109 protein-coding genes, 1 tRNA gene and 1 pseudogene (2 of these 111 cut by a window edge) are annotated in these 113085 nt (G+C 60.7%); 69 read left to right on the plus strand and 42 right to left on the minus strand.

All coding sequences use genetic code 11. The annotated features are described in order from the left end of the window. Positions 1 to 404, minus strand: partial view of a nucleoside triphosphate pyrophosphatase gene (locus PSFL_RS19645; RefSeq protein WP_057960397.1) — the 5' portion only. Its footprint begins 175 nt before the window's first position; 404 of the gene's 579 nt are visible here — the first part of the coding sequence; it begins with the start codon at positions 402 to 404; its stop codon lies off the left edge, out of view. Positions 405 to 509: 105 nt separating this feature from the next. On the opposite strand from PSFL_RS19645, the gene PSFL_RS19650 reads away from it, so the two are divergent. The 17 genes from PSFL_RS19650 to PSFL_RS19730 all read left to right on the plus strand — a co-directional run bounded on the left by PSFL_RS19650 (position 510) and on the right by PSFL_RS19730 (position 14445). Further along, entirely contained in the window at positions 510 to 1040 is a 531-nt protein-coding gene (locus PSFL_RS19650; protein WP_057960396.1) for a YceD family protein, read from the plus strand. Between the two features lie 13 nt (positions 1041 to 1053). Continuing rightward, positions 1054 to 1236 (plus strand): 50S ribosomal protein L32, encoded by a 183-nt coding sequence (rpmF, locus tag PSFL_RS19655; protein WP_004371305.1) that lies wholly within the window; start codon positions 1054 to 1056, stop codon positions 1234 to 1236. A gap of 4 nt (positions 1237 to 1240) precedes the next feature. Continuing rightward, positions 1241 to 2251, plus strand: coding sequence for a phosphate acyltransferase PlsX (gene plsX / locus PSFL_RS19660; protein WP_081044296.1), 1011 nt, complete (start codon positions 1241 to 1243; stop codon positions 2249 to 2251). A gap of 127 nt (positions 2252 to 2378) precedes the next feature. Further along, positions 2379 to 3317: an ACP S-malonyltransferase gene (gene fabD / locus PSFL_RS19665; protein ID WP_198830923.1), complete on the plus strand. Its 939-nt coding sequence runs from the start codon at positions 2379 to 2381 to the stop codon at positions 3315 to 3317. Positions 3318 to 3334: 17 nt separating this feature from the next. Then, positions 3335 to 4078, plus strand: coding sequence for a 3-oxoacyl-ACP reductase FabG (gene fabG / locus PSFL_RS19670; protein ID WP_057439602.1), 744 nt, complete (start codon positions 3335 to 3337; stop codon positions 4076 to 4078). A 192-nt stretch (positions 4079 to 4270) separates the two neighbouring features. Continuing rightward, the gene (gene acpP, locus PSFL_RS19675) at positions 4271 to 4510 is read left to right on the plus strand and encodes an acyl carrier protein (RefSeq protein WP_057439601.1); all 240 of its coding nucleotides are present in this window, start codon (positions 4271 to 4273) and stop codon (positions 4508 to 4510) included. Between the two features lie 107 nt (positions 4511 to 4617). Beyond that, positions 4618 to 5862, plus strand: coding sequence for a beta-ketoacyl-ACP synthase II (gene fabF / locus PSFL_RS19680; RefSeq protein ID WP_057960393.1), 1245 nt, complete (start codon positions 4618 to 4620; stop codon positions 5860 to 5862). After that, on the plus strand, positions 5862 to 6677 hold the full coding sequence (gene pabC / locus PSFL_RS19685) for an aminodeoxychorismate lyase (protein WP_198849107.1): 816 nt from the start codon (positions 5862 to 5864) through the stop codon (positions 6675 to 6677). Before fabF ends, pabC begins: the two co-directional genes overlap by 1 nt. Position 6678: 1 nt before the next feature. After that, entirely contained in the window at positions 6679 to 7770 is a 1092-nt protein-coding gene (gene mltG, locus PSFL_RS19690; RefSeq protein WP_057960418.1) for an endolytic transglycosylase MltG, read from the plus strand. Positions 7771 to 7789: 19 nt separating this feature from the next. Continuing rightward, complete coding sequence (gene tmk / locus PSFL_RS19695; RefSeq protein ID WP_057960391.1) at positions 7790 to 8422, plus strand: dTMP kinase; 633 nt, start codon at positions 7790 to 7792, stop codon at positions 8420 to 8422. Next, on the plus strand, positions 8415 to 9401 hold the full coding sequence (locus PSFL_RS19700) for a DNA polymerase III subunit delta' (protein ID WP_057439598.1): 987 nt from the start codon (positions 8415 to 8417) through the stop codon (positions 9399 to 9401). The genes tmk and PSFL_RS19700 overlap by 8 nt, the downstream gene beginning before the upstream one ends. Positions 9402 to 9466: 65 nt before the next feature. Then, complete coding sequence (locus PSFL_RS19705) at positions 9467 to 10249, plus strand: TatD family hydrolase (protein WP_120733904.1); 783 nt, start codon at positions 9467 to 9469, stop codon at positions 10247 to 10249. Between the two features lie 426 nt (positions 10250 to 10675). Then, positions 10676 to 11329 (plus strand): TetR/AcrR family transcriptional regulator, encoded by a 654-nt coding sequence (locus PSFL_RS19710; protein WP_057439597.1) that lies wholly within the window; start codon positions 10676 to 10678, stop codon positions 11327 to 11329. A 139-nt stretch (positions 11330 to 11468) separates the two neighbouring features. Continuing rightward, entirely contained in the window at positions 11469 to 12437 is a 969-nt protein-coding gene (locus PSFL_RS19715; protein WP_273870771.1) for a GTP 3',8-cyclase MoaA, read from the plus strand. A 74-nt stretch (positions 12438 to 12511) separates the two neighbouring features. Further along, the gene (locus PSFL_RS19720; RefSeq protein ID WP_057439595.1) at positions 12512 to 13117 is read left to right on the plus strand and encodes a DUF4823 domain-containing protein; all 606 of its coding nucleotides are present in this window, start codon (positions 12512 to 12514) and stop codon (positions 13115 to 13117) included. A gap of 16 nt (positions 13118 to 13133) precedes the next feature. Further along, on the plus strand, positions 13134 to 13700 hold the full coding sequence (locus PSFL_RS19725; RefSeq protein WP_057439594.1) for a DUF1285 domain-containing protein: 567 nt from the start codon (positions 13134 to 13136) through the stop codon (positions 13698 to 13700). A 7-nt stretch (positions 13701 to 13707) separates the two neighbouring features. Then, positions 13708 to 14445, plus strand: coding sequence for a bifunctional 2-polyprenyl-6-hydroxyphenol methylase/3-demethylubiquinol 3-O-methyltransferase UbiG (locus PSFL_RS19730; RefSeq protein WP_169960813.1), 738 nt, complete (start codon positions 13708 to 13710; stop codon positions 14443 to 14445). A 64-nt stretch (positions 14446 to 14509) separates the two neighbouring features. Here PSFL_RS19730 and PSFL_RS19735 read toward each other — a convergent pair whose 3' ends face one another. The 3 genes from PSFL_RS19735 to PSFL_RS19745 form a co-directional block, all read right to left on the minus strand. After that, positions 14510 to 14770, minus strand: a complete 261-nt coding sequence (locus tag PSFL_RS19735; protein WP_057960387.1) for a hypothetical protein — start codon at positions 14768 to 14770, stop codon at positions 14510 to 14512. A gap of 45 nt (positions 14771 to 14815) precedes the next feature. Then, positions 14816 to 15154, minus strand: coding sequence for a hypothetical protein (locus PSFL_RS19740; RefSeq protein ID WP_057439593.1), 339 nt, complete (start codon positions 15152 to 15154; stop codon positions 14816 to 14818). A gap of 85 nt (positions 15155 to 15239) precedes the next feature. Continuing rightward, positions 15240 to 16448, minus strand: a complete 1209-nt coding sequence (locus tag PSFL_RS19745) for an MFS transporter (protein WP_115128746.1) — start codon at positions 16446 to 16448, stop codon at positions 15240 to 15242. Positions 16449 to 16632: 184 nt separating this feature from the next. Here PSFL_RS19745 and PSFL_RS19750 point away from each other — a divergent pair, with 184 nt between their 5' ends. Both PSFL_RS19750 and PSFL_RS19755 read left to right on the plus strand, forming a co-directional pair. After that, the gene (locus PSFL_RS19750; protein WP_057439591.1) at positions 16633 to 17112 is read left to right on the plus strand and encodes a GNAT family N-acetyltransferase; all 480 of its coding nucleotides are present in this window, start codon (positions 16633 to 16635) and stop codon (positions 17110 to 17112) included. Positions 17113 to 17183: 71 nt separating this feature from the next. Next, positions 17184 to 17987, plus strand: coding sequence for an IclR family transcriptional regulator (locus PSFL_RS19755; RefSeq protein WP_115128745.1), 804 nt, complete (start codon positions 17184 to 17186; stop codon positions 17985 to 17987). Here the strand turns inward: PSFL_RS19755 and PSFL_RS19760 are convergent, their stop codons facing one another. After that, positions 17988 to 19040, minus strand: coding sequence for an NAD(P)-dependent alcohol dehydrogenase (locus PSFL_RS19760; protein WP_057444959.1), 1053 nt, complete (start codon positions 19038 to 19040; stop codon positions 17988 to 17990). Between the two features lie 182 nt (positions 19041 to 19222). Here PSFL_RS19760 and PSFL_RS19765 point away from each other — a divergent pair, with 182 nt between their 5' ends. Then, positions 19223 to 20116, plus strand: a complete 894-nt coding sequence (locus PSFL_RS19765) for an AraC family transcriptional regulator (RefSeq protein WP_057439589.1) — start codon at positions 19223 to 19225, stop codon at positions 20114 to 20116. Between the two features lie 98 nt (positions 20117 to 20214). On the opposite strand, the gene PSFL_RS19770 is transcribed toward PSFL_RS19765, so the two are convergent. After that, positions 20215 to 21879, minus strand: coding sequence for an electron transfer flavoprotein-ubiquinone oxidoreductase (locus PSFL_RS19770; RefSeq protein WP_397470398.1), 1665 nt, complete (start codon positions 21877 to 21879; stop codon positions 20215 to 20217). A 556-nt stretch (positions 21880 to 22435) separates the two neighbouring features. Here PSFL_RS19770 and PSFL_RS19775 point away from each other — a divergent pair. The 14 genes from PSFL_RS19775 to PSFL_RS19840 all read left to right on the plus strand — a co-directional run bounded on the left by PSFL_RS19775 (position 22436) and on the right by PSFL_RS19840 (position 34096). Continuing rightward, complete coding sequence (locus PSFL_RS19775; protein ID WP_057960382.1) at positions 22436 to 23185, plus strand: electron transfer flavoprotein subunit beta/FixA family protein; 750 nt, start codon at positions 22436 to 22438, stop codon at positions 23183 to 23185. Between the two features lie 2 nt (positions 23186 to 23187). Beyond that, positions 23188 to 24117 carry an electron transfer flavoprotein subunit alpha/FixB family protein gene (locus PSFL_RS19780; RefSeq protein ID WP_057960381.1) on the plus strand — a complete coding sequence of 310 codons (930 nt, stop codon included), beginning with the start codon at positions 23188 to 23190 and terminating at the stop codon, positions 24115 to 24117. 80 nt (positions 24118 to 24197) lie between these two features. After that, complete coding sequence (locus tag PSFL_RS19785) at positions 24198 to 25013, plus strand: ABC transporter substrate-binding protein (protein ID WP_115128741.1); 816 nt, start codon at positions 24198 to 24200, stop codon at positions 25011 to 25013. Positions 25014 to 25022: 9 nt separating this feature from the next. After that, complete coding sequence (locus PSFL_RS19790) at positions 25023 to 25379, plus strand: DUF4398 domain-containing protein (RefSeq protein ID WP_057439585.1); 357 nt, start codon at positions 25023 to 25025, stop codon at positions 25377 to 25379. Next, entirely contained in the window at positions 25376 to 26179 is an 804-nt protein-coding gene (locus PSFL_RS19795; RefSeq protein ID WP_057960379.1) for an OmpA family protein, read from the plus strand. Before PSFL_RS19790 ends, PSFL_RS19795 begins: the two co-directional genes overlap by 4 nt. A gap of 299 nt (positions 26180 to 26478) precedes the next feature. After that, positions 26479 to 27918 (plus strand): PLP-dependent aminotransferase family protein, encoded by a 1440-nt coding sequence (locus PSFL_RS19800; RefSeq protein ID WP_057960378.1) that lies wholly within the window; start codon positions 26479 to 26481, stop codon positions 27916 to 27918. Between the two features lie 104 nt (positions 27919 to 28022). After that, positions 28023 to 28511: a hypothetical protein gene (locus PSFL_RS19805; RefSeq protein WP_057439583.1), complete on the plus strand. Its 489-nt coding sequence runs from the start codon at positions 28023 to 28025 to the stop codon at positions 28509 to 28511. Positions 28512 to 28671: 160 nt separating this feature from the next. Then, complete coding sequence (locus PSFL_RS19810; protein ID WP_076961156.1) at positions 28672 to 28926, plus strand: YkgJ family cysteine cluster protein; 255 nt, start codon at positions 28672 to 28674, stop codon at positions 28924 to 28926. 41 nt (positions 28927 to 28967) lie between these two features. Beyond that, positions 28968 to 29576 carry an START domain-containing protein gene (locus tag PSFL_RS19815; protein ID WP_057439582.1) on the plus strand — a complete coding sequence of 203 codons (609 nt, stop codon included), beginning with the start codon at positions 28968 to 28970 and terminating at the stop codon, positions 29574 to 29576. A gap of 103 nt (positions 29577 to 29679) precedes the next feature. Further along, positions 29680 to 29916, plus strand: a complete 237-nt coding sequence (locus tag PSFL_RS19820; RefSeq protein ID WP_225923814.1) for a hypothetical protein — start codon at positions 29680 to 29682, stop codon at positions 29914 to 29916. Positions 29917 to 30127: 211 nt separating this feature from the next. After that, positions 30128 to 30469, plus strand: coding sequence for a ribonuclease E inhibitor RraB (locus PSFL_RS19825; RefSeq protein ID WP_029299641.1), 342 nt, complete (start codon positions 30128 to 30130; stop codon positions 30467 to 30469). Between the two features lie 462 nt (positions 30470 to 30931). Next, positions 30932 to 32341 (plus strand): circularly permuted type 2 ATP-grasp protein, encoded by a 1410-nt coding sequence (locus PSFL_RS19830; RefSeq protein ID WP_397470399.1) that lies wholly within the window; start codon positions 30932 to 30934, stop codon positions 32339 to 32341. 4 nt (positions 32342 to 32345) lie between these two features. Then, positions 32346 to 33296 carry an alpha-E domain-containing protein gene (locus PSFL_RS19835; protein ID WP_057439581.1) on the plus strand — a complete coding sequence of 317 codons (951 nt, stop codon included), beginning with the start codon at positions 32346 to 32348 and terminating at the stop codon, positions 33294 to 33296. After that, positions 33293 to 34096 (plus strand): transglutaminase family protein, encoded by an 804-nt coding sequence (locus PSFL_RS19840; RefSeq protein ID WP_170059642.1) that lies wholly within the window; start codon positions 33293 to 33295, stop codon positions 34094 to 34096. Before PSFL_RS19835 ends, PSFL_RS19840 begins: the two co-directional genes overlap by 4 nt. 39 nt (positions 34097 to 34135) lie before the next feature. Here the strand turns inward: PSFL_RS19840 and PSFL_RS19845 are convergent, their stop codons facing one another. Further along, on the minus strand, positions 34136 to 34957 hold the full coding sequence (locus tag PSFL_RS19845) for a c-type cytochrome (protein WP_397470400.1): 822 nt from the start codon (positions 34955 to 34957) through the stop codon (positions 34136 to 34138). Positions 34958 to 35102: 145 nt separating this feature from the next. Beyond that, positions 35103 to 35312: a hypothetical protein gene (locus tag PSFL_RS19850; protein ID WP_169960798.1), complete on the minus strand. Its 210-nt coding sequence runs from the start codon at positions 35310 to 35312 to the stop codon at positions 35103 to 35105. Between the two features lie 303 nt (positions 35313 to 35615). On the opposite strand from PSFL_RS19850, the gene PSFL_RS19855 reads away from it, so the two are divergent. The 3 genes from PSFL_RS19855 (at position 35616) to PSFL_RS19865 (ending at position 39802) form a co-directional block, all read left to right on the plus strand. Next, positions 35616 to 36821: an acetyl-CoA C-acetyltransferase gene (locus tag PSFL_RS19855; protein ID WP_397470401.1), complete on the plus strand. Its 1206-nt coding sequence runs from the start codon at positions 35616 to 35618 to the stop codon at positions 36819 to 36821. Positions 36822 to 36837: 16 nt separating this feature from the next. Further along, positions 36838 to 38982: a 3-hydroxyacyl-CoA dehydrogenase NAD-binding domain-containing protein gene (locus PSFL_RS19860; protein ID WP_397470402.1), complete on the plus strand. Its 2145-nt coding sequence runs from the start codon at positions 36838 to 36840 to the stop codon at positions 38980 to 38982. A 97-nt stretch (positions 38983 to 39079) separates the two neighbouring features. Further along, positions 39080 to 39802, plus strand: coding sequence for an amidotransferase (locus tag PSFL_RS19865; protein WP_057439578.1), 723 nt, complete (start codon positions 39080 to 39082; stop codon positions 39800 to 39802). A gap of 24 nt (positions 39803 to 39826) precedes the next feature. Here the strand turns inward: PSFL_RS19865 and PSFL_RS19870 are convergent, their stop codons facing one another. The 3 genes from PSFL_RS19870 to PSFL_RS19880 form a co-directional block, all read right to left on the minus strand. Beyond that, a complete protein-coding gene (locus tag PSFL_RS19870; protein ID WP_115128735.1) occupies positions 39827 to 40798 on the minus strand; it encodes a magnesium and cobalt transport protein CorA in 972 nt (323 codons plus the stop codon). 79 nt (positions 40799 to 40877) lie between these two features. Continuing rightward, entirely contained in the window at positions 40878 to 41600 is a 723-nt protein-coding gene (locus PSFL_RS19875) for a 1-acylglycerol-3-phosphate O-acyltransferase (RefSeq protein ID WP_057439577.1), read from the minus strand. A gap of 334 nt (positions 41601 to 41934) precedes the next feature. Next, the gene (locus tag PSFL_RS19880; protein WP_057960362.1) at positions 41935 to 42624 is read right to left on the minus strand and encodes a crotonase/enoyl-CoA hydratase family protein; all 690 of its coding nucleotides are present in this window, start codon (positions 42622 to 42624) and stop codon (positions 41935 to 41937) included. Between the two features lie 333 nt (positions 42625 to 42957). On the opposite strand from PSFL_RS19880, the gene PSFL_RS19885 reads away from it, so the two are divergent. The 4 genes from PSFL_RS19885 (at position 42958) to PSFL_RS19900 (ending at position 45549) form a co-directional block, all read left to right on the plus strand. Continuing rightward, positions 42958 to 43047: transfer RNA gene (locus tag PSFL_RS19885), tRNA-Ser, on the plus strand. A 241-nt stretch (positions 43048 to 43288) separates the two neighbouring features. Then, positions 43289 to 43819, plus strand: a complete 531-nt coding sequence (locus PSFL_RS19890) for a hypothetical protein (RefSeq protein ID WP_170044425.1) — start codon at positions 43289 to 43291, stop codon at positions 43817 to 43819. Between the two features lie 81 nt (positions 43820 to 43900). After that, positions 43901 to 44134, plus strand: coding sequence for a hypothetical protein (locus PSFL_RS19895; RefSeq protein WP_170044424.1), 234 nt, complete (start codon positions 43901 to 43903; stop codon positions 44132 to 44134). A 392-nt stretch (positions 44135 to 44526) separates the two neighbouring features. Next, complete coding sequence (locus tag PSFL_RS19900) at positions 44527 to 45549, plus strand: alpha/beta hydrolase family protein (RefSeq protein ID WP_397470403.1); 1023 nt, start codon at positions 44527 to 44529, stop codon at positions 45547 to 45549. Between the two features lie 10 nt (positions 45550 to 45559). Here PSFL_RS19900 and PSFL_RS19905 read toward each other — a convergent pair whose 3' ends face one another. Then, entirely contained in the window at positions 45560 to 45931 is a 372-nt protein-coding gene (locus PSFL_RS19905; RefSeq protein WP_169989630.1) for a DUF2784 domain-containing protein, read from the minus strand. 143 nt (positions 45932 to 46074) lie between these two features. On the opposite strand from PSFL_RS19905, the gene PSFL_RS19910 reads away from it, so the two are divergent. Beyond that, entirely contained in the window at positions 46075 to 46764 is a 690-nt protein-coding gene (locus PSFL_RS19910; RefSeq protein ID WP_169989631.1) for an HAD-IA family hydrolase, read from the plus strand. 38 nt (positions 46765 to 46802) lie between these two features. On the opposite strand, the gene PSFL_RS19915 is transcribed toward PSFL_RS19910, so the two are convergent. After that, a complete protein-coding gene (locus tag PSFL_RS19915) occupies positions 46803 to 47549 on the minus strand; it encodes a 3-oxoacyl-ACP reductase family protein (RefSeq protein ID WP_252117079.1) in 747 nt (248 codons plus the stop codon). Between the two features lie 127 nt (positions 47550 to 47676). On the opposite strand from PSFL_RS19915, the gene PSFL_RS19920 reads away from it, so the two are divergent. Together PSFL_RS19920 and PSFL_RS19925 are read left to right on the plus strand one after the other, a co-directional pair. Then, positions 47677 to 48600, plus strand: a complete 924-nt coding sequence (locus PSFL_RS19920) for a LysR family transcriptional regulator (protein ID WP_057960359.1) — start codon at positions 47677 to 47679, stop codon at positions 48598 to 48600. A gap of 79 nt (positions 48601 to 48679) precedes the next feature. Beyond that, complete coding sequence (locus PSFL_RS19925) at positions 48680 to 49144, plus strand: anti-virulence regulator CigR family protein (protein WP_120733881.1); 465 nt, start codon at positions 48680 to 48682, stop codon at positions 49142 to 49144. Positions 49145 to 49158: 14 nt separating this feature from the next. On the opposite strand, the gene PSFL_RS19930 is transcribed toward PSFL_RS19925, so the two are convergent. The 3 genes from PSFL_RS19930 to PSFL_RS19940 form a co-directional block, all read right to left on the minus strand. Further along, the gene (locus tag PSFL_RS19930; RefSeq protein ID WP_397470404.1) at positions 49159 to 49887 is read right to left on the minus strand and encodes an aspartate/glutamate racemase family protein; all 729 of its coding nucleotides are present in this window, start codon (positions 49885 to 49887) and stop codon (positions 49159 to 49161) included. Positions 49888 to 49902: 15 nt separating this feature from the next. Further along, a complete protein-coding gene (locus tag PSFL_RS19935; protein WP_115128728.1) occupies positions 49903 to 51432 on the minus strand; it encodes an NCS1 family nucleobase:cation symporter-1 in 1530 nt (509 codons plus the stop codon). A 496-nt stretch (positions 51433 to 51928) separates the two neighbouring features. Further along, positions 51929 to 52663: a phosphoadenylyl-sulfate reductase gene (locus tag PSFL_RS19940; RefSeq protein WP_057960355.1), complete on the minus strand. Its 735-nt coding sequence runs from the start codon at positions 52661 to 52663 to the stop codon at positions 51929 to 51931. 154 nt (positions 52664 to 52817) lie between these two features. Here PSFL_RS19940 and thrH point away from each other — a divergent pair, with 154 nt between their 5' ends. Further along, positions 52818 to 53435, plus strand: a complete 618-nt coding sequence (gene thrH, locus PSFL_RS19945) for a bifunctional phosphoserine phosphatase/homoserine phosphotransferase ThrH (RefSeq protein WP_057439541.1) — start codon at positions 52818 to 52820, stop codon at positions 53433 to 53435. A 131-nt stretch (positions 53436 to 53566) separates the two neighbouring features. Here the strand turns inward: thrH and PSFL_RS19950 are convergent, their stop codons facing one another. The 6 genes and pseudogenes from PSFL_RS19950 to PSFL_RS19975 form a co-directional block, all read right to left on the minus strand. Further along, positions 53567 to 53785, minus strand: a complete 219-nt coding sequence (locus PSFL_RS19950; protein WP_115128727.1) for a type II toxin-antitoxin system HigA family antitoxin — start codon at positions 53783 to 53785, stop codon at positions 53567 to 53569. Next, positions 53785 to 54085: pseudogene (locus tag PSFL_RS19955) on the minus strand (type II toxin-antitoxin system HigB family toxin). The gene PSFL_RS19950 and the pseudogene PSFL_RS19955 overlap by 1 nt, the downstream one beginning before the upstream one ends. A gap of 251 nt (positions 54086 to 54336) precedes the next feature. Then, positions 54337 to 55680, minus strand: a complete 1344-nt coding sequence (gene pabB, locus PSFL_RS19960) for an aminodeoxychorismate synthase component I (RefSeq protein WP_397470405.1) — start codon at positions 55678 to 55680, stop codon at positions 54337 to 54339. 110 nt (positions 55681 to 55790) lie between these two features. Beyond that, positions 55791 to 56777, minus strand: coding sequence for an alpha-L-glutamate ligase-like protein (locus PSFL_RS19965; RefSeq protein ID WP_057960353.1), 987 nt, complete (start codon positions 56775 to 56777; stop codon positions 55791 to 55793). Next, positions 56777 to 58309, minus strand: coding sequence for an inactive transglutaminase family protein (locus tag PSFL_RS19970; protein ID WP_038442341.1), 1533 nt, complete (start codon positions 58307 to 58309; stop codon positions 56777 to 56779). The genes PSFL_RS19965 and PSFL_RS19970 overlap by 1 nt, the downstream gene beginning before the upstream one ends. Before the next feature lie 5 nt (positions 58310 to 58314). After that, positions 58315 to 58851, minus strand: a complete 537-nt coding sequence (locus tag PSFL_RS19975; RefSeq protein ID WP_057960351.1) for an ATP-dependent zinc protease — start codon at positions 58849 to 58851, stop codon at positions 58315 to 58317. Between the two features lie 273 nt (positions 58852 to 59124). Here PSFL_RS19975 and PSFL_RS19980 point away from each other — a divergent pair, with 273 nt between their 5' ends. The 7 genes from PSFL_RS19980 (at position 59125) to PSFL_RS20010 (ending at position 68702) form a co-directional block, all read left to right on the plus strand. After that, positions 59125 to 59835: a GntR family transcriptional regulator gene (locus tag PSFL_RS19980; RefSeq protein ID WP_057439536.1), complete on the plus strand. Its 711-nt coding sequence runs from the start codon at positions 59125 to 59127 to the stop codon at positions 59833 to 59835. Then, the gene (gene prpB, locus PSFL_RS19985; RefSeq protein WP_029298299.1) at positions 59832 to 60725 is read left to right on the plus strand and encodes a methylisocitrate lyase; all 894 of its coding nucleotides are present in this window, start codon (positions 59832 to 59834) and stop codon (positions 60723 to 60725) included. The genes PSFL_RS19980 and prpB overlap by 4 nt, the downstream gene beginning before the upstream one ends. A 41-nt stretch (positions 60726 to 60766) precedes the next feature. Continuing rightward, positions 60767 to 61894, plus strand: coding sequence for a 2-methylcitrate synthase (gene prpC, locus PSFL_RS19990; RefSeq protein ID WP_397470406.1), 1128 nt, complete (start codon positions 60767 to 60769; stop codon positions 61892 to 61894). A gap of 202 nt (positions 61895 to 62096) precedes the next feature. Then, positions 62097 to 64691: a Fe/S-dependent 2-methylisocitrate dehydratase AcnD gene (gene acnD / locus PSFL_RS19995; protein ID WP_057960350.1), complete on the plus strand. Its 2595-nt coding sequence runs from the start codon at positions 62097 to 62099 to the stop codon at positions 64689 to 64691. An 11-nt stretch (positions 64692 to 64702) separates the two neighbouring features. Next, positions 64703 to 65893, plus strand: a complete 1191-nt coding sequence (gene prpF / locus PSFL_RS20000; protein ID WP_397470407.1) for a 2-methylaconitate cis-trans isomerase PrpF — start codon at positions 64703 to 64705, stop codon at positions 65891 to 65893. A gap of 236 nt (positions 65894 to 66129) precedes the next feature. Then, positions 66130 to 67614, plus strand: coding sequence for a 2-methylcitrate dehydratase (gene prpD, locus PSFL_RS20005; protein ID WP_397470408.1), 1485 nt, complete (start codon positions 66130 to 66132; stop codon positions 67612 to 67614). A gap of 170 nt (positions 67615 to 67784) precedes the next feature. After that, positions 67785 to 68702, plus strand: coding sequence for a hypothetical protein (locus PSFL_RS20010; RefSeq protein ID WP_397470409.1), 918 nt, complete (start codon positions 67785 to 67787; stop codon positions 68700 to 68702). 53 nt (positions 68703 to 68755) lie between these two features. Here PSFL_RS20010 and PSFL_RS20015 read toward each other — a convergent pair whose 3' ends face one another. From PSFL_RS20015 to PSFL_RS20035, 5 genes are read right to left on the minus strand one after another with little or no spacing between them, the layout of a single operon-like run. Beyond that, entirely contained in the window at positions 68756 to 69484 is a 729-nt protein-coding gene (locus tag PSFL_RS20015) for an alanyl-tRNA editing protein (protein ID WP_115128717.1), read from the minus strand. A 2-nt stretch (positions 69485 to 69486) separates the two neighbouring features. Further along, entirely contained in the window at positions 69487 to 70479 is a 993-nt protein-coding gene (locus PSFL_RS20020) for a serine O-acetyltransferase (RefSeq protein ID WP_057960345.1), read from the minus strand. 23 nt (positions 70480 to 70502) lie between these two features. Further along, complete coding sequence (locus PSFL_RS20025; RefSeq protein ID WP_057439531.1) at positions 70503 to 71417, minus strand: PLP-dependent cysteine synthase family protein; 915 nt, start codon at positions 71415 to 71417, stop codon at positions 70503 to 70505. Positions 71418 to 71442: 25 nt separating this feature from the next. Further along, positions 71443 to 73305 (minus strand): molybdopterin-synthase adenylyltransferase MoeB, encoded by a 1863-nt coding sequence (gene moeB, locus PSFL_RS20030; protein ID WP_057439530.1) that lies wholly within the window; start codon positions 73303 to 73305, stop codon positions 71443 to 71445. 26 nt (positions 73306 to 73331) lie between these two features. Beyond that, positions 73332 to 74225, minus strand: a complete 894-nt coding sequence (locus tag PSFL_RS20035; RefSeq protein ID WP_162947804.1) for a DMT family transporter — start codon at positions 74223 to 74225, stop codon at positions 73332 to 73334. A gap of 160 nt (positions 74226 to 74385) precedes the next feature. Between PSFL_RS20035 and PSFL_RS20040 the strand changes: the two genes are divergently transcribed. Next, a complete protein-coding gene (locus PSFL_RS20040) occupies positions 74386 to 75810 on the plus strand; it encodes a PLP-dependent aminotransferase family protein (RefSeq protein WP_115129428.1) in 1425 nt (474 codons plus the stop codon). Positions 75811 to 75950: 140 nt separating this feature from the next. On the opposite strand, the gene PSFL_RS20045 is transcribed toward PSFL_RS20040, so the two are convergent. Beyond that, positions 75951 to 76769 (minus strand): pyruvate, water dikinase regulatory protein, encoded by an 819-nt coding sequence (locus PSFL_RS20045; protein WP_032863389.1) that lies wholly within the window; start codon positions 76767 to 76769, stop codon positions 75951 to 75953. 178 nt (positions 76770 to 76947) lie between these two features. On the opposite strand from PSFL_RS20045, the gene ppsA reads away from it, so the two are divergent. The 8 genes from ppsA to PSFL_RS20085 all read left to right on the plus strand — a co-directional run bounded on the left by ppsA (position 76948) and on the right by PSFL_RS20085 (position 85075). Next, the gene (gene ppsA / locus PSFL_RS20050; protein ID WP_029298284.1) at positions 76948 to 79323 is read left to right on the plus strand and encodes a phosphoenolpyruvate synthase; all 2376 of its coding nucleotides are present in this window, start codon (positions 76948 to 76950) and stop codon (positions 79321 to 79323) included. 99 nt (positions 79324 to 79422) lie between these two features. Beyond that, positions 79423 to 80412 (plus strand): alpha/beta fold hydrolase, encoded by a 990-nt coding sequence (locus tag PSFL_RS20055; RefSeq protein ID WP_057960344.1) that lies wholly within the window; start codon positions 79423 to 79425, stop codon positions 80410 to 80412. Positions 80413 to 80641: 229 nt separating this feature from the next. After that, on the plus strand, positions 80642 to 81133 hold the full coding sequence (gene rraA, locus PSFL_RS20060; protein WP_029298280.1) for a ribonuclease E activity regulator RraA: 492 nt from the start codon (positions 80642 to 80644) through the stop codon (positions 81131 to 81133). A 23-nt stretch (positions 81134 to 81156) separates the two neighbouring features. Then, positions 81157 to 82152: a zinc transporter ZntB gene (locus PSFL_RS20065; RefSeq protein ID WP_170044415.1), complete on the plus strand. Its 996-nt coding sequence runs from the start codon at positions 81157 to 81159 to the stop codon at positions 82150 to 82152. A gap of 85 nt (positions 82153 to 82237) precedes the next feature. Continuing rightward, a complete protein-coding gene (locus PSFL_RS20070; RefSeq protein WP_038442312.1) occupies positions 82238 to 82483 on the plus strand; it encodes a hypothetical protein in 246 nt (81 codons plus the stop codon). Between the two features lie 2 nt (positions 82484 to 82485). Continuing rightward, a complete protein-coding gene (locus PSFL_RS20075; protein WP_057439525.1) occupies positions 82486 to 83310 on the plus strand; it encodes a mechanosensitive ion channel domain-containing protein in 825 nt (274 codons plus the stop codon). Between the two features lie 86 nt (positions 83311 to 83396). After that, positions 83397 to 83987: an RNA polymerase sigma factor SigX gene (sigX, locus tag PSFL_RS20080; protein WP_057439524.1), complete on the plus strand. Its 591-nt coding sequence runs from the start codon at positions 83397 to 83399 to the stop codon at positions 83985 to 83987. A 107-nt stretch (positions 83988 to 84094) separates the two neighbouring features. After that, positions 84095 to 85075, plus strand: coding sequence for an OmpA family protein (locus PSFL_RS20085; RefSeq protein WP_057444927.1), 981 nt, complete (start codon positions 84095 to 84097; stop codon positions 85073 to 85075). Positions 85076 to 85135: 60 nt separating this feature from the next. Here the strand turns inward: PSFL_RS20085 and cobA are convergent, their stop codons facing one another. The 8 genes from cobA to PSFL_RS20125 form a co-directional block, all read right to left on the minus strand. Next, the gene (gene cobA, locus PSFL_RS20090) at positions 85136 to 85873 is read right to left on the minus strand and encodes a uroporphyrinogen-III C-methyltransferase (RefSeq protein WP_397470410.1); all 738 of its coding nucleotides are present in this window, start codon (positions 85871 to 85873) and stop codon (positions 85136 to 85138) included. Between the two features lie 11 nt (positions 85874 to 85884). Beyond that, positions 85885 to 88593, minus strand: a complete 2709-nt coding sequence (locus PSFL_RS20095; RefSeq protein WP_397470411.1) for a molybdopterin-dependent oxidoreductase — start codon at positions 88591 to 88593, stop codon at positions 85885 to 85887. Continuing rightward, a complete protein-coding gene (nirD, locus tag PSFL_RS20100; protein ID WP_115128711.1) occupies positions 88593 to 88910 on the minus strand; it encodes a nitrite reductase small subunit NirD in 318 nt (105 codons plus the stop codon). The genes PSFL_RS20095 and nirD overlap by 1 nt, the downstream gene beginning before the upstream one ends. After that, positions 88907 to 91360 (minus strand): nitrite reductase large subunit NirB, encoded by a 2454-nt coding sequence (nirB, locus tag PSFL_RS20105; RefSeq protein WP_397470412.1) that lies wholly within the window; start codon positions 91358 to 91360, stop codon positions 88907 to 88909. The genes nirD and nirB overlap by 4 nt, the downstream gene beginning before the upstream one ends. Before the next feature lie 272 nt (positions 91361 to 91632). Continuing rightward, complete coding sequence (locus PSFL_RS20110) at positions 91633 to 93300, minus strand: protein kinase (protein WP_397470461.1); 1668 nt, start codon at positions 93298 to 93300, stop codon at positions 91633 to 91635. After that, positions 93300 to 94511, minus strand: a complete 1212-nt coding sequence (locus PSFL_RS20115; RefSeq protein ID WP_057960340.1) for a NarK/NasA family nitrate transporter — start codon at positions 94509 to 94511, stop codon at positions 93300 to 93302. Before PSFL_RS20115 ends, PSFL_RS20110 begins: the two co-directional genes overlap by 1 nt. A 247-nt stretch (positions 94512 to 94758) precedes the next feature. Beyond that, positions 94759 to 95334, minus strand: a complete 576-nt coding sequence (locus tag PSFL_RS20120; RefSeq protein ID WP_057439520.1) for an ANTAR domain-containing response regulator — start codon at positions 95332 to 95334, stop codon at positions 94759 to 94761. A gap of 13 nt (positions 95335 to 95347) precedes the next feature. Next, on the minus strand, positions 95348 to 96574 hold the full coding sequence (locus tag PSFL_RS20125) for a CmpA/NrtA family ABC transporter substrate-binding protein (protein WP_057439519.1): 1227 nt from the start codon (positions 96572 to 96574) through the stop codon (positions 95348 to 95350). Between the two features lie 246 nt (positions 96575 to 96820). Here PSFL_RS20125 and PSFL_RS20130 point away from each other — a divergent pair, with 246 nt between their 5' ends. From PSFL_RS20130 to PSFL_RS20145, 4 genes are all read left to right on the plus strand, one after another. After that, positions 96821 to 97690: a secretin N-terminal domain-containing protein gene (locus tag PSFL_RS20130; RefSeq protein WP_397470413.1), complete on the plus strand. Its 870-nt coding sequence runs from the start codon at positions 96821 to 96823 to the stop codon at positions 97688 to 97690. 194 nt (positions 97691 to 97884) lie between these two features. Then, positions 97885 to 98307 carry a winged helix-turn-helix domain-containing protein gene (locus PSFL_RS20135; protein WP_081044293.1) on the plus strand — a complete coding sequence of 141 codons (423 nt, stop codon included), beginning with the start codon at positions 97885 to 97887 and terminating at the stop codon, positions 98305 to 98307. Further along, positions 98304 to 98768 carry a transglycosylase SLT domain-containing protein gene (locus PSFL_RS20140; protein WP_186625680.1) on the plus strand — a complete coding sequence of 155 codons (465 nt, stop codon included), beginning with the start codon at positions 98304 to 98306 and terminating at the stop codon, positions 98766 to 98768. Before PSFL_RS20135 ends, PSFL_RS20140 begins: the two co-directional genes overlap by 4 nt. A 90-nt stretch (positions 98769 to 98858) precedes the next feature. Continuing rightward, complete coding sequence (locus PSFL_RS20145) at positions 98859 to 99908, plus strand: quinone-dependent dihydroorotate dehydrogenase (protein ID WP_057960337.1); 1050 nt, start codon at positions 98859 to 98861, stop codon at positions 99906 to 99908. Between the two features lie 142 nt (positions 99909 to 100050). On the opposite strand, the gene rmf is transcribed toward PSFL_RS20145, so the two are convergent. Continuing rightward, on the minus strand, positions 100051 to 100266 hold the full coding sequence (rmf, locus tag PSFL_RS20150) for a ribosome modulation factor (protein ID WP_002553055.1): 216 nt from the start codon (positions 100264 to 100266) through the stop codon (positions 100051 to 100053). Positions 100267 to 100800: 534 nt separating this feature from the next. On the opposite strand from rmf, the gene rlmKL reads away from it, so the two are divergent. Next, positions 100801 to 103071, plus strand: coding sequence for a bifunctional 23S rRNA (guanine(2069)-N(7))-methyltransferase RlmK/23S rRNA (guanine(2445)-N(2))-methyltransferase RlmL (rlmKL, locus tag PSFL_RS20155; RefSeq protein WP_057439518.1), 2271 nt, complete (start codon positions 100801 to 100803; stop codon positions 103069 to 103071). Between the two features lie 135 nt (positions 103072 to 103206). Continuing rightward, positions 103207 to 105606: a GGDEF domain-containing protein gene (locus tag PSFL_RS20160; RefSeq protein WP_169960525.1), complete on the plus strand. Its 2400-nt coding sequence runs from the start codon at positions 103207 to 103209 to the stop codon at positions 105604 to 105606. A gap of 145 nt (positions 105607 to 105751) precedes the next feature. Here the strand turns inward: PSFL_RS20160 and dacB are convergent, their stop codons facing one another. Continuing rightward, positions 105752 to 107212, minus strand: a complete 1461-nt coding sequence (dacB, locus tag PSFL_RS20165) for a D-alanyl-D-alanine carboxypeptidase/D-alanyl-D-alanine-endopeptidase (RefSeq protein WP_115128706.1) — start codon at positions 107210 to 107212, stop codon at positions 105752 to 105754. A 237-nt stretch (positions 107213 to 107449) separates the two neighbouring features. Between dacB and PSFL_RS20170 the strand changes: the two genes are divergently transcribed. Further along, complete coding sequence (locus PSFL_RS20170) at positions 107450 to 107794, plus strand: YggL family protein (protein ID WP_057444922.1); 345 nt, start codon at positions 107450 to 107452, stop codon at positions 107792 to 107794. A 53-nt stretch (positions 107795 to 107847) separates the two neighbouring features. Here the strand turns inward: PSFL_RS20170 and PSFL_RS20175 are convergent, their stop codons facing one another. Next, complete coding sequence (locus PSFL_RS20175; protein ID WP_057439514.1) at positions 107848 to 109038, minus strand: benzoate/H(+) symporter BenE family transporter; 1191 nt, start codon at positions 109036 to 109038, stop codon at positions 107848 to 107850. 219 nt (positions 109039 to 109257) lie between these two features. Between PSFL_RS20175 and PSFL_RS20180 the strand changes: the two genes are divergently transcribed. Further along, a complete protein-coding gene (locus PSFL_RS20180; protein ID WP_057439513.1) occupies positions 109258 to 110022 on the plus strand; it encodes a GntR family transcriptional regulator in 765 nt (254 codons plus the stop codon). A gap of 174 nt (positions 110023 to 110196) precedes the next feature. Here PSFL_RS20180 and guaD read toward each other — a convergent pair whose 3' ends face one another. From guaD to xdhB, 3 genes are all read right to left on the minus strand, one after another. Then, entirely contained in the window at positions 110197 to 111501 is a 1305-nt protein-coding gene (guaD, locus tag PSFL_RS20185) for a guanine deaminase (protein WP_057439512.1), read from the minus strand. Between the two features lie 7 nt (positions 111502 to 111508). Then, positions 111509 to 112351 carry a xanthine dehydrogenase accessory protein XdhC gene (gene xdhC, locus PSFL_RS20190; protein ID WP_057439511.1) on the minus strand — a complete coding sequence of 281 codons (843 nt, stop codon included), beginning with the start codon at positions 112349 to 112351 and terminating at the stop codon, positions 111509 to 111511. A gap of 115 nt (positions 112352 to 112466) precedes the next feature. Further along, a protein-coding gene (gene xdhB / locus PSFL_RS20195) for a xanthine dehydrogenase molybdopterin binding subunit (RefSeq protein ID WP_057439510.1) crosses the window boundary here: on the minus strand, positions 112467 to 113085 show its final stretch. Its footprint extends 1781 nt past the window's final position; only the last 619 of its 2400 coding nucleotides appear in the window; the start codon falls outside the window, past its right edge; it ends in the stop codon at positions 112467 to 112469.

The raw sequence follows: 113085 nt of genomic DNA on the forward strand, positions 1-113085 counted from the left end.
ATCTGTGCCGGTGCCAATTGGCGCATTGTGACGGTGAAGGGGATGCAGTCCACCTGGCAGTGCCCGGTGTCGCTATTGAGCAGGGCCAGGCCGGTCAGGAAGCTGACCTGTCTGCCGCTGGCCGCCAGCAATTGCTCGCGGGCCCTTTCAAAGGTGTGGGGCTTGCCGATGATCTGGCCGTCCAGGGTCGCCACCTGGTCCGAACCGATGATCAGGTGCCCTGGATGGCTGCCGGCCAGGGCGCGGGCTTTCTCTTCGGCCAGGCGCTTGACCAGGTCGATCGCGGACTCATTTATGCGATGGCTTTCGTCGATATCCGGAGAGCTGCAGATGAACGGCAGATGCAGGCGGTTCAGCAGTTCCCGGCGATAAACCGAGCTGGAAGCGAGTAATAAAGGCAACATGTGGCTCTCCTCAAGGCAGTCGCGGATTCTAGCGAGCGGACAGTCTGGCGCACAGGGCTGAATTTCCTTTGACATGGGCGGGTGCATCCCTATAATGCTGCGCCTATGTTGAATGACCCGATTCCACCTCACGTTGACCCGCGCAAATTGGCTGATCGTGGCACCACCCTCCAAGGTGAAGTGTTGCTGGCCGATTTGGAGAGACTCTGCGACCCGCTTTCCGACACTGTCGGTACGGTGCAGGCTAAATTCGTTTTTGAGCGAGATGAACGTAAATCTGTGGTAATCCACAGCTTTATCGACACCGAGGTCAAAATGGTTTGCCAGCGTTGTCTTGAGCTGGTCACCCTGCCGATCCACAGCGAATGCAGTTATGCTGTGGTGAAAGAGGGTGCGAATACCCAGTCGTTGCCGAAAGGTTATGACGTGCTGGAACTGGGCGAAGATCCTTTGGATCTGCATGCACTGATCGAGGAGGAGCTTTTGCTCGCCTTGCCCATTGTGCCTGCTCATCATCCGGAAGAATGCCAGCAGCCGGCGGGGCTCGATGACGAGTCCGAACCGAGCGAGGACGAGGTAACGCGGTCCAACCCGTTCAGTGTATTGGCGCAGTTAAAGCGTGACCCAAACGTTTAGGAGTTAATCAATTATGGCTGTTCAGCAGAACAAAAAATCCCGCTCTGCCCGTGACATGCGTCGTTCGCACGATGCCCTGACGGCAAGCACTCTGTCTGTAGAAAAAACCACTGGTGAAGTTCACCTGCGTCACCACGTATCGCCAGAAGGCGTATACCGTGGCCGTAAAGTGATCGACAAGGGCGCTGACGAGTAATCACTTGTCTGCTCAAGTCATCGCGATTGACGCAATGGGCGGGGACTTCGGTCCCCGCAGCATTGTCCAGGCATGCATTGCCAGCCTGTCTGCTACGCCCTCGCTGCACCTGACCCTCGTCGGTCAACCTTCCCTTCTTGAAGAACTGATTGCCAGTCATCCGGCTGTGGATCGCGCGCGCCTGACAATAATGCCGGCCAGCGAAACCATCGGCATGGATGAAAAGCCGGCCCAGGCCCTGCGTGGCAAACCTGATTCGTCAATGCGCGTGGCGCTTGAGTTGCTGCGCGATGGCAAGGTCCAGGCCTGTGTCAGCGCTGGCAATACCGGGGCCTTGATGGCGCTGTCGCGGCATGTGCTGAAAACCCTGCCGGGTATTGATCGGCCGGCGATGGTCGCGGCGATTCCGACGCAGGGTGGCTATTGCCAGTTGCTGGACCTGGGGGCAAATGTCGATTGCAGCGCCGAGCACCTGCTGCACTTTGCCCTGATGGGCTCGGTCGCGGCCGAGGCGCTGGGTGTGGTGCGGCCACGGGTGGCCTTGCTGAACATCGGCACCGAGGATATCAAGGGCAACCAGCAGGTCAAGTTGGCCGCTAGCCTGTTGCAGCAGGCGCGGGGCTTGAATTACATCGGGTTTGTCGAAGGCGATGGGTTATATCGTGGCGAGGCCGATGTGGTGGTTTGTGACGGGTTTGTCGGAAATATCCTGCTTAAGTCCAGCGAAGGCCTGGCTACGATGATTGCTGCGCGGATCGAGGCGTTGTTCAAGCGCAATCTGGCTTCGCGGCTGGTGGGTGCCTTGGCGTTGCCGTTGATGCGGCGCTTGCAGGCGGACCTGGCCCCGGCGCGGCATAACGGCGCAAGCTTCCTCGGTCTGCAGGGTATTGTGGTAAAAAGCCACGGTTCTGCAGGTGTCCAGGGCTTTCAGAGTGCTATTGCGCGCGCGCTGATCGAGATCCAGGAGAACCTGCCGCAACGCTTGCATGGCCGTCTTGAGGATCTGTTGCCTTAGGCGAATCGGGCCGGGAATGCTTAAATGTGACCGGCCAGTTCAATTGACCATCCAATCTGTCAGTTTCTTGCGCTCCCAGCTGTGGGGCGTCAATTCACCGACGACCAGATCATTAGGGGCTTGTTACATGTCTACATCCCTCGCATTCGTCTTTCCAGGGCAGGGTTCGCAGTCCCTCGGCATGTTGGCCGAGCTGGGCGCGCAATACCCGCTGATCCTGGAAACATTCAAGGAAGCTTCCGCGGCCTTGGGCTACGACCTCTGGGCATTGACCCAGGACGGTCCGGAAGAACTGCTCAATCAAACCGATAAAACCCAGCCGGCCATCCTGGCGGCGTCCATCGCGCTGTGGCGCGTTTGGCTGGCCGAAGGCGGCGCACGCCCGGCTTTTGTTGCCGGTCACAGCCTGGGCGAGTACAGCGCCCTGGTTGCGGCAGGCAGCCTGACCCTCGCTGAAGCGGTCAAGCTGGTAGAGCGCCGTGGCCAACTGATGCAAGAGGCGGTTCCGGCCGGGCAGGGCGGCATGGCCGCGATCCTGGGCCTGGACGACGCGGTGGTGATCGAAGCCTGTGCCGAAGCGGCCCAGGGCGAAGTGGTCAGCGCGGTCAACTTCAACTCCCCTGGCCAGGTGGTGATCGCCGGCGCCAAGGCAGCAGTTGAGCGTGCCATCGAAGGCTGCAAGGCCCGTGGGGCCAAGCGTGCCTTGCCGCTGCCGGTCAGCGTACCGTCCCACTGCGAACTGATGCGCCCGGCGGCCGAGCGTTTTGCCGAGTCCGTCGCCGCCATCAACTGGCAGGCACCGCAGATCCCGCTGGTGCAAAACGTCAGCGCCGACGTGGCCCCGGACCTGGAAACTCTCAAGCGCGACCTGCTGGAGCAACTGTACAAGCCGGTGCGCTGGGTTGAATCCGTGCAGACCCTGGCTGCCAAGGGCGCGACCCAACTGGTTGAGTGTGGCCCGGGCAAAGTCCTGGCCGGTCTCAACAAGCGCTGCGCCGAAGGCGTGTCGACTTCCAATCTCAATACCCCGGATGGCTTCGCAGCCGCCCGCGCCGCACTGGCCTGAACTAAGGAGAAGCCTGCATGAGTCTGCAAGGTAAAGTTGCACTGGTTACCGGCGCAAGCCGTGGCATTGGCCAGGCGATTGCCCTGGAACTGGGCCGTCAGGGCGCGGTAGTGATTGGTACTGCCACCTCTGCCTCGGGCGCCGAGCGTATCGCCGCGACCCTCAAGGAAAACGGCGTGCAGGGCACCGGCCTGGAACTCAACGTGACCAGCGATGAGTCCGTGGCTGCTGTGCTTGCCGAGATCACCGCACAATTCGGTACGCCGGCTATTCTGGTGAACAACGCCGGTATCACCCGTGACAACCTGATGATGCGCATGAAAGACGACGAGTGGTACGACGTGGTCGATACCAACCTGAACAGTCTGTTTCGCCTGTCCAAGGGTGTTTTGCGCGGCATGACCAAGGCGCGTTGGGGGCGAATTATCAATATTGGCTCCGTAGTGGGTGCCATGGGCAACGCAGGCCAAGTAAACTACGCCTCTGCCAAGGCCGGCCTGGAAGGTTTCAGCCGTGCCCTGGCGCGTGAAGTCGGCTCGCGGTCGATTACGGTCAACTCGGTGGCTCCAGGGTTCATCGACACCGATATGACCCGCGAACTGCCAGAAGCGCAGCGTGAAGCGTTGCTGACGCAAATTCCGCTGGGTCGTCTGGGCCAGGCTCAAGAGATCGCCAATGTGGTCTCTTTCCTGGCATCTGACGGTGCGGCATACGTGACTGGGGCTACAATCCCGGTGAACGGCGGGATGTACATGAGTTAAATTGTGACGGATCGCTTCAAAAAAATGTCATACGAGCTGTCTAAAATCCGTTATAAAGCTGCAATCTATTTATAGACAGGTGGTCGGTAGGGTACGAGGGTGAAGCTTTCAGTTGAAAAGCTGAAAAGCCTTTCTATACACTTACCCACTGGCCAGCTGCCTGAATTTGTCCATTAGGAGTGAAAACAAGGTATGAGCACCATCGAAGAGCGCGTCAAGAAAATCGTTGCCGAGCAACTGGGCGTTAAAGAAGATGAAGTGAAAAACACTTCTTCCTTCGTTGAAGACCTGGGTGCCGACTCCCTTGACACCGTTGAGCTGGTGATGGCTCTGGAAGAGGAATTCGAGACCGAAATCCCGGACGAAGAAGCTGAAAAAATCACTACTGTTCAAGCTGCTATCGACTACGTTACTGCTCACAACGACAAGTAATTTGTAGTCGTCGCTTGCTGTTGGGAAAAACCGCACTGCTATAACGGCGTGCGGTTTTTTCTTTAGGTTTGATGCAAAGTGTCGTCATCAAGAAAAAGGAGAGTGCTGTGTCGCGTAGACGCGTCGTAGTCACCGGTATGGGTATGTTGTCGCCACTGGGCACGGATGTGCCGAGCAGTTGGCAGGGCATTCTGGCTGGCCACAGTGGTATTGGTCTGATTGAGCATACGGACCTTTCTGCCTATTCCACCCGTTTTGGCGGCTCGGTAAAGGGCTTCAATGTCGAGGAATATCTCTCGATCAAGGAATCCCGCAAACTCGACCTGTTCATTCAATACGGCCTGGCAGCCGGTTTTCAGGCAGTGCGTAATGCTGGCCTGGAAGTCACCGATGCCAACCGTGAGCGCATCGGCGTGGCCATGGGTTCGGGTATTGGCGGTTTGACCAATATCGAAGAAACCAGCCGCACGCTGCACGAATCCGGCCCTCGTCGAATTTCACCGTTCTTCGTCCCGGGCTCGATCATCAATATGATTTCCGGTTTCCTGTCCATCCATCTGGGTGCCCAGGGGCCTAACTACGCCATTTCCACGGCGTGCACCACGGGCACTCACTGCATCGGCATGGCGGCGCGCAATATCGCCTATGACGAGGCGGACGTGATGATTGCCGGTGGCGCCGAAATGGCCGCCTGTGGCCTGGGCATGGGCGGCTTCGGCGCGTCCCGTGCGCTGTCGACGCGCAATGACGAGCCAACCCGCGCCAGTCGTCCGTGGGACAAGGGCCGTGATGGCTTTGTACTGTCCGACGGTGCCGGTGCCCTGGTCCTCGAAGAGCTGGAGCACGCCAAAGCGCGTGGCGCAACGATCTATGCCGAGTTGATCGGTTTTGGCATGAGTGGTGACGCGTATCACATGACGTCGCCACCCGCCGACGGCGCAGGCGCTGCGCGCTGCATCAGCAATGCGTTGCGCGATGCGAAGATCAATGGCGATCAAGTGCAGTACATCAATGCCCACGGCACCTCGACACCCACTGGCGATCTGGCGGAAGCGCAGGCCATCAAGTCGGTGTTCGGTGAGCACGCCTACAAGCTGGCGGTCAGTTCCACCAAGTCCATGACCGGTCACCTGCTGGGTGCGGCAGGCGCGGTTGAGGCGATCTTCAGTGTGCTGGCGATCAAGGACCAGGTCGCACCGCCGACCATCAACCTGGATGAGCCGGATGAAGGCTGCGACCTGAACTTCGTACCTCACGAGGCGCAGAAAATGCCGATCGACGTGGTGCTGTCCAACTCGTTCGGCTTTGGCGGTACCAACGGTTCCCTGGTGTTCCGCCGGTTCGCCGAGTAATGCGCAGCTGGGTCGACGGTCAGCCAGCGGACGCAGTGCCGCTCAAAGATCGCGGCCTGGCCTACGGCGATGGTTTGTTTGAAACCCTCGCGGTCAAGGCCGGGCAGCCCGTGCTGCTCGACCGCCACCTGCAACGCCTCGACGAGGGTTGCAGGCGCCTGGCGCTCGTTGCGGATCAGGCACTGATCCGCGACGAGTTACTGGCCTATGCGGCGGCCCTCGGTGACGGCGTGCTCAAGTTGATCCTGACCCGGGGCGATAGCCTGCGGGGGTATGGCATCAACGCAGGCGCACCCGTGCGCCGTATCCTGCAAGGCAGCCCGCCTGCTACCTATCCCCCGGCCCACGGTTCATCAGGTGTACGCCTGTTCCCATGCGCCACGCGTTTGTCCGAGCAACCCTTGCTCGCCGGCCTCAAACACCTCAATCGCCTTGAACAGGTCCTGGCTCGCGCCGAGTGGCAGGATGCCGATCACGCGGAAGGATTGATGCTGGATATGTCCGGGCGCGTCATCGAAGGCGTGTTCAGCAACCTGTTCCTGGTGGATAACGGCCAGTTGCTGACTGCCGACCTGAGCCGCTGTGGTGTGGCTGGCGTCATGCGGGCCGAGCTGTTGGCCCGTGCCGAGGCGTTGGGGCTAGTCACGACCGTGACCGATATCAGCCTTGCGCAGCTGCAACGGGCTGACGAAGTGTTTGTCTGCAATAGCGTATATGGCATTTGGCCGGTGCTTGGATGTGGGCCAATGAGCTGGTCGGCCGGGCCGCTCACCCGTAAACTGCAAGGCATTGTTCGCGCGCTATTGGGTGTTTGATTTGAGACGTAAAATTGTATTGCTGCTGGAGATCGGTCTGGTCCTGGCGGGTTTGCTATTGGGCTTTTCCGCCTGGAAGCTGAACTCGGCCTTGAAGCAACCGCTGAATCTGCCCCAGGAGCAATTGCTGGATGTAGCTGCTGGCGCGACCCCTACGGGCACTTTCAATCGTCTGGAAAGTGACGGTGTGCTGGAGGATGCCTTTTGGCTGCGTCTCTACTGGCGCTTCAACCTTGACGGCCAACCGCTGCACAGTGGCGAATACCGCATGACGCCAGGCCTGACGGCCCAGGGCCTGATTGGCCTGTGGCAGCGTGGCGAAGTGGTGCAGTACAGCCTGACCCTGGTGGAGGGCTGGAACTTCCGCCAGGTACGCAGTGCCTTGGCCAAGCATGAAAAGATCGAGCAGACTCTGTCGGGCTTGAGTGACACTGAGGTGATGGAAAAAATCGGCCATCCCGACGTGTTCCCCGAAGGGCGGTTCTTCCCCGATACCTACCGTTTCGTGCGCGGCATGACCGATGTCGAATTCCTGAAGAAAGCCTATAACCGCCTGGACGACGTACTGGCCCAGGAATGGCAGCGACGTGCCCCGGATGCGCCCTATACCGACCCCTACCAGGCGCTGATCATGGCGTCTCTGGTCGAGAAGGAAACCGGCGTGCCTGAAGAGCGTGGGCAGATTGCCGGGGTGTTTGTGCGGCGCCTGAAGATTGGCATGCTGCTGCAAACCGATCCCACGGTGATCTACGGCATGGGCGAGCGCTACAACGGCAAGTTGACGCGCGCGCACCTGAAAGAAGCCACACCCTATAACACCTATATGATCAGCGGCCTGCCGCCGACGCCGATTGCCATGGTTGGCCGCGAGGCGATTCATGCCGCGTTGAATCCGGTACCGGGCAGCAGCCTGTATTTCGTGGCCCGGGGCGATGGCAGCCATATTTTTTCCGATAGCCTGGACGCCCATAACGCGGCGGTGCGCGAGTACCAACTCAAGCGCCGCGCCGATTACCGCTCCAGCCCGGCACCCGCGCCGACCACCGTTGAGCCTGCCGCGCCTGACGCTGCGCCCGCGCAAAGCCCGCAATGACTCTGACTAAGGACTGCCTGTGACTGGCTTGTTTATTACCCTGGAAGGCCCGGAAGGCGCTGGCAAGAGTACCAACCGTGAATACCTGGCCGAACGCTTGCGGGCTGAAGGTATCGAGGTGCTGCTGACCCGCGAGCCTGGCGGCACGCCCCTGGCCGAGAAGATCCGTGAGGTGCTGCTGGCCACTGGCGACGAGGTCATGCACCCGGACACCGAGCTGTTGCTGGTATTTGCCGCCCGTGCCCAGCACTTGGCCGAAGTGATTCGCCCGGCGCTGGCCCGGGGCGCGGTGGTGATCTGCGACCGCTTCACCGATTCCACCTACGCCTATCAGGGCGCTGGCCGCGGCCTGTCCCTGGAGCGCATTGCGACCCTGGAGACCTTCGTCCAAGGCGACCTGCGCCCGCACTTGACCCTGGTCTTCGACCTGCCGGTAGACATCGGCCTGGCCCGGGCCAGCGCCCGTGGGCGCCTGGATCGTTTCGAGCTGGAAGGCCGAGCCTTTTTCGAGGCGGTGCGTGCGGCCTATCTCAAGCGTGCCGAAGCCGCGCCGTCGCGCTACTGCCTGCTGGATGCCGCTCAGCCCCTGGAACAGGTGCAGCGGGCCATCGATGAGCTGCTCCCCAAACTGTTGGAGCTGTACCGTGGCTGAAGCCTATCCGTGGCAGGACAGCCTCTGGCAGCAATTGGCCGGGCGTGCCCAGCACGCCCATGCCTATCTGCTCCATGGGCCGGTAGGCATCGGCAAGCGTGCCCTGGCCGAGCGCTTGATGGCCCGCCTGCTCTGCCAGCAGCCGGCAGGGCTGGAGGCGTGCGGGCACTGTAAGTCGTGCCTGCTACTCAAGGCCGGCAGCCATCCGGACAACTACGTGCTGGAACCGGAGGAGGCGGACAAGGCGATCAAGGTCGACCAGGTGCGCGACCTGGTGAGCTTCGTGGTGCAGACCGCGCAGATGGGCGGGCGCAAGGTGGTATTGATCGAGCCGGTGGAGTCGATGAATATCAACGCCGCCAACGCCTTGCTCAAGAGCCTTGAGGAGCCTTCTGGCGATACGGTGTTGTTGCTGGTGAGTCACCAGTCCAGTCGTCTGCTGCCGACCATTCGCAGTCGCTGCGTGCAACAGGCCTGCCCACTGCCAAGCGAGGCCATGAGCTTGCAGTGGCTGGGCCAGGCCTTGCCCGAATGCACTGAGCAGGAGCGGGTCGAATTGCTGACCCTGGCAGCCGGCTCGCCCTTGGCAGCGGTCAGCCTGCAGGCCCAGGGCGTACGCGAGCAGCGTGCGCTGGTGGTCGACGGGGTGAAGAAGCTGCTCAAGCAGGAGCAGTCTGCCACGCAGTTGGCCGAAGGCTGGAAAGACGTGCCGCTGTTGCTGCTGTTTGACTGGTTCTGCGACTGGTCCAGCCTGATCCTGCGCTACCAATTGACCCAGGACGAAAACGGCCTGGGCTTGATGGACATGCGCAAGGTGGTGCAATACCTGGCGCAGAAAAGTGCCCAGGACAAGGTATTGAACATCCAGGACTGGATCCTCGCCCAACGCCAGAAGGTGCTGGGCAAGGCCAACCTGAACCGGGTGCTGCTGCTTGAGGCCCTGCTGGTGCAGTGGGTCGGGCTGCTCGGTCGACGTTGATATTTTCGGGGCCGACGGATGTTTTGTCGGCCAGACACTTCCTGTGACGCAAGTTGTAACTTCTTATGCTCGTAGATTCCCATTGCCACCTTGATCGCCTCGACCTCGCCGCCCACAACGGCTCCCTGGACGCTGCCCTCGACGCTGCGCGTCAGCGTGGCGTCGGGCACTTCCTGTGCATTGGCGTCAGCGCCGAGAACGCCGCCGACGTCAAGGCCCTGGCCGAACGCTATGCCGATGTGGATTGCTCGGTGGGCATCCACCCCCTGGACCTCAAGCCCGGTGAAGCCCCGGCCCTTGAGTGGCTGCTGGACGAACTCAATCACCCGCGGGTGGTGGCTATTGGCGAGACCGGCCTGGACTACCACTACGAGCCGGAAGCCGCCGAGTTGCAGCAAGCCTCGTTCCGCCTGCACCTGCAAGCGGCGCAGCAGACCGGCAAGCCGGTGATCGTGCATACCCGCGGCGCCCGCGCCGACACCCTGGCCTTGCTGCGCGAAGCCGCTCTGCCCCAGGCGGGTGTGTTGCACTGTTTTACCGAGGACTGGGAGATGGCCAAGGCGGCCCTCGACCTGGGGTTCTATATTTCCTTGTCGGGCATCGTCACCTTCCGCAACGCCGAGGCCCTGCGGGACGTGGCGCGACAGGTGCCGGCCGATCGCTTGCTGGTCGAGACCGACTCACCCTACCTGGCGCCGATCCCCCATCGCGGCAAACCCAACCTGCCGGAATATGTGCGGGATGTGGCGGATTACCTGGCAATGCTGCGCGGCGAGTCGGTGGAGCGTTTTGCCGAGCAGACCACCGCCAACTTCAAGCGTCTGTTCCCGCTGGCCCACGTTCGCTGAATCCCAGGCAAAAAAAACCCGGGTTCTGGGGGGTGAATCCGGGCTAAGACCATTAGGAGTAAACAAGGATACGCGGTCCGTTGGTACCCATATCGGTGTGTCACTTGGGGGAGATGTCACACCGACAGATGAAGTATTGATCAGTATCCCGTGCAGTCCAGCCGCTTCTGGTCGTTTTTTAAACAGATTTGGAATACATCCGCTTCGCTTGAGTTCTCATGGGGCGGCAGTACATCGTGCGAATCTATGCTTTATTTCTGACCGATAGCGCCTGATTCGTTGGCGTGCTGTAAGTTTAGTGTATGGGTTGTTCATATAGACGTTGCCCAACGACCGTGCAGTCGGGATAATCCCTCGTACCGGGTAAAACGTTCCGTCATCGGCACGCTCATCCCTTCCAATACTGACCTCTGCAGACCTCTTTCTATGCACAAAGAACCCCGTAAGGTCCGTGAGTTTCGCCGCCGTGAGCAGGAAATTCTCGACACCGCGCTCAAATTGTTCCTCGAACAGGGTGAAGACAGCGTCACCGTCGAGATGATTGCGGATGCCGTGGGTATCGGCAAAGGCACGATCTATAAGCACTTCAAATCCAAGGCCGAGATTTACTTGCGCCTGATGCTCGACTACGAGCGCGATTTGAACGAGTTGCTGCATTCGGCCGATGTCGACAAGGACAAGGAAGCCCTGTCCCGGGCGTACTTTGAGTTCCGCATGCGGGACCCGCAGCGTTACCGCCTGTTTGACCGCCTGGAAGAAAAAGTGGTCAAGGGCCACCAGGTGCCGGAAATGGTCGAGGAACTGCACAAGATCCGTGCCTCGAACTTCGAACGCCTGACCCTGCTGATCAAAGGCCGGATCAGCGAAGGCAAGCTGGAAGACGTGCCGCCTTACTTCCATTACTGCGCCGCGTGGGCGTTGGTGCATGGCGCCGTGGCGCTTTACCACTCGCCATTCTGGAGCAATGTGCTGGAAGATCAGGAAGGCTTCTTCCAATTCCTGATGGACATCGGCGTGCGCATGGGCAACAAGCGCAAGCACAGCAGCGACCAGCCTAACCCCGAGACGCCTGCCACCTAAGGCATTCATCCGGGCAATGGCCGGCTGATTTACTGCCGTATGTGATAACCCAGGAATATACTCAGGCAAGGACCTTGCTAAAATCTGATTTATGAGTCAGGTTTTAGCGCGCCCGAATTATCCTCTGCCGGAGTGATCCATGATCGTTGATCGTCAAGGCAGGCGTTTTCGCAATTTGCGGATCAGCCTGACCTCAGCCTGCAATTACGCCTGTACCTACTGCGTGCCCAACGGCAAGCGGCTGGTGGCTGCGCAGGACGAACTCTCGGCCGAGGCCATGGCGCGTGGCGTGGCCTACCTGATCGAGGCAGCGGGCATTGATCGCCTGCGGATCACCGGCGGCGAGCCGCTGGTCAGCCCCAAGCTCGAAACCTTTATGCAGGCCGTCGGGCAGATGGGCTTGAGTGATATCAGCCTGACCACCAATGGCCAGTTACTGGCGCGCAAGTTGCCACTGCTGGTGGATGCTGGCATTCGTCGTATCAATGTGTCCCTCGACACCCTGGATGCCGATGCCTTTCGCGGGATTGCCCGGGGCGGCGACCTGGCCACGGTGCTCGATGGCATGGACCAGGCATGTGCGGCGGGGATCAAGATCAAGGTCAATATGGTGCCGCTGCGCGGGCAGAACCTCGACCAGGTGATGCCGCTGCTGGAGTATTGCCTGGCGCGCGGTTATGAATTGCGTTTTATCGAGTTGATGCGCATGGGCCACCTGGCCAGCGACTCCAACGCCTTCCTGCAGCAATTTGTCAGCCTGCAACAACTGTTGAGCCTGATTGGCGAACATCACGAATACCTGCAGGCCGACGCCCCGGTGGATGCCACGGCCGTGCGCTATGAAATTCCCGGCCAGGGCTACTTCGGCGTGATCGCCAATGAAAGCGTGCCGTTTTGCCGAACCTGTTCACGCCTGCGTCTGTCTTCCACAGGTTGGCTGCACGGCTGTCTGTCTTCGAGCAACCGCCACTATGTCGGCGACTTGTTGGACAAGCCGCGTCATCAGGCCTTGCCGGCGTTACAGGGCTTGCTGGTCAAGGCCTTGGGCGATAAGCAGGAAGTGGCGTTTTCGGGCGGGGCGACGGTGATGAAGATCATTGGCGGCTAGCCAGGCAAGCTGGCGCAAAATCTGCATCTCGTGCCCATTCGCCGGTTTTCCGTCACCGGCCTCTGGAGGATAGGATGCGTAGTCTGGTTTTGTTGCTGGCGTCGTTTGCGCTGGGTGGCTGCATGACAGTCAGCGATATGGCCGAAGGCACTCGCTATCAGATGAGCGATGCCGGTTTGCTGGACCACAGCGACACACGTCGTTCCAACTCGGTTCGCATTCAGCCCGATTCCTTTGTGTTTATCGCCCAGGGTGCGTTCACGCCGCCGGGCAGTGCCTACCCGCGACCCAATGTGGTGGCCGAAGAAGCCTTCAACGGTTTTATCGAATACTTCCCCATGGTCCGCCGCGCCCGCGCCCCGGAAGGTTTGGAGCAGGCCATGGCCGAAGCCCGTGAAGCAGGTGCCCATTACCTGTTGTACACGCGGTTCGCCAAGGCTGATGATCGCATTGGCAATGCAGATGAATGGGCCGACCAGGAAGCCCTGGACCGGCTGGGTGTCGACAGTGGCGTGATCCAGATTATGTTGATCGAGACCAGCACCCAATATTTGATTGATACTGCACGGATTCGCAGTCGTGGCGGTTTACTGACGTTCCACGACAATAAACCCGAAGATTTGCTTGGCCCACCGTTGCGGCAATACGCCCGCAGCCTGCTGGGCATGAGCGACCAGTAATTCAAAGGAGAACAGCATGACGGGTTCGGCCAAGGCCAATGATTTGTTGGCACAGTTGCCCAAGGGCAAGGGACCGGCTCCGGTTCATCTGTGGAACCCGGATTTCTGTGGCGATATCGACATGCGTATCGCCCGCGACGGCACCTGGTACTACCTGGGCACCCCCATCGGGCGTAAACCGATGGTCAAGCTGTTCTCTAATATCATCCGCCGCGATGGCGATGATTACTTTTTGATCACTCCGGTGGAAAAGGTGGGGATCAAGGTAGATGACGCGCCATTTGTGGCGGTGTCGATGGAGGTCGAGGGGCAGGGCGAAAGCCAACTCCTGCGGTTTACCTCCAATGTCGAAGACGTCATCGAAGCCGGCCCCGAACACCCGTTGCGGGTGGTGATTGATCCGCAGACCCAGGAACCGTCGCCCTATGTGCGGGTGCGCAACAACCTTGAAGCACTGGTTCATCGCAACGTGTTCTACCAGATGGTGGAGCTGGCGGTGACGCGCCTGATCGACGGCGAGAGTTGGCTGGGCATCTGGAGTGGCGGGGTGTTCTTTCCGATAGGCCTGGAACCCAGGGATTGATACCGGCGTGACGCAGAATATCTACGATACCCCAGCCTTTTTCGCGGGCTACAGTCAAATGGGCCGCTCCCTGCAAGGGTTGGCAGGTGCGCCGGAATGGCCCGCGTTGCAGGCGTTGTTGCCGCTGATGCAGGGATTGAAGGTGGTGGACCTGGGCTGTGGTTATGGCTGGTTCAGCCGCTGGGCCCAGGAACAGGGCGCCGAACAGGTGCTGGGGCTGGACGTCTCACAGAAGATGCTGGCGCGGGCGAAGGAAATGACTTCATCCTCGGCCATTACTTATGCCATTGCCGACCTCGAGCAGCTTGATCTGCCCGATGCGGCTTATGACCTGGCCTACAGCTCGCTGGCCTTTCACTACATCGCCGATCTACCCGGGCTGTTTGCCCGTATTCATAAAGCCCTGAAGCCGGGAGGACGGCTGGTTTTCTCCATCGAGCACCCGATCTTTATGGCGCCCCGGCAACCGGGCTGGCAGGTCGATGAGCAAGGGCGTAAAAGCTGGCCGCTGGACAGTTATCAACTGGAAGGGCCACGGGTCACCGACTGGCTGGCCAAGGGTGTGATCAAGCAGCACCGTACCCTGGGCACGCTGCTCAACATGTTGATCAAAGCAGGCTTGAGCCTGAGCCATATTGAAGAATGGGGCCCGAGTGCCGCGGACCTTGTGGCCCGGCCTGAGTTGGCGGAGGAGCTGGAGCGGCCGATGATGTTGCTGGTGGCTGCCCAACGCCCAACGCTGTAGGTGATGCCTGGCGAAAGGGCGAGCGCTGCGCACTCAAGCGCAGCCTCGCCAGGCTCGACAGCCGCTACGGCTGGCTTTCCAGCTTGCGTGCGGCGTCCACGCCAGAGGCCGTCAGTTTGATCGGCAGGTGCAGCGCGTGTTCGCCGGCCTCGTTGCAGGTCACGTGGCCTTCCTTGATCAGTCCACGCTCCTGAAGAGTGGCCAGGGTGCTGGCCACGATTTTTTCGCCCCGGTAGTTATCCAGCACCTCCTTACCCAAACCGTTCGGGTGCGCGTGCAGCAGGCGGGTGAGGACTTCTTTCTCCAGGTTTTTATCGACGTTCATGCATACCTCTTCAGGGTCAGTGGTGGGGTAGTGTTCGTCTGTCGGTCAAGGTTGTTTCGGTGCGCCGGGCAGGTTGTCATCGTTGCCGCTCGGAGCGGCGTTCTTGCCGGGGCCGATCTTGCCGTTCTCCACATCGGTACCCAGGCCCTGGCGGTTGCCGTCATTGCCTTGGGTGCGTGGGTCGGCACCGTTCTGGATGATGGCTCCGCCATTGGTATCCAGGCCGGTGCCCATGGAGTCTTTGCTCTCTTGGGTGGCAGGGTTGGGCGGGCTGCCAATCGGGTCGGTCTTGCCGGTGGAAGGGTCGGACGCGGCGAAGCTGCCCAGGGAAACCGCAGACAGCAAACCGGCGAGGGCGAGGGCAGTCACTTTGGAAGTATTCATGGTGGAGCCTCCATAGGAATAAAGTCCTTACCTTAGGTTGGTCCGCCCGCCCATATTGTTGGTGCCTGGATCACGACGAACGGTGTCAGCTCACCTGTAAGATTTTGTGTTTGGCAACCCGGCGCCAGATCAGGCGCGCCAGCGTAATCAGCCAGTTGAGCAAGGCGATGCCCAGTACGCTCGCCAGTAGGGTCGGTACGCCTTGCTCGACGATCAGCTTGCCGGCCAGCAGCGGGAAGCCGAAGACCCCTATAAAGTACGACAGGCTGAACAGCAGCAAGGCCTGAGACGTGCTGGCGCTCGGCGCTTCATTGGCGGCCAGGCCGTTGATCACCGAATAGGTCAGGCCGTAACCGACCCCCAAGGTAGCGGCCGCCAGCAAGTAGCTGAAGCTGTCATGCACGCCGAAGCTCAACAGCAGGATCGACACCACCATCAACCCAGACAACACACAGGCCGACCAGTACGCATCGCGCCTGACCACAAAGCTGGCAATCAACAAACGACTGGTGATTGCCGCCCCCATGAAGCCCAGAAAGAACAGCGAATAATCCAGCCCATGGCTTGCCGCGTAGCTGGTCTGGAAACTCGACAGGCCGCCAAATACACAGCCGCCCAGGCCGACCATGATGATCGCGAATACCGCCTTGGAGCCCAGCACACGGCGGGTGCTGGCCCAGGAGATTTTCGAGACGGCGCCGGCGCCCAGCGAGTTGGGTTGTTGCTGGAGATGGCTGCCCAGGCGCCAGAAGATCAGCACGCCCACGAGGCTTGCGAGGGCCGCGATATAAAACGCGGTTTCCAGGGGCAGGCCCAGGGCGCTGGCCGCCCGTCCCAACAAGGGGCCCGAACCGATGCCGGTCATCATGCTGCCCGACAGCCAGGCGAAATATTTGGCTCTTTGGCTGGGCTGCACCAGCATCGCCACGATGATCGGGCCCAGGGTATAGAACACGCCCCAGCCCAGCCCGAGGGCCAGGCCGAACAGCATCAGGCCCTGGCCAAAACCCGGCGTCAGGGCAAAACCCAGGCAGGCGGCCACCAGCAGGCTCCCCAGGCAGGCAATCGCGCGCGCGGCACCCAGGGCGTCGGCCAGGTGCCCGGACACAATCACCGCGATAAACGTACTGAGCATCGCCATGGAGATCACGCTGCCGGCGTCATGCTCGTTGCCGCCTCTGGAATCAATCAGCAGCGATAACAAAAACGTCGAACCGTACGACAATGACAGCAGGTAGCTGGCAAGGCACAACAAGGCGAAGAGCTTTCCGCCAACCGGAGCAGTGGGGTGCATGGGCAAACCTGGGCGTCTGTTGGATTTATGGCGGACTTTTTACCATGCGCTACCGCCCGGTTTGTTCTGTGGTTACCGGTGCCAACATTGCTACAGGACGGAGTAATCACCTGCATAAAACCCTGCAAGCGGTCATCAAAGGGCCTTAGTATGTGTCCTTTCTTTTTTAGCCGCAGGCCTGTTCATGACCATCGAGATTCGTCCCGCCGTGCCCAGCGATGCTGCGCAGATCCTGACCTTCATCACTGAACTGGCCGAGTACGAAAAAGCCCGCCACGAAGTGATCGCCAGCGTGGTGGACATCGAGCGCAGCCTGTTCAGCGAAGGCGCTACCGCCCATGGCCTGATCTGCCTGCGTGATGGCTTGCCGATTGGTTTTGCGGTGTTTTTCTTTAGCTATTCCACCTGGCTGGGCAGCAACTGCCTGTACCTGGAAGACTTGTATATCAACCCGGAACAGCGCGGCGGCGGGGCGGGCAAGAAGTTGCTGCGCCACCTGGCCAAGATCGCCTATGACAATGGTTGTGGGCGCTTTGAATGGAGCGTGCTGGACTGGAACGAGCCGGCCATTGCCTTCTATAAGTCCATCGGTGCCCAACCCCAGGAAGAATGGGTGCGCTACCGCATGGAAGGCGACGCATTGCGCGACTTTGCCCAGGGCTGAGATCGGCCCTGTCTTGGGGCCTGGCATTTGCCATAATGGCCGCCGCTTTCGCATTTCTAGATAGGCCCTACATGCAGGAAAACCCACCCATTCCCGCCAAAGACCCCGCGCCCACGGGCACCCAGACCCTGCTGCGCGGCCTGGGCGTGGTGCAGGCGGTGGCGGCCGGCGCGCGTGACCTCAAGGAAATCGCCCGGCGCATCGGCACCACCCGCAGCACCACCCACCGCCTGGCCAGTTGCCTGGTGGATGAGCGCTACCTGCGAGTGGTGCCGCAAGTCGGTTACCTGTTGGGACCGAAGCTGATCGAGCTGGGCTTCCAGGCGCGGGACGAGCTGCCGCTGGTGACGCTGGCGATACCCTATCTGGACGAGCTGTCGGCGCTGACCGGCGACACCATCCACCTGGCGATCCGCGAGTTCGACGATGTGCTGTACCTGCACAAGAACCCCGGGCGCAATGGTCCGGAAATGCGTTCGCGGGTCGGTCACCGCATGCCCCTGGCACGTACCGGGATCGGCAAGGCCTTGTTGCTCGATGACTCGCAAGAGGAGTGGCAGCGCCTGTATCAGGTCAGCTTGCCGGTAGGCGGGAAAAACCTGCACTGGCCGCAGCACCCGGAGCAATCCTGGGAGCAGTTTGAGCAGCGTATGCGTGAATACGTGGCGGGTGGTTATGCATTCGACCTGGAAGACAACGAACCGTCGATCCGCTGCGTCGCCGCACCGGTGCGCGATGCCAGCCGGCGGATTGTCGCCGGCATCAGCATCGCCAGTACGGTGCCCTACATGCCGCTGGAAAAAATGGCCGAGCTGATCCCCCTGGTCAAGCAGGTCGCAGCGCGGCTGTCCGCGGAGTTGGGCGCGAAGGCCTGATCAGGCTTTCAAGGTGGCCATGTCGATCACGAAGCGGTACTTCACGTCGCCCGCAATCATGCGCGCATAGGCTTCGTTGATCTGGCGGATATCGAGCATTTCGATGTCGCAGGTAATGCCGTGCTCGGCGCAGAAATCCAGGACTTCCTGGGTTTCGGCAATGCCGCCGATCAGCGAGCCGGCCAGGACTTTACGGCCCAATACCAGCTTGGCGGCATTGACCGGCGGGTCGACCGGTTCGATCAAACCTACCAGGATATGCACGCCGTCAAAGCGCAGGACGTCGAGGTAGGGGTTCAGATCGTGCTGCACCGGAATGGTGTCCAGCAGGAAGTCGAAGCTGCCGGCGGCGGCTTTCATCTGCTCGGCATCGGTGGACACGATCACATGATCGGCACCCTGGCGTCGGCCTTCTTCTGCCTTGTTCGCCGAGCGGGTGAACAGCGTCACTTCGGCGCCCATGGCCTTGGCGAACTTGATGCCCATATGGCCCAGGCCGCCCATGCCGAGAACCCCCACCTTGTCGCCGGCCTTGACCCCGTAGTGCTTGAGTGGCGAGTAAGTGGTGATGCCCGCGCAGAGGATCGGCGCGGCGCTGGCCAGGTCGAGCTTGGCCGGGATCTTCACCACAAAGTGCTCGCTGACCACGATGCTGTCGGAGTAGCCGCCCATGGTGTTGCTGCCGTCTACCCGGTCCGGGGTGGCGTAGGTCATGGTCGGGCCTTCGAGGCAGTATTGCTCCAGGTCCGATTTGCACGCTTCGCAGTGGCGGCACGAATCCACCATGCAGCCCACGCCGACCAGGTCGCCAACCTTATGGGCGGTGACGCTGGCGCCGACGGCAGTGACCTTGCCGACAATCTCGTGGCCCGGCATCAATGGGTACACGGCGATGCCCCATTCGTTGCGTGCCTGGTGGATGTCGGAGTGGCAGACGCCGCAGTACAGGATTTCGATCGCCACGTCATCGGCGCGTGGGCTACGGCGCTCGAAGGACATGGGGGCGAGGGGAGTGGTGGCCGACTGGGCGGCATAACCGATGGCAGTGTACATGGTGCAAACCTCGCAAAAGCGTGGACGGGAGAGGTGGCGAATTCTGCGCGTCGACCCTGTGGGCGAACATGGCAAATGCTCCGAGTCTCATGCCTATTCGTCCGGGAGTGCCCGTGGATTGGATTCATTGGCCGCCAGACCTGCGATGATGTTCCTATCCCTTTTTCGCGAAGTTTTTTGCCATGTTGTTGACCCGCCATCTTGATGCCAACGCCACGCTGGTTTCCTTGATTGAGGGGCTTACGCCCTGCGACGGTTTCTCCCCGACCCACCTGGCGGGCGTGCAGGTGCTGCGCGCCAGTTGCGACGTGGCGCGCGGGCCGCAGATCTACGAACCGAGCCTGATGTTCGTGGCCCAAGGCAGCAAGCTCGCCTACCTGGGCCCGCGCACCCTGGAGTATGGCGCCGGGCATTACCTGATCCAGGCGATGCCGGTGCCGTTCGAATGCGAGACGTTTGCCATGGCCGCCGATGCCCCGCTGTATGGCGTGACCGTAGGCATTGATCGGGTGGTGCTGGGCGAATTGGTGATGGCTATGGGCATGCAGGCCGGCCCGCCGCCGGCGGCGCAGACCTTGGAGTCGATGAGCTCGGTGGTGCTCGATGACGCGATGCGCGGTTGCGTCGAGCGGCTGTTGCAGTGCCTGCACGATCCACTGGAAGCCCGGATCATGGGACCGGCGAGGGTGCGGGAATTACTGTTCACCGCCTTGCGCGGGCCACAGGCCGATGTGCTGCGGGCCCTGGTGGAACAGCAGGGGCAGTTCTCGCGGATTGCCACCTCATTGAATCACCTGCATGCCCATTACGCCGAACCGCTGAACATCGAGACCCTGGCCGGTTATGCGCATATGAGTGCGTCGACGTTTCATGAGCATTTCAAGCGCTGCACCCTGTTGTCGCCGGTGCAGTACCTCAAGCGCTTGCGCCTGCTCAAGGCCCAGCAGTTGTTACTGGCAGAAGGCATGGGTGTGGCGCAGGCGGCGCATAACGTGGGGTATCAGAGTACGTCGCAGTTCAGTCGGGAATATAAGCGCTATTTCCTGCGCAACCCGGGTGAAGAGCGAGCGGCATAGATGATCGTTCCCACGCGGAGCGGGGGAGCGAGCAGGCAAGCCCACATTGACTCGAGTCGGCCATAAAAAAAGGCTCCCATTTGGGAGCCTCAGTTGGCTTACATATTCGGGTAAGTCGGCCCACCCGCGCCTTCCGGCGTCACCCAGGTGATGTTCTGCGAAGGGTCCTTGATGTCACAGGTCTTGCAGTGCACACAGTTCTGGGCGTTGATCTGGAAGCGCTTCTCGCCGTCTTCCTGGGTGATCACTTCGTACACGCCAGCCGGGCAGTAGCGTTGCGCCGGTTCATCGTAGAGCGGCAGGTTGGTGCCGATCGGGATGCTCGGGTCCTTGAGTTTCAAGTGGCACGGCTGTTCTTCTTCATGGTTGGTGCTGGAGAGGAACACCGAGCTCAGCTTGTCGAAGCTCAGCTTGCCGTCGGGTTTGGGGTAGTCGATCTTCTGGCTGTCCTTGGCCAGCTTGAGGCAGGCGTAGTCCGGCTTGGTGTCATGCAGGGTGAACGGCATTTTGCCGCCGAGGATGTTCTGGTCGAACCAGTTGAAGCCGGCACCGATGATCGGGCCGAACTTGTGCATCGCCGGGCCGAAGTTACGGGTGGCGAACAGTTCCTCATAGAGCCAACTGGTTTTGAAGCTGTCGACGTAGGCCGTCAGTTCATCACCGCCTTCGGATTCGGCGAACAGGCGGTCAGCCACGGCGTCTGCGGCGAGCATGCCGGACTTCATGGCGGTGTGGCTGCCCTTGATCTTGGCCACGTTCATGGTGCCCAGGTCGCAACCGATCAGGGCGCCGCCCTTGAATACCATCTTCGGCAGCGAGTTGATGCCGCCCTTGGCCAGGGCGCGGGCGCCGTAGCTGATGCGCTTGCCGCCTTCCAGGTACTGGGCCAGCACCGGGTGATGCTTGAGGCGCTGGAACTCATCGAACGGCGACAGGAAGGTGTTGCTGTAGGACAGGTCGACGATCAGGCCTACGACCACCTGGTTGTTTTCCAGGTGATAGAGGAACGAACCACCGGTGTTCTCGTTGCGCATGATGTCCAGCGGCCAGCCGGCGGTGTGGACCACCAGGCCTGGTTGGTGCTTGGCCGGGTCGATTTCCCAGATTTCCTTGAGGCCGATGCCGTAGTGCTGTACGTCGGCATCGCTGTCCAGGTTGAAGCGCTGGATCAGTTGCTTGCCCAGGTGCCCACGGCAGCCTTCGGCGAACAGCGTGTACTTGCCGCGCAGTTCCATGCCTGGGGTGTACAGGCCTTCTTTGGGATGACCTTCACGGTCGACGCCGAGGTCGCCGGTGATGATCCCGCGCACTACGCCGTTTTCGTCGAACAGTACTTCCTGGGCCGCGAAACCTGGGTAGATTTCCACGCCCAGGTTCTCGGCCTGCTGGGCCAGCCAGCGGCACAGGTTACCCAGGGAGATGATGTAGTTGCCTTCGTTGTGCATGGTCTTGGGCACAAAGAAGTCAGGCACCTTGGTGGAGGTGTCGCTGCTGCGCAGTACATAGATGTCGTCGCGCACCACCGGGGTGTTGAGTGGAGCGCCCAGTTCTTTCCAGTCCGGGAACAATTCGTTCAGGGCGCGTGGTTCAAACACGGCGCCGGACAGGATATGTGCGCCGACTTCCGAGCCTTTTTCGACCACGCAGACGCTGATTTCCTTACCGGCTTCGGCGGCCTTCTGCTTCAGTCGGCAGGCGGCAGACAGGCCCGACGGCCCTGCGCCGACGATGACCACGTCGAATTCCATGTATTCGCGTTCCACAGGCTATCTCCTACTCAAGGCTCAACAGTTTTTTTTCTAATGGGTGGAGGTTCGGTGTTTTATCTGTCGTCTTCTGCGCCAATTTCTTACAAAAGGGCAGGGGACGACCCACCTTTCTCTCTAGGTGGCGCATTATATCTACACCACTCTCAGCGTCCAATACAAACGTTTGTTTGAATTGCCCGCGAGCTAGGTAAATCAAAGCAACGCGGCTTATATCTGACCATTTTGCTGTATTGACCGGAAAAGGTGTTCCGGTCAATATACGGTCGGTTTTGCGCTTCTCGTAGGCGGACTGCCGGTTTCAAGGCCACGTCCAAAGACAAGGCACTGCTCATGCAGGTTGACGCGCACGTAATGCTGGCGCGCAGTTTACACGTTGCAACGATGAATGACTTGTCAGTCACCCCTGACGAACGGTCTTTATTATTGAGTACGTGCAACGTTACCTGTCATGAAGGCCTGCGTTTTTAGAGGTGCCCTTGTGCGCCGTTGAGCATCTACCGCCAGGTTTATCCGGGCGGCTTCCTTTTCACCGGAGAGTAACGAGGAATCCATGAAGGTTCTTGTAGCTGTCAAACGCGTTGTCGATTACAACGTGAAAGTTCGCGTCAAGGCGGACAATTCCGGCGTCGATCTGGCTAACGTCAAAATGTCGATGAACCCCTTCTGCGAAATCGCCGTGGAAGAAGCCGTACGCCTGAAAGAAAAAGGTGTCGTGACTGAAATCGTCGTCGTTTCCATCGGTCCGACCACTGCTCAAGAGCAGCTGCGTACCGCCCTGGCCCTGGGTGCCGATCGCGCGGTTCTCGTCGAATCCGCTGAAGAGCTGACCTCGCTGGCCGTGGCCAAGCTGTTGAAAGCCGTTGTCGACAAGGAACAGCCGCAACTGGTGATCCTCGGCAAACAGGCCATCGACAGCGACAACAACCAGACTGGCCAGATGCTGGCTGCACTGACCGGTTACGGCCAGGGTACCTTTGCCTCGAAAGTCGAAGTCAGTGGCGACAGCGTTGCCGTGACCCGCGAAATCGACGGCGGCGCGCAGACCGTTTCCCTGAAACTGCCGGCCATCGTCACCACCGACCTGCGTTTGAACGAGCCGCGTTATGCGTCCCTGCCAAACATCATGAAAGCCAAGAAGAAGCCGCTTGAAGTGCTGACTCCGGATGCTTTGGGCGTTTCCACCGCCTCTACCAACAAGACCGTCAAAGTCGAAGCGCCAGCTGCACGCAGCGCGGGTATCAAGGTCAAGTCGGTGGCTGAACTGGTCGAGAAACTGAAAAACGAAGCGAAGGTGATCTGATCATGACTATCCTCGTAATCGCCGAACACGATAACAAGGTGCTGGCCCCGGCCACCCTGAACACCGTGGCTGCCGCTGCGAAAATCGGTGGTGATATCCACGTGCTGGTCGCTGGCCAGAATGTGGGTGCCGTGGCTGAAGCCGCCGCGAAAATCGCCGGTGTGAGCAAAGTACTGGCCGCCGACAACGCTGCCTACGCTCACCAGTTGCCGGAAAACGTTGCCCCTCTGGTTGCAGAGCTGGGCGCTGGCTACAGCCACATCCTGGCTGCCGCCACTTCCAACGGCAAAAACATCCTGCCGCGCGTTGCTGCGCAACTGGACGTTGACCAGATCTCCGAGATCGTTTCGGTCGAAAGCGCCGACACCTTCAAGCGCCCGATCTACGCCGGTAACGCCATTGCCACCGTACAGTCCACTGCTGCGGTCAAAGTGATCACCGTCCGTGCCACCGGTTTCGACCCGGTTGCCGCTGAAGGTGGTTCGGCTGCCGTTGAAGCGGTGGCTGCCGCGCACGACGCTGGTACTTCCAGCTTTGTTGGCGAAGAGCTGGCCAAGTCCGATCGTCCTGAGCTGACCGCTGCCAAGATCGTCGTTTCCGGCGGGCGTGGCATGCAGAACGGTGACAACTTCAAACACCTGTACGCCCTGGCCGACAAGCTGGGCGCTGCGGTCGGCGCTTCCCGCGCGGCTGTTGACGCAGGTTTCGTACCCAACGACATGCAGGTCGGCCAGACCGGCAAGATCGTTGCGCCACAGCTGTACATCGCGGTCGGTATCTCCGGCGCGATCCAGCACTTGGCCGGTATGAAAGACTCCAAGGTGATCGTTGCGATCAACAAGGACGAAGAAGCACCGATCTTCCAGGTGGCGGATTACGGCCTGGTTGCGGACTTGTTCGAAGCTGTACCTGAGTTGGAGAAGCTGGTCTAAACCAGCCGCTTCACTTATAAAGAGCCCGGTCTTATGACCGGGTTTTTTTTTGCACGCCACTCTTGATCGGGAAACACGCCATGGAACTGCGTCGCTGGACTGTACTGCTGGGCCTGTCACTGCTGCCGACCGTGTCTATCGCGGCTGGCAAATGCGAGCGCCTGGTGGTGACCGGCAGCCCGGATGCGCCGCCCTACCTGTGGCGTGACCCCCAAGCCCCCACCCACCTGATCGGCGCGAATGCCGATGTGTTGCAACAAGTGGCCAAGGAACTGGGGCTGAAAATCGACCTGCTGTACGGCGGCAAGCGTTCCCTGGCCCTTGAAGAAGTGCGCAGCGGGCGTATGGACATGCTGCTCGACGCGCCGCTGAACGTCAGCGAACTGGAGACCCTGGACTACATCCACCCGGCGCTGATGCAGGCCGATTACCGGGTGTGGACCCGCGTCGACTCGCCCCTGGTCTACGCCAGCGCGGCCGATTTGCATGGCCACAAAGGTGCGGTCTCGGAGCGGGCGCGCCTGTCCCCTGAGTTTGAAACCTTTGCCAGCGAGCACCTGACCCTGGAACGCGTGCCAACCCTGACCCCGGCCTTGCAGAAACTGTTGCTGGGTGAAGTGGACTACGTGCTGGCGGGACGTTACTCCGGCATGGCCATGGCCCAGACCCTGGGGATGAGCAAAGACTTGCTGGCCCGTGAGCTGCCGATTGATCAGCCGGGGCTGTTCCTGGCGATTTCCCACAACTCTGCCTGCAATGATCCGTGGTTGCGCGGACAGCTCGCGAAAAAGATGACAGAATTGGCCGCGTCCGGTCTGACGGAAGCCGCGTTGCAGCGCAATATCGAACGCTGGAAGACGCAGTTGCAGCAACCCGTCGGTACCCCAACAAAGTAGGGATTTTTAGTGACTATTCGACCTCTTTTCGCCGCCCTCGCCGTAGTAACGCTGGCGGGCTGTGCCGCAGATCCTGCGCCGAATGAGCAAATGCGCCTGACCCAGCAAGCCCTGGAGCAAGCCGCCGCCGTGGGGGCCGTTGCTGACGACGTGCCCGAGTTGAAACTCGCCGAAACGAAGCTGGCCCAGGCCAAGGCCGATATGGCGGATGAATCCTACAAGGATGCCCGCATGCTGGCTGAACAGGCCGAACTGGATGCCCGCCTGGCAGAGGCACGGGTGCTGACGCAAAAAAGCCAGGAACAGTTGAATGTCCTCGACACCCGTATCACCCGCCTGCGCAAACAGCTGGGAGATGCCCAATGAACCGTCTGACCTGTGGGCTGCTATTGAGCAGCTTGGTGCTCGGCGGCTGTGCCAGCCACCCCAATAGCGACACTGCGTTGCAACAGGCCGGCAGCGACTTCCAGAAGGTCAAGGAAGACTCCAATGTATTGCGTATCGCGCCCAAGGACGTGATCCGCGCCGGTGAGTCCCTGGCCCGCGCCGACCGTCTGTCCAGCTACTGGGGCAGTGGTGGCGACGTGGTGCATTACGCCTACCTGAGCCAGCGCTACAGCGCGATTGCCCGGGAACATACGCAACTGGTGCTCAACGAAGAACGTGCCGCCAAACGCGAACTGGAGCGCCAACGCCTGCAACTGGCGCTGCGCGAGGCCAAATTGTTGAGCGTGCAACAACAGGGCAAGTGGCTCGAAGAGCAGATCGCCAGCCTGACCACCACCCAGACCGATCGTGGCCTGGTGATGACCCTGGGCGATGTGCTGTTCGACACCGGCCAGGCCGAACTGAAAAACTCCGCCAACCGTACAGTGCTGAAGATCGTGCAATTCCTGCAACTGAACCCCAAGCGCGTAGTGCGGATCGAGGGCTATACCGACAGTACCGGCGGCGAGCAGGAAAACCTCAAACTGTCCCGTGACCGGGCACAGGCCGTGGCGGACGTACTGGTTGACCTGGGCATTGATGACAAACGCATCCAGGTGGAAGGTTATGGCGATCAGTACCCGGTGGAAGTGAATGCTTCCGAACGGGGGCGGGCGCAGAACCGGCGTGTGGAGATTGTCTTCTCCGATGACAAGGGCCAGCTCGGCGCCGCGCGCTGAACCTCAGTTCTTGTGGGCGCCGACTTGCCTGCGATACAGGCGACGCGGACTTTCAACTGAACCGTAGCGATGCCATTGCAGGCAAGCCAGCTCCCACAGGGAATAGGCTGTGTGTCTCGCCCCGTAACCCGATCCTCGATCGGGTTTTTCATGCCCGCCATTGCGTGCTCAACCCCTACAGTTTTTTCTATCACTGCCGCCCGTCCTCGACTATTGTGGCAACTGTCCCCGTACACTTCTAAACTGTGCCGGTATGTTTCACACAAAAATAAAATACCCGTGAAATCGAGTGCTGCGTCATGACCAATCTCTTGCTTTACCAACGTATCGCCCAGCAATTGGCTGAAGATATCCGGCGCGGTGTCTATCAACCGGGTGAGCGCGTGCCTTCGGTGCGCAAGATGAGCTCCCAGCTCAATGTCAGTCATGCCACGGTGTTGCAGGCCTACGCCAATCTTGAGGATCAGGGGTTGATCCGCGCGCGGCCGCAGTCCGGGTATTACGTGCACCAGACCCCGGCCCTGACCGCACCGACGCCGGATATTGCGCGGGTCGAGCGCCCGGGCCTGGTCACACGCAGCAGTATCATTCAACAGGTCTTGGTCGAGTCCCGTCGTGAAGGGGTGTTCCCGCTCGGCGCCGCCGTGCCCAGTGTCGATTACCTGCCGGTACGCGCGCTGCACCAGCAACTGGCCAAGGTCACGCGCTTCCAGAGCCCACGGGCGTTCAGCTATATGTTCAGCCCGGGCTTTGAGCCGTTGCGGCGCCAGGTTGCGATTCGCATGCGCGATGCCGGTGTGGTGGTCGACCCGTCCGAAGTGGTGATCACCCACGGGTGTGTCGATGCGTTGCAGATGTCCTTGCGCGTGCTGACCCGTCCCGGCGACCTGATCGCCGCCGAGTCCCCCACCTATTACGGCCTCCTGCAACTGGCGGACTTGCTCGGCCTCAAGGTCATCGAGATCCCCAGCGACCCGGCCACCGGCATGAGCCTGGAGGCTCTGCAACTGGCGGCCAACCAATGGTCGATCAAGGCCCTGGTGCTGACCACGCGCCTGAGCAATCCCCTGGGCGGCACCATGCCCGAAGAGCGGCAGAAACAGTTGCTGCGCCTGGCCTCGGATTTCGATATCCAGATTGTTGAAGATGATATCTACGGCGAATTGATGTTCGAATTGGGGCGCACCAAGGCCCTCAAGGCGTATGACCGCCTGGACCGGGTGATCTACTGCTCGAGTTTTTCCAAGACCCTGTCCCCCGGCGTGCGCATCGGCTGGATGATTGCCGGCAAATACCAGCAGGAGATCCAGCGCCTGCAGATGTTCAGCACCCACTCGGCGTGCAGCGTCACGCAGATGGGGGTGGCGGCGTACCTGGAGAACGGCGGTTACGACCGGCACCTGCGCTACATTCGCCAGGAATACCGCAAGAACCTCAGCGCCTTCCAGTTGGCGGTGCAGCAGTATTTCCCTGAAGGCACGCAGATGAGCCGACCGACCGGCGGTTTTATCCTGTGGGTCAGCCTGCCGGGCAGGGTCAACACCCAGGAACTGCACGTGCGCGCTCTGCAGCAGGGCATCAGCATTGCGCCGGGGCTGATCTTCAGTAATACAGAACAGTTCAACCACTGTATCCGGCTTAATTGCGGTACCCCGTGGAACCGTGAAGCCGAGCGCGCCTTGATGACCCTGGGCATGCTGGCCAACCAGTTGTGCCAGGAGGCGGCGAGCGGGTTTTGAAGGGCCAAAGACGGGCATGAACGGTAGGTGGCTAATCACCGCGCTTGTCATGCTGCGCTCAACAAGCGAGCATATGGCCTTCTGCCGTTAATGCTGTAGGCGATATGACTTATATTTTTCCTGCCGCGCTGTTGATCTGTCTGGCGGGCCTGTGCAACGCCACGCCTGTACTGGCAGCACCTGCCAGTGCGCCGATCGTGCTGGCAGCCGCTGAACAAAAGCCGGCCCCGGCTAAAAAAACGGTCCAGGCGAAAAAGCCCGCCCCGGTTAAAAAAACCGCCAAGGTGAAAAAGCGCGCACCTACCGCCAGCAAATCCAAGTCGGCCCGTGAAGTGGCCCAGACCAAGCTGGCGCCTGCACAACTGGACCTCAGTCTGCCCCAGGAAATGGTCCGCCATCTGCAGCCCCTTGGCACCATGCCGCAACCTAGAAACGTACCGTTGTTGCCGCCGATGTTTGATGAGAAGCCGGTCGATAACAGTGCATTCCAGATCAACGGGCGCTTGCTCAGCAATGAAATGCAGTTGCAAATGCGCAATGAAGAGCGGCGCGACGTTGAAGGCGCGGCTCTGGATTTTGAATTCAAGAATTAATCTTCCTCGCAAAGTGACCTGATCCACTGACCTTCTGTCGCAGACTGGTCGGTCACTTTTGTTTTCTGCGAAAAACCCCTGTTAGACCATTTTAAAACGGATGTTTTAGGGCGTACTCTAGCCCGGCCATCAACACTATGTCGTCGAGGACCTGTTGGTCATGAAATGCCGTGAAGGCTGTGGCGCCTGCTGTATAGCCCCCTCCATCAGTTCGCCGTTGCCCGGTATGCCTAATGGCAAACCCGCAGGCGAACGCTGCCTGCATCTGTCGGTCGAACAGCTGTGCCAATTGTTTGGCCAGCCGGAGCGGCCTGCGGTGTGCGGTGCCTTTGCGGCAGATCTTGAGGTCTGTGGTAGTAGCCAGGAAGAAGCGATCAGGTTGATCGGCTGGTGGGAGCAGATGACGGCGGCTTAGTGGGCTTTAATGTCAGAACTTCAACAATAAGGAATACACCAATGGGTTCGCTGAAACGAATGGCTGTGTTGTGCGGTTTTACGGTGTTGTTTGCGGCTGCTGCACAGGCAGAAGAGTGGCAGGTTGCCAAGGATGAAGAAGGCATCAAAGTTGCCTTGAGTGAAGTGGCTGGCTCCAAGTACAAGGCTTATCGCGGCGTTACTGTGATCAAGGCGCCATTGGCCAAGGTCCAGGCCCTGCAGGACGATGTCGTCGGTGCCTGTAAGTGGATTCACGAATGCAAGTCGCAGAAGTTGCTCAAGAAGGAAGGCGACAAGAGCTGGACCTACACCCAGTTCAAGGCGCCGTTCCCGGTGACCGATCGTGACTCGATCCTGGAAATCACCACCACCCAGGCTGCCGATGGCAGCGTGACCCGCAAGCTGCTGGAAGTACCCACCTATCTGCCGGAAGAGAAGGGTTATGTGCGTGTGGCCCAGGTAGAAGGCTTCTGGAAACTGGTGCCCAAAGGTGCCGACCAGACCGAAGTGACCTACCAGGTCCACACCGAGCCAGGCGGCAGCGTGCCTTCCTGGTTGGCCAACAAGTTTGTGGTTGAAGCCCCCTTCAACACCTTGAAAGCCCTCAAGGCAGCGGCCGAGAAGCCGTAAGCCCAACCGATCAGGTGCCTCCTGCCTTGAGTGGAACGATCGCCGGGCCCTCAAGGTCCAGATAGGTATAAGCCCATCCATGGGCTTTATCGAGGAGGCACTGATGCAAAACTGGCAAGTTACCTTCGTTGATGATCACGGCGTGCAGTCCGTGGAGCAGTTCAGCTGCGCGCAAAAGCCCAGCCTCGAAGTCGCCGCACAGATGATTCGCGCCAAATTACTGCCCATCCCCGCCAAACTGGACCTCAATGACCTGGACGGTCGCATCGCCGAACCGACGGTGAAAAGCCTGAAGGATCAGAACAGTATCCAGATCCTCGACATCTCTCCCGCCCCCTGAATATTCCCTGTACGTTGTTAAAGCGCTGCTGGTGGAGCTGATAGCTTCGCGCTACTCTGCAAGGGAGATCAGCGAATGAATCGCTAAGGTCTGGTCTTGTCAGCTACATGCTTGTTTTCCTGCGGTGATGTCATTGCCGTCTACCTGCGCTGTTCACGCGCAGGCCCTGGGAAGCACGGAAAGTCTATCCATCGGTTCAGGAGGACGTTTCATGAGCACAGCCTATCAAGAAGACATCAGCACCCACGTGTTACGCCGCATGAAAGAGGGCGGCTTTGACTTTTCACGTTTCCACCCCATCGAGTTCTACGCCATTTTCCCGGACGAGGAACGTGCGCGCCGGGCTGCGGGTCGGTTTCGTGGCGAGTCGATCAATGCCCAGGTCAGTGCGCGGGATGATGGCGCCTGGTTCCTGGAATTAAGCAAAGTTATGTTCGCCACCTATGACGGTATAGGTGATTTCGAGCAGGACTTTGAGGCGGTAGTCGAGCCCTTGGGCGGGATTATCGAAGGATGGGGTGTGAAGCACGAGGTTCGTGGGTTACCCATGTAGTCGCATGATCAATAAAGCAGCGTATCGGCTGACCCTTGGGTCGGCCGATTTTGTTTGTGGCGCGGCAAAGTACTTGGAACTTATTGCGAAAAATCCTCCACAAAAAAAAGGCCACCCGAGCAGGGTGGCCAAAAGGGAAGACCGGAAAGAAGGGGAACCGGTCGGTACTTGCACGAGCAAATTACCGGCGGTGCTGTGGGGATGCTGTAGGACGAATCCTGTTCAGCGAATGTGGGTGATTATCCGCAGGCTTTCCCGGGCAGTGAAATCAACTCTGACTATGCTGGTGATAGGCAATGCCTGCGTCGCTTTGAAGCGCGCGTGGCAACGCTTGGGCGTTAACTGCACCAGGACGGTGCGTAGCAGCCTTTTAATGTATCCAACTGATTGATACTTAAGTGTTTATGCCGCTGGCACGGGCCTTGCGACAGTCCGTTGCGTCCGGGTGACAAGGAGTTCGGCATGATCCGCACTTATTACGATGAAATGTACGATGAGGTCGGCCAGGTCCGGCCTCACTATCGCGAGTTTGCCCGCTGGCTGGCTGAAACCCCGACCGAACTGCTGGCCCAGCGCCGCCGTGAAGCGGATCTGCTGTTTCACCGCGCCGGTATCACCTTCACCCTGTACGGCGACGAACAGGGCACCGAGCGCCTGATTCCCTTCGATACCATCCCGCGCAGCATTCCCGCCAGTGAGTGGCGGGTGGTCGAACGTGGCTGTATTCAGCGGGTCAAGGCATTGAACCTGTTCCTCGCCGACCTGTATCACGACCAACGGATTATCAAGGCCGGGATTATTCCTGCCGAGCAAGTGTTGGCCAATGAGCAATACCAACTGGCGATGCAGGGCCTGGACCTGCACCGTGGTCTCTATTCCCAAGTCTCTGGGGTCGATCTGGTACGGGATGGCGACGGCACGTACTACGTGCTGGAAGACAACCTGCGCACCCCCAGCGGTGTGAGCTACATGCTCGAAGACCGCAAGATGATGATGCGCCTGTTCCCTGAACTGTTCGCCGCCCAACGCATCGCGCCGATCGACCATTACCCCAACCTGCTGCTCGACACCCTGAAAAGTTCCAGCCCGCTGGACAACCCCAGTGTGGTGGTACTGACGCCAGGGCGGTTCAACAGTGCGTTTTTCGAACATGCGTTTCTCGCCCGGGAAATGGGTGTGGAACTGGTGGAGGGCGCCGACCTGTTCGTGCGTGACGACCGGGTATTCATGCGCACCACCGACGGGCCCAAGGCGGTGGACGTGATCTACCGGCGTCTCGACGATGCCTACCTCGACCCGTTGGCCTTCAACCCGGAGTCGATGCTCGGCGTGCCGGGCCTGCTGGCCGCCTATCGCTCGGGTAATGTGGTGCTGGCCAATGCCATTGGCACCGGGGTGGCGGATGACAAATCGGTGTATCCCTTCGTCACCGACATGATCCGCTTTTACCTGGATGAAGAACCCATTCTGAAGAACGTTCCGACGTTCCAGTGCCGCAAGCCTGACGAGCTGTCCCATGTACTGGCCAATTTGCCAGAGCTGGTGGTCAAGGAAACCCAGGGCTCCGGTGGCTACGGCATGCTGGTCGGGCCTGCCGCCACGGCCGCCGAGATCGAAGCCTTTCGCGCACGGATCAAGGCCAAGCCCCATGCCTACATTGCCCAGCCGACCCTGTGCCTGTCGACGTGCCCGACCTTTGTCGAAAACGGCATCGCACCGCGGCATATCGACCTGCGGCCGTTCGTCTTGTCGGGCAAGGAAACCCGCGTGGTGCCGGGCGGGCTGACCCGTGTCGCGCTGCGTGAAGGCTCGCTGGTGGTCAACTCGTCCCAGGGCGGCGGCACCAAAGACACCTGGGTGGTGGAGGATTGAAGCCATGTTGAGCAGAACTGCCTCGGATTTATATTGGATGTCGCGCTATCTGGAGCGCGCGGAAAACCTCGCGCGCATGCTGGATGTCAGCTATTCGCTGTCGCTGATGCCCCAGGATGGACGCGGCGATGGCCTGCACGAACTGGCCATGCCCCTGCTGATCACCGGCACCCTGGACGACTATCACGCGCGTCACGGCGAATTGCATGCCGAGCGGTTGTTGCACTTCTTTGCCCTGGACGCCGCCAATCCGGCGAGCATCTACAGTTGCCTGGGTGCCGCCCGCGCCAGTGCCCATGCCGTGCGTGGGCGAATCACCGCCGACATGTGGGAAAACATCAACGCCACCTGGCTGGATATTCGCGTCATCGCCCAGGAAGGCCTGAGCCGTTATGGCATGAGCCGTTTCTGCGAATGGGTCAAGGAACGCTCCCACCTGTTTCGCGGCGCCACCTACGGCACCATCATGCGCAACGACGCTTTTCGCTTTATTCGCCTGGGCACCTTTATCGAACGGGCGGACAACACTTTGCGCCTGTTGGATGCCCGCTACGAGATGGCCGGCGACCAGGCCGAAGTGGTGATTGATGGCACCGCCCACGCCTACTACCAATGGAGTGCGCTATTGCGGGCCTTGTCGTCGTTCGAGGCCTACACCGAAATCTACCGTGATGCCCCCGGCGCTCGTCAGGTGGCCGAACTGTTGCTGCTGCGTGCCGATGTGCCGCGCTCTTTGCGCGCGTGCAGCGAAGAAATCGACCAGATCCTCGCCAGCCTGCCCGGCCTCAACGGCCGCCCGGCGCAGCGCCTGGCCGCCGAGATGGACGCGCGCCTGCGCTTTACCGCGATTGACGAAATCCTCGAGGAAGGCCTGCACGCCTGGCTGACCGACTTCATCCCCCTGGTGCGCCAGTTGGGTAACGCCATTCATCATTCCTACCTGGAGGCGGCATGAGACTTTCCATCAGCCACGAAACCACCTACCGCTATGAAGACCAGGTGCGCGCCAGCATCCAGTACCTGCGCCTGACCCCTCACGACAGCGAGCGTCAGCATGTGCTCAGTTGGCAACTGGATCTGCCGCGTCCGGTACGGGCCCAGTTGGACCCGTTCGGCAATATCCTGCATGTGCTGACCCTGGATGAGCCCCATGAATCAATCATCATCGGCGCCCGGGGCCAGGTGGATATCGACGAGTGGCGCGAGGCCGAGCATGACAGCCAGTCGCCATTTCCTTTCCAGCGTTGCACGCGCCTGACCGAGCCGGACGAGGCCCTGCGCGCCTTTGCCGAGCAGCACTGCGGCAAGCGCCGGGATCGCAATGCCCTGATTGACCTGATGCACGCCCTCAACCAGCACATCGCCTATGTGCCGGGCGCCACCCAAGTGGAGACCAGCGCGGCCGAGGCGTTCGCCGGGCGGGCCGGAGTTTGTCAGGATCATGCCCACGCCTTCCTGGCCTGCGCGCGCAGCCTGGGGATCGCCACACGTTATGTGTCGGGGTATTTGTACAGCGAGGACAGTGAACACCTGGCCAGCCACGCCTGGGCCGAAGCCTGGCTGGATGACGCCTGGTACAGCTTCGATGTGACCAACCAGTTGGCGCGCCCGGAGCGGCATTTGAAACTGGCAGTGGGCCTGGATTACCTCGATGCATGCCCGGTGCGCGGCATGCGCCGTGGCGGCGGGCACGAGCAGATGCATGCCAGGGTATTTGTGGCACCGAGCCCGGTGATTCTGGTGCAGCAGCAATAATCCCCGCCGCATCCTGCTGAAGCCGGCTAGCCGGCTCTATCAGTGCGCGTCGGTTTTGCGCGTGGCCATATGCTTCAAATACCCTACCAGCAACTCCAGGTCGGCATCCGGCAACACGCTGGCGGCAAACGCTGGCATTTTGGCTTGCGGCCAATGCCTCAGGCTCTGGGGATCACGGATATAACGCTTGAGGAAGTCGCCGCCGAAATACTCGGTCGGGCTGTAGGGCAGATTCAGATCCGGCCCTACCTGCGCGTCACCCGCGCCGTTTAGACGATGACAGGCCAGGCAGTTTTTCTGAAACAGGGCAAACCCCTGGTTGATCGGGTCATTCACCGCCAGCGCCGGGTCCGGCAGCAGCGCCGGGAAGCGTTCGGCAACGGTTCTCAGCTGTTTGATCGTCGAGATCTGAAATGGCCATTGTTCCGGGCTGATCCCGCTCGCCTGGGGCCGGGTCCATACCAGATAGAACGGCCCAGCACTGGGTTTGCCAGTGGCCAGTGGCGGCCAAGGATGAACCGGATCTTCCACCGCCAGCCACGCCTGGGCGCCGCTTTGCTGAAGCAGCGGTGCGGCGGCCAGTTCGGCGGCAAAACCATCCAGCGCCACCGCCTGCACATGGTTATGCGCCAGCAGGCCCGGTAAGAGTGCGGCCAGCGGCACCGCGCGATAGGTCATAGTGCGCTTGTAGGAAACGTCATCGACGATCTGCACGGTCTGCGCAGCCGGGTGCTTGAGCAGGTCAGCGGTTTGCCACGTGGTGCGGCTGTGATCTAGCTCGATGGTCAACGAGGCGGCGCTGGCGGGGTAGGCCAGGATCAGCAGCAACAGAACGATAAGGTGTTTCAAGGCAGGGCCCATCCGGCAATGGCGATAGGGTCTCAGGATACCGGACAACCACCACCAAACCGCAGGCAAAAAAGGCAGCCCCGGTTACGGGAACGCTCTAGGCGGTTTCCCGGACGGTGCTGCCAAAAGCTTGAGTATTCAGGTGTGATCGGCCCGCTCAACCAATGATCTTGGTCAGGTTGGGCAAAATCAGAATTAGTGTGGTGGCGAAGAGAATAAGCCCCGCCTGGCGAACTTTCGATTGTTTGAACATGGCTGACTGCCTTTTGTTGTTATTCCTGAGCCAAGCACCATCATTGGCTACATTAAGCCGGCTAGATGGCATTTTTCTTACAGCTGCTCCAGCAAGACCCGGCAGCAGCGTCATACACTTCTTACTGATTCAACCTTAGAGCCCTTGTCGGGCTTGACTTAGAACGCTTTCGTATCAAGTTATATTGAAAGCCGTTTAAAAAAGCATGAGGCATATAGCCATCTGCGCCCCAGCCCCTTGGCTAGACAGCTAAAACGATTAACCCGGTGTTTCCGATAGTCTCCTACCGTTCGTCTGAGCGTGGTCGTCAAGGTCAATGAGCGCATCGGTCATTGAATCTGCCCTCGCGGCGCTTAAGGTAAGGGCACGGTCGGCTCTCCCCTTGAGAGCTCCATTGCACAGTGGTTCGAGGACGTCATGACCCAAGCTTTGATCTTTGATGCGATACGTACGCCCCGGGGCAAAGGCAAGGCCGATGGCGCCTTGCACAGCGTCAAGCCGGTGAACCTGCTGGCCGGCTTGCTCACCGCCCTGCAACAGCGCAGCGACCTGGACACGCGCCAGGTGGATGACATCGTGCTCGGTTGCGTCACGCCGGTCGGGGATCAGGGCGCGGACATCGCCAAGACCGCCGCGCTGGTGGCCGACTGGGACGTCAGCGTCGCCGGTGTGCAGGTCAACCGCTTTTGCGCGTCGGGCCTGGAAGCGGTCAACCTCGGAGCGATGAAAGTGCGGTCTGGCTTCGAGGACCTGGTGGTGGTGGGCGGTGTCGAGTCCATGTCCCGCGTGCCCATGGGCAGTGACGGCGGTGCCTGGGTGCTGGACCCGCAGACCAATATGCACAGCCACTTCACGCCCCAGGGGATTGGCGCCGACCTGATTGCCACCCTGGAAGGCTTCTCCCGCGAAGATGTCGATGCCTTCGCCTTACACTCCCAGCAGAAAGCGGCGCGGGCCTGGTCAGAGGGTTCCTTCAAGAAATCCCTGATCCCGGTGCAGGACCAGAACGGGATCGTGTTGCTCGATCACGACGAATTTATCCGTGGCGACTCAACGCTTGAGGGCTTGGGCAAGCTCAAGCCGAGCTTCGAAATGATGGGGCAGATGGGCTTTGATGCCACGGCGTTGCGGGTCTACAGCCATGTCGAGCGCATCCAGCATGTGCACACACCGGGTAACAGCTCCGGGATTGTCGATGGCGCGGCCTTGATGCTGATCGGCTCCGAGGCCCGTGGTCGTGAACTGGGGCTGCATGCGCGTGCGCGCATCGTTGCCACGGCGGTGACCAGCACCGACCCGACCATCATGCTTACCGGCCCCGCGCCCGCCACTCGCAAGGCCCTGGCCAAGGCCGGCCTGCGGGTCGAGGACATCGACCTGTTCGAGGTCAACGAAGCCTTTGCCTCGGTGGTGCTCAAGTTCATCAAGGACATGGGCATCGACGCTGCCCGGGTCAACGTCAATGGCGGCTCGATTGCCATGGGCCACCCGCTGGGGGCCACGGGGTGCGCGATCCTCGGCACCTTGCTCGACGAACTGGAGGCGCGCCAGCAGCGCTACGGCCTGGCCACGCTCTGTGTGGGCGGCGGCATGGGTATCGCCACCATTATCGAACGCCTCTGAGCCTAAGGAATTTGTCATGACCGACGCCATTCGTTACGAAAAAGGCCAGGACCAGATCGTGGTGCTGACCCTCGACATGCCCGGCCAGAGTGCCAACACCATGAACGCGGCCTACCGCGAGGCCATGGCCGCCACCGTCGCGCGCCTGGACGCGGACAAGGACGCGATTGCCGGGGTCATTATTACCTCGGCGAAAAAAACCTTCTTTGCCGGCGGCGACCTCAATGAACTGATCAAAGTCGACAAGCCCCACGCCAAGGCGTTCTACGACATGGTCCTGGGCCTGAAGGCGCAACTGCGCAGCCTGGAAACCCTGGGCAAGCCGGTGGTGGCCGCGATCAACGGCGCGGCCCTCGGCGGTGGCTGGGAGTTATGCCTGGCGTGCCAGCACCGTGTGGCGCTGGATCACTCAGCCGTGCAGATCGGCTTGCCGGAAGTCACCCTCGGCCTGCTGCCGGGCGGCGGCGGGGTGGTGCGCATGGTGCGCATGCTGGGCCTGGAGAAGGCTTTGCCGTACCTGCTGGAAGGCAAGAAGATCAGCGCGCAAAAGGCTCTGCAGGCCGGTTTGATCGACGAATTGGCGGCGGATCGCGACGAACTGCTGGCCAAGTCCCGGGCCTGGATCCTGGCCAATCCGACGGCTAGGCAGCCTTGGGATATCAAGGGTTATCAGATCCCCGGTGGCACACCGTCCAATCCGAAAGTCGCGCAAATGCTCGCCATTGCGCCGTCGATCCTGCGCAGCAAAACCAATGGCTGCTTCCCCGCGCCGGAGAAAATCCTCTGTGCCGCGGTGGAAGGCGCCCAAGTGGACTTCGACACCGCACACCTGATCGAGACCCGCTATTTCACCGAACTCACCACCGGCCAGGTGGCGAAGAACATGATCGGCACCTTCTGGTTCCAGCTCAACGAAATCAACGCCGGTGGCTCACGCCCTGGGGGATTTGCGCCGTATGTCACACGCAAGGTCGGCATCCTCGGCGCCGGCATGATGGGCGCGGGGATTGCCTATACCAGCGCATCGGCGGGCGTGGAGGTGGTGCTCAAGGACGTCACGCTGGCAGCGGCAGAGAAGGGCAAGGCCCATTCGGCAGCGTTGCTGGACAAGAAGGTCAGCCGTGGGCAACTGACCCCTGAGCAGCGCGAAAGCACCCTGGCGCGGATCCATCCTACCGATAGCGATGCCGACCTGGCCGGTTGCGACCTGATCATCGAAGCCGTATTCGAAGACCGCGACCTCAAGGCCAAGGTCTCGGCCGCCGCCCAGCAGGTGGTAGGCGCTGACGCGGTGATCGCTTCCAACACGTCCACCTTGCCCATCAGCGGCCTGGCGAGCGCGGTGCCTGATCAAGGCAAGTTTATCGGTCTGCACTTCTTCAGCCCGGTGGAAAAAATGCCCCTGGTGGAAATCATCAAGGGCGCCAACACCAGCGACGAAACCCTGGCTCGTGGTTTTGATTTCGTACTGCAAATCAAGAAGACCCCGATTGTGGTGAATGACAGCCGCGGCTTCTTTACCTCACGGGTGTTCGGCACCTTCACCAATGAAGGCATTACCCTGCTCGGCGAAGGCGTGGCCGCGCCGATGATCGAGACCGAGGCGCGCAAGGCCGGGATGCCGATTGGCCCGCTGGCGATCTCTGACGAAGTTTCCCTCAGCCTGATGAGCCATATCCGCCAGCAGACAGCCAAGGACCTGCATGCCGAAGGCAAGGCACTTCCCGAGCATCCGGCGTTTGCAGTGATTGACCTGCTGCTCAATGAGTACAAGCGCCCAGGCAAGGCGGCGGGCGGTGGTTTCTACGAGTACCCCAATGGTGGCCAGAAATACCTGTGGCCAGAACTCAAGGTGCGCTTTGAAAAGCCGGGCCAACAGATTTGCGCCCAGGACGTGCGCGACCGCCTGCTGTTTATCCAGGCCATCGAAACGGTGCGGTGTGTGGAGGAGGGCGTGTTGATGTCCACTGCCGATGCCAATATCGGCTCGATCTTCGGTATCGGCTTTGCGGCCTGGACCGGCGGGGCGCTGCAGTTTATCAACCAGTATGGGCTGAACGACTTTGTGGCCCGGGCGCGTTACCTGGCCGAGCAGTATGGCGAGCGCTTCAGCCCGCCAGCGCTGTTGCTGGAAAAAGCCGCCCAGGGCACGACGTTCTAACCTCCCGACCGGGCACGGGTGGGGCTTGCCTTGAAAGGGTATTTCAAGGCAGGCTGGTGGGTGTGCGTTATTCCCATCACCGTGTCAGGTATTTTTTATGTCGCTACGCGTCTGCATTCTGGAAACCGATATCCTGCGTCCGGAACTGGTCGATCAATATCAAGGTTACGGGCAGATGTTCCAGCGCCTGTTTTCGCAGCAGCCGATTGCCGCCGAATTCGTCGTCTACAACGTCATGGAAGGTCACTATCCGGCGGACAGCGAAGTGTTCGACGCCTACCTGGTCACGGGCAGCAAGGCCGACTCCTTCGCTACCGACCCGTGGATCGAAACCCTCAAGGCCTACCTGTTGAACCGCTATGAGCGGGGCGACAAGCTGCTTGGCATCTGTTTCGGCCATCAACTGCTGGCGCTGCTGCTGGGCGGCAAGAGCGAGCGTGCGAGCCAGGGCTGGGGCGTGGGCACCCACAACTATCAATTGGCCGCCAAGGCACCGTGGATGAGCCCGGTGGTGGAAGAACTGACCCTGTTGATCAGTCATCAGGATCAGGTCACGGCATTGCCGGAAAACGCCACGGTGATCGCTTCCAGCGACTTTTGCCCGTTTGCTGCCTATCACATCAATGACCAGGTGCTGTGCTTCCAGGGCCACCCGGAATTTATCCACGACTACTCCCGGGCCTTGCTCGATATCCGCCAGCTCAACCTGGGCGAGCAGATCTATCAGCAAGGTGTCGCCAGCCTTGCACGCGACCACCACGGCGTGACCGTGGCGGAATGGATGATGCGTTTTGTGGCCCACAAGCCGCAGGTCGCCTGACTGTGAGCGGTCGGGGTGGGCAGGCTACAGCCACCCCGAGCGCTTGAAGCTGGCCCACAACCCCGTGCACCCCGTCGCGATAAACCCCAGCACCGCAAAGTAGCCGTAGTGCCATTGCAGCTCCGGCATATTCTGGAAGTTCATCCCGTAGATCCCGGCCACCGCCGTGGGGAAGGCGAGGATCGCCGCCCAGGCTGCAAACTTGCGCTGCACCACGCTCTGGCGCGAGGCTTCCAGCAGTACGCCGATCTCGATGGTCTGGCTGGCGATGTCGCGCAGGGTCGAAAGGTCTTCCATCTGCCGCGTGACGTGGATCTCCACATCGCGGAAGTACGGGCGCATGTTCTTGTCGATAAACGGGAAGTCCAGCTTCTGCAGTTCCTCGCTGATTTCCACCATCGGCGCCACATGCCGGCGCAGCCGCAGTACGTCGCGGCGCAGGCCATGCAGGTTCTGGATATCGCGCTCATTCAGGGAGTTGCACAACACGTTATGCTCCAGCGCGTCGATCTCGGCATGAATCGCCTCGCTCACCGGCTGGTAGTTTTCGGTGACAAAATCCAGCAGCGCATAGAGTACGAAATCCTCCCCGTGCTCCAGCAACAGCGGCCGCGCTTCACAGCGCTGGCGCACATAGCCGTAGGACGCCGAGTGGCCGTTGCGCGCGGTGATGATATAGCCTTTGCCGGCGAAGATATGGGTCTCGATAAACTCCAGCTTGCCCTCATGGCGCACCGGCGAGTAGGTCACGATAAACAGTGCGTCGCCAAAGGTTTCCAGCTTGGGGCGGCTGTGTTTTTCCAGGGCGTCTTCGATGGCCAGTTCATGCAGGTTGAACTGGCGTTGCAGGTTGGCCAGCTCCTGGGCGTCGGGCTCTTCCAGGCCGATCCACACAAAGTGACCGGGCTTGGCCGCCCAGGCGGCGCCTTCATCGAGGGTGATATTCTGGATTTTTTTCCCGGCGCTATAGACGGCCGCCGCAACAACTCTACCCATAATGCTGATCGCTTCTTTACAAGTGGCAGTAACCGGCCAGCTTAGCCTGAAACGCCACCTTGTAGGAGCCGGCTGGCCTTCAGGGTTGTTGCAGTGCTTGATCCATGGCTTCAATACACTCGACCATCTGCCCCCGGCATTTCTCCATCAACTCGGGCATGTCATCCATCGTCAATCCTGCTGTAGGAATTGGCGCTAATGACCGGATCAAAATATCGCCACTGTTCCAGCGATTGAGCTTCATATGGGTCACATAGGTACTGACGCACACCGGCACAATCGGCACCCCGGCGGCAATCGCCATCTGGAACGCGCCCTTCTTGAACGGCAACAACGATTCGCCCAGGTTGCGCGTGCCTTCCGGAAACACCCAGATCGAAGTTTCTTCGTGTTGCAGGGTATGGGTGGTGGTCAACATCGAGCGCCGCGCCTTCTGCGCATTGCCCCGGTCAATCAGCACATTGCCCGCCAGCCAGAACAGTTGGCCGAACAGTGGCACCCACTTCAGGCTTTTCTTACCGATGCATACGGTGCGATAGGGCACTACGTTGCCGAATACGAACAAATCATAGTTGGACTGGTGATTGGCAATAATCACGCAACTGTTCGGCTTGTCGCGCAGCGAGTCCACTTGTGCCTTGACCTGCAGGCGTAGGATCCACATGGCGGGCAGGGCATACAGGCGTGCGCACAGGCGACTGTTATCCGGGTTGAACGGCCGGCACACACCCAGCAATACCCCGAGCACACCGGCGATCAGAAAATGCAGGCCCATCAATAACATGCGTAAACAATAAAGCATCGACACGGCCCATCGGGACAAAAGGTGGCGCAGTGTACGGACGTGCACTGTATTCGGCAATTACCCCAGTAGAGGTAGGAGATGGGCGATGTTTAAGGACATGTTTCAGCAGATGGAGACAGATGCCATCTAGAGCGGCTGCAAGGCGATTAACACTAGGCCGTAAGAAGAATCCCTGTGGCGAGCGGGCTTGCCCGCGTAGGGCTGCGAAGCAGCCCAAAACTTGCCTGTAGGATCTGACTGGATAACTGCGGTGGCTTTAAAGGGGCTGCTCTGCAGCCCTACGCGGGCAAGCCCGCTCGCCACGGGCTTTGATTGAGGCCGATGTGGGTGATTAGCCCAAATGTTCCTGGTCCTGGATGATCGCGTTATCCAGCAACTCCAGCAGGGCCTTACGCACCTTCAGCTTGGTGTGCTTGTGGGCATTCATATTGATCTTCTTCAACTGCCGCGCCGCTTCCAGGGCCGCGGCTTGCAGCTCTTCGGGTGCCACCACCTTATCGAGGAAACCGGCACTCAACGCGTCCTGCGGGGTGAACATCTCGGCATTGATCACCGAACGATGAAACGCCGACTTGCGCAGGCGATCCCGCGCCAGTTCAATCCCGGCATGGTGCATGGTCATGCCGATCATCACTTCATTCAGGCCAATGCTAAAGGGCCCCTCGACACCAATCCGGTAATCGGCCGACAACAACAGGAACGCCCCCTTGGCCACCGCATGCCCAGGGCACGCCACAATCACCGGGAACGGGTGCGACAACAGCCGGCGCGCCAGGGTCGAACCCGACGTCACCAGGCTGACCGCCTCTTTAGGGCCAGCCGTCATCACTTTCAAATCATAACCACCCGACAGAATCCCCGGCGTACCGGTGATAATCACCACCGCACGATCCTTCTCGGCCTGGTCCAGCGCTTCATTAAACGCACTGACCACGGCAGGGGAAATGGCATTGACCTTACCGTTGCTCAAGGTCAGGGTCGCGATACCGTCTTCGAGGTGGTAGGCAATCAACTCACTCATGACGCGATTCCTTGTAATACGTTTAATAGAAGGGCAGGCCGCAGACGTTACCCAGCATGACCGCCCCGGTAAAGCGCCATGACTGACTGGCCAGTCAGACTTTCCCCAACCACCGGGCCTGCAGCAGCCTACGACAGCGCTCGCCAGCCCCTGCGCACGCCTGCCGACAAGCCTTGAAAATGGCACAATCGCCACCCTTCACCCCGCGCCGCAGAGAAGGGAGCCGAGATAACCGTCTAAGCGCATGAAAATTCTGAAAAAAACCTTTGCCATCGGAAAAGCTTTCGACTACATTAGCGCGCCTCGACAGACTGAATCAGTTTGACGAGATACGGTGAAGTGTCCGAGTGGCTTAAGGAGCACGCCTGGAAAGTGTGTATACAGGAAACTGTATCGAGAGTTCGAATCTCTCCTTCACCGCCACATTAAGTAAACACAAACCCCTGATTTTCCTAGAGAGAGTCGGGGGTTTGTGGTTTTTTGCGTCCAAAAAATAGCCTCATGGGACTGGCGCTCTTCATTGGTGCGAAAAACTGAGCGTGCAGAGCCCGAAGCTTAGGGTGGTTTTCACGCCAAATCATCTGGCGCATATTGGGTTCGACGCCGGTCGGCATGTGTGTCCGCGAGCCCCAGCTGTAATAACTCTCTAATGGAGCGGAACGAGATGAATCAGCAGCGATGGAATGAGCAGGTGGAAACCGTGGTGAATACGCATTCGGAAGCTATTGATGAACTCAAAGAGTTTCAGCGTCATCTGGAAGGAGATAAGGGCGCTAATGCACTGATGCAGGTGCACGAAAGGCAGATGGCTAGTGCCGGAACCTATATCAACCTCATCTTAGTAGCAGGATATGCAGGTTTTTTTGGGCTTTGGTCCACGCTTTCCCCAAAGCTACCGCCCCGTTTGTATGCGCTCTGTGGGCTTCTTGCTGTGCTTTCTCTGGTGTTATTTATAGCTTGGGAGGTCATCAAGATGATATGGAGCAACATCCATATGTCTCGAACGAGCGCGATGATACAAAACATGAGTGGGCCAGAGCTTATCCAGCGGTTCATCGCATCAAGTCAGTTATTCCAAGTTCGGTCGCAAAGGGTATGGTGGCTTTTTTTGGTCCCTTCAGTGCTAAGCGGTTTGGCTGCGGGCTCTCTGTTAATGTGGATTTTCTGCTATCAACTGTGGCAAGCCTTTCAATAAGGCGCTTAACGAACAGAAAGGAACCCTCGCCGCGCCGGCCGCTGTGCTTACAATGAGCCACCATAACAAGGAGCGTTACCTATGAGTGAGCAATACGACCTTCAAAGCCAGTATGACCTCTATGACCCCGAAAGCATCAAGTTAGGGGAGATTCGCCAAGGCATATATTTCGAGGGCGAATGGGAAGCGGGAGCAATCGAAGGCGACGTATTCAATTACAACGGTGAGGCGGCCGGTACGCTGGACGGCCTGACCCTGACGCGCAATGATCCTCCGGGCAAGCTGACCCAGTGCCAGTTGGTGCGCAAGGCGTAAGCGTTATGAGTAACGCCGCTTATGTCAAAAAGGCCCCCATACCTAAGCCAGGTCTGGGGGCCTTTTTGTGTGGGCATGGAAACCAGGCCCCGTAGGACTGGTATATCAGTCCCCTCGCCAAAGATATTGGTGTCGCTGATGCGCCTGCCGGGGCCGGGATCTGCGACGACTTCCGGCCCCGCTTTACCGTGGATGTGCAGTTGTGGGCGAAGACGACGAACGGGTAGTTTCGAATCTCTTCTTCACCGCCACATTCTGAAGCCACAACCCCCAGTTTTCCTAGAGAAAAACGGGGGTTTGTGATTTCTGCTGCATGGAAAACAGCAATATGGGAATAATGTGGAAACACGCAGAACCCCTGCGTGTACTCGCTCCCCTCAAGGAAGATCCCATTGAAAGCAGCCCTAGTCGCTCTGCTCCTCACCTGCGCCACCACCACGGCCCTTGCCACTAACAACCCTGTCGGCTTCCAAACCTCGACCCTGGCAGACCCAAACAAAGAACGCCCGCTGGAGGTGGTGGTCTGGTACCCCAGCTCCACTACTGCCACGCCAAAAGTGATCGACGACAACCCGGTGTTTTTCAGTGCCCTGGCTGTGCGTGATGCGCCTGCGGCGGTGGGGGAGTACCCGTTGGTGGTGCTTTCCCATGGTTTCGGCGGCAGTTGGGGCAACCAGGTGTGGTTGGCCAGTGCGATGGCCCAGCGGGGGTTTATCGTGGCGGCGGTCAATCATCCTGGCACTACCAGTAAGGACCGCAGTGCTCAAGCCGCCGCGCAGTTATGGCAGCGGCCGGTGGATATTCGTCGCGCTATCGACGCGGTGCTGGCGCAGCCAAAGCAATTTGGCAAGGTACAGCCCGATCGAATTGCGGTGGTGGGTCATTCGCTGGGCGGTTGGACGGCGCTGGAAGTTGCCGGTGCCCGTTTCGACCCCGAGCGTTTTGCCCAGGACTGCAAGGTTCACCTGCAGTTGGCCCCTTGCGCGGTCTACCAGCAGATGAACCCAGTGCAGGCGCCGTTGGCAGCGGATTTGAGTGACAAGCGGGTCACTGCAATTGTTTCACTGGACCTGGGTCTGTCCCGTGGCTTTACCGATCAAAGCCTGGCGGCGTTGCCGGTGCCGACGTTGGTGATTGCTGCGGGCGTGCCCTCAACGGAGCTTCCCGCCGAGTTGGAATCCGCTGACTTGGCCAAGCGCCTGCCAGCGGCAGCGACGCGCTATGTCGAAATCAGCGACGCCACTCACTTCAGCTTTATGGCCGTGTGCAAGCCGGGTGGAGAGGCGTTGATTGAAAAAAGCTCACCAGGCGACGGCATGATCTGCCGCGATGGCGAAGGTGCCCGCCCGCGTGAGGTGATTCAGCAGCAGGTCACTTCATTGATTGTTGAGTTTCTGGCGCAGCCAAAAGGCTAGGCCAACACGTTCAGTTCCCCGCCCGTGGCCCTCGCCTGATCAGGCGTGCGTACACCGCAATATTAATCAGCAAGACCAGGGCGCCCAGGCCCAGTTGGATCTGTGGCGTCAGCCCCGCGGGGTAGATCAGGGCAATGATGTAGTGCTCGATAAATCCTGCGCCATAACCCTCTTGCCCGGCGAGGTGGCGCAGCAGGTTTTCCCAGCGGGTCAGGGGGCAGGGCAGGTGGAAGACTTCTACGGCAACGCCCCAGGTCGCAGCGGGCAGGTGCAGCCACATGACCGGTCGCCACTTGAGGGCAAGCAGGCCGCCGAACAACACGAACAGGATGAAGCCAAGGTGAAACAACACCAGGGAGTCGGCAGCGAGTCGCAAGAGCATAGAAGGGGTCGCGTCAGGTGAGGCTGCCAAGTGTGCTGGATAGAGCCGCTTGAAACCAGAGGCGGGCGGTTGCGGTTGCTTGTAGGCCCGAGGCCCCGTTATTGTGCTGAATCCTTTTAGTCATCTGCCACGGATCTGTTGTGATGAACGCACCGCGTACTGCTGTTGGCCCGATCAAGGCCGTGATTTTCGATATGGACGGGTTGTTGCTGGATACCGAGGGTATCTACACCGAAGTCACGCAGATCATCGCCGAGCGCTATGGCCGTACCTACGACTGGAGCATCAAGCAGCACATCATCGGCCGTGGCGCCCAGGACCTGGCCGAGTACGTGGTCAAGGCACTGGACTTGCCGATCACGCCTGAGGAGTTCCTGCGCATCCGTGAGCCGTTGATGAGCGAGCGTTTTCCCAAAGCGCTGGGCATGCCGGGCGCCGAGGCGTTGGTGCGGCATTTAAGTGCGCACAATATCCCGATAGCCGTGGGCACCAGTTCGTCGCGCAATTCGTTTGGGCACAAGACCACGTTGCACCGCGAATGGTTTGGCTTGTTCGGTACGATTGTCACCGCCGACGACCCGGAAGTCGGCGCAGCCAAGCCTGCGCCGGACATCTTCCTTACCGCTGCCCGCCGCCTGGGCGTTGCGCCCGAGGATTGCCTGGTGTTTGAAGACTCACCGTTTGGCGTGACCGCTGCCAAGGCCGCGAACATGACTGCCATCGCGGTGCCCGACGAAGCCATGGCCGACAGCAAGTACGCTCACGCTGACCAGATCATCCGCAAGCTCGCGGAGTTCGATCTGGCTGCGTATGGCCTGCCGCCGATGCGCTGAGCGTTGCAAGAGCCGGCAAGCCGGCTCTTATAGGGTGCTCAGGCGCTGAAACCACCATCAATGGTCAGGCTGGCGCCGGTGATGTAACCGGCTTCCGGCCCTACCAGATAGGCGACAAAGCTGGCCACTTCCTCGACGCGCCCATAACGACCCACCGCCATAAAGCCAATCAGGCTCTCGGCAAATTCACTGTCGGCCGGGTTCATATCGGTGTCCACCGGGCCCGGTTGTACGTTGTTGATGGTAATCCCCCGTGGCCCCAGGTCGCGCGCCAGGCCTTTGGTCAAACCCACCAGCGCGGCTTTGCTCATTGCATAGGGGCCGCCACCGGCGAAAGGCATGCGCTCGGCGTTGGTGCTGCCGATATTGATGATGCGACCCCCTTCGCCCATGTGCCGGGCAGCTTCCTGGGTGGCAATAAACACACTGCGCACGTTGATGGCCAGTGTCTGGTCAAAGTCTTCCAGTTTGAAATCCTCCAGCGGGCCGACCGCCAGCACCCCGGCGTTGTTCACCAGGATATCCAGGCGCCCGAACGCGTCGACAGTGGCATTGACCGCATTGCGAATGGCCACGGCATCGGCGCTGTCGGCGTGAATCGCCAGGGCCTTGCCGCCGTCGTTGATCACGCTGTTCTGCAGGGCCTCGGCCTTGGCCGCAGAGCTGACGTAAGTAAAGGCAACGGCTGCACCTTGCGCGGCCAGGCGCTTGACGATGGCGGCGCCGATGCCGCGGGAACCGCCCTGGATCAAGGCAACTTTGCCGCTGAGGTTTTGCGTGGTCATGTCGATCTCCCAATGATGCAAGGCGCAGGTGCCTTGTTGTTGGCGCCGAGTATCGCCCTCGCGGGCAACCCTCGGTAGACCGTGATTGCTATAGTCTGTGTAAACCAAAAGTTTAGAGTGATGCGATATGGAAAGCTTCGGCAGTATCGAATGCTTCGTGCGCAGTGCCGAAGGCGGCAGCTTTGCCGAAGCGGCCCGGCACCTGAGCCTGACGCCGGCCGCCGTCGGCAAAAGCGTGGCCAAGCTTGAAGCGCGCCTGGGGGTGCGGCTGTTCCAGCGCAGCACCCGGCGCCTCACATTGACCGAAGCCGGCAAGCTGTTTCTGGAGCAGGTCAGCGCCAGCCTCACCACCATCCAGAATGCCGTGGCCAACCTGGCCAGCGCCGAAGGCCGGCCGGTGGGCACGCTCAAGGTGAGTATGGGCACGGTGTTCGGCAACCGTTATGTGGTGCCGTTGCTGGCGGAGTTTCTGCGGCGCTTTCCCGATATCAGTCCGGATTGGCATTTTGATAATCGCCAGGTCGACCTGATCGGCCAGGGCTTTGACGCGGCCATTGGCGGCGGGTTCGAGCTGCCCCAGGGTGTGGTCGCCCGCAAGTTGACCCCGGCCCACCGGATTCTGGTGGCCTCGCCCGATTACCTGGCCAAGCGCCTGCCCGTACGCGTCCCCGAAGATTTGGGGTTGTGCAATGGGATCCTGATCCGCTCGCCGCAAACCGGCCGCGTGCGCACCTGGCAACTGACCAACCGCGCCCGCGAACAGCGGCCGTTGATGCTCAAGCCGCGCATGACCATGGGCGACTCCGAAGCCGCGTGCTGCGCCTGCACTCAAGGTTTGGGTATTGCCCTGGTCAGCATGCCGATGGCCGTGCCGTTCCTCGACAGTGGCGCGGTGGTGCGGGTGCTGCCGGACTGGTACGTCGATGATGGCAACATCTCTCTGTATTACGCCGAACACAAGTTGCTGCCGGGCAAGACCCGGGTATTTGTCGATTTCATCCTCGAGCAGTTTGCCGAGCAGCGCCTGGCGCAGCGGTTCAGCGCGGTATAGCACTCACTGCTGAACTTGCTGCCCGCCAGTGTTCTAAGCTGATACGGGCCAATGGGGCTTGCGACTGTCGAGACCGATCATGTCCATATCACGCGCTTTACTCGTATTTACCAGCCTGGCGTTGATTGCAGGCTCCCCGGCGCTGCTGGCCGATCCCGGCAACGGCAACGGCAACGGCAAGGACAAAGGCAGTGCCCATGGCAATAAGGGGGGCGGCCAGGGTAATCAGGGCCAGGGTGGTGGCAAGAAGGGTGCAAGCGCCCATTACAGCGGCCCGCAAATTGATATCGGGGGTGTGCGGGTAATCCTTGGTGACAACCGCGACTACTGGCGCGGTGGTTCGTCCCTGCCGCCGGGCATCCAGAAAAACCTGGCCCGTGGCAAACCCCTGCCACCTGGAATCGCCAAGAAACTCGATGGGCGCCTGTTGGGGCGGCTGCCCCATTACGACGGCTACGAATGGCAACAGGCTGGCACCGACCTGATCCTGGTGACGATTGCCACCGGGATCATTTATGAAGTGCTCAATGACGTCTTGAACTGATCGAGATCGGCGATTCAGCGTGCGAACCTGCCCGGCCAACCGATGATGTTCTTTGGCCGGGGTGTCCCATAGGTGCGCACCTTCGACGTCGACAACCCCAGCCTCACCAAGGATTCGGCCAGGGTTACCGCTGCAGTCACGCCATCCACCACCGGCACGCCGGTGCGTTGGCGGATCTGTTCATCCAGCCCGGCCATGCCGCCGCAACCCAGGCAGATCACTTCAGCCTTGTCTTCGCTGATGGCCAGTTCGGCTTGGCGCACAATCGCTTCCATGGCCCGCAGCGGGTGCTCCTCCAACTCCAGTACCGCCATGCCGCTGGCCCGTACGGAGGCACAGCGTTCATACAGCCCGGAGAGCTTGAGCCGGTCTTCGATCAGCGGCACCGTGCGATCGAGGGTGGTGACCACTGAGTAAGCATGGCCGAGGAACATCGCGGTGCTGGCGGCAGCATCGGTGATATCCACCACTGGCACGTCCAGCAACTCCTGCAGGCCTTCGCGGCCATGTTCGCCATAACCTGCCTGGATCACCGCATCGAACGGCTGATCGTAGGCCATTACTCGGTCCATCACCGCAATGGCCGCCAGATAACTTTCGAAATTGCCTTCCACTGATTCGGCACCAAAAAACGGCGTCAGCCCGACAATTTCGGTGCCCGCTGCCGCCACGCTGCGAGCCTGTTGGGCAATGGCTTGGGTAATGGATTCGGTGGTGTTGACGTTGATGACGAGAATGCGCATGGGATGACCTCCTGATCAATGACTGACGTTGTCGACAGCGATGCTCTCGCCGCTGATATCGGCATAAAACGGCTGACGCTTGGCGATCAGCAGATACAGCACCCCGGCAATGCCAGCGCCAAACAGCCAGGAGAACGGCGAGACGCTGGCAAACCCCGGCAACAGCGCCAGGACAATGGCAATCACCGCAGCCGGGACAAACGCCGCCACCGCCCGCAGGTTCACCCCGTGGCTGTAGTAGTAAGCGCCGTTGGGGTCTTCGCTATACAACTGCGGCACGTCGATCCGGCCCTTACGGATCAGCCAGTAGTCCACCATGATCACGCCATACAGTGGGCCCAGCAGCGCGCCCAGGCCGGAGAGGAAATACACAATCACCAGCGGGCTGTTGTAGAGGTTCCACGGCAGGATGAGCACCGCGAGGAACGCGCTGATCAGCCCGGCGCGCCGGAAGTTCAGGTACTTGGGGGCCAGGTTGCTCAGCACAAAGGCCGGGGCAACGAAGTTGGCCATGATGTTCACTGCCACGGTGACGATCAGGAATGCCAGGCAACCCAGCACCAGGAACAAGGTATTGGGAATGGCCGCGATGATCTGCGTGGGGCTTTCGATTACCTGGCCATTGAGTTGGAACTGCCCGCCGCACAGCAGCACGGTGATGATTGCGAACACCAGGATGTTCACCGGCAGGCCCCAGAAGTTGCCGACCTTGATGGTCTTGCGGCAAGGCGATGAGCGGGCGAAGTCGCAGAAATTGAGGATCAGGGTGCCGTAGATCGCCAGCCACAAGGCGCCGCCGGCAAAGATATTGCGCCACATCTCGCCACCGCTCAGGGGCTCGCGGATCGACCAGGCGATTTGGCCGTCGGCCTGGAAGTACATCCAGCCGGCCAGCGCCGCGACGGTCAGCAGGATAACGGGGCCGGCAAAGCCTTCGTAGCGTCGGACCATTTCCATGCCGTAGGCCAGAATCACCAGTTGCACAAACCAGATCATCACAAAACACGCCCAGCCCAAGGTGGACAGGCCGAGGATCGTGTTGTGGTCGTAGTCGGCAAATCCTGGATTAATCGCCACCAGCAGTACGCGAAAGACGACGGATGCGAGGTAGGTTTGAATCCCGAACCAGGCGATGGCAATCACGGCGCGGATCAACGCAGGAATTTGCGCGCCATGTATACCGAAACTTATCCGGCTGATCACCGGAAACGGCACACCGGTTTTCTGGCCCATGTAGCCGGACAGGTTCATAAAGAAATACACCAACGCCGCGCCAATCCCTAGCGACAACAGAATCTGCCAGGCACCGAGGCCCAGGGCGTACAAGCCGATGGCAAAGGAGTAGTTGGCGATGTTGTGCACATCGTTGGTCCACAGGGCGAAGATGCTGTAGCCACCCCAGCGTCGACCTTCGACTTTGGTGGGCGCCAGGTCCTTGTTGTGCAGGCGTGGGCTCAGCACCAGCGGGCCGGAGTTTGCCGCCGTGGGGTTGGCTGTGGAGGAGGGCAGATCCAGTGCAAGGTTATTTGAGAGACTTGTAGGCATGCCGGCAGGCTCCTGGCATCTGCAGCGAGCGCGAGGGTTAGGCGCGGCTAGCGTGCGGACACGAAGTGTATGTGGGTTGTTGTTTAAGTTGTATACAAAAACTCCAACTCCATAAGCCACTTGTGTGCCAGGTTTATATCTAACAAAACTGTCACTAATTTCGTTTTTATAGGTCGATTGAGTAACCGGCTGAATTTGAAGAAATATAAATTGACCGATTGAACAGGAATTTATTTTTTGGCGGGGATATGGGAATCAAGAATGTAGGAAGTTAGCAGAAATGGGGTGTAACGTTTCGGTGCGTAATGATTAAAGTGCACACAAAAATGGCACTGTTGGTTACGTTTGTGTGTACAGGTTTAATGGTCGCTGGAAACAAATGTGGGAGCTGGCTGGCCTGCAATGGCGCCCGGTATTCAATTACACCGAGGTGATGCCATTGCAAGCCAGCCAGCTCCCACACGCGCTTGTTGCGAGATTTTTCGCAGGTCAGGCTTCAGGCCTTGCTGATGATATTTCCCGCGTGCAGCCCACATTCCTTCTGGGTTGCTTCTTCCCACCACCAGCGGCCTTCACGCTCGTGCTGGTTCGGCAATACCGGACGGGTGCAGGGTTCGCAGCCGATGCTGATAAAACCGCGCTCATGCAGGCTGTTGTACGGCAACTCGAGCATGCGGATATAACCCCAGATCTCTTCACTGGTCATTTGCGCCAGCGGGTTGAACTTGTAGAGGGTGCGCTCGGGGGTGGAGAAGGCGCTATCGACTTCCAGGGCCGCCACCTGGCTACGGGTGCCGGGGCTCTGGTCGCGGCGCTGGCCGGTGGCCCAGGCACGTACGCCGGAGAGTTTGCGGCGCAGCGGTTCGATCTTGCGCACGCCGCAGCATTCGCCATGGCCGTCCTTGTAGAAGCTGAACAGGCCCTTTTCCTTGACGAAGGGTTCCAGCTTGCTCTGGTCCGGCGAGATCAATTCGATATCGATCTTGTAGAAGTCCCGCACCTGCTCGATAAACCGGTAGGTCTCCGGGTGCAGGCGGCCGGTGTCGAGGCTGAAGACCTTGACGTTTTTGTTCAGCTTCCAGGCCATATCCACCAGCACCACATCCTCGGCACCGCTGAAGGAAATCCACAGGTCATCGCCGAACTGGCTGAACGCCAGCTTGAGGATGTCCTGGGCGGACTTGTTGGCATAGGTCGCGGCGAGTTCAGCGACGTCGAAGGCTTGGTTCATCAGGACGGTTCCTACAGGTCAGTGGCGCTGAGCGCTCTATAGGAGTGGGATGTTAACAAAATCCGCTCTGCGTTGCGGTGGCCAGCGCGAATCGCTAGAGTTCGGCAGTCCTTTTGCTCGCTCAACTGAAAAAAAATCCAAATGGGAGTGTCTTGTGGAAATTGCCTGTCTCGACCTGGAAGGGGTGCTGGTTCCGGAAATCTGGATCGCCTTCGCTGAAAAAACCGGTATTGAATCCTTGCGGGCCACCACCCGGGACATTCCCGACTACGACGTCCTGATGAAGCAACGCCTGCGCATTCTCGACGAGCACGGCTTGAAGCTGTCGGACATTCAGGAAGTGATTGCCACCCTCAAACCGCTGGAAGGTGCGATCGAGTTCGTCGACTGGCTGCGCGAGCGCTTCCAGGTGGTGATCCTGTCGGACACCTTCTATGAATTTTCCCAGCCGTTGATGCGTCAACTGGGCTTCCCGACCCTGCTTTGCCACCGCTTGATCACCGATGAAAATGACCGGGTGGTGAGCTATCAACTGCGCCAGAAAGATCCTAAGCGTCAGTCGGTGCTGGCCTTCAAGACCCTGTACTACCGGGTAATCGCTGCAGGCGATTCCTACAACGACACCACCATGTTGGGTGAGGCGGATCGTGGGATTCTGTTCCATGCACCGGAAAATGTGATTCGCGAGTTCCCGCAATTCCCGGCGGTGCATACTTTTGAGGACTTGAAGAAAGAGTTCATCAAGGCGTCGAACCGTTCGTTGAGCCTGTAAGTTATTGAGCGAGGCTGGTTGCCTCATCGCGAGCAAGCCCGCTCCCACATTCGGCCGCGTTTATCCTTTGGGAGCACGGTCGAATGAGGGAGCGGGCTTGTTTGCGATGAGGCCCTCGAAAACGCCAAAGATCAAACTCCCGCAAGCAACTGCTCATAAGGAATGCGCAAACCCTCGTGCAGGCGCTTGATCATGGCCAGGCTCAATTTGCGTTTGTGGTTCAGCACTTCCGACACGCGTCCGCTGGAGCCGATAAAGGGTTCCAGGTCACGGGCCGTCAGGCCCAGTTGGTCCACGCGCGCCAGCGCAGCGGCCAGGTCTTCGGGGGTACGAATAGGTTTGATGTTCATCACACAGTCTCCGCGTTGATCTGGTCGTACTGGGCGTGGGTGCCTACAAATCGTATGAAACCCAGTTGCCGCGGGTAGTCGATCGCCATGATCACTCGATATTTATTGCCACCGATGTTGAACACCACCCTTGCACCTTTGAGGATACTCGCGGTGCGAAGCTCCGCCTTCAGGTCTTGCGGCGTGTAAAAGGTGGACTTCTCCCTAAGGCGATACCCTTCAACCAGGGGTGTTTGGGAGTCGGTGTAAGCCGGATGATTCCCAGAACTCCCTTAAGGCGGCTCTTGCGATTAGTCGCATAAATCAAGCCTTCCAATTTGGGAGAAATTAGGTGTCGCTTCCTGGATTTGTAACTCTTCACAGGGAGCGCGATGTGTAGGAAAAGGGCTTTGTTTTAACGGTGCAAACGATAAAGCGACAGAAGCAATAAGCAGTCGACCCATGTGATCCCTCACAGACGGCCAGGTGGAATGCCAGAGTCAGACGCTATCCCTGCGCCCTGATACTGTCCACGGTGGTTCTGATTCAGGCTCTTTCCCTGGGAGGTTGGCTTACAGCCCTTCCAGTGTTTCCAGCAACACCCGCACCTTGGTCATCGACTCCTGGTACTCCGCCTGCCACTCGGAATCGGCGACGATCCCGCCGCCGCCCCAGCAACAGACCTGGCCATCCTTGACCAGCAGGCTGCGAATGGCGATGGAGCTGTCCATCTCGCCACGCACGTCCATGTACAACAATGAACCGCAGTACAAGCCGCGCCGGGTCGGTTCCAGTTCGTCGATGATCTGCATCGCACGGATCTTCGGGGCGCCGGTGATCGAGCCGCCGGGGAAGCTGCCGGCGATCAGGTCCAGGGCGTCTTTGTCGTCGGCCAGTTCGCCGGTGACACTGCTGACCAGGTGATGCACGTTGGGGTAGCTTTCCAGGCTGAACAGCTCCGGGACCTTGACCGAGCCGGTGCGGCAGGTGCGGCCCAGGTCATTGCGCAGCAGATCGACGATCATCAGGTTCTCTGCACGATCCTTGGGGCTGGCCAGGAGTTCGGCGGCGTTGGCCGCATCCTCTTGCGGAGTCAGCCCGCGGGGGCGGGTGCCCTTGATCGGACGGGTTTCCACCTGGCGCTGGTTGACCCGCACGAAACGCTCCGGTGACAGGCTGACTACCGCGCCATCATCCGGCAGGCTCTGAAAGCCCGAGAACGGCGTCGGGCAGGCGGCGCGCAAGGCGCAGTAGGCGACCCATGGATCGCCGTTGCAGGCCGCGCGAAAGCGTTGGGCGAAGTTGACCTGGTAGCAGTCGCCGGCCTGGATGTAATCCTGGATCCGCGCCAGGGCCTGTTCGTAGGCTGCGGCGCTCAGGTCTGGGGTCATCCGGGTATGCAGCTTGAAGCTGGCCGGGGTGTCGGCGGCCGGTTGGCTGAACAGGGCCAGCAGGCGCTGGCGTTCGCTTTCCGGAAGTTTGGGGTGGAACACCAATTGGCTGGTGCGCGCCTGATGGTCGCTGACCAGTGCCCAGGCGTACAGGCCAAAACGGGCATCGGGCAGGCCGATATCGTCGATAGCCTGATGCGGCAGTTGCTCCAGGTGGCGGCCAAAATCGTAGCTCAGGTAGCCGATCAAGCCGCCGGCGAACGGCAGTTCATAGGGCGCGGGCAGGCTAGCCTCACCCAGCATCGTCAGATTTTCCCGCAGCCGTTGTAAGAAATCGCTACCGCTTTCGTCCGGCCATACCGCCAGGGTTGCTTCCGGCCAGGCGCTGAGCAAGTCATAGCGACCACGCTCGGCTGCCGGTCGGCCGCTGTCCAGCAGCACGGCGCCGGGTGCATGGCGGATCGCCGCAAAATACTCGGCGGGGTTTGCCCGATAGGGCAGGGGATGTACAGAGCAGGTCGACATGCGGGGTGAATCAGCCATGGGGCGGGGAGGGGATTGTAGTCCCCTGTAGGATTTGCTCCTAGAGGGGATGTCGGGGATGGTTGGATAGAGGGCGCAGCCGCGGGGCGCTGTCAGCCTTCCACGGGTGGAATATGCCCAAACATTTCCTGGGCAAACTTCACCCGTTCTTCCGCCGTTTCTGTCACGCCCGCCGCCTTCAGCTCTTCCAGTCGAGCTTCTACGGCATGGGTACGCAAGGTCAGGCCGCAATCGTTGGCAATCTGGATATTCAACCCGGGGCGGGCATTGAGTTCGAGGATCAGCGGGCCTTTTTCCTGGTCCAGCACCATGTCTACACCGATGTAACCCAGCCCGCACAGCTCGTAGCAGCCGGCGGCGAGTTTCATGAAACCGTCCCAGTTGGGCAGTTGCACACCGTCCACCGCGTTGGTGGTGTCGGGGTGCTTGGTAATGATGTTGTTCAGCCAGGTGCCGCGCAGGGTCAGGCCGGTGGCCAGGTCCACGCCCACGCCAATCGCGCCCTGGTGCAGGTTGGCCTTGCCGCCGGACTGACGGGTCGGCAAGCGCAGCATGGCCATCACCGGGTAGCCCATCAACACGATGATGCGGATATCCGGCACGCCTTCGTAGCTGATGCTCTTGAAGATCTGGTCGGGCACCACCCGGTATTCGATTAATGCGCGGTCACGGTGACCGCCCAGGGAATACAGGCCGGTGAGGATGCTGGAAATCTGGTGCTCGATTTCCTCGTGGCTGATGATCTTGCCGGACACCGTGCGATAGCGTCCTTCAAAACGGTCGGCGATCACCAGGATGCCGTCGCCGCCGGCGCCCTGGGCCGGCTTGATCACGAAGTCGCTACGGCCACCGATGATTTCGTCGAGCTTGTCGATTTCTTTCTCGGTGGAAATGATCCCGTACATCTCCGGCACATGGATGCCGGCCTGGATCGCCCGTTCCTTGGTGATGATTTTGTCATCGACAATCGGATACAGGCTGCGCTTGTTGTACTTGAGCACGTAGTCGGCATTACGCCGGTTGATGCCCATGATGCCCCGCGCTTCCAGGGCCTTCCAGGTCTTCCAGAACCCGAACATTACGAATCAGCCTTGAGGAAGGCTTTGAAACGCACCAGCTCGGTCAGGCGGTAGCCACGGTAGCGACCCATGGCCAGCATGAAGCCCACCAGGATCAACAGGATCGCCGGGAAGGTGAACACGAAGTAGATCAACTCCGGCACGCTCATGATCAGGTGGGCCAGGGAGGCAGCGAACAGGGTGCCAATCGCGACTTTCATCGCATGGCCGCCGCCGCGCTCTTCCCAGGTAATGGACAGGCGTTCGATGGTCATGGTCAGGATCACCATCGGGAACAGCGCCACCGACAGGCCGCGCTCCAGGCCCAGCTTGTGGCTGAACAGGCTGATGGCCGCAATCAACACCACGACAAAGGTCAGTACCACCGAGAGCCTCGGCAGCATCTGCAGCTTCAAATGCTCTAGGTACGACCGCAGGGACAGCCCCAGCGCCGTAATCACCGTAAACAGCACGATGCCAAAGCCCAACTGGGTCTCGCGGAACGCCAGGGCGATCAGCACCGGGGTGAAGGTACCCAGGGTCTGCAGGCCGATCAGGTTACGCAGGATCAGGATCACCAGCACGCCAATCGGGATCATCACCATGATCATGAAGGTCTGCTGGGTTTGCAGCGGCAGGCCGTAGAGCGAGTATTCGAGGAAGTTGGCGTCGGTGTTCTCGTCCGTCAGCTTGGCCAGGCGGATCGCGTTCATCTCGCTGTTGTTCAGGCTGAAGGTCACGGCGGCTTTCTTGCCGCCGTCGACGGTGATCAGGTTTTCATCGCCGGTCCACCACAGCAGGCGATCGGAGGGCAGGCCCTGTTCGCCGGTTTCCGGGTTGAAGTACAGCCAGTCGTTGCCATTGAAGCTGCGCAGCCACAGTTCCGGGGTTTGCGGTTGGTCGGCTACCAGGCGGATGGTGTGGACCTTTTCCACCGGCACGTGGGCGATGGACAGCAGCAACTCGACGATCTTGGCCTTGTGCGGCGTCGACGGATCGCCCGCCAGCAGCAGCTTGACGTTGTCGTCGTTGAGGTTGTTGGTGCGCTTGATGGCTTCGCTGATAAAGGTCTCGACATCGGCCGAGTGCTGGCGGATCGGTGCCAGCAGGGCCTCGGCGGCGATTTTTTCCGGGCCTTCCACGGCGATGCTGTCGCGGAAGGTCGGGCCCTTGACCTTGACCTTTTCGCCGCTGTAGCGCTTGGTCAGCACCAGGCGGTAGTAGAGGGTCTGGTTGCCCTTGGCGCGCCGGGCCGACCAGGTGACCTTGCGGTTGCCGTCGATGCGGTTGACGCTCACCCCATAGTTGTTGGAGATGAAGCTCTCATTGAGGCTGACGAAGTCGCGGCTCAGGGGCGGCACGAACATCTGGACCTTGACCGGATCCTTGGCGTTGGCCACGAACTCGACCTTGGCGTCGATGTTCCACAGGTCGTCAGTGGCGTCCTCGGTCACCGGGATGCCGAGGACCAGGATCTGATAGGCCGTGACCGAAATGCCCAGTACCACCAGGACGGCGATCAGAATCTTCAGGTGCATAGTAAGAGAGCGCATTGGAATTACTCGGCGGTATGAGCGTCGGCGGCGCAGGCAGGTTTGCCTGCTGCGTATTTAAGACTGGGGTCGACCAGCGCATCAAAGCGTTTCAAGGCTTCGGAGCCGATCAGCAGCGGGTATTGGAAGGCGCTGCGGTCAGTCAAGTTCACTTCGATGCTGCGTAAAGCGGTGCCCATGCAGATATCCAGGGCAATCACCGGACGGGCGGTGTAGTTCTTGTCCTCATCGGGGTCGTAGTCGCCTGCGCGGCGCTTGATCTTGCTGACGCGGGCCAGGGGGCGCTCGATGGGGTGCGAATGGGCGGTGTCGATGGCCAGGTAGAAGCGGACCCAGGACTCACCGTTGCGCTTGAAGCGCTTGATATCCCGGGCACTCAACGACGCAGTCTTGGCGCCGGTGTCGAGCTTGGCGGCGACTTCCAGGTCAATGCCCGCCAGCTTGGCGTATTCATTGAGGCCATAGACGGTCTTCTCGGCAGCGATGCCAAGGCCCGGAAACATCAGTAGGCAAAACAATAGGGGGAAGGGCTTGAGTCTCATAGATCCTGAGGCGGTGCAGTGCGATGTTTGATTCAAGGCGACTGGCATTGCTGCGCAAGCTCCCTCGTGCGCCTTTTCATCCGGGGATGTCAGGCAAATGCGGCGGGCATTCTAACATGAAGGTTTTCTGGCGCCAGCGCTGGCAGCCGGCCATGCCCTTATAGGGTGCAAGGCGGGTTATTAGACGATTGTCGACAATGTGCATTTATTCTTTGACTATCAGGGGCTGATTGGCTAGTTTTTGCGACATTGCTTTTAAAGGTGTCGACAATCATGCTGGATCAGCTGGAAATTCCGGTAGTAGGGCAGGACGATTCCCAAACGATGTCTGAGAACGTCTTCCGTCGCATCCAGGCCGCCATCGTCAAGGGCGAGATTGCCCCCGGCAGCAAGATCTCCGAGCCCGAGCTGGCGCGCACCTACGGCATCAGCCGTGGCCCGCTGCGCGAGGCGATCCACCGCCTGGAGGGCCAGCGCCTGCTGGTGCGCGTGCCCCATGTCGGCGCTCGGGTGGTGTCCCTGAGCGAGGCTGAGCTGGTGGAACTCTACGAAATCCGCGAATCCCTCGAAGGCATGGCCTGCCGCCTGGCCGCCGAGCGCATGACCGACGAAGAAATCGAGGAACTGCGCCAAGTCCTGCATACCCACGAGCGCGATGCCGCATTCCAGGCCGGTGTGGGCTACTACCAGCAGGAAGGCGACTTCGACTTTCATTACCGGATCATTCAAGGCGCGCGCAACCGCACCCTGACCCAAATGTTGTGCGGCGAGCTGTATCAACTGGTGCGCATGTACCGCATCCAGTTCTCCGCCACCCCCAATCGTCCACGCCAGGCATTTGCCGAGCATCACCGCATTCTTGACGCGATTGCCGATCGCGACGGTGAACTGGCCGAGTTGTTGATGCGCCGCCATATCGGCGCCTCCAAACGCAATATCGCCCGTCACTTCCCCGACGGCGCCCCCTCGAGAGGTGAGTCATGAGTTCCTATAAAAACAGCACCCCCGGCCAGCGTTTCCGTGATGCGGTCGCCAGCGAACACCCCCTGCAAGTGGTGGGCGCGATCAATGCCAACCACGCGTTGCTGGCCAAGCGCGCCGGTTTCAAGGCCATTTACCTGTCCGGTGGCGGGGTCGCCGCGGGCTCCCTGGGCGTGCCGGACCTGGGCATCACCGGCCTGGATGATGTGCTGACCGATGTGCGCCGTATCACCGATGTCTGCGACCTGCCGCTGCTGGTCGACGTGGACACCGGTTTCGGCTCCTCGGCGTTCAACGTGGCGCGCACCGTCAAGTCGATGATCAAGTTCGGCGCCGCCGCGATCCATATCGAGGACCAGGTGGGGGCCAAGCGTTGCGGCCATCGCCCGAACAAAGAGATCGTGTCCCAGCAGGAAATGGTCGACCGTATCAAGGCCGCCGTGGATGCCCGGACCGATGACAGCTTCGTGATCATGGCGCGCACCGACGCCCTGGCCGTGGAAGGCCTGGAGTCCGCCCTGGAACGTGCTGCCGCGTGCATCGAGGCCGGCGCCGACATGGTGTTCCCGGAAGCCATCACCGAGCTTGAGATGTACAAGCTGTTCGCTTCACGGGTCAAAGCCCCGATCCTCGCCAACATCACTGAATTCGGCGCGACCCCGCTGTACACCACCGAACAGTTGAAATCTGCCGATGTTTCTATCGTGCTGTACCCGCTGTCGGCTTTCCGCGCCATGAACAAGGCCGCCGAGAACGTCTACACCGCGATCCGTCGCGACGGCACCCAACAGAACGTGATCGACACCATGCAAACCCGCATGGAGCTTTACGATCGCATCGACTACCACACCTTCGAGCAGAAGCTCGACGCGCTGTTCGCCGCCAAGAAGTAAGCGCAGCGCCTCCCAGATAACTACAAAATTGGAGAAGAACCATGGCTGAAGCAAAAGTACTGAGTGGCGCCGGCCTGCGTGGCCAGGTGGCCGGGCAGACGGCACTGTCCACCGTGGGCCAGGCCGGTGCCGGCCTGACCTATCGCGGCTACGACGTGCGTGAACTGGCCGCCGACGCGCAGTTTGAAGAAGTCGCCTACCTGCTGTTGTACGGCGAATTGCCGAGCAAGGCCGAGCTGGCGGCCTACAGCGCCAAGCTGAGCAAGCTGCGTGACCTGCCCCAGGCGCTCAAGGAAGTGCTGGAACGCATCCCTGCCGACGCCCACCCGATGGACGTGATGCGCACCGGTTGCTCGTTCCTCGGCAATATCGAACCGGAAAAAGACTTCAGCGTGCAGCGCGATGTCACTGACCGCCTGCTGGCCGCGTTCCCGGCGATCATGTGCTACTGGTACCGCTTCAGCCACGACGGCAAGCGCATCGACTGCGTGACCGACGAGCCGAGCATCGCCGGGCATTTCCTGCACCTGCTGCATGGCAAGAAGCCGAGCGAGCTGCATGAAAAAGTCATGAACGTGTCGCTGATCCTCTACGCCGAGCACGAATTCAACGCCTCGACCTTCACCGCTCGTGTGTGTGCCTCGACCCTGTCCGACTTGTATTCCTGCGTCACCGCCGCCATCGGTTCCCTGCGCGGCCCGCTGCATGGCGGTGCCAACGAAGCGGCGATGGAAATGATCGAGCGTTTCTCCTCGGCCGAAGACGCCGTGAAAGGCACCCTCGGCATGCTGGAACGCAAGGACAAGATCATGGGCTTTGGCCACGCGATCTATAAAGACAACGACCCGCGCAATGAAGTGATCAAGGGCTGGTCGAAAAAACTTGCCGATGAAGTCGGCGACAAGGTGCTGTTCCCGGTCTCCGAAGCCATCGACAAGACCATGTGGGAACAGAAGAAACTGTTCCCCAACGCCGACTTCTACCATGCCTCGGCGTACCACTTCATGGGCATCCCGACCAAGCTGTTCACCCCGATCTTCGTCTGCTCACGCCTGACCGGCTGGGCGGCGCATGTGTTTGAGCAGCGCGCCAACAACCGCATCATCCGTCCAAGCGCCGAGTACATCGGCGTCGAGCAGCGCAAGTTCGTGCCAATCGAACGTCGCTGAGTGGGGAGACCGACAATCCGGAATTGGTAACCGAATCAAAAGCGTGGGAGCGGGCTTGCTCGCGAATACGGGGTAACAGTCACTGAATGTGTTGAATGACACACCACATTCGCGAGCAAGCCCGCTCCCACATTTTGACCTCATTCCAATTCTGGGGCGGCACAGGTCTTCCTTTTGTAACTACCGTGACCGAGTCCTGACGATGAACACTGAATTTCGCAAACCGCTCCCCGGCAGCCGCCTGGATTACTTCGACGCCCGTGCGGCTGTCGAGGCCATCACCCCCGGTGCCTACGCCACGCTGCCTTACACCTCCCGCGTGCTCGCCGAAAACCTGGTGCGTCGCTGCGACCCGGCGACCCTCAACGCTTCCCTGAGCCAACTGATCGAGCGCAAGCGCGACCTCGACTTCCCCTGGTTCCCGGCCCGGGTGGTGTGCCATGACATCCTCGGCCAGACCGCCCTGGTGGACCTCGCCGGTCTGCGTGACGCCATTGCCCTGCAAGGCGGCGACCCGGCCCAGGTCAACCCGGTGGTGCCGACCCAACTGATCGTCGACCACTCCCTGGCCGTCGAGGCCGGTGGTTTTGACCCGCAGGCCTTCGAGAAAAACCGCGCCATTGAAGACCGCCGCAACGAAGACCGTTTCCACTTTATCGAGTGGACCAAAAAGGCTTTCAAAAACGTCGATGTGATCCCGCCAGGCAACGGCATCATGCACCAGATCAACCTGGAGAAAATGTCCCCGGTGATCCAGGTGCGTGACGGCGTGGCCTTCCCGGATACCTGCGTCGGCACCGACAGCCACACCCCCCACGTCGACGCCCTGGGCGTGATCGCCATCGGCGTTGGCGGCCTGGAAGCCGAGAGCGTGATGCTCGGCCGTGCGTCGTGGATGCGCCTGCCGGAAAGCGTTGGCGTCGAACTGACGGGCAAGCTGCAACCGGGCATCACCGCCACCGACATGGTGCTGGCCCTGACCGAGTTCCTGCGCCAGCAGAAAGTTGTCGGTGCCTGGCTGGAGTTCTTCGGCGAAGGCGCCTCGGCCCTGACCCTGGGCGACCGCGCCACCATCTCCAACATGGCTCCGGAATACGGCGCTACGGCGGCGATGTTCTACATCGACGCGCAGACCATCGCTTATCTCAAACTCACCGGGCGTGAAGACGAACAAGTCGCCCTGGTCGAGCAGTATGCGCGGCACACCGGCCTGTGGGCTGATGACCTCAAGGGCGCGCAATACGAGCGTGGCCTGAGCTTCGACCTGTCCAGCGTCGTGCGCAATATGGCCGGCCCGAGCAACCCGCACGCCCGCGTTGCCACCAGCGACTTGGCGGCCAAGGGCATTTCCGGGCAATGGGATGACGTGCCGGGGCAAATGCCCGACGGCGCGGTGATCATCGCCGCCATCACCAGTTGCACCAACACCAGCAACCCACGCAACGTGATCGCCGCCGGCCTGCTGGCGCGCAATGCCAACAAGCTTGGGTTGGCCCGCAAGCCGTGGGTCAAGTCGTCCCTGGCGCCGGGTTCGAAAACCGTGGCCATGTACCTCGACGAAGCCGGGCTGACCAGCGAGCTGGAGCAGCTGGGTTTTGGCGTCGTGGCCTTCGCTTGCACCACTTGCAACGGCATGTCCGGTGCGCTCGATCCGGTGATCCAGCAAGAAATCATCGACCGCGACCTGTACGCCACCGCCGTGCTCTCGGGTAACCGCAACTTCGACGGGCGCATCCACCCGTACGCCAAGCAGGCATTCCTGGCTTCGCCACCGCTGGTGGTGGCCTATGCGATTGCCGGCACCATCCGTTTCGATATCGAGAAGGACGTGCTGGGCCTGGACGCCACCGGCAAGGAAATCCGCCTGCAGGACATCTGGCCGAGCGATGAAGAAATCGACGCGGTGGTCAAGGCCTCGGTCAAGCCGGAGCAGTTCCGCCAGGTCTACATCCCGATGTTTGCGATCCACGAGGACACCGGCCCGAAAGTCACGCCGCTGTACGACTGGCGTCCGCAGAGCACCTACATCCGCCGCCCGCCGTACTGGGAAGGCGCCCTGGCCGGTGCGCGTCCGCTCAAGGGCATGCGCCCGCTGGCGGTGCTGCCGGACAACATCACCACTGACCACCTGTCGCCGTCCAACGCGATCATGCTCGACAGCGCCGCCGGCGAATACCTGGCGAAAATGGGCCTGCCGGAAGTCGACTTCAACTCGTATGCAACGCACCGCGGCGACCACCTGACCGCCCAGCGCGCGACCTTTGCCAACCCCAAGCTGTTCAATGAAATGGTCCAGGAAAACGGCAAGGTCAAGCAGGGTTCCCTGGCGCGCATCGAGCCGGAAGGCAAGGTCACACGGATGTGGGAAGCCATCGAAACCTACATGGAGCGCAAGCAGCCGCTGATCATCATTGCCGGCGCCGACTACGGCCAGGGTTCGTCCCGCGACTGGGCGGCCAAGGGCGTGCGCCTGGCGGGTGTGGAAGCGATTGCCGCCGAAGGCTTCGAACGCATCCATCGCACCAACCTGGTGGGCATGGGCGTGCTGCCCCTGGAATTTTTGCCGGGTACCGACCGCAAGACCCTGCAGATTGATGGCAGTGAAACCTATGACGTGATCGGCGAGCGCACCCCGCGTGCGCAGTTGACCCTGGTGATCAACCGCAAGAATGGCGAGCGTGTCGAAGTGCCGGTGACCTGCCGCCTGGACACCGCTGAAGAAGTGTCGATCTACGAGGCGGGCGGCGTGTTGCAGCGTTTTGCCCAGGACTTCCTGGAATCGGCGGCGACCGCCTGAAGAGGATAACCATGACACACGTAGCGCAAATCAAGATCGCCGCCACCTACATGCGTGGCGGCACCAGCAAGGGCGTGTTTTTCAACCTCAAGGACCTGCCCGAATCGGCCCAGGTCCCGGGTGCGGCGCGCGATGCCTTGCTGCTACGGGTGATTGGCAGCCCCGATCCCTATGACAAACAGATCGACGGCATGGGCGGTGCCACCTCGAGTACCAGCAAAACCGTGATCCTCGCCAAGAGCACCCGCGCCGAGCATGACGTGGACTACCTGTTTGGCCAGGTCTCCATCGACAAGCCGTTCGTAGACTGGAGCGGCAACTGCGGCAACCTGTCAGCGGCGGTCGGCTCGTTTGCCATCAGCAGTGGCCTGGTGGATGCGGCCCGCATTCCCCACAACGGCGTGGCCGTGGTGCGGGTCTGGCAGGCGAATATCGGCAAGACCATCATCGCCCATGTGCCCATCACCAACGGTGCGGTGCAGGAAACCGGCGACTTCGAGCTGGATGGTGTGACCTTCCCCGCCGCGGAAGTGCAACTGGAGTTCATGGACCCGGCAGCGGAAGAAGAGGGCAGCGGCGGTTCGATGTTCCCCACCGGCAACCTGGTCGACGACTTGGAAGTGCCGGGTGTCGGCACCTTCAAGGCGACGCTGATCAACGCGGGGATCCCGACGATTTTTATCAACGCCGAAGACCTCGGCTACACCGGCACCGAGCTGCAAGGCGCGATCAATAGCGATCCCAAAGCCCTGGCCATGTTCGAGCAGGTACGGGCCTATGGTGCATTGCGCATGGGCCTGATCAAGCACCTGGACGAAGCGGCCCAGCGCCAGCACACGCCGAAGGTGGCGTTTGTGGCCAAGCCTGCGGATTACCTGGCCTCCAGTGGCAAGGCGATCAAGGCCGGTGATGTGGATCTGCTGGTGCGCGCGCTGTCCATGGGCAAGTTGCACCACGCGATGATGGGGACGGCGGCGGTGGCGATTGGCACGGCGGCGGCGATTTCCGGAACCCTGGTCAACCTCGCGGCGGGCGGTGTGGAACGCAACGCCGTGCGCTTCGGGCATCCGTCCGGCACCTTGCGCGTGGGCGCCGAAGCTAGCCAGGTCAACGGCGAATGGGTGGTAAAGAAAGCCATCATGAGCCGCAGTGCGCGGGTCTTGATGGAAGGCTACGTGCGCGTGCCCGGCGACGCATTCTAAAGCTCTGCGCCGGCCCCGATATGTGAGCGGGCTTGTGTGGGAGCGGGCTTGCCCGCGATAGCGGCGTGTCAGTCACGCAGATACCAACTGATCCAGCGCTATCGCGGGCAAGCCCGCTCCCACAAGGGGGCGGCGGCCTCTGGATTTATGTACGAAAGCAGGCATTCAGACCTGCCACAAACCACCCACCCTGAGCCTGAGGAAGGAACACACCCAACCCATTTTGGAGTACTGCCATGAGCGCCAACGTCGACCAGAACAACCGCCCCGACTACGACCCGGTTTTGCAGGACATTGCCGATTACGTCCTCAACTACCGCATCGACTCCCCGGATGCCCTGGACACCGCCCGCAACTGCCTGATGGACACCCTCGGTTGTGGCCTGCTGGCCCTGCGTTTTCCCGAGTGCACCAAGCATTTGGGGCCGATTGTCGAAGGCACAGTGGTGCCGTTCGGTGCGCGGGTGCCGGGTACGTCCTATCGCCTGGACCCGGTCAAGGCCGCGTGGGACATCGGCTGCATCGTGCGTTGGCTCGATTACAACGACACCTGGCTCGCCGCCGAATGGGGCCATCCTTCGGATAACCTCGGCGGCATTCTCGCCGTCGCTGATCACCTGTCGCAAAAGCGCGTGGCCCATGGCGAGGCGCCGTTGACCGTGCGCGCGGTGCTGGAAGCGATGATCATGGCCCACGAAATCCAGGGTGTGATTGCCCTGGAAAACTCCTTCAACCGCGTCGGTCTTGACCATGTGCTGTTGGTGAAAGTGGCCTCCACTGCGGTCTGTGCCAAGTTGATGGGGGCCAACCGCGAACAGATGCTGTCGGCACTGTCTCATGCCTTTGTCGATGGTCAGGCCTTGCGGACCTACCGGCATGCGCCAAACGCCGGGTCGCGCAAATCCTGGGCGGCGGGGGATGCATCCAGCCGTGGTGTACGTCTGGCGGATATCGCTCTGCGTGGCGAGATGGGCATCCCCGGCGTGCTGAGCGCACCGCAGTGGGGCTTTTACGACGTGTTGTTCAGTCACACCAACAAGGACCTGGCCCTCAAGCCTGAGGACAAGCGCGCATTCAGTTTGCCCCAGCCCTATGGCACTTATGTGATGGAAAACGTGCTGTTCAAGATCAGCTTTCCTGCAGAGTTCCACGCCCAGACCGCCTGTGAAGCTGCTGTCACCTTGCACCCGCAGGTCAGGCACCGCTTGCACGAGATCGAGCGCATCGTGATCACCACCCACGAGCCGGCCATTCGCATCATTTCCAAGGTCGGCCCACTGGCCAATGCGGCCGACCGCGACCATTGCCTGCAATACATGACAGCCGTGCCCCTGGCGTTTGGCAACCTGGTCGCCGAGCAGTACGAAGATGAGTTCCATACGGCGCACCCGATCATTGATGAGTTGCGCGGCAAAATGGAAATCGTCGAAGACCCACGCTACAGCCGCGAGTACCTGGAAGCGGACAAGCGTTCCATTGCCAACGCGGTGCAGGTGTTCTTCACCGATGGCTCGAGCACCGAGCAGGTCGCGGTGGAATACCCGATTGGCCATCGTCGGCGCCGGGCGGATGGCATTCCTTTGCTGGAAGACAAGTTCAAGGCCAACCTGGGGACACGCTTCCCCGCGCAGCGCAGCGCCGAGATTTTTGCACTGTGCAAGGATCAGGCACGGCTTGAAGCGACGCCGGTGAACCGGTTTGTGGATTTGTGGGTGATATGAGGGCGTCGAGCGGCGAGTTGTGAAGTGGACATACTTTGCTATTCGTACGCCCGACATCGCCGGAACCTTATTCCGATAATGACCAATCAGATAGCCAGATGACCTGTTTTTGCCGGGGCATCCGGGATGCAATGCCCGTGAATCAACTACCTGAATCTGAGAGGTCCACTATGACGAGCGTAAGCCATTCGCAGTACGCACCCAGCCAGCCCTATGAAATGCCTCCCAAACCAGCGTCCGTGCAGAACGAAGGCCGTGCTGAAACGGATGCCCCGCCCGGCGCGCAAGCAGATTCAACTCCACCCCGCCCACCGATGACTGCGCAGCAGCGTGGGCAGTTTGCGGCACATAAAGGCCTGGTCAATTCACCGTCATCCAGTGCCAATACTAACTCGCCTCAACTGGCGCAGCTCTCCCAGGAAAACAACCAGCTGCGTGACAGTCTTAACCAGTTGGTTGCCCACTTCACGCCGATAATCACTGAGCTTGAACAGCAGATAGCAAACCTGGGGCAGCAAGCCGGCATGATGGAGAGCCCTGTAAAAGGGGGCGCCCCATCGAAACAAGATGCCAGTGGCCGCGCAGAAGCAGGGCAGGGCAAAGTGCCGCCTGAAGCCAGTGCTCGCGCAGACAACAACACGCCGGTGTCGGGGTCGGAGGCACCTCGTAGCCTCGAGCAGCTGACTGCTGAAAATGACCAACTGCGCGAGACGATTGAGCGCCTGCAAACCCAGTTCACGGCGGTGGTGACTAAGCTGCAAAAGCAGATCCAGGCGTTGACCCAGAAAATGGGGGGGGCAGATGCCTCCGCAAACGAAGCCCCTGCCGCAGGTCCGAAGACTGACGGCAATGCCCCGTCGGCTCCCCCATCGGCTGAGCAAGCGCCCGGTGCCGAGGACGCTCCAGCAGCGGCTCAGACCCATGAGCCAACGCCACCGGCGAACCGCAGCGCTGACGATCTCATGCGCGACAACCAGCAACTGCGCGCACGTATAGATCAAATGATGACTGAGTTCACCCAGGTGATTACCCAGCTGCAACAGCAAGTCCAGCAATTGAGTGCCCAGATCAAAGCCCAGGCGAAGTAAAGGCAAGCGTGCCAATAGGGGCGTTTACCCCCTCCCGTTGGCAGCTTGATGCTTCACTCGAACCGCAGGATCACCCGCCGGTTGTGCTTGCTTTTTTTCTCGATTTTCTCGCAGAACACCCGGCCGATTTCTTCGGTGTTGACCACATGGGTGCCGCCACACGGCTGGATATCAATGCCGGCAATTTCAATCACCCGCACCGCGCCCTGGATCACCGGGGGCGCGACCGCCTGGGTGCGGGTGATCTGCAGCAGGGTGGAATATTCGGACGCAGGCATCGACAGCGACTTGACCTCATGGGCCTGCTCGATCAAGGCATTGAGGTCGCGGGTGATGCTCTCCTTGTCCAGGGTCATTTCCGGTAGGTCGAAATCCAGGCGGCCCTTGTCGGCGCTGATGCTGCAACCGGTCACCGGCGCGTCGATGATCGAGCACAGCAGATGCAGGCAGGTGTGCATCTTCATGTGCTGGTAGCGCCGCTCCCAGTCCAGGCCGGCGTCTACCTGTGCGCCTGCGCGCAATGACTCGGGGCAGTGTTCCACTTGATGCCAGATGATCGAGCGCAGTACCGGGTCGCGCACAGTCCCGGTCACGTTGACTCGGCTGCCGTCCGCCAGAGTGAAGTAACCGGTGTCTCCGGGCTGGCCACCCCCGGTGGGGTAGAACAGGGTGTGCTCCAGGGCCACGCCCTGTTCGCTGACGGCAATCACGCGGGCGCTGAAGGCGTTCTGGTAAGGCGCGCTGTCAAACAGCGCCAGGGTTTCCATAGTGTGTACGGACATGTTCATCCTCCAACGATCAGTGGGCTGGTTTGCAGCAGGCGCCGCACCATTGCGCTCAACCCGGGTGGGGAGAGCAGGGTGACTTCGAACTTCGCCCCGCACACCTTCAGGTTCAGGGGCAGGCGCGGGGGATAGGTGGGGGCCTGCAGCGTGCGCAGGCGAAACTGCAGGTGATGACGCTCCTTGACCGTGGGCTCCAGCACCACGCCGGACAATGGATGGAAGTCGGCATCCAGCAGCGTGACCCGGTGGCTGATGTCGACTTCACCGACCACATGCAGGCGCTCGTCGAGGGCAAAGGCTCCGAGGTAGTTGCTGGCGTCCGATTCGTCGTTTTTCTGCAACTGGATCTGGTTGACCACCTTGACCTTGGTGCCTGCGGGCACGTCCTGGGTGATGACACAGGAGGGGCTGATAAACACGTTGTCGCCGATCAGCACATACCCGAGCACCCTGGCGCCTGCGCCGACTTCCACGTTATTGCCCAGGCGCGGGTGACGCTTGCCGTCCGGGTTGTTGGCGATGCCCCGGGCGCCCAGGGTCACGCCACACAGGATGTAGCAGTCATTGCCGATCTCGCAGGTTTCGCCGATTACCGTGCCAAAGCCATGATCCAGCACAAAGCGCCGGCCAATGCGGGCGGCCGGGTGGATTTCGGCGCCGGACAGGAGCTTGCCCTGGTTGCTCAAAGTCAGCGCAATGGCGCAGAACTGGCCGTGGGCCGGGTCGGGAAGGTTCCAGACACAATGCGCCAGCCGGTAATACAGCACGGCCTTGAACGAGGCGTAGGACTCCAGGATCAGTTCACCCCGGCCGCGGGACGCCGGATCGCGCCAGGCGTAGGCGATCAGGTCCTCGGCCACTTCCTGCGCCGCTGGCTGGATCAACTCCGCCAGGTGTGGCTGCAACTGTGCCATCTGCGCTGGCGACAGGGTGGTGATGAGGTGGGTCAGCAACTCATCGTGCAGCTGTTGCATGTCGATAAAGCCTCCCATGGAAGGCACCCCCGTAATTGTCGTTATTCGAAACAGGGCAGATAACTGTCGGCGCTGTCGTACACCATGGTCAGGACGACGGTGTCGGTGGGCAGTTCCGGGGCGAGCTTGGCGATGGCCACCATATTGGCGGCTGACGACAGTCCCAGGCTGATGGCGTCGGTACGCATGATGCGCTTCATCATTTCCAGGCAGTCGAGGCGCGAGACCTTGAGCATGCCGTCCAGCACATTCAGGTTGAGAATGCTCGGGATCAAGCCGATGGACAGGCCCTGGATATGGTGTGGCGCATGGCGGTCGCTGAGCAGGTCGCACTCCTCGGGTTCTACACCCATCACGCGGATCTGCGGCCAGGCGGCCTTGAGGGTTTCACCGATCCCGGTGATATGGCCCCCGGTGCCGATACCGCTGACGAAGTAGTCGACCTGGCGCTCGCCAAAGGCGCGGATGATTTCCGGGGCGGTGGTGTCGCGATGGGTCTGGGGGTTGGCGCCGTTGCGTTGCTGGTTGAGCATGACGAAGCTGGGGTTTTCCAGCTGCAGCTCCATGCACTTTTCGCCATGGGAGTTATTGCCCAGGCGGCTGTCCGACAGCACCACCTTGGCCCCATACAGGCGCAGCAGCTTTTGCTTTTCGGGGCTGTAGTTGTCGGGAATCACCAGCACCACTTTGTAGCCCAGCACATTGCCGGCCATCACCAGGCCGATGCCGGTGTTGCCCCCGCTGGGTTCGATGATGGTTTGCCCTGAGTTACGAATCAGGATGCCCCGGCGCTCGGCGTCGAGGATCATGCCCAGGGCAATCCGTGCCTTGTGGCTACCGCCCGGGTTCAGGGATTCAAGCTTGGCGAAGACCTCGATGCCGAGGTCTTCGGAGAATTGTTCCAGGCGCACGATGGGCGTTTGGCCGATGGCGTCGAGTATGGAGTTGTGCAGCATCAGATAAGTACCCCCAGGCCTGTGATCAGTACAAAGGCATGTCGGGTTCGACGTCGCGCACCCAATGTTTCATGCCGCCTTCAAGCACCCGGGTGTTGGCAAAGCCAGCGGCCAGCAAGGTGCTGGCGGCCTGCTCGGCGCGGATGCCGGCGTAGCAGATCAGGTAATGGGTGTTGTCACGGCTGAGCGTGTCGAGGTGCTCGTCGAGCTGGGCCAGGGGGATGTGCACCACGCCGGGCAGTTGGCATACCTCCAGCTCGCTGGCGTCGCGCACATCCAGCAGGATGTCGGCGCTGCTGCGCTGCTCCAGCAACTGCTTGAGCACCTGGGGCTTGATGTAGTGCTCTGCCGCCAGGCTCGGAGCGCTGCGGATGGCATCGGCACAGACGGTGGCTGCGGGCTGATGTTCTTCACGCAGGTCGGAGCAGCACGGGCAGTCGGCGCGGCGCTTGAAACGGATTTCACTGAACTTCATGGCCAGGGCATCAAAGCGCATCAACCGGCCGGATAAGGATTCGCCCAGGCCAATCAACAGCTTGATCGCCTCGGTGGCCTGGATCATCCCGACCACGCCGGGCAGTACACCGATGACCCCGCCAGCACTGCAATTGGGCGCCAGTTCCGCCGGCGGGGCGTGGGGGTACAGGCAGCGGTAGCAGGGCCCGCCCTGGTAATTGAACACGCTGATCTGGCCGTCGAAACGGTAGATCGCGCCATACACCAGCGGCTTGCCCAATTGTACGCAGGCATCATTGACCCGGTAGCGGGTCTCGAAGTTGTCCGTGCCGTCGATCACCAGATCGTAGGCGCCGACCAGTTCCAGGGCATTGTCGGCGTTCAGCGCGGTGTCGTAGGTGTTGATCCGGATGTGCGCGTTGAGGTCCTGCAGCCGGCGCTTGGCGGATTCGACCTTGGGCAGGCCCAGGGTGCTGTTGCCATGCACCACCTGGCGTTGCAGGTTGCTGCTTTCCACCACATCGAAGTCCACCAGCCCCAGGGTGCCGATGCCGGCAGCGGCCAGGTACAGGCTGATGGGTGAGCCCAGGCCGCCGGTGCCGATGATCAGCACCCTGGCTTTCTTCAGGCTCAGCTGCCCTTCGCGGCCGACACCGGGCAGGGTGATATGGCGCACATAGCGCTGCACTTCCTCGTTGCTCAAGGACTCGATGTCCATGCCGCCGGAGGTGGCGAGCAGCACTTCGATTTTTGCTTTTTCGGGCAGCGGCTCGTCGGGGCCGATCAGTTCTTCCCCGGCCGTGAACAGGAAGTGTTCCTTGAGCCGGCCGTTGTTCTCGTGGAACAGGTGCGCCCGCAGCTGCGGGTAGCGGGCACATAGGCCTTCAATGACTTCGCGCAATGTCGATCCGGCACCCTCGAGGGTCGATTCTGGCAACTTGGCCACACGGGCCAGGATGTCGGGGAAAGAGACAGCGTTCATGTACAACTCCGTTTGCAGGTCGTTGAAGGGGTTGAGGGCGAAGTGCGTGCCATCCCAGGCAAACAGCTTCGACCCAAGGGCCTTGCCCTGGCGGACATCCACCACCAGGTAACTGACGGGGTAGATCGGTTCCCCCATGTAGAGGGCCTTGTCCTGATCCTCGTCGCTGAAGTAGGCACCGACATCCGGGTGGGAGTGGTAAATCACCACCACCGGGTTGTCCGTGCGAAAGGCCTTGTTCATCAGCAGCGTGTCGGTCACCGAGAAGGTGTAGCCGTTGGCCGCGCTGCGGGGGTAGGCCTCGGGGTTCTTGCGGTGCAACTCGTTCTGGATATTGCTGCCCAGGTACACGCTGCCGTCGGCAAAGACAAAGCCGCAGCACTCTTCGGGATAGGTGCTGCTGGCGTGGGCGTAGATCTGCTCCAGGGCGGTTTGGCGGAGGACTTCCATGTTTCTCTCGCGTGGTGGGTAAAGGGTCAATTGGGTTTTGCCAGCAGCTTTTCGATCGGCAGCTTGGTGATTGCAAAGCCGGCCAGCAGGATCGCCGAATACAGCATCAGGTCCCGGGACAGTTCCAGGCCTTCGTACCAGGCACCGATGATCACGGCGAACACCGGGAAAATAATGAAGACGAACGACAGGATGATCGGGCTCAGGCGCTTGAGCAGCATGAAGTACACGATAAAACCGCCCACCGACGCTACCAGGCCCAGGTAGAACAGGGCGCTCCAGGACCGCAGGGTGATGGCCTCGAAGGTCGGCGATTCAAACCAGAGGCCGGCGACGAACAGCATCAGCCCGGCAATCCCGATGGGCAGGGTGTTGTAGGTGATCACGCTGATGGCGCTGCCTTTTTGCTTGGTAATGACATAGCACAAGGCATGCATGATCGCGGCGGTCAGAATCGCCAGTACGCCGAAGAACTCGGCATGGTCAAGGTGCAGTCCCTGGCTCTTGAGGATCATGTACAGGCTGCCGAAACCGATGCCGATCCCGATGACCTGGGAAAAGTAGATGCGCTCGCGTAGGAACAATGCCGAGAAGATCAGGATAAACACTGGCATGCAGCTGAACAGCAGGGCGGTCAGGCCGGACGAGACGTGCATCTCGCCGTAGTTGAGCAGGTAATACGGCACGCTGAAGTAGCACAGGGTCACGAACACAAAGAACCAGCGGCTCTCCCGTGGAAACAGGATTGGTTCGCGCCGCACCAGGGCAAAGCACAGGAACAGCGGAAAGGCGATCAGGAAGCGCAAGCCCGCCGAGGTCAGTGGCGGCACGCTTTCCACCGCGATCTTGATCCCCAGCCAGGTGGTGCCCCAGCTCAGGCAGACAATCAGAAACATCACACTGGTGATCAGGCCAGCCAGCCATTGTTTGTGGTTTTTGGTTTTTTCGGCATTTTCGATGACGGCGGACATTGGCATTGTTTATTGCTTCCCTGAGCCGGAATTGAACTCTATATTGAACTTGTAATTAGAGGTTTCACCCGGTGAATGAACCCGTAAAAGCACACTATTAGGGCGAATGATGGCTGTCAAAACAAATATTGACATGGTGTCAATCATGCGAGAGGGACTGTCCAATGGGCAGGGTGTGAAGTACAAGCGCCTGTCAGATGTCATGGAGCGGGGCATCCTCGAAGGCTTGATCGAACCGGGGCGCAAACTGCCCCCTCATCGGGTGCTTTCCGACAATCTGGGGGTGACCATCGGGACCATCAGCCGTGCCTACGGTGAACTGGAACGCCTGGGCCTGGTGGTGGCACGGGTGGGCGACGGAACATTCGTGCGCAAGCGTGGGATGGAGCGCCAGCGTGACGAAGGCTTTCGCAACGTCAGCGAGGAGCCGCGGCAGTACTTCGATATGAGCCGCAATATGCATATCCCTGGGCAGGAGACCACGTTCCTGGCCCAGAGCTTTGAAACCCTGGCCACCAATGCCAAGTTCCTGCAGGACATCAGTGCCTACACCCCGGACGCCGGCTTGCCCCGCTACCGCGCGGCAGGTGCGCAATGGTTGGTGCAGCGCGACTTTCACCCGATTCCCGAGCAGGTCATCTGTGTCAATGGAGGCCAGCATGGGTTGCTGTGCGCCTTGATGGCGTTGGTGCGCGCGGGCGACACGGTGGTGACCGAGCAGTTGACCTACCCCGGCCTGATCACCGCCGCGCGGATGCTGGGCATTCGCCTGATCGGCCTGGAAATGGATGAGGAAGGCGTGTTGCCAGCAGCCCTGGAGGAAGTCTGTCGCAATCACCGGGTGGCCGCCCTGTACTGCACGCCGACCATCCAGAACCCGACGACGGCGGTGTTGTCGGTCGCCCGCCGTGAGGCACTGGTCAGGGTGTGTCGCGAGCACAACCTGCTAATCCTCGAAGACGAGGCCCACGGTGTGCTGGTGCAAGATCGCCCGCCACCCCTGAGTCACTTTGCCCCGGAGCGCACGATTCTGATCAGCAGCCTGAGCAAGGCCGTGTCGGCCGGCTTGCGGGTGGGTTATGTGCATGCGCCACCGGCGCTGGTCAGCCGTATTTCTGCGGCCCTGCGTTCAACCTGCTGGATGGCCACGCCGGTGACCCTGGAGCTGGCCACGCAGTGGATTGAAAATGGCACGGCAGAGCATCTGCTGCGTCAACAGGTCAGTGAAATCAGCCGCCGCAAGGCGTTGGTCGAAGACCTGCTGAGCGGCCTGGAGTACCGGACTCACCTCAACAGCCCGCACTTCTGGATTGAAGTCCCGGAGCCTTGGCGGGCGTCGGAAATCGAGGCTGAACTCAAGCAGAACAATTACCTGATCGCCACGGCAGAAGCGTTTGCCGTAGGGCAGACGGCGGTGCCGCAGTTTATTCGGGCGAGTATCTGCAATACGTCTGAGGATGATCAGTTACTGAGGGCCGGATTTGATGCGTTGGCTACGGCGCTGGGGCAGGGGGGGGACCGGTTCCACCTGTAAATGTTGTGGCGAGCGGGCTTGCCCGCGTTGGGCTGCGCAGCAGCCCCAAAACCAGGCCCCGATGAGTGTCTGGTGTACCGTGTTCTTCTTTATTTAGGGCTGCTTCGCAGCCCAACGCGGGCAAGCCCGCTCGCCACAGGTTATTTGAAGCGCCGCTCAACACCTTTTTCCACAAGGATCTTCGCCGAAATCTCTTCCACCGAAAAGTGCGTGGAATTGATGTGCGCAATGTTTTCCCGGCGGAACAGATTTTCCACTTCCCGCACCTCGAACTCGCACTGGGCATAGCTCGAATAACGGCTGTTGGGCTTGCGTTCGTTACGGATCGCCGTCAGCCGGTCCGGGTCGATGGTCAGGCCAAACAGCTTGTGCTGATGGGTGCGCAGCACCGCCGGCAGTTGCAGGCGTTCCATATCGTCTTCGGTCAGCGGGTAGTTGGCCGCACGGATGCCGAATTGCATGGCCATGTACAGGCAGGTCGGGGTCTTGCCGCAGCGCGACACGCCGACCAGGATCAGGTCGGCCTTGTCGTAGTAGTGGGTGCGGGCGCCGTCGTCGTTGTCCAGGGCGAAGTTGACCGCCTCGATCCGCTCCATGTAGTTGGAGTTATGGCCAATGGAATGGGACTTGCCCACGGAGTATGAGGAATGTTCACTCAGCTCCTGTTCCAGGGGCGCGAGGAAGGTCGAGAAGATGTCGATCATGAAACCATTGGAGGTCGCGAGGATCTCACGGATGTCCTGATTGACGATGGTGTCGAAAATGATCGGGCGCATACCGTCTTTTTCGGCGGCCAGATTGATTTGTTGTACCATGGCCCGCGCTTTATCCACGTTATCGATATAAGGCCGGGTGAATTTGGCGAAGGTGATGCTTTCGAACTGCGCGAGCAGGCTTTGACCCAGGGTTTCGGCGGTAATGCCGGTGCCGTCGGAGATAAAGAAAGCAGATCGTTTCATTTGAGCCTTGGGCCTTAAGCTGATGACGAATCTTGGATATGATAGGCGCGGTTTTGCCGCCCCACAGTGGGCTGCATTCTCACTTATTTTCCAGGTCCAGGCCACAAACGCCGGTAAATGCTCCTACTGAGCCACCGGCGCCCTGAGCTTTTCCAACACAGTTAGTGGAGAGATCACCTTGGTAGAGTACGTAGTTTCCCTCGATAAGCTCGGCGTCCATGATGTAGAGCATGTGGGGGGCAAGAACGCATCCCTCGGCGAGATGATCAGTAATCTTGCGGGCGCTGGTGTTTCGGTGCCCGGTGGTTTCGCCACCACCGCCCAGGCATACCGCGATTTCCTCGAACTGAGCGGCCTCAACGACCAGATCCACGCTGCCCTGGACGCGCTCGACGTCGATGACGTCAACGCCCTGGCCAAGACCGGCGCACAGATCCGTCAGTGGATCATGGAAGCCGAGTTCCCCGAGAAGCTCAACGCAGAAATTCGCACCGCCTTCGCCACCCTGTCGGCCGGCAACCCGGACATGGCTGTCGCCGTGCGCTCCTCGGCCACCGCCGAAGACTTGCCCGACGCCTCCTTCGCCGGTCAGCAGGAAACCTTCCTGAACATCCGTGGCGTGGAAAACGTCATCCGTGCAGCCAAGGAAGTATTTGCCTCGCTGTTCAACGACCGCGCCATTTCCTACCGTGTGCACCAGGGTTTCGACCACAAACTGGTGGCCCTGTCTGCCGGCGTGCAGCGCATGGTGCGTTCGGAAACCGGGACGGCCGGCGTGATGTTCACCCTGGACACCGAATCGGGCTTCCGTGACGTGGTATTTATTACCGGCGCCTACGGCCTGGGCGAAACCGTCGTACAAGGCGCGGTCAACCCGGACGAGTTCTACGTGCACAAGCACACCCTTGAAGCCGGCCGCCCGGCGATCCTGCGCCGCAACCTGGGCAGCAAGGCTATCAAGATGATCTACGGCGACGAGGCCAAGGCCGGTCGCTCGGTGAAAACCGTTGATGTCGACAAGGCCGAGCGTGCGCGTTTCTGCCTCAGCGATGCCGAAGTCAGCGAATTGGCCAAGCAGGCGATGATCATCGAGAAGCACTACAAGTGCCCGATGGACATCGAATGGGCCAAGGATGGCGACGACGGCAAGCTGTACATCGTCCAGGCCCGCCCGGAAACCGTGAAAAGCCGTACTTCGGCCAATGTCATGGAACGCTACCTGTTGAAAGAAACCGGCACTGTGCTGGTGGAAGGCCGTGCCATCGGCCAGCGCATCGGCGCGGGCAAGGTGCGGATCATCAAGGACGTGTCCGAGATGGACAAGGTCCAGCCAGGTGACGTGCTGGTCTCCGACATGACCGACCCGGATTGGGAGCCGGTGATGAAGCGCGCCAGCGCCATCGTCACCAACCGTGGCGGGCGTACCTGCCACGCGGCGATCATCGCCCGTGAACTGGGGATCCCAGCGGTTGTCGGTTGTGGCAACGCCACCCAATTGCTCAAGGACGGCCAGGGCGTTACCGTTTCCTGCGCCGAAGGCGATACCGGCTTCATCTTTGAAGGTGAGCTGGGCTTCGATATCAAGCAAAACTCCATCGACGCCATGCCCGACCTGCCGTTCAAGATCATGATGAACGTCGGCAACCCCGACCGCGCCTTTGATTTTGCGCAGTTGCCGAACGCCGGTGTGGGCCTGGCCCGCCTGGAATTCATCATCAACCGCATGATCGGCGTGCACCCCAAGGCCCTGTTGAACTACGACGGCCTGCCGGTGGAAATCAAGGACAGCGTCGACAAGCGCATTGCCGGCTACAACGATCCGGTAGGTTTCTACGTCGAGAAACTGGTGGAAGGCATCAGCACCCTGGCGGCGGCGTTCTGGCCGAAGAAAGTCATCGTGCGCCTGTCGGACTTCAAGTCCAACGAATACGCGAACCTGATCGGCGGCAAGCTTTACGAGCCGGAAGAAGAGAACCCGATGCTGGGCTTCCGTGGCGCCTCGCGTTATATCAGCGAAGCATTCCGCGATTGCTTCGAGCTTGAGTGCCGCGCCCTCAAGCGTGTGCGCAACGAGATGGGCCTGACCAACGTCGAGATCATGGTGCCCTTTGTGCGCACCCTGGGCGAAGCGAGCCAGGTCGTTGACCTGCTGGCCGAGAACGGTCTGACCCGTGGTGAAAACGGCCTGCGCGTGATCATGATGTGCGAGCTGCCTTCCAACGCAATCCTCGCCGAAGAGTTCCTGGAGTTCTTCGACGGTTTCTCCATCGGCTCCAATGACCTGACCCAGTTGACCCTGGGCCTGGATCGCGACTCCGGGATCATCGCGCACCTGTTTGACGAGCGTAACCCTGCGGTCAAGAAGCTGCTGGCCAACGCCATCCAGGCCTGTAACAAGGCCGGCAAGTACATCGGGATCTGCGGCCAAGGCCCTTCCGATCACCCGGACCTGGCCAAATGGCTGATGGAACAGGGCATCGAAAGCGTCTCGCTGAACCCCGATTCCGTGCTGGAAACCTGGTTCTTCCTGGCTGAAGGTCAAGCCTCGGCGTAATTGCCATTTGCCGGCCAGCCAGTGTGGCTGGCCGGCATTTCTCATTCTGTACAGGGCGGAACTCCTACCGGACGCCGCCCTTTTTTGTGCAAGAACATTATGCAAAGCAGCAGCAACCTGTTTCCCGTCGCCTTGATCAGCGCTGAGCGTCGTGGCGACCTGAGTGAAGATGTCTATCGCCTCAAGCCTGGCAACAGTCCGGATGGCACCGTAGAACTGGCGGTGACACGCCTGGGCCTGGCCGATGTCGCGCAAAGCCGTGGCATACCGGTGGTGTTGGTGCATGGCAGCTTTTCCAATCGGCGGTTCTGGTATTCGCCCAAAGGTATTGGCCTGGGGGCGTACCTGGCGCGCCAGGGCTTTGATGTGTGGATCCCGGAGATGCGCGGCCACGGGCTTTCCCGACGCAACCACGACTACGCCAAGAATCGCGTCGCCGACTATGCTCGTTACGACTTGCCAGCCATCGCCGCTTTTGTGCGTGAGCAAAGCGCGCAGATTCCGCACTGGATCGGCCACTCGCTGGGTGGTACGACCTTGGCGGCAGCCTTGGGTGGCCAGTATCTGGGCGCGCCGGCTGTCGCGTCGGTGGCGCTGTTTGGCTGCCAGGTCAGTCGTACTTACTGGCCGTTGAAAATTCCGCCGGTGGAGTGGGGCGGGCGCTTGATTCTGAAGCGTTTTGCCCAACTCTCCGGTTCGCGGCTCAAGCGCGGGCCGGAAGATGAGCCCATCGGCCTGGCCTTGGAAAGCATGCGCTGGCACGGTTTGTTCGGGCGTTTTGGCGATGCTGAGCGCGACTGGTGGAAAGGCCTGGCTGAGGTCGATGTGCCGCTGCTGGCCGTGAGTGCCGCAGGCGATCATCAAGACCCGGACTGGGCCTGCCGCAAGCTGTTTGACCAGGTCGGCAGCGAGCACCGCCAATACCTGTGCCTGGGGCGCAAGCAGGGGTTCAGCGGTGATTTCGGGCATGTCGAAATGCTGGTCAGCAAAGCCGCCCAGGCCGAGGTATGGCCACTGGTGCAGCGTTGGTTGAATGATCCACTGACACCTTTGGTCGGCTCGCAGGCGCCTGTGCTCGAGAGCGTCTGAGAAAAGGCTCTGCCAAGGGCGTTTCACTCGCGGTGGCTTGCGGCTAAGATATGACGCTTCGGGATGTTTTGGTCATATTCAGTCGCGCAGTGGCTATTGCGTTACGGTCTGGTGGGTCTGATCATGGTCGCCCGCGCAGTGGCAGGGCTTAAAGAATGCCCCTTGCGATGCGTTTTCCTGATGTAGCTGTGGATGTTCGACACCTTCTTTCACCGACAGGAGCTTCTCGATGAACCATTACGTTACCCCCGACCTGTGTGACGCCTACCCGGACCTGGTGCAGGTGCTGGAGCCGATGTTCGCCAACTTTGGTGGCCGGGACTCCTTCGGCGGTCAGATCGTGACCGTCAAGTGTTTTGAAGACAACTCCCGGGTCAAGGAACAGGCTGAGCTGGACGGCACCGGCAAAGTGCTGGTGGTCGACGGTGGTGGTTCGCTGCGCTGCGCCTTGCTGGGCGACATGATTGCTGATCGAGCGGCGAAAAATGGCTGGGAAGGCTTGGTGATCTACGGTTGTGTGCGTGACGTTGACGTGTTGGCGCAGACCGACCTGGGCGTGCAGGCCCTGGCCAGCCACCCGAAAAAGAGTCATCGCCAGGGTGTGGGCGACCTGGGCGGGGCCGTGACTTTTGCTGGCGTGACATTCCGTCCGGGCGAATATGTCTACGCCGACAATAACGGCGTGATTGTTTCGCCCAGCCCGCTGAAAATGCCGGAATAACCGCAGTAGTCGATGGGGTGAGGATGTTCGAGGAAGAAAACGCGCAGTGGGGGCTGGTGCATGCCCTGGTGCTGGACGGTAAAGGTGGTGCGCGTTCGATTGCCCGGACCGAGCTTGACGACCTGCAACTGCAGCCCCAGGAAAGCCTGTGGCTGCATTGGGACCGCAGTCACCCCCAGACCCAGACCTGGTTGCGCAAATCCAGTGGCCTGAGCGAATTCGCCTGTGACCTGCTGCTGGAGGAGAACACCCGCCCGCGGCTGTTGCCGTTGCCAGACGACGAGTTGCTGCTGTTTCTGCGCGGGATCAACCTCAATCCGGGGGCTGAGCCGGAAGACATGGTGTCGGTGCGTATCTTTGCCGCGGCTGATCGGGTCATCTCCTTGCGTCTGCGACCCTTGCGCGCCACCGACGAGTTGCTGGTGCAGTTGGCGGATGGAAAAGGCCCCAAGAGCGCTTCCGAGCTGATCTTGTACATGGCGCAGTACCTGACTCATAAAGTGCAGGATCTGGTCAGCGACCTGTCTGAAATCGTCGATATTGAAGAAGAAAAACTGGATGCCGACGAACGGTATACACCGGAACATGGCAACGTCCTGCAGATCCGTCGGCGTGCTGCTGCGCTCAAGCGTTTTCTGGCTCCGCAGCGGGATATTTTTGCGCAACTGACACGCATAAAATTGCCCTGGTTTGTCGATGACGATGCCGACTATTGGAATGAATTGAATAACAGCCTGACCCGTTACCTGGAAGAGCTGGAACTGAGCCGGGAGCGCGTGGGGCTGGTGCTGGAGGCCGAGGATCGGCGTTTGAGCGTGCGTATGAACCGCACCATGTACCGCTTCGGGATCATCACCGGGATCTTTTTGCCGATGAGTTTCCTGACCGGTTTGCTGGGGATCAACGTCGGGGGGATTCCGTTCTCCGAGAGTCCCTATGGATTCGTGGTGGCCTGCCTGTTGATGGTGTCAGTGGCCCTTGGACAGTGGTGGTTGTTTCGACGTTTACGCTGGGTTTGACCTGAACGTGACCTGAACGCTGGGAGAGGTCATGTGACCCGACGAATTTTGCCCTCGTCTTTTAATTCACTTGCGAGAGGTCCCTATGCACGATCCGTTTGAACAGTCTTTGCGTGACATGCTTAACGCTTCGCCGTCCAACCGTGACGACGATGCTTGCCTGGGCCGCGTACTGAAAACCGCCAATCGCCAGGTAGGCGCGGGCGACCTGTTTGGTCTGCTCGGCCGCTGGGTGCCGGCACTGATGATGGCGCTGAACAATGGTTCGGCCCATGTATCACCTGTTTCTCGTCGTAAACCTATTGCTCGCACTGCTGATAAGGCTGATTGAATATGGAACTTGATCTCTGGACACAGAGTCTGGTCACTGCAATGACTGCGTTGTGGACCAAGGTGGCGAATTTCATTCCCAACCTGTTTGGTGCGCTGGTGCTGGTATTGCTGGGTTTTGTCGTGGCCAAGCTGCTCGACACCCTGCTCTCCAAATTACTCGCCAAGCTGGGCCTCGATCGCCTGATGGCTGGCACCGGGTTGACCAAGCTGCTGGGGCGCGCCGGGCTGCAAGTGCCGATCTCGACGCTGATCGGCAAGATCGTCTATTGGTTTGTTTTGCTGATTTTTCTGGTTTCTGCGGCGCAATCACTTGGACTTGAGCGAGTTTCAGCTACGCTCGACATGCTTGCGCTGTATTTGCCGAAAGTATTCGGCGGCGCGCTGGTGTTGCTGGTGGGTGTGTTGCTGGCGCAACTGGCCAATGGGCTGGTGCGCGGCGCTGCCGAGGGTGTAGGCCTGGACTATGCCGGCGGCCTGGGGCGAATTGCCCAGGGCCTGGTGATCATCATCAGTATTTCGGTGGCGATCAGCCAGCTGGAGGTCAAGACTGACCTGCTTAACCATGTGATTGTGATCGTTTTGATTACCGTTGGTCTGGCCGTTGCGCTGGCCATGGGGTTGGGAAGCCGGGGAATTGCCGGGCAGATTCTTGCGGGAATTTATGTGCGTGAGTTGTATCAGGTGGGGCAACACGTGCGTGTTGGCGAGGTCGAAGGGCAGATTGAAGAGATCGGTACGGTGAAAACCACGGTGCTGACCGATGATGGCGAACTAGTGTCGCTGTCCAATCGGGTTCTGCTGGAACAGCAGGTCAATAGCCGCTAACCCGGTAACCCTGCTAATGTACGCCGCCGCAAACCTGGGTATCCAGGCTGTGGCGGACATTGACCTGACTGTCGGCACGACTTGTTTTGAATAAAGCCCAAACGCTGTCCACGCGCTATGACCCCCGTGAGCTCTCTGATGAGGAGTTGGTCGCGCGCGCACACACGGAGCTGTTTCACGTAACACGCGCGTACGAAGAATTGATGCGCAGGTATCAACGCACTCTGTTCAACGTTTGTTCAAGGTATTTAGGGAACGATCGTGATGCGGATGATGTCTGTCAGGAAGTGATGCTCAAGGTGTTGTATGGCCTGAAGAACTTCGAGGGTAAATCGAAGTTCAAAACCTGGCTCTACAGCATCACGTACAACGAGTGCATCACGCAGTATCGTAAGGAACGGCGAAAGCGTCGCTTGATGGACGCGTTGAGCCTTGACCCCCTTGAGGAGGCGTCTGAAGAAAAGACGCCGGCACCCGAGGAGAAGGGCGGGCTTGATCGCTGGTTGGTGCATGTGAACCCAATTGACCGGGAAATTCTGGTGCTACGATTTGTCGCAGAACTGGAATTTCAGGAAATTGCTGACATTATGCATATGGGTTTGAGTGCTACAAAAATGCGTTACAAACGTGCTCTTGATAAATTACGTGAGAAATTTGCGGACAGTACTGAAACTTAGTTCGGTGCAAATATCTCTTACGTGTAGGCAAGTTCTGTTAGACTTGTCGCCGAGTTGTCCCCCGGTATGTGGGACTGCTTTACAATCACCAGATGGGGATTTAACGGATGAAACTGAAAAACACCTTGGGCTTGGCCATTGGTTCTCTTATTGCCGCTACTTCTTTCGGCGTTCTGGCACAAGGCCAAGGCGCAGTTGAAGGCGAGCTGTTCTACAAGAAGCAGTACAACGATAGCGTCAAGCACATCGAAGACGGCTTCAATCCTGGCGCTCGCATCGGTTACTTCCTGACCGACGACCTGTCCTTGAACCTGTCCTACGACAAGACCAACCACACCCGTTCGACTGACGGTACTGGCAACCAGAAGATCAAAGGTGATACCGGCAGCCTCGTTGCTCAGTACCACTTCGGTCAAGCTGGCGTCGACTCCCTGCGTCCATACGTAGAAGGTGGTTTCGGTCACCAGAGCCGTGGCAACGTACGTGCTGACGGCCACACCGGTCGCGATCAGACTACTTTCGCTACCGTTGGTACCGGCGTTAAGTACTACTTCACCAACAACCTGTACGCTCGTGCCGGTGTTGAAGCTGACTACGGTCTGGACAACGGCAAGTGGGACTACTCCGCACTGGTCGGCCTGGGCGTAAACTTCGGCGGTAACGCTGGCGCAGCTGCTCCAGCTCCTACCCCAGCACCAGCTCCAGAGCCAGTTCCAGAGCCAGAAGCTCCGGTTGCTCAGGTTGTTCGTGTTGAGCTGGACGTGAAGTTCGACTTCGACAAGGCCGTTGTTAAGCCTAACAGCTACGGCGACGTGAAAAACCTGGCCGACTTCATGGCTCAGTACCCAGCTACCAACGTAGAAGTTGCTGGTCACACTGACTCCGTCGGTCCAGACGCCTACAACCAGAAGCTGTCCCAGCGTCGTGCTGACGCTGTTAAGCAAGTCCTGGTTAAAGATGGCGTAGCTCCTAGCCGTATCACTTCGGTTGGTTACGGCGAATCCCGCCCAGTTGCTGACAACGCAACTGAAGCTGGTCGCGCTGTTAACCGTCGTGTAGAAGCGTCGGTTGAAGCTCAAGCTCAGTAATTACTGAGTGCTAGAAAAAAGCCCGGCTTAGGCCGGGCTTTTTTTCGCCTGCCATTTGCCTCAGGCGCTTGCCAGCAAGGCGGCTTCCACGGCTGTGGCTGCTACCGCGCCGATCACCAGGATGGCTGGGCTCTTCAAGGCAAACCCCTGGGCATCCTCCTGCATGCGCGCCAGGGAGCTGCGGCATTCGCGCTGCTGGGGCATCGAGGCGTTCTCGATCATGGCCACCGGCATATCAGCGGCCATGCCTCCTTCCAGTAACTGCTGGGCAATCTCTGCAAGCTTCGCCACACCCATGTAGACCACCAGTGTCGTGCCACCCTCGGCCAGTGCCCGCCAATTAAGGCTGCTGTCGTCCTGGGTATGGGCAGTGACAAGCGTCACGCCACGACTGATTCCCCGCAGTGTCAGCGGTATGTCGCAGTTTGTTGCACCCGCCAGCCCGGCCGTGATGCCATTGACCAACTCCACGCTGACCCCTCGCGCCTTCAGCCAACTGGCCTCTTCGCCGCCGCGTCCGAAAATGCACGGATCGCCGCCCTTCAGGCGCACCACGCATTTACCCTGGCGCGCATAACGCAGCATCAAGCGATGAATGAAATCCTGGGGTGTGGAACGGCACCCCCCGCGCTTGCCGACGGTAATCACCTGCGTACCGGGGCAATGCTCAAGTACCGCCGGGTTGACCAGATCATCAATCAGCACCACGTCGGCCTCGTGCAGGGCCCGTACGGCCTTGAGGGTCAACAACTCCGGATCACCCGGGCCTGCGCCCACCAGCCAGACTTTTGCATTCATAGGTATTGCCCTCACACACTGATAGCGATTGGCAGCGAGGTGCTTGCCAATAGCCGTTTGATTTCGGGGACGCAGGAGCCACATTGCGTGCCGCAGCCCAATGCTTGTTTCAGCCCGTCCAGGTTCAGGCCGCGGCCGATGCCGGCGCATATCGCGCTTTCACTGACGTTTTTGCAGTTGCAGAGAATTCTGTTGCTGGTCGTTCCACCACCGGGCGGCGCGCTTAGCGGTGCCAGCAGCCAGCGGCGTAACTGTTCGTCGGCGCGGCCTTCCAGCCACAGGCTTTGCAGCCAGTGGCGGGCGAGGGTTTCGCCGGCCAGGCGGATCGCGGTAATCCGGCCTTTCTCGATCTTTACCCGTTTACCAATGGAGCGGCGCGGGTCGTCATAGGCCATGACCGGGCCGTCATTGAGGCCCAGCAATCGGTCGATGCTGTTGAGCAGTTGCAGATCCGGTGCTTCGGTATGGGCAGCCCGCACCAGCAGGGCCGGCCGCTCACGCCCGGTCAGGCTCAGGCTGACGTAGGCAAACTGCTCACAAAGGGGGCGCAAGGCTTCGAAGTGTTGCTGCACATCGCCCTCGATCAGCGCGAACAAGTGCCAGGGCAATTGCACGGCTTCCAGGCGTACGCCGCTGTGTTTGAGTTCCGGCTGTTTCGACAGTGGGTCGAACGCCGGCTGGGTCAGCGCATTGACGCCACCCTTAAGGAAGCGATCGCCCCAATGCATCGGCAGGAACGCCTGGCCGGGTCGCACGCTGTCATCACTGGTCACCGCCACAATCACGTTGCCGCGACGGCTTTTGAGATTGACCAGGTCGCCTTCTTTGAAACGGTGCCGGCGCAGTTCGTCCGGGTGCAGGCTGAGCGATGCTTCGCTGACATGGCCAAAGAGTTGCGCCGCCGTGCCAGTACGGCTCATGCCATGCCATTGGTCACGCAGGCGGCCGGTGATCAGGGTCAGTGGAAAACGCGCGTCACGCTGCTCTTTGGCGGCGCGATAAGGATCAGCGACAAACTGCGCACGACCACTGGCGGTCGGGAAGATGCCATCGGTGTACAGCCGTGGCGTGCCGGCCTGGGCCTTTGCGGGAAACGGCCATTGCTGCGGGCCGATGCGGTCGAGCAGGGCGTGGCTGAGGCCCGACAGGTCCAGGTCCTGACCACGGGTCAGCTGTTTGTATTCATCAAACACCTGCGCGGGCGTTTCAAAGGCAAACAGGCCGGTTTTTTGAGGACGCAAGCGGCGCTCCAGGCGCTGTGCGAAATCCACGGTAATCGCCCAGTCTGGTCGCGCTTCACCCGGTGGGGCGATGGCCTGGCGCACGTGGGAAATGCGCCGTTCGGAGTTGGTCACGGTGCCTTCTTTCTCGCCCCAACTGGCGGCGGGCAACAACAGGTCGGCAAAGGCGGCGGTTTCTGTGGTGCGGAAGGCCTCCTGCAACACCACGAACGGGCACGCGGCCAGGGCCTGGCGCACGTTGTTCTGGTCTGGCAACGATTGCGCGGGGTTGGTGCAAGCGATCCACAACGCTTTGATCTTGCCGGCCTGTACCTGCTCGAACAGTTCAATGGCGGTCAAGCCGGTGCTGCAGGGCAGTTGTTCAACCCCCCAGTAGGCGGCCACTTCGGCGCGATGCTCAGCGTTGCCGGCGTCGCGATGGCCTGGCAGCAGGTTCGACAGGCTGCCGGTCTCCCGGCCGCCCATGGCGTTAGGCTGGCCGGTCAGGGAAAAGGGCCCGCAACCCGGGCGGCCAGTGGTGCCGGTGGCCAGGTGCAGGTTGATCAGCGCACTGTTTTTAGCGCTGCCGGCGGTGGACTGGTTCAACCCCATGCACCACAGCGACAGGAAGCTGGGCGAGGTGCCCACCCACTGTGCGCACTGGCGCAGTTGTTCGACACTGATCCCACACAATTGCGTGACCATCTGTGGCGTGTAGTCATGGACCAGCCGCTTCAACTCCACCAGACCCTCGGTATGGGCCTGGATAAAGTCGCGGTCGATCCAGTCTTCCCACAGCAACAGATGCAAAATCCCATGGAACAACGCCACATCAGTACCGGGTAGGATTGCCAGGTGCATATCCGCCAAGTCGCAGGTGTCGGTGCGCCGGGGGTCGATGACCAGCACTTTCATCTCGGGTCGGCGTGCCTTGGCCTCTTCCAGCCGGCGAAACAGTACGGGGTGGGCGTAGGCCATGTTACTGCCGACGATCATCACGCAATCGCTGGCCTCCAGGTCCTCATAGCTGCACGGCGGCGCATCGGCGCCCAGGCTGCGCTTGTAGCCGACCACTGCCGAAGACATGCACAGTCGGGAATTGCTGTCGATATTGTTGGTGCCCACCAGGGCCCGCGCGAGTTTGTTGAAACTGTAGTAGTCCTCGGTCAACAGTTGCCCGGAGATATAGAACGCCACGCTGTCGGGGCCATGCTCGGCGATGGTGTCGGCGAATACATTGGCCGCGTGTTCCAGGGCCGTGTCCCAATCGGTGCGGCCGCGGGCCAGTTCTTTGCCCAGGCGCAGCTGCGGGTACAACGCCCGCGCCGTCAGATCGCCGGTCAGGTGCAGGCTGGAACCCTTGCTGCACAACTTGCCGAAGTTGGCCGGGTGTGCCGGATCGCCGCTGACCCCGAAGATCTGCGTGCCATCGTGCTCGATCAGCACGCCGCAGCCGACCCCGCAGTAGCAGCAGGTCGATGCCGTGACCTGGCGGTTCATCAACCGGCGTCCCGCAGGGCCAGCATCACCCGGCCGTTTTCCACCCGGGCGTGGTGATGGTGGGCGCAGCCGATATCCGGTGCCTGGGCTTCGCCGGACGCCAGGTCGATCTGCCAGTTGTGCAGCGGGCAGGCCACGCGTTTGCCATAGATCAGCCCCTGGGACAGCGGCCCGCCCTTGTGCGGGCAGCGGTCATCGAGGGCGAACACTTCATCGTCACTGGTGCGAAAAATCGCGATTTCCCCTCTCGGGCCACTGACAATGCGCGAGCCCAGGGAGTTGATTTCTTCGAGGGCGCAGATATCCAGCCAGTTCATAGCACTACCTCCAGCTGTTTGACGGCGATGGTGTCGAATTCCTTCTTCAACAGCGGCTGCTCCAGGCGCTCTTTCCACGGGTCTTGTTCAAACGACAGGGAGAATTGCAGGCGCTCATTGAGGGCCTGGCGCCGCGCCGGGTCTTCCAGCACGGCCTTCTTGATGTGGTCCATGCCCACCCGTTGCAGGTAGTGCACGGTGCGCTCCAGGTAGAAGGCTTCTTCGCGGTACAGCTGTAGGAAAGCGCCGTTGTACTCACGTACTTCTTCGGCGGTCTTGAGCTTGACGAAAAACTCCGCGACCTCAGTCTTGATCCCGCCATTGCCGCCGATGTACATCTCCCAGCCCGAGTCGACGCCGATAATGCCCACATCCTTGATCCCTGCTTCCGAGCAATTGCGCGGGCACCCGGACACCGCCAGCTTGACCTTGTGGGGCGACCACATATTGAACAGGTCATGTTCCAGCTCAATGCCCAGTTGCGTGGAGTTCTGCGTGCCAAACCGGCAGAACTCGCTGCCAACACAGGTCTTCACGGTGCGGATGGATTTGCCGTAGGCATGCCCGGACGGCATATCGAGGTCTTTCCACACCCCGGGTAGGTCCTGTTTCTTGATGCCCAGCAAGTCGATGCGCTGGCCGCCGGTGACCTTGACCATCGGCACGTTGTACTTGTCGGCCACATCGGCAATCCGGCGCAGCTCGGAAGGATTGGTCACACCGCCCCACATCCGTGGGACTACCGAGTAGGTGCCGTCTTTCTGAATATTGGCGTGGGCCCGTTCGTTGATCAGGCGCGATTGCGGGTCGTCCTTGGCTTCGCCCGGCCAGGTGGAAATCAGGTAGTAGTTGAGTGCCGGGCGGCAGGTGGCGCAACCGTTGGGCGTACGCCAGTTCAGGTAGCTCATGGTGTCGGCGATGGTCAGCAAGTGCTGGTCGCGAATGGCCTGGCGGATTTGCCCGTGATTGAGGTCGTTGCAGCCGCAGATGGCTTTTTCGCTTTTGGGTTTGACGTCGGCGGCGCCGCCCACAGTGTTGATCAGGATCTGCTCCACCAGCCCGGCACAGGAGCCGCAGGAGCTGGCGGCCTTGGTGTGTTTTTTCACCTCATCGACACTGAACAGGCCCTGTTCCTGGATCGCCTTGACGATGGTGCCCTTGCACACCCCGTTGCAGCCGCAGACTTCGGCGTTGTCGGCCATGCTCATGGCTTTGTCCTGGCCTTGGTGGCCTACATCGCCCAGGGCGTTTTCGCCGAACATCAGGTGATCGCGGATCTCACTAATGCCATGGTTCTCACGGATCTGCCGGAAATACCAACCGCCGTCGGCGGTATCGCCGTACAAGCAGGCGCCGACCAGTATGTCGTCCTTGATCACCAGCTTCTTATAGACGCCGCCGATAGGGTCGGAAAGGGTGATGGTCTCGGTGCCTTCGCCGCCCATGAAGTCGCCAGCAGAAAAAAGGTCGATGCCGGTGACTTTCAGCTTGGTCGAGGTCACCGAGCCTTTGTAAGTGGCGAAGCCCAACTGCGCCAGGTGGTTGGCACACACCTTGGCCTGCTCGAACAGCGGCGCCACCAGGCCGTAGGCAATCCCACGATGGCTGGCGCACTCGCCGATGGCATAGATGCGCGGGTCGTAGGTTTGCATCGTGTCGTTGACCAGAATCCCACGGTTGCACGGGATGCCGGACTGTTCCGCCAGCTCGGTGTTGGGGCGGATACCGGCAGCCATCACCACCAGGTCAGCCGGAATCACCTCGCCATTTTTGAACTGCACCGAGCCCACGCGACCATTGCCGGCGTCATGCAGGGCCTGGGTCTGTTCGCACAGGCGAAACACCAGGCCCCGGCTTTCCAGTTCGGTTTGCAGCAACTGGCCGCTGGTCTTGTCCAACTGGCGTTCCAGCAGCCATTCGCCGATATGCACCACGGTCACTTGCATGCCGCGCAACATCAGGCCATTGGCCGCTTCCAGGCCCAGCAAACCGCCACCGATGACCACCGCGTGCTTGTGGGTGCGGGCGGTGTCGATCATGGCCTGGGTGTCGGCGATATCGCGGTAGCCAATGACACCCTGCAAGGTATTGCCGGGGATCGGCAGGATAAACGGGGTCGAGCCGGTGGCGATCAGCAGGCGATCGTATTCGGCTTCCGTGCCGTCTTCGGCGATGACTTTGCGCTTGACCCGGTCGATCTGCACCACCTTGCGGTTGAGCAGCAGCTTGATGTTGTTTTGCAGGTACCAGTCCAGGTCGTTGAGCACGATCTCTTCGAACGTCTGCTCACCGGCCAGCACCGGCGACAGCAGGATGCGGTTGTAGTTGGTATGGGGCTCGGCGCCAAAGACCGTAATGTCATACAGCTCGGTGCTCAGCTTCAGCAGTTCTTCAAGGGTGCGAACCCCGGCCATGCCGTTGCCGATCATCACCAGTTTGAGTTTCTTCATGTCGTTCTCCGCAGTGGCTCGACAAATCACGCGCAAACAAAAAAGGCGTCCCGCTAGTTGCCTAGCGAGGACGCCTTTGTCCTGGTCCCGTTCTCTCGGGAAAGCCCCACCTTCGTCGTTGAAGGGTGGGCTGTATGTGGGGGTGTTGCAGAAGCTAATGCAGTGGTTGTGCCAAGTCGCGCAACGCCGGGTTTACTGGGGTTTTAGTGGATGCTCCAAGGCCTTTACGCACCATTTGAAGGCGGGATGCCCACAACTGGCGCACCTGCCTCCTATAGGGATAACAGATACAGCAACAGCAGATTGATCAGCAACGACACCAACGCCAGGGTTTGCCAGACCTTCAGCGGCTCGCGCTCCAGCAGTGGCCGCGGGCGCAGGCTCAGTTCGCGGCGGTCGGCCTGTTCCAGCACCAGCAGCCATTCCTCGGCGGTTTCGTAACGTTGGGCCGCTTGTGCCGCCACCGAGCGTTCCAGGCTCTGCTGCAACCAGTCGGGCAGGTCGGGTCGATAACGGCTGGCACTGACTGGTGTGTTGAAGCGCGGCCGCTGGAACGCTTCGATTTCACCGTAGGGATAATGCCCGGTCAGCAGGTAATACAGGCTCACGCCGACGCTGTACAAATCCTGCTGCGGTGTCGGACGTTCGCCGCTGAAGGCTTCGGGGGCGATAAAGCTGGGGGTGCCCGGCAACAGGTGAGCGCGGTCTTCGGATAACCCGGGGCAATAGGCCAGGCCAAAATCCAGCACCCGCAGCTCGCCGTCCTCCCCCAGCAGCAGGTTTTCCGGCTTGATGTCACGGTGCAGGATTTGCCGGCGATGCAGCATGCCCACCGCCCGCAGCAAGCGCTCGGCGATGGACTGCCATTGCGCCAGCGGCAAGGGGCCTTGCTGCTGGAACAGTTCGGCCAGGGTCTGCCCGCTGTATTCACGCATCACATAGTACAAATGCTGACGCCCGCTGCCCGGATGGACTTCAGGAAATGCCCGTCCCGCCACCCGGCGCAAAAACCATTCTTCCGCGAGCAGGGCCTGGGCCGCATCGTTGTCATCGTCGCGACCCGGGGCCAGGGTTTTCAGCAGCCAGGCTTGCTGCTGGGTATCACGTACCCGATACAGCAACGACTGCCGACTGTGCGCCAGCACGCACTCCACCTGCCAGCCTTCAAAGGCTTGCCCGGCCTTCAACGGCGGCGGCAGTGGCCACTGCTGCAACTGCACCAGCGCATCACCCAGGGTCGCGGCGCCAAGCTGGTCGATGCGCACCAGCAGGGCGCTGGCATTGTCCTGGCTACCCGCCAGGTGCGACGCATTGACCAGGGTGTTCACGGCCAGATCCAGGTCGGCCTGTTCGCGCAGGATCGCGCGGATGCTGTGATCGGCCAGGGTCGCCCATACCCCATCGCTGAGCAGCAGGAAGCACTCGCCCTGGCGCAGTTCACCGTCGAGAAAATCCACCACCAGGTGCTGGTCCAGGCCCAGGGCGCGCTTGAGCACATGCTGCATGCCCGGTTGCTCCCAGACATGTTCTTCAGTGATGCGCTGCAACTCGCCCGCGAACCAGCGATACACCCGGCAGTCACCGACATGGGCCAAGGTAAAACGCTGGCCGCGAAACACCAGGGCGCTGAGGGTGGTCAGCAACGGCTGGCCGCCGCCATTGGCCTGCAGCCAGCGATTTTGTGCGAGCAACAGGCGGTCCAGGGCCTGGGCCACGCCCCAGGTTTGCGGCGTGGCGTAGTAGTCCAGGGCCAGGGCCTGCAAAGTCGAGCGCGCGGCCAGGCCGCCGTCGGCGCATTGGCTGACACCATCGGCGATGGCACACAGATAGCCCTTGCTCGCGGCCAGCTCCGGGGCCGGGGTGACCAGGCGCAGGGCGTCCTGGTTTTCCGCGCGCGGCCCAATGGCGCTGGCCTGGGCCACGCTCAGTTGCAGGCTCATCAGACCCGCGCTGCGGTGACGGCAGCCGAACCCCAGGTGGTCCTCCAACGCCGCTTCACGCCATACAGGCCGAACCACGCCAGCACGCCCAGGCTGGCGAACAGCCACAACGCCAACTGATAGCTGCCGGTGCTTTGCTTGATTGCACCCATACCCGCCGCCAGGGCGAAACCGCCGATACCGCCGGCCATGCCGATCAACCCGGTCATCACGCCGATCTCCCGGCGAAAGCGCTGGGGCACCAACTGGAAGACCGCGCCGTTACCGGCCCCCAGGCCGAGCATGGTGCATACGAACAGGGCCAGTGCAGCGTAGGAACTCGGTAGGTTGAAGCCCACTGCCGCGATGCACACCACCGCCACGCCGTACATGCCCAGCAGGGTGCGGATCCCGCCGAAGCGGTCGGCCAGGGCGCCGCCCAGGGGCCGCATCAGGCTGCCGCCGAACACACAGGCTGCGGTGTAGTAGCCGGCAGTGACCGGGCTCAAGCCATATTGGTCGTTGAAGTAGCCGGGCAGGGCGCTGGCCAGGCCGATAAAGCCACCGAAGGTCACGCTGTAGAAGAACATGAACCACCAACTGTCGCGGTCGCCCAGGGCCTTGAAGTAGTCGGCCATGGATTTGGCTTTCGGTCGCTCAGGGGCATTGCGCGCCAGCCAGGCGAATACGATCAAGGTCAGGACCAGCGGGATCAAGGCAAAGCCAAACACGTTGCTCCAACCAAAGGCGGCGGCGATCAGCGGCGCCAGCAGTGCGGCGAACACCGTGCCGGAATTGCCCGCCCCGGCGATGCCCATGGCCTTGCCCTGGTGTTCGGCGGGGTACCACTGGGAGGCCAACGGCAGGGCCACGGCAAACGAGGCCCCGGCCATGCCGAGAAACAGCCCCAGCAGCAGCGCCTGTTCATAGCTGTGGATCCCCAGTTTCCAGGCACAGAACAGCGCCACAATCACGATCACCTGGCCGATCAGGCCGGCGGTCTTGGGCGACAACTTGTCTGCCAGCATGCCCATCAAGAAGCGCAGGATCGCGCCCGCCAGGATCGGTGTGGCAACCATCAGCCCGCGTTGCTGGGTGGTCAGTTGCAGGTCGGCGGCGATCTGCACCGCCAGCGGGCCCAATAGATACCAGACCATGAAACTCAGGTCGAAATACAGGAACGCGGCAAACAAGGTCGGGGTGTGCCCGGATTTCCAGAAGCTTGATTTCATCACGCACCTCAGATTGGGGATCTTGTAGAAGGCCTGGTGATGGAACGGCCAGCGAAGGCCGCCCCACCCAAACGAAAAAACGCCGCCACCGGGTTCGCCTGGGCAAACCGGATGTGCGACGTCTTTGTCGTGGAGGGGCAACCGCCGTTGGCTACCTGAGGTGTTTGGTTTGCAAGTCTTGCGCCAATCGTGACACTGCCATCGCGGGCAAGCCCGTTTCCACAGTGGGCGAGGGTAGTTGTGTGTCTCAGCCTAACAATTCACTCATGGCAATAATCTGCTCGGCCACCTGGATCAACTTCTGCTGGCGGCTCATGGCTTGGCGGCGCATCAGGGTGTAGGCCTGTTCTTCATTACAGTCCTTCATTTTCATCAGCAAACCCTTGGCCAGCTCGATGCGCTTGCGTTCCGCCAGTTGCTGGTCGCGGGCCTGCAGCTGCGCACGCAGGGCCTGATCGCTCTCGAAGCGTGCCATGGCCACATCGAGGATCGGCTGCAGGCGCTGGGCCTGGATGCCCTCGACGATGTAGGCACTGACCCCGGACTTGATCGCCTGGCGCATCACGTTGGGGTCATGTTCGTCGGTAAACATCACGATGGGGCGGGGCTGGTCACGGCTGACCAGCACCACTTGCTCCATCACATCGCGGCCGGGTGACTCGGTATCGATCAGAATCACATCCGGGCGCACTGTTTCGACGCGCGCCGGCAGGTCGATGGTCAGGCCGGACTCGTCGATCACCTCAAAACCGGCCTCGGTCAGTGCACTTTTAAGGCGCCCGACTTTGCGTGGGGTGTCATTGATCAGCAGGATTCGCAACATGGGTGGCCTCCCATCAGCGCAAGGCGTGGCGGACGACATCGTCGGCCAGGGCATGCAGGCGGAAGCTACGGGCGTAGGCGGCAGGGTCCGAGCCATCCCAGACCTTGCCGTCGATCAATTGGCTGCTGCGCATGTCCGCGCCCCAGGCTGCCACACCCACTGCCGTCGCGGCCTGGCGGTAGAGGTCCAGTTGCTGCACCTGCCGGGCAACGGCGAGGTAGTCAGGGTCGTCACGCAGCAGGCCCCAGCGGCGGAACTGGGTCATGAACCACATGCCGTCGGACAGGTACGGCAGGTTGACCTCGCCACCGCCATGGAAGCGCAACGCGTGCACGTCTTGCCAGTGGTTGCCCAGGCCATCGTCATAAGCCCCCAGCAGGCGCGGTTCGATGCAGTCGAGTGGGGCGTCCAGATATTCCCTGGCGCTGAGCAGTTGCGCGGTGGAGCGGCGGTTCTCCAGGCTGTCGTCGATAAAACGGCTGGCCTCCAGGATCGCCATTACCAGCACGCGGGCGGTGTTGGGGTATTGCTCGACAAACGCCTGGGTGCAGCCCAGGACTTTTTCCGGGTGATCCGGCCAGATCGCCTGGCTGGTGGCCAGGGTAAAGCCCTGGTTCTGCTGCACCGCGCTGGCGCACCAGGGTTCGCCCACACACAGGCCGTCAATCCGCCCGGCCTGCAAGTGCGCGACCATCTGCGGCGGCGGCACCACCACACTCTCGACATCGCGCAGCGGATGAATGCCTTGGCTGGCCAGCCAGTAATACAACCACATGGCGTGGGTGCCGGTGGGAAACGTCTGGGCGAAGGTGAGTTTTGTCCGGCTTTGGTGCACCTTGCGCGCCAGTGCCTCAGGACTGGTCAAGCCCTGGTGCTGCAGGCCCTGGGACAGGTTGATGCCCTGGCCGTTCTGGTTCAGGCCCATCAGCACCGCCATGTCGGTTGGCGCCACGCCGCCGATGCCCAGGTGCACCGCATAGATCAGGCCATACAGGCTGTGGGCGGCGTCCAGTTCGCCGCTGACCAGCTTGTCGCGCAGGCCGGCCCAGGATGACTGGCGCTTGAGGTTCAGCGTCAGCCCGTACGGCTGGGCAAACCCTTGGGTCGCCGCGACCACCAGCGAGGCGCAATCGCTCAAGGCCATGAAGCCCAGGTCGAGGCTGCTCTTTTCCGGGGCATCGCTGCCGTTGACCCAGGCCAGGGGGTTATTGGCCTGGCTGTTGCCCACCTGATCACTCATCAACACCTACCTTCTGTGTGAAAAAAGGCGTCGTTCCGTAGGGCGGCTTGCAAGCCTCCTGCAGGTAACGACGCCTTTGTCCTTGAGCCCGTTCCGTCGTTGGTGCGGGCCGCGATACACAAGACAAAGCAAGGCACATGCCACGGCGCAGGGCGAGCCGTGGTTGATCAGGTTTTCATCAAGATTGCATTGCGCGGGCCTTTCACTATGGCGCTCCTTCGGGCAACACCCTTCAGGAAACCCCACGTGCTTCTTGATCAATCTATCGCAGCGACCTGCGCTGCCTTTTTGCAGCGCTGGCTGCTGGGCGGGCTGTTGATGCTCACTGCCCTGCCAGCCGTGGGCGCGACCTACCTGGCGTTGGATGAAAGCCTTTCGGGCTTCTTCACCCGGCTTGCGGTGCCCTTGGGGCAGCCCATCGTGGTCAGCAAGCGGGCGGCGGGCAAGCGCATCACCGGGCAATTTGATTTTGCCGACGCGCAAGCGGTCCTCGAGACGGTGGCGTTGCAGCACGAATTGATCTGGTACAGCGACGGCCAGGTGCTACATCTCTACGACGCCAGCGAGGCCAAGAGTTCCGGGGTGATTCTGCGGCACATGAGCGTCGACAGATTGCGTGTGGTCATGCGGCGCGCGGGGCTCGACGAGGCGCGCTACCCGCTGCGCAAGGCCGGTGCGCGATTGTTTTATGTGTCCGGGCCCGCCAATTATGTCGATCACGTATTGCGCCTGGCCCAACTGATGGACCGCCAACGCCCGGCACGGCGCCAGGCGTTGCCGGAAGTCGGTGTCGTGCAGGTGCTGAATCATGACGTGGCAGACCACCAGTACGACATGGGGCTGCAAAAAATCACCGTGCCCGGCATGGCAACGCTGGTCGAGCGTCGGCTTGCCGAGCTTGGGCGCAAGGCCGGCACTGGCGCAGCGGTAATCGCCTACCCACAGGTCAACAGCCTGTTGATCAAGGGAAGCGCGCAGCAGTTGCGGTTTATCAAAGAACTGGTGGCTGAACTGGATATACCCACGCCTCCCGTGATGGGTTCTGTTTCGACCCCCCTGAGCTCTGATCAATACGAGCGCGTCCGGCGTGCATTTGCTCGTATCGCCGAGCAATGAAAGCAGGCATTACCCATGGCGAACGGGGGCTGTTGACCTCGAAAGTTCCTACGAAACACTCCCGGAAAACTTCGAAGCACAGGGTTTTTTCCTAACGTGCAATTGGCTGCGGGTTTCTATAGTCGCGATATCTCCAGGCGGTGCGATATCAATATTCAAGGCGCCGCGTATGTCAGACAGGAACAGAGGTTTGCATGGTTGCTGCAGTTGAGGGCTTGGTCAGGGGCTCCCTCGCCTTTGGTCATTGGAAGTTGCAGGGTGATGGCCGGCTGACCGCCGAAGGTCGCGACATTCAGTTACCCCCCAAGGAATGTCATGTGTTGCGCTTGTTGCTGGCCACGCCCGGCGTATTGGTGACCAAGGACTACCTGCTGGAGCAGGTCTGGCCCCATATCGACATCGCCGAAGAGTCCCTGACCCGTTGTATCTACTCATTGCGCAAGCAATTGGAGGGCGACAGGCGGTTGATCGCGACAGTGTATGGCCGCGGTTATCGCTTCAATGGCCGGGTAAGGGTGCTCGAGCGGCCTGGCCAGGCAGCGCAAGGTGCGGGTGCTCCACGGCGTGCTTGCCCGGCCTGTGGCTGGTACGCCGAAGCGGCTGTCGAGCAGGCATGAAACGAGCCTGCAGGCTGGGGCTGCTGTTACTTATCCTGGGCAAGGCGAGTGAGGCCAGGGCTTATTGTTGGGCTGAGGCCGCCCGCCAATACGATATTGAGCCGGAGTTACTGCAAGCCATTGCCGCCGTGGAGTCCGGCTATCGCGCCGAGGCCATGAACTACAGCAATAACAATGGCAGCCGTGACATCGGCCTGATGCAGATCAACAGCATTCATCTGCCGCGCCTGCTCAAGCAGGGGATTACCGAGCAGCGTCTGTTGGATGAGCCGTGCCTGTCGGTGGAGGTGGGGGCGTCGATTCTGGCCGACTTCATCAAGCAGTTTGGTTACAACTGGACCGCCGTGGGCGCCTACAACGTCGGGCCTGGGGCAGGGGGCGAGCGTGATGCGCTGCGCCTGCGTTATGCGCAGAAGATCTGGGCGCGCTACGAAGAGTTGATGCAGCATCGAAGCGGATGATCGACCGGCGGTGTGCCATGCCTCGCACGTACCCGCCACCCCGGCTATAATCGCCGCCACCTTTCGCCGCCATCCGAGTCAAGCCCGCCCATGTATACCCTGGCCCGCCAGCTGTTGTTCAAACTCTCCCCGGAAACTTCCCACGATCTGTCCCTGGACCTGATCGGCGCGGGTGGCCGCCTGGGGCTCAATGGCCTGGTGTGCAAGGCGCCGGCAAAGATGCCGGTCTCGGTGATGGGGCTCGATTTCCCCAACCCGGTGGGCCTGGCAGCTGGCCTGGACAAGAACGGCGCTGCCATCGACGGCTTTGCGCAGTTGGGTTTCGGTTTTGTCGAGATCGGCACCGTCACGCCGCGCCCGCAGCCGGGCAATCCCAAGCCGCGCATTTTCCGCCTGCCGGAGGCCGAGGCGATCATCAATCGCATGGGTTTCAACAACCTGGGCGTCGATCACCTGCTAGCGCGGGTCCAGGCCGCCAAGTACAAGGGCATCCTCGGGATCAATATCGGCAAGAACTTCGACACCCCGGTGGAGCGTGCGGTAGATGACTACCTGCTCTGTCTGGACAAGGTCTACGCCCACGCCAGCTATGTGACCGTCAACGTCAGCTCGCCCAACACCCCGGGCCTGCGCAGCCTGCAGTTTGGCGACTCGCTCAAGCAACTGCTCGAAGCCCTGCGCCAGCGCCAGGAAGACCTGGCGGTACGCCATGGCAAGCGCGTGCCCTTGGCGATCAAGATCGCCCCGGACATGAACGACGAAGAAACCGTGCTGGTGGCCCAGGCCCTGGTGGATGCGGGGATGGATGCGGTGATTGCCACCAACACCACCCTCAGTCGTGCGGGCGTTGAAGGCCTGGCTTTCGGTGACGAGGCGGGTGGGCTTTCCGGCGCGCCGGTGCGTGACCAGAGCACCCATATCGTCAAGGTGCTGGCGGCCGAGTTGGCCGGGCGTTTGCCGATCATCGCCGTGGGCGGTATCACCGAAGGCAAGCACGCCGCCGAGAAAATCGCCGCGGGTGCCAGCCTGGTGCAGTTGTATTCCGGGTTTATCTACAAGGGCCCAGCGTTGATTCGCCAATCGGTGGACGCCATTGCGGCGAGCGGGCTTGCCCCGCGTGGGACTGCAAAGCAGCCCTGAAGCTGCTGCTGCGCAGGGGTTTCAAGCCCATAAAAAAGGGCTCCTCGAAGGAGCCCCTGGGCCGAAGCCCGCCGCCCGGATGGGGCGTGCGTGGTTAAGTTGTTACATTCTTCAAGGTGGTTGTCGGAATTAAGTGCCCTGATTAGCCGACGGCGTGAAGTTCGTTGAGTCTGTGGATCCCCGCAGTGCCGGTCATACCGTCCCAGTTGTCGCCGCGTCCTTCGCGCCAGCCGTTAATCCAGGCTTGGCGTACTGACGGTAGAGTAAATGGGCAAAGCTCACGGGATTTGCCATGAACGCCATACTGATATCCGCGTAAAAATGCTCTTTCCAACGGATCACGCTTAAGTCTTCTCATAGGGTGTTTCCCTCACTTGTTGACTGTCTTGATATCCTTCGGCCTCGTCCGAGGCCGGGCAGAGTTTTTCTGCCGTTGGTGTGGCTCGCTGCCGGCGTGGCGAGCCTCTGTGTCAGCGTCGTTGTGGCGCTAACCTGTGTTGAGTTCTAACCAATAGGTCACATGGTTTCAATGATCGTTTTGTCATAAGCACGTAACGATAACGATGCTATAGCCATAAGCTGGGATGGCTTTTCGCCCCATTTATTGGGCAAAGCCAGCTATGATGTGCCCTGTATAGAGGATGGGTTTAATCCTTTAGTGAGAATACCCGCCGCTTGCAGTCGGTTATTATTCGACGAAGGGTCAGAATATTTCCTTTTGTTGCACAAATTATCTCTCTGCCCTGGCAATCAAGGCCCTGCAGGTCTGGACACCGGGGTGGAACGGCACACATTCGTGCCACGCGAGCGCTCTTCAAGAAAAGCGCTTGATTGAAAACCGAACGCGCGATGCGTCGCCCGTTCACTTATTGCTGAAAAGCCTGGAATCCCCATGTCGGACCGTTACGAACTCTTCCTCACTTGCCCCAAGGGCCTCGAAGGCCTGCTGATCGAGGAAGCCGTCGGGCTTGGCCTTGAAGACGCCCGCGAGCACACCTCGGCTGTGCGCGGCATGGCCGACATGGAAACCGCCTACCGCCTGTGCCTCTGGTCGCGCCTGGCCAACCGTGTACTGCTGGTGCTCAAGCGCTTCCCGATGAAGGATGCCGAAGACCTGTACCACGGGGTGCTGGATATCGAATGGCAAGACCATATGGTCCCTGACGGCACCCTGGCGGTGGAGTTCAGCGGCCACGGTTCGGGCATCGACAACACCCACTTCGGCGCGCTGAAGGTCAAGGATGCGATTGTCGACAAGCTGCGCACCCCGACCGGCGAACGCCCGTCCATCGACAAGATCAACCCCGACCTGCGCATTCACCTGCGCCTGGACCGTGGCGAAGCGATCCTCTCCCTCGACCTGTCCGGCCACAGCCTGCACCAGCGCGGTTACCGCCTGCAGCAGGGCGCGGCACCGTTGAAGGAAAACCTCGCGGCGGCAATTTTGATTCGTGCCGGCTGGCCGCGCATTGCTGCTGAAAACGGCGCGTTGACTGACCCGATGTGCGGCGTCGGTACCTTCCTGGTGGAAGGTGCGATGATCGCCGCCGACATGGCCCCCAACCTTAATCGCGAGCAGTGGGGCTTCACCGCCTGGCTCGGCCACGTGCCGGCCCTGTGGAAAAAACTCCACACCGAGGCCAGCGAGCGTGCGGCCATCGGCATGAACAAGCCGCCACTGTGGATCCGCGGTTACGAAGCCGATCCGCGTCTGATCCAGCCTGCGCGCAACAACATCGAGCGTGCCGGCCTGAGCCACTGGATCAAGATTTACCAAGGCGAAGTTGGCACCTTCGAGCCGCGTCCGGACCAGAACCAGAAAGGCCTGGTGATCTGCAACCCGCCGTATGGCGAGCGCCTGGGTGACGAAGCCAGCCTGTTGTACCTCTACCAGAATCTCGGTGAGCGTCTGCGCCAGGCGTGCATGGGCTGGGAGGCGGCGGTGTTCACCGGCGCCCCTGACCTGGGCAAGCGCATGGGCATTCGTAGCCACAAGCAGTATTCGTTCTGGAACGGCGCCTTGCCGTGCAAGCTGCTGCTGATCAAGGTCAACCCGGATCAGTTCGTCACCGGCGAGCGCCGCACCCCGGAGCAGCGCCAGGCCGAACGTGAGCAGGCCGCTTACGACCAGGCCCCGACCGAGCCGCAAGAGCGCCAGTACAACAAGAACGGTAACCCGATCAAACCTGCGCCTGCACCGGCGCCAGTGGTTGAGCAGGCGCGCTTGAGCGAAGGCGGGCAGATGTTTGCCAACCGCCTGCAAAAGAACCTCAAGCTGCTGGGCAAGTGGGCCAAGCGCGAGGGTGTCGATTGCTACCGCGTGTACGATGCCGATATGCCGGAATACTCCATGGCCATCGACCTGTACCACGATTGGGTGCACGTCCAGGAATACGTGGCACCGAAGTCCATCGACCCGGAAAAAGCCTCGGCGCGCATGTTCGATGCCCTGGCCGCCATTCCCCAGGCGCTGAACATCGACAAGAGCCGTGTGGTGGTCAAGCGCCGCGAGCGTCAGAGCGGCACCAAGCAGTACGAGCGCCAGAGCGCCCAGGGCAAGTTCACCGAAGTCAGCGAAGGCGGGGTGAAACTGCTGGTCAACCTCACTGACTACCTGGACACCGGTCTGTTTCTCGACCACCGCCCGATGCGCATGCGCATCCAGAAAGAAGCTGCCGGCAAGCGCTTCCTCAACCTGTATTGCTACACCGCCACCGCCAGCGTGCACGCGGCCAAGGGCGGCGCGCGCAGCACCACCAGCGTCGACCTGTCGAAAACCTATCTGGACTGGGCGCGCCGCAACCTGTCCCTCAATGGCTTCTCCGACAAGAACCGCCTGGAGCAGGGCGATGTGATGGCATGGCTGGAAGCCAGCCGTGATGAGTTCGATCTGATCTTCATCGACCCGCCGACCTTCTCCAACTCCAAGCGCATGGAAGGTGTGTTCGACGTCCAGCGTGACCACGTGCAATTGCTCGACCTGGCCATGGCCCGCCTGGCGCCGGGCGGGGTGCTGTATTTCTCCAACAACTTCCGCAAGTTCCAGTTGGAAGACAACTTGGGCGAGCGCTATGCCGTCGAGGAAATCAGCGATAAAACCATTGATCCGGATTTTGCCCGTAACCCGAAAATCCATCGTGCCTGGAAAATCACCGCACGCTGATCGACCTTGAAGCCGCAAGCCTGGATTTTTCCGGGCTCGCGGCTTTTTTACGCTGGTCAAAAGAGGGCTCGATGGCTATAACTAACCTCTTAGCCGAAGTAGCGCTCCTGCACGCTGGTGTTTCGAGTTTTGCCTATGCCGTTGCAAGCCGTCCGCCCGAAAATACTGGGATTTATCAGCGAGCAGGCATCCGCTTGGCTGGTGGCATTGGTGGTCTTGCTGGTGGGGGTGGCGCTCACCGCCGTGCTGGCGCTGACCACGGCCGATCGGCATCACCAGCAGGTCCGCCAGCGTTTCCAGTTATTGGTCAACGAGCGCTATAGCCGCCTGGAAGAGCGTTTCGAAGACCAGGAGCAGCGCCTGGGCAGCCTGCAGCGTTTTTTCGTCAACTCCCATGATGTTTCCCGCGAAGATTTCGATGGGTTCGCCCAGCCGTTGCTGTTGCGCGCCCGTGCCTATGCCTGGGCGCCTCGGGTAGCGCGTGATGAGCGCCGGGCGTTCGAACAACAGGTATCACGCCAGCGTGGCGCGCCTTTCTCCATTCGTGAGTTGAATGAAGCCGGGGCGCTGGTACCGGCGCAGGAGCGTGACGAGTACGTGCCGGTGTTGTACAGCCAGACCCAGAGCATCCTCGGCTCGCCCTTGGGGTTTGACCTGCTGGCCCAGCCGTTGCGCCGTTCGACGATCGAGCGGGCGTACCGTTCCGCAACCATTGCCGTATCCCAACCGATGTCGCTGGTGGGGGTGGAGCCGGCGTATACCATGGGCGTGTTGCTGGTAGCACCGGTCACTCGGCCGCCCACCGCGCAAATGCCCTACAACGAACCCTACGGTTTCGTCATGGCGGTGATCAGCATGCGCCAATTGGTAGCCGACGGTTTGCCCAAGCCCGCGCGGGATAACCTGGTGATGCAGATTGTCGACACCTCCGATACTCAACAGCAGCTGCTGTATGAATCGGACAATCCTGTGGGCGATAGCAGCCTGGAGTCGATCCGCCGGCTGACCCTGGGCGATCATGTCTACGCCTTGAGCCTGCGTCCCAGCCAGGTGTTTGTGCAGGCCAATCACTCTTCGACGAGCAGTATCCTGGCCATGGGCAGCTTGCTCAGCCTGTTGCTCAGTGCCTTGCTCTACGTGCTGGTCAGCCAGCGGCAGCGGGCGCTGAGGCTGGTGCAGCAGCGTACGGGGCAATTGCACCAGCGCGAGTATGAGTTGCGTGGTGCCCATGGTCAGTTGCGCAGCGTGCTCAACGCTGCGACCCAGGTGGCGATCATTGCCACGGACTTGCGGGGCGTGATCAGCACGTTCAATGCCGGCGCCGAGAAGATGCTGGGTTATCAGGCCGACCAGGTGCTCGGTCACATGACCCTCGAAAGCCTGCACCTGGCGCCCGAACTGGAAGCCCGTGCGGTGCAGTTGAGTCTGGCGCTGGGCAAACGGATCATGCCCGGCCAGGCGATGCTGGTGGAGGGCAGTGACAGCCTGCATGAGGCCCGGGAGTGGACGTTGGTGCGCCAGGACGGCAGCCAGTTGACCGTGAATATGCTGGCCACGGCACTGCTTGACGAGCATGGCTTGTGGATCGGGCACCTGGCGATCTGCCTGGATGTCACCGAGCAGAAACGCGCCTATGAGGCCCTGGCGGCGCGGGATCGGTTGCTGAAAAAACTCAGTGCCCATGTGCCGGGCGGGATCTTCCAGTTCACCCTCGAACCCAATGACAACTGGCGGTTTATCTACGCCAGCGATGGTATTCGCGATATCTACGAAATCGACCCGGGGTTGCTGCAACAGGATGCCAAGCAAGTCTTCGAGCGTATTCATCCCCAGGACGCAGAGCGCATCCGCGCCTCTATCCGCCTGTCCGCGCTGCAGTTGAGTCAATGGCGCGAAGAATATCGGGTGCAATTGCCGGGCCGGGGCCTGCGTTGGATTCGTGGCGAGGCGACGCCGGAAGAGTTACCCGGTGGCGGTACGCTATGGCATGGCTATGTGTCGGATATCTCCGATCTCAAGCGGGTGGAAGAAGAGTTGCGGGCGCTGTCCATCACCGACTCGTTGACGGGTATCCATAACCGTCGCTACTTCCAGGATCGGCTGAGGGCCGAGATGAGTCGGGTGCGGCGTACGTCGGGGTCGCTGGCGGTGATCATGCTGGATATTGATCACTTCAAGCGCATCAATGACCAGCATGGGCACGCGGCGGGGGATGGTGTGCTGCAGGAGCTGTGCCGGCGTATCAGCCTGCGCCTGCGCCGCAGCGATGTGTTCTGCCGCCTCGGCGGCGAGGAGTTCATGGTGCTGTGTCCCAATACCGATGGTGTCCAGGCCTACAGCCTGGCCGTTGAGTTGTGGGAAGTGCTGCGCAGTACACCAATGGACGGCGTCGGCACGGTGACGGCGAGTTTTGGCGTAGCCAGTTGGCGGGTCGATGAGGGCGTGGATGGCTTGTTGCTGCGCGCGGATTCGGCGGTGTATGCGGCCAAGCAGGCGGGCAGGGATCGGGTCGAGGCGCAGCGGTTGCCTGTCTGAGCACCGTATACCTAATGTGGGAGCGGGCTTGCTCGCGATGACGGTGTATCAGTCGCCAGATGTATTGACTGACACACCGTCATCGCGAGCAAGCCCGCACACATTTAGTCCGCAGTGGTTGCAAAAGGTTGGTAAGCCAACCGCTCTATAGGCCCGGCGCAGCCGCCGCCAGCTTCGGCTGGCGATACAGATCCAGCAGCACCTGGTCCAGCACCGACGATGCACCCCACGGCTTCGGATCGTTGAGAATCGCCACCACCGCCCAGGTATTGCCATTGTTGTCACGGCTGAAGCCGGCAATCGCACGTACCGTGTTCAGGGTGCCGGTCTTGACGTGGGCTTCGCCGCGCAGGGCTGTGGTTTTCAGGCGCTTGCGCATGGTGCCGTCACTGCCGGCAATCGGCATCGAGCTGATGAACTCGGCCGCATACGGGCTTCTCCAGGCGGCCTGCAGCATGGTCGCCATTTCTCGGGCGCTGACCCGTTCGGCACGGGACAGGCCGGAACCGTTTTCCATCACCAGGTGCGGAGCCGTGATGCCTTTTTTCGCCAGCCACTGGCGGACCACGCGCTGTGCTGCCCTGGCGTCATCGCCGTCGGCATCAGTGCGGTATTGCGCGCCGAGGCTGAGGAACAGCTGCTGGGCCATGGTGTTGTTACTGTATTTATTGATGTCGCGGATGATCTCGGCCAGGTCCGGGGAGAACGCCCGGGCCAGGACCTTGGCGGTTTTTGGCACCGGGGCCAGTACGTCGCGGCCCTGGATCGTGCCGCCCAACTCTTTCCAGATCGCGCGCACGGCGCCGGCGGTGTAGGTGGCATGGTCGAGCAGCGACAGATACGTCTGCGAGCTGCAGCCATCGCCCAACTGGCCGCTGACGGTCACGGTGACACTGCCGTCGGCGGCGGTGACCGGGTTGTAGCGCACATCACCGGTGCACTGCTTGGCGTTGCTGGCCTTGACCTGATTGTCGATCTGGATGCTGGCAATCGGCGGTTCCACCGAGACCAACACCTTTCCCGAATCATTGCGGGTCACAAAGCGCAGGGCCTTGAGGTTGACCAGCAGGGCGTCCGGCTTGACCAGGAACGGCTTGTTGGCATCGTTGCCGTCGTCGTTGAACTCCGGCAGTTGGGGCTGGATAAAGAAGCCGCGGTCCAGCACCAGGTCGCCGGTGACTTGCTGTACGCCATTGGCGCGCAGGTCGCGCATCAGCAGCCAGAGCTTTTCCATGTTCAGCTTGGGATCGCCGCCGCCCTTGAGGTACAGGTTGCCCCGCAGGACGCCGCCACTGAGGGTGCCGTCGGTGTAGAACTCGGTTTTCCACTGATGGTTGGGGCCGAGCATTTCCAGGGCTGCGTAGGTGGTGACCAGTTTCATGGTCGACGCCGGGTTGACCGACACGTCAGCGTTGAACACCGTGGCGCTGCCGGGGCCATTGAGCGGAATCATTACCAGGGACAGGGCATCGTTCTGCAGTTTGGCTTTCTTCAGGGCTTCCTGGACTTTGGGTGGCAGGGTGGTATTGATCGGGGCGGCGGTGACTGAGAGCGCCAGGGGCAAAAGGAAACTGGCGAGTAATAATGGACGCAAGGATTTGATCATAAGAAGTAAGACCCTACTGCAGAGGAGGGTGAATATAGCGGGGGCTATGTAAGAAAATCCCCCAGTGGTCATGAAAGTGTCGGCATTATGCCCCAAGGTGGGGCTACTTGTGCCTCAACCATAGCTGCAAATGATGGATTTTTTTCGCGCTATCGTGCCACCCGTCTTGGATTGCCGGGCAATTCGCGCCTTAAACTGGTAGAGTGCCGGCCGTTAATACTTAAGAGGATTGTTCCAATGGCGACTAACCGTTCCCGGCGTCTGCGCAAAAAACTGTGCGTTGATGAATTTCAAGAGCTGGGTTTCGAACTGAACCTGGACTTCAAAGAAGGTTTGGACGATGAGGCGGTTGACGCTTTCCTCGAAGCATTCCTGACTGAAGCGATGGACGGCAATGGCCTGGACTACGTGGGCGGCGATGACTTCGGTCTGGTCTGCAAAGCCACCCGTGGTTCGGTCAACGAAGAACAGCGTGCCGCTGTTGAAGCGTGGCTCAAGGCTCGCCCAGAGCTGACCCGCGTTGAAGTCAGCGAACTGCTGGACGCCTGGCATCCAGAGACACCGGTTAACCCGGCTGTCTGATGTCATGAAAAAGCGACCCGCCCGGGTCGCTTTTTCGTTTCAAGGTATTAAATTCAGGCCTTGCGCCAGTTCAGAATCACCAGCGTCAACACCCCCGCAACAATCCCCCAGAATGCCGAACCGATGGAAAACAGCGTCAACCCCGACGCCGTGACCATAAAGGTGATCAGTGCTGCTTCCCGCTCCTTGGGCTCATTCATGGCAATGCTCAGGCCATTGATGATCGAGCCGAACAACGCCAATGCGGCAATCGACAGCACCAACTCCTTGGGCAATGCGGCGAACAACGCCGCCAAGGTCGCACCAAATACCCCGGCAACCCCGTAGAAAATCCCGCACCACACGGCGGCGGTGTAGCGCTTGTTGCGGTCCTCATGGGCATGGGGGCCGGTGCAGATGGCCGCGCTGATGGCGGCCAGGTTGATGCCGTGGGAGCCAAACGGCGCCAGCACCAGTGAGGCCAGTCCGGTGGCGGTGATCAGGGGTGAGGCGGGCACGTCGTAGCCATCGGCGCGCAATACCGCGACCCCGGGCATGTTCTGCGAGGTCATCGCCACCACAAACAACGGAATGCCGATGCTGATAGTCGCCGCCAGGGAAAAGTGCGGCGTGGTCCACACCGGCGTCGCCACTTCCAGGCTGAACCCGCTGAAGTCCAGGAGCCCCATCAACCCGGACAAGGCAGTACCGATCAGCAGCGCCGCCAGCACGGCATATCGAGGCGACAGGCGCTTGATGATCAGGTAGGTAAAGAACATGCCCAATACCAGGGCGGTGCGGTGCTGCGCGGCGACGAAAATCTCGCTGCCGATCTTGAACAGGATCCCGGCCAGCAGCGCGGCGGCCAGTGAGGCAGGGATCTTCTTCACCAGTTTTTCAAAGCTGCCGGTGAGGCCACAGATCGTCACCAGTACCGCGCAGGTGATGTAGGCACCGATGGCCTCGCCATAGCTGACCCCGCCCAGGCTGGTAATCAACAGCGCCGCGCCGGGGGTCGACCAGGCAATGGTGATGGGCGTGCGGTAGCGCAGGGACAAGCCGATGCTGCACACCGCCATGCCGATGGAAATCGCCCAGATCCACGAGGAAATTTGCCCGGTGGTCAGGCCGGCAGCCTGGCCGGCCTGGAACATCAGCACCAGGGAGCTGGTGTAGCCGGTCATCATGGCGATAAAGCCGGCGACAATGGCCGAAGGCGAAGTGTCGGCCAGTGGGCGCAGCGGCGCCTGGGTCGCGTCGGTCATGGGGCGGTGTTCCTTGTACCTGGGAAATCGTGGAATCAAGCCTAAACTCAAACGTAACTGACTGTTGCAATACAGCCGGTGGCGCAAACAGCCGTACAGTGTGTTGGCGCAACGGGTTGTGTACAATGTGCGCTGTTTTTACGCGATACTTGCCAGCGACCGCTGTACTCTTATTACAGTCAACGTCAATTCGCCGCCGTTCTCCCGACCCGAGTGCCCATGAACGAACAGTTGCAGCCCCTCAAGAAACAGCCGCGAGCCGGTAAGGCCGGTCGCAGTGGAACCCAGGACGATATCGTCTACGCGCATATCTTCGAGGCCATCCTCGAGCAACGCCTGGCGCCCGGTACCAAATTGAGTGAAGAAGCACTGGGCGAGATCTTTGGCGTCAGCCGCACCATCATCCGTCGCGCACTGTCGCGCCTGGCCCATGAAGGCGTGGTGTTGTTGCGCCCCAATCGGGGTGCGGTGGTGGCCAGCCCAAGCGTCGAGGAAGCCCGCCAGGTGTTCCTGGCCCGGCGCCTGGTCGAGCGGGCGATCACCGAATTGGCGGTGCAGCATGCCTCGACCGAAGAGTTGGCCGAACTGCGGCAGATGGTCAATGACGAGCGCGACAGCTTCTCCCGTGGCGATCGCGGCGCGGGTATCCGGCTCTCTGGCGAGTTCCACCTCAAACTGGCCGAAGCGGCAAAAAATGCCCCGCTGATCAGCTTCCAGCGCAGCCTGGTGTCCCAGACCTCGCTGATCATCGCCCAGTATGAAAGCGGCAACCGCTCACACTGTTCCTATGACGAGCACACCCAGTTGATCGATGCCATCGAAGCCCGGGATGTGGGGTTGGCGGTGAACCTGATGATGCACCACATGGATCACATCGACAGCAAGCTCAACCTCGATGAGGAAAGTGCGTCGGATGATCTGCATGCGGTGTTCTCACATTTGCTGCAGACCAAGAAGCCGGGTCGCTCCTCTATAAAACTGTAAGCCCCGATCAAACTGTGGGAGCTGGCTTGCCTTAATACCAGTCAGTCAAGCGCAGATCCCCTGTGGGAGCGGGCTTGCTCGCGAAAGCAGTGGGTCAGTCAACATCAATGTTGGCCGGGCCGACGTCTTCGCGAGCAAGCCCGCTCCCACATTGGTTTGTGGTGCCCTTCAAAATCAGCGTTGATGCACCAGTTGGCCCGCTGCATACGTCTGCATCACCGCCCGATCATCCCCCAGCGTCATCAACACAAACAACGTCTCGGCAATGTCCTTGGCCTGCTTCAAGCGATAGCTGAGCAGTGGCGTGGCGTTGTAGTCCAGTACCAGGAAGTCGGCATCGGTGCCCGGCTGCAGGGTGCCGATCTTGTCTTCCAGGCGCAGCGCTTTGGCGCCGCCCAGGGTCGCTAGGTACAGCGATTTGAACGGGCTCAGGCGTGCGCCCTGCAATTGCATGACCTTGTAGGCCTCGTTCAGCGTCTGCAGCAGGGAGAAACTGGTACCGCCCCCCACATCCGTGCCCAGGCCCACATTGAGCTGGTGCTTCTCGGCCATCGGCAGGTTGAACAAGCCGCTGCCGAGGAAGAAGTTCGACGTCGGGCAGAACGCGACCGCTGAACCGGCTTCGGCCAGGCGCGCGCATTCGTCGTCGCACAGGTGTACGCCATGGGCGAATACCGAACGTTCCCCCAGCAGCTTGTAGTGGTCGTACACGTCCAGGTAGCCACTGCGCTCCGGGAACAGCTCCTTGACCCATTGCACTTCCTGCAGGTTTTCACTGATGTGCGTCTGCATGTACAGGTCCGGGTATTCCCCCAGCAACTGCCCGGCGAGGGTCAACTGTTCCGGTGTGCTGGTAGGCGCGAAGCGCGGCGTAACGGCGTAGTGCAAACGGCCTTTGCCGTGCCAGCGCTCGATCAGCGCCTTGCTCTCCTGGTAGCCAGATTCGGCGGTGTCGGTCAGGTAGTCCGGCGCATTGCGGTCCATCATCACCTTGCCGGCGATCATGCGCAGGTCGAGCTTCTCGGCAGCCTCAAAAAATGAGTTCACCGATTGCGGGTGCACACTGCCGAACACCAGGGCGGTGGTGGTGCCATTGCGCAGCAGTTCCTTGATAAAGATATCCGCCACTTCTTCGGCGTGGGCTTTATCGGCGAACTGGCTTTCACAAGGGAAGGTGTAGGTGTTGAGCCAATCCAGCAGTTGTTCGCCGTAGGCCCCGACCATGCCGGTTTGCGGCAGGTGGATATGAGTGTCGATCAGGCCGGGGGTGATCAGCGCATCCTGGTAATGGGTGATTTCGATATCGGCCGCCAGCGTCGGCAGCAATTCGCTGGCATGCCCGAGGGCGCTGATCTGGCCGTTGTCGATCACCAGCAGGCCGTCCTCGAAATACTCATAGGAGGCGTCAATCCCGACGATGGCGGGGTCGGCGAGGCTGTGCAGGATGGCGGCACGGTAGGCTTTACGAGTCAAAGGCATGGTCGTCTCAATTCATAGCTTGGCTGCGGCGAGATACCGGCAGCAGTTTGGCAATGGGTTCGGCGCTCGCGGTGTGCTGGCCGAAGTTGGCGTTATAGGTGGCGATGATCTCGCCGGCGATGGAGATGGCGATTTCCACCGGCAATTTGCCCTTCACCTCGGTGAGGCCCATGGGGCAGCGCATGCGTTGCAACTGCGCAGCCTCGAAGCCGCGCTCACGCAGGCGGTGTTCAAACTTGACGCGTTTGGTCTGCGAGCCGATCAGGCCGAAGTAGGCAAAGTCATTGCGCTTGAGCAGGGCGGCGGTCAGTTCCAGATCCAGTTGGTGATTATGGGTCATGACGATGCAGTAACTGCCCGCTGGCAGGTCGGCAATTTCATCGACCGGCTCTTCGCTGACGATTTTACGCACGCCCTGGGGGATATGCTCCGGGAATTCCTGTTCCCGCGAGTCGATCCAGCGCACCCGGCACGGCAGGCTGGCCAGCAGCGGCACCAGGGCGCGACCGACATGGCCGGCGCCGAACACGGCAATCTGCGCCTGCACCTGGCCCATGGGTTCGAACAGCAGCACGGTGACGCCGCCACAGCACTGGCCGAGGCTGGCACCGAGGCTGAAGCGCTCCAGATGGGTGTTGTGCTGACCGCTGGCGAGCATGTCGCGGGCGATCTGCATGGCCTTGTATTCCAGGTGGCCGCCGCCGATGGTGTCGAAGGTTTGCGCGGCGCTGACTACCATCTTCGAACCGGCATTGCGCGGCGTGGAGCCGAGCTCTTCGATAATGGTCACCAGCACGCAGGGTTCACCCTGGTGTTGCAGGTCGGCGAGGGCGCTGATCCAGTTGTTCATGTCTACCTCAACATTGCTGTTGTCAGTCAGGCCGTCATCGCGGGCAAGCCCGCTCCCACAAGGGAATGCATTCCAAATGAGGGAGCGGGCTTGCCCGCGATGGCAGCACCTCGGTCTAGAGCGAAGCCATCTCGGTCTCAGCCTCAACCACCGTCGCCGCCTGCAATTGACGCATCTGCTCACAGCCCCACAACACCCGCTCCGGGGTCGCCGGCGCATCAATCTTCGGTTGATGGCGATAGTCACCCAGGCTCGCCACCGCATCCTTGATCGCGCACCACGAAGCAATCCCGAGCATAAATGGCGGTTCGCCCACGGCCTTGGAATGGAACACCGTGTCCTCCGGGTTCTTGCGGTTTTCTACCAGTTTGACCCGCAAATCCAGGGGCATGTCCGCCACGGCCGGAATCTTGTAGCTGGCCGGGCCATTGGTCATCAGCTTGCCCTTGTTGTTCCACACCAGCTCTTCCATGGTCAGCCAGCCCATGCCCTGGATAAAGCCGCCTTCGACCTGACCAATGTCGATGGCCGGGTTCAGCGAGGCGCCCACGTCGTGGAGGATGTCGGTGCGCAGCATCTTGTACTCGCCGGTCAGGGTGTCGACGATCACTTCGCAGCAGGCTGCGCCGAAGGCGAAGTAGTAGAACGGCCGGCCCCGCGCCTGGCTGCGGTCGTAGAAAATTTTCGGGGTCTTGTAGAAGCCGGTACTCGACAGCGACACCTGGGCGAAATAC

Source organism: Pseudomonas sp. DD1, assembly GCF_044510355.1.
GTDB lineage: Bacteria > Pseudomonadota > Gammaproteobacteria > Pseudomonadales > Pseudomonadaceae > Aquipseudomonas > Aquipseudomonas shahriarae.

What these genes read in the sequence shown, in the direction of transcription:
- PSFL_RS19710 (WP_057439597.1), top strand. Translation starts at nt 10,676, where the DNA reads ATGCACAAAGAACCCCGTAAGGTCCGTGAGTTTCGCCGCCGTGAGCAG.
- PSFL_RS19775 (WP_057960382.1), top strand. Translation starts at nt 22,436, where the DNA reads ATGAAGGTTCTTGTAGCTGTCAAACGCGTTGTCGATTACAACGTGAAA.
- PSFL_RS19950 (WP_115128727.1), bottom strand. Translation starts at nt 53,785, where the DNA reads ATGAACATCAAACCTATTCGTACCCCCGAAGACCTGGCCGCTGCGCTG.
- PSFL_RS20040 (WP_115129428.1), top strand. Translation starts at nt 74,386, where the DNA reads ATGGCTGTCAAAACAAATATTGACATGGTGTCAATCATGCGAGAGGGA.
- PSFL_RS19825 (WP_029299641.1), top strand. Translation starts at nt 30,128, where the DNA reads ATGAGCACAGCCTATCAAGAAGACATCAGCACCCACGTGTTACGCCGC.
- PSFL_RS19725 (WP_057439594.1), top strand. Translation starts at nt 13,134, where the DNA reads ATGACGGGTTCGGCCAAGGCCAATGATTTGTTGGCACAGTTGCCCAAG.
- xdhC (WP_057439511.1), bottom strand. Translation starts at nt 112,351, where the DNA reads ATGAACAACTGGATCAGCGCCCTCGCCGACCTGCAACACCAGGGTGAA.
- PSFL_RS19975 (WP_057960351.1), bottom strand. Translation starts at nt 58,851, where the DNA reads ATGAGACTCAAGCCCTTCCCCCTATTGTTTTGCCTACTGATGTTTCCG.
- PSFL_RS19855 (WP_397470401.1), top strand. Translation starts at nt 35,616, where the DNA reads ATGACCCAAGCTTTGATCTTTGATGCGATACGTACGCCCCGGGGCAAA.
- PSFL_RS19785 (WP_115128741.1), top strand. Translation starts at nt 24,198, where the DNA reads ATGGAACTGCGTCGCTGGACTGTACTGCTGGGCCTGTCACTGCTGCCG.
- PSFL_RS19875 (WP_057439577.1), bottom strand. Translation starts at nt 41,600, where the DNA reads ATGCTTTATTGTTTACGCATGTTATTGATGGGCCTGCATTTTCTGATC.
- nirB (WP_397470412.1), bottom strand. Translation starts at nt 91,360, where the DNA reads ATGAAGAAACTCAAACTGGTGATGATCGGCAACGGCATGGCCGGGGTT.
- prpB (WP_029298299.1), top strand. Translation starts at nt 59,832, where the DNA reads ATGAGTTCCTATAAAAACAGCACCCCCGGCCAGCGTTTCCGTGATGCG.
- PSFL_RS20145 (WP_057960337.1), top strand. Translation starts at nt 98,859, where the DNA reads ATGTATACCCTGGCCCGCCAGCTGTTGTTCAAACTCTCCCCGGAAACT.
- PSFL_RS20055 (WP_057960344.1), top strand. Translation starts at nt 79,423, where the DNA reads ATGCAAAGCAGCAGCAACCTGTTTCCCGTCGCCTTGATCAGCGCTGAG.
- PSFL_RS19735 (WP_057960387.1), bottom strand. Translation starts at nt 14,770, where the DNA reads ATGAACGTCGATAAAAACCTGGAGAAAGAAGTCCTCACCCGCCTGCTG.
- PSFL_RS19820 (WP_225923814.1), top strand. Translation starts at nt 29,680, where the DNA reads ATGCAAAACTGGCAAGTTACCTTCGTTGATGATCACGGCGTGCAGTCC.
- guaD (WP_057439512.1), bottom strand. Translation starts at nt 111,501, where the DNA reads ATGCCTTTGACTCGTAAAGCCTACCGTGCCGCCATCCTGCACAGCCTC.
- PSFL_RS19865 (WP_057439578.1), top strand. Translation starts at nt 39,080, where the DNA reads ATGTCGCTACGCGTCTGCATTCTGGAAACCGATATCCTGCGTCCGGAA.
- dacB (WP_115128706.1), bottom strand. Translation starts at nt 107,212, where the DNA reads ATGATCAAATCCTTGCGTCCATTATTACTCGCCAGTTTCCTTTTGCCC.
- prpC (WP_397470406.1), top strand. Translation starts at nt 60,767, where the DNA reads ATGGCTGAAGCAAAAGTACTGAGTGGCGCCGGCCTGCGTGGCCAGGTG.
- PSFL_RS20010 (WP_397470409.1), top strand. Translation starts at nt 67,785, where the DNA reads ATGACGAGCGTAAGCCATTCGCAGTACGCACCCAGCCAGCCCTATGAA.
- PSFL_RS19890 (WP_170044425.1), top strand. Translation starts at nt 43,289, where the DNA reads ATGAATCAGCAGCGATGGAATGAGCAGGTGGAAACCGTGGTGAATACG.
- PSFL_RS20085 (WP_057444927.1), top strand. Translation starts at nt 84,095, where the DNA reads ATGAAACTGAAAAACACCTTGGGCTTGGCCATTGGTTCTCTTATTGCC.
- PSFL_RS20170 (WP_057444922.1), top strand. Translation starts at nt 107,450, where the DNA reads ATGGCGACTAACCGTTCCCGGCGTCTGCGCAAAAAACTGTGCGTTGAT.
- PSFL_RS19805 (WP_057439583.1), top strand. Translation starts at nt 28,023, where the DNA reads ATGACTTATATTTTTCCTGCCGCGCTGTTGATCTGTCTGGCGGGCCTG.
- PSFL_RS19845 (WP_397470400.1), bottom strand. Translation starts at nt 34,957, where the DNA reads ATGGGCCCTGCCTTGAAACACCTTATCGTTCTGTTGCTGCTGATCCTG.
- PSFL_RS19970 (WP_038442341.1), bottom strand. Translation starts at nt 58,309, where the DNA reads ATGCGCTCTCTTACTATGCACCTGAAGATTCTGATCGCCGTCCTGGTG.
- PSFL_RS19880 (WP_057960362.1), bottom strand. Translation starts at nt 42,624, where the DNA reads ATGAGTGAGTTGATTGCCTACCACCTCGAAGACGGTATCGCGACCCTG.
- PSFL_RS19720 (WP_057439595.1), top strand. Translation starts at nt 12,512, where the DNA reads ATGCGTAGTCTGGTTTTGTTGCTGGCGTCGTTTGCGCTGGGTGGCTGC.
- rlmKL (WP_057439518.1), top strand. Translation starts at nt 100,801, where the DNA reads ATGTCGGACCGTTACGAACTCTTCCTCACTTGCCCCAAGGGCCTCGAA.
- PSFL_RS19850 (WP_169960798.1), bottom strand. Translation starts at nt 35,312, where the DNA reads ATGACGCTGCTGCCGGGTCTTGCTGGAGCAGCTGTAAGAAAAATGCCA.
- PSFL_RS19755 (WP_115128745.1), top strand. Translation starts at nt 17,184, where the DNA reads ATGCAGGAAAACCCACCCATTCCCGCCAAAGACCCCGCGCCCACGGGC.
- PSFL_RS19750 (WP_057439591.1), top strand. Translation starts at nt 16,633, where the DNA reads ATGACCATCGAGATTCGTCCCGCCGTGCCCAGCGATGCTGCGCAGATC.
- pabB (WP_397470405.1), bottom strand. Translation starts at nt 55,680, where the DNA reads ATGTCGACCTGCTCTGTACATCCCCTGCCCTATCGGGCAAACCCCGCC.
- PSFL_RS19905 (WP_169989630.1), bottom strand. Translation starts at nt 45,931, where the DNA reads ATGCTCTTGCGACTCGCTGCCGACTCCCTGGTGTTGTTTCACCTTGGC.
- PSFL_RS19895 (WP_170044424.1), top strand. Translation starts at nt 43,901, where the DNA reads ATGAGTGAGCAATACGACCTTCAAAGCCAGTATGACCTCTATGACCCC.
- PSFL_RS20140 (WP_186625680.1), top strand. Translation starts at nt 98,304, where the DNA reads ATGAAACGAGCCTGCAGGCTGGGGCTGCTGTTACTTATCCTGGGCAAG.
- PSFL_RS20120 (WP_057439520.1), bottom strand. Translation starts at nt 95,334, where the DNA reads ATGTTGCGAATCCTGCTGATCAATGACACCCCACGCAAAGTCGGGCGC.
- PSFL_RS19870 (WP_115128735.1), bottom strand. Translation starts at nt 40,798, where the DNA reads ATGGGTAGAGTTGTTGCGGCGGCCGTCTATAGCGCCGGGAAAAAAATC.
- PSFL_RS19780 (WP_057960381.1), top strand. Translation starts at nt 23,188, where the DNA reads ATGACTATCCTCGTAATCGCCGAACACGATAACAAGGTGCTGGCCCCG.
- PSFL_RS19745 (WP_115128746.1), bottom strand. Translation starts at nt 16,448, where the DNA reads ATGCACCCCACTGCTCCGGTTGGCGGAAAGCTCTTCGCCTTGTTGTGC.
- PSFL_RS20065 (WP_170044415.1), top strand. Translation starts at nt 81,157, where the DNA reads ATGTTCGAGGAAGAAAACGCGCAGTGGGGGCTGGTGCATGCCCTGGTG.
- PSFL_RS20070 (WP_038442312.1), top strand. Translation starts at nt 82,238, where the DNA reads ATGCACGATCCGTTTGAACAGTCTTTGCGTGACATGCTTAACGCTTCG.
- PSFL_RS20175 (WP_057439514.1), bottom strand. Translation starts at nt 109,038, where the DNA reads ATGACCGACGCGACCCAGGCGCCGCTGCGCCCACTGGCCGACACTTCG.
- PSFL_RS20160 (WP_169960525.1), top strand. Translation starts at nt 103,207, where the DNA reads ATGCCGTTGCAAGCCGTCCGCCCGAAAATACTGGGATTTATCAGCGAG.
- PSFL_RS20115 (WP_057960340.1), bottom strand. Translation starts at nt 94,511, where the DNA reads ATGAAATCAAGCTTCTGGAAATCCGGGCACACCCCGACCTTGTTTGCC.
- PSFL_RS19940 (WP_057960355.1), bottom strand. Translation starts at nt 52,663, where the DNA reads ATGAACCAAGCCTTCGACGTCGCTGAACTCGCCGCGACCTATGCCAAC.
- pabC (WP_198849107.1), top strand. Translation starts at nt 5,862, where the DNA reads ATGCGCAGCTGGGTCGACGGTCAGCCAGCGGACGCAGTGCCGCTCAAA.
- fabG (WP_057439602.1), top strand. Translation starts at nt 3,335, where the DNA reads ATGAGTCTGCAAGGTAAAGTTGCACTGGTTACCGGCGCAAGCCGTGGC.
- PSFL_RS19925 (WP_120733881.1), top strand. Translation starts at nt 48,680, where the DNA reads ATGTCCATATCACGCGCTTTACTCGTATTTACCAGCCTGGCGTTGATT.
- prpF (WP_397470407.1), top strand. Translation starts at nt 64,703, where the DNA reads ATGACACACGTAGCGCAAATCAAGATCGCCGCCACCTACATGCGTGGC.
- PSFL_RS19830 (WP_397470399.1), top strand. Translation starts at nt 30,932, where the DNA reads ATGATCCGCACTTATTACGATGAAATGTACGATGAGGTCGGCCAGGTC.
- PSFL_RS20095 (WP_397470411.1), bottom strand. Translation starts at nt 88,593, where the DNA reads ATGAACCGCCAGGTCACGGCATCGACCTGCTGCTACTGCGGGGTCGGC.
- PSFL_RS19935 (WP_115128728.1), bottom strand. Translation starts at nt 51,432, where the DNA reads ATGCCTACAAGTCTCTCAAATAACCTTGCACTGGATCTGCCCTCCTCC.
- PSFL_RS19800 (WP_057960378.1), top strand. Translation starts at nt 26,479, where the DNA reads ATGACCAATCTCTTGCTTTACCAACGTATCGCCCAGCAATTGGCTGAA.
- rraA (WP_029298280.1), top strand. Translation starts at nt 80,642, where the DNA reads ATGAACCATTACGTTACCCCCGACCTGTGTGACGCCTACCCGGACCTG.
- cobA (WP_397470410.1), bottom strand. Translation starts at nt 85,873, where the DNA reads ATGAATGCAAAAGTCTGGCTGGTGGGCGCAGGCCCGGGTGATCCGGAG.
- moeB (WP_057439530.1), bottom strand. Translation starts at nt 73,305, where the DNA reads ATGGAAGTCCTCCGCCAAACCGCCCTGGAGCAGATCTACGCCCACGCC.
- PSFL_RS19740 (WP_057439593.1), bottom strand. Translation starts at nt 15,154, where the DNA reads ATGAATACTTCCAAAGTGACTGCCCTCGCCCTCGCCGGTTTGCTGTCT.
- PSFL_RS20020 (WP_057960345.1), bottom strand. Translation starts at nt 70,479, where the DNA reads ATGGGAGGCTTTATCGACATGCAACAGCTGCACGATGAGTTGCTGACC.
- acpP (WP_057439601.1), top strand. Translation starts at nt 4,271, where the DNA reads ATGAGCACCATCGAAGAGCGCGTCAAGAAAATCGTTGCCGAGCAACTG.
- fabD (WP_198830923.1), top strand. Translation starts at nt 2,379, where the DNA reads ATGTCTACATCCCTCGCATTCGTCTTTCCAGGGCAGGGTTCGCAGTCC.
- PSFL_RS19915 (WP_252117079.1), bottom strand. Translation starts at nt 47,549, where the DNA reads ATGACCACGCAAAACCTCAGCGGCAAAGTTGCCTTGATCCAGGGCGGT.
- PSFL_RS19765 (WP_057439589.1), top strand. Translation starts at nt 19,223, where the DNA reads ATGTTGTTGACCCGCCATCTTGATGCCAACGCCACGCTGGTTTCCTTG.
- PSFL_RS19965 (WP_057960353.1), bottom strand. Translation starts at nt 56,777, where the DNA reads ATGTTCGGGTTCTGGAAGACCTGGAAGGCCCTGGAAGCGCGGGGCATC.
- PSFL_RS19715 (WP_273870771.1), top strand. Translation starts at nt 11,469, where the DNA reads ATGATCGTTGATCGTCAAGGCAGGCGTTTTCGCAATTTGCGGATCAGC.
- PSFL_RS19815 (WP_057439582.1), top strand. Translation starts at nt 28,968, where the DNA reads ATGGGTTCGCTGAAACGAATGGCTGTGTTGTGCGGTTTTACGGTGTTG.
- PSFL_RS20180 (WP_057439513.1), top strand. Translation starts at nt 109,258, where the DNA reads ATGAACGAACAGTTGCAGCCCCTCAAGAAACAGCCGCGAGCCGGTAAG.
- PSFL_RS20015 (WP_115128717.1), bottom strand. Translation starts at nt 69,484, where the DNA reads ATGTCCGTACACACTATGGAAACCCTGGCGCTGTTTGACAGCGCGCCT.
- PSFL_RS20045 (WP_032863389.1), bottom strand. Translation starts at nt 76,769, where the DNA reads ATGAAACGATCTGCTTTCTTTATCTCCGACGGCACCGGCATTACCGCC.
- PSFL_RS19760 (WP_057444959.1), bottom strand. Translation starts at nt 19,040, where the DNA reads ATGTACACTGCCATCGGTTATGCCGCCCAGTCGGCCACCACTCCCCTC.
- PSFL_RS20125 (WP_057439519.1), bottom strand. Translation starts at nt 96,574, where the DNA reads ATGAGTGATCAGGTGGGCAACAGCCAGGCCAATAACCCCCTGGCCTGG.
- PSFL_RS19810 (WP_076961156.1), top strand. Translation starts at nt 28,672, where the DNA reads ATGAAATGCCGTGAAGGCTGTGGCGCCTGCTGTATAGCCCCCTCCATC.
- rpmF (WP_004371305.1), top strand. Translation starts at nt 1,054, where the DNA reads ATGGCTGTTCAGCAGAACAAAAAATCCCGCTCTGCCCGTGACATGCGT.
- PSFL_RS20025 (WP_057439531.1), bottom strand. Translation starts at nt 71,417, where the DNA reads ATGCTGCACAACTCCATACTCGACGCCATCGGCCAAACGCCCATCGTG.
- rmf (WP_002553055.1), bottom strand. Translation starts at nt 100,266, where the DNA reads ATGAGAAGACTTAAGCGTGATCCGTTGGAAAGAGCATTTTTACGCGGA.
- PSFL_RS19835 (WP_057439581.1), top strand. Translation starts at nt 32,346, where the DNA reads ATGTTGAGCAGAACTGCCTCGGATTTATATTGGATGTCGCGCTATCTG.
- PSFL_RS19930 (WP_397470404.1), bottom strand. Translation starts at nt 49,887, where the DNA reads ATGCGCATTCTCGTCATCAACGTCAACACCACCGAATCCATTACCCAA.
- PSFL_RS19860 (WP_397470402.1), top strand. Translation starts at nt 36,838, where the DNA reads ATGACCGACGCCATTCGTTACGAAAAAGGCCAGGACCAGATCGTGGTG.
- PSFL_RS19920 (WP_057960359.1), top strand. Translation starts at nt 47,677, where the DNA reads ATGGAAAGCTTCGGCAGTATCGAATGCTTCGTGCGCAGTGCCGAAGGC.
- PSFL_RS19705 (WP_120733904.1), top strand. Translation starts at nt 9,467, where the DNA reads ATGCTCGTAGATTCCCATTGCCACCTTGATCGCCTCGACCTCGCCGCC.
- PSFL_RS20075 (WP_057439525.1), top strand. Translation starts at nt 82,486, where the DNA reads ATGGAACTTGATCTCTGGACACAGAGTCTGGTCACTGCAATGACTGCG.
- prpD (WP_397470408.1), top strand. Translation starts at nt 66,130, where the DNA reads ATGAGCGCCAACGTCGACCAGAACAACCGCCCCGACTACGACCCGGTT.
- PSFL_RS19980 (WP_057439536.1), top strand. Translation starts at nt 59,125, where the DNA reads ATGCTGGATCAGCTGGAAATTCCGGTAGTAGGGCAGGACGATTCCCAA.
- PSFL_RS20135 (WP_081044293.1), top strand. Translation starts at nt 97,885, where the DNA reads ATGGTTGCTGCAGTTGAGGGCTTGGTCAGGGGCTCCCTCGCCTTTGGT.
- PSFL_RS19795 (WP_057960379.1), top strand. Translation starts at nt 25,376, where the DNA reads ATGAACCGTCTGACCTGTGGGCTGCTATTGAGCAGCTTGGTGCTCGGC.
- PSFL_RS19650 (WP_057960396.1), top strand. Translation starts at nt 510, where the DNA reads ATGTTGAATGACCCGATTCCACCTCACGTTGACCCGCGCAAATTGGCT.
- acnD (WP_057960350.1), top strand. Translation starts at nt 62,097, where the DNA reads ATGAACACTGAATTTCGCAAACCGCTCCCCGGCAGCCGCCTGGATTAC.
- nirD (WP_115128711.1), bottom strand. Translation starts at nt 88,910, where the DNA reads ATGAACTGGCTGGATATCTGCGCCCTCGAAGAAATCAACTCCCTGGGC.
- PSFL_RS19840 (WP_170059642.1), top strand. Translation starts at nt 33,293, where the DNA reads ATGAGACTTTCCATCAGCCACGAAACCACCTACCGCTATGAAGACCAG.
- PSFL_RS19910 (WP_169989631.1), top strand. Translation starts at nt 46,075, where the DNA reads ATGAACGCACCGCGTACTGCTGTTGGCCCGATCAAGGCCGTGATTTTC.
- PSFL_RS20110 (WP_397470461.1), bottom strand. Translation starts at nt 93,300, where the DNA reads ATGAGCCTGCAACTGAGCGTGGCCCAGGCCAGCGCCATTGGGCCGCGC.